Origin of the sequence: Actinoplanes sp. NPDC049118 (assembly GCF_040648555.1) — a bacterium.
In the GTDB taxonomy this organism is placed as follows: domain Bacteria; phylum Actinomycetota; class Actinomycetes; order Mycobacteriales; family Micromonosporaceae; genus Actinoplanes.
This window is the reverse complement of sequence record NZ_JBEZDY010000023.1, coordinates 33189-140700: the sequence shown is the minus strand read 5'-3', so window position 1 is coordinate 140700 and position 107512 is coordinate 33189. Positions and strand designations below refer to the sequence as shown.

Here is a 107512-nt window from a genome sequence, read left to right as displayed (position 1 = left end):
GCCCTCGTGGCCGGCCGCCCGGGCGGGGTTGGCCGCGCCGCCGGCGCCGCCCGGTCCGCCGGGCCTCCCGGGCCCGGCCCTGCGCCCGGCCTTCGGCGCCGACGGGCCGAACCGGGCGCCGTCGCGCGCCGACGACGCGGGCGCGCCACCGAACCGCCCGGGCGGCCCGCCGGGGCGGACCGGACCCGGTGCACCCGGACCGGGCCGCGGCACGGGCACGACGCAGCGGCGCCGCCTCTACATCGCGGGGGGCTCCGTCGCCGTGCTCACCATGATCGCCGCGACCGCGGTGCTCGCGAGCGCCGACAAGCCGAAGGACTCGGTCGCCGGCGTGCAGCCGACCAGCCTCTCCGGATCCAGCAAATGCGTGGTCAGCTACGCGGTCTGGTCGGACGCGAACAACAGGTTCAGGGCCGCCGTCACGATCGCCAACCGGGACACCACGGCGATCAAGGACTGGAAGCTCTGGTTCGTGATGCCGGGTGACCAGGTCGTCTCGGGCAACGGCGGGCTCCGGCTCGACCAGCAGGGCCGCGGGGTCACCGTACAGTCCACAAAGGTGCTCAGCCCGCAGCAGACCGAGACGCTGCAGTTCACCGGCCGCTACCGGGCCAGCAACGCCGCGCCGATGGTGTTCCAGCTGGGCGGCGAGACCTGCCAGACGTTCGTGTCGCCGGCGCCGGGTGCGCCGTCGCAGCCGGTCGAGCACCTGACCAACGGTGAGGTCCGGCTCGGCCCGGTGCCGACCAAGGAGTCGCCGATCCCCGGCATCTCCATCAACCCGAGCGGTGTCGCGGTCCCGGTCCCGGTCGGCACGACCGGGCCGGGAACGACCACGTCGGCCACCGCCTCGCCGACACAGATCCTGGAGCCGCCACCCGACGACGACGACCCCGTCGAGCCGGCTCCGCCGACCACCGATCCGACCACGCCGGCCACGACGCCGCCGACCACCGATCCGACCACGCCGCCCGCGACGCCGCCGACGATCCCGGTCGAGGACCCCGACCCTGCGGATGTCGACCCGCCGGGCGGCTTCGGCTGAGCGGAGCCGCGCAGCGCATCCTCGGGCAGTCGACCGGAGTAGCGGTCGACTGCCCGAGTCGCGCGTTAGAGTCGAATTGTGTCCGGCAGGCGCCTGCGATCCCGGTTCGGGCGCATCGCTCTCGATGTCCGAGCCCCGGACGCCCCCCATGGGCGACCCGCGACCAGAATCCCGAGCCGAAATCGGAGCGGACCCTCTCGGCGTGCCTGCGGCCCGGCATGACGCCCACGTGGAAGATGACTGATACCGGCCTGCGAGCTGCGCGGCTCCGGTCCGCACCGACACGAGCGTTACCTGCACTCGACGAGCAAGTCGTCGCACATCGGGGAGTTCGACATGATAAATACCGTCCTGGAACTGGCTGCGGAGGCGTTGTTCGTCTCCGACCTCCAGCCGTCCGAGTGCCCCAGCCGGCAGACGGTCGAAGACACCGTGACGGCCATGCTGCTGCGTCACGGCAGTGACGGCTGCGCGGCCGGGGTCGCGGAGGAGTTCGGTGACCACCCGGACATGGCCGTGCGCCGGATGGGCTGGGTGCGCCAGGAGTTGCGCAGCGTGATGGCCGCGCCGCGACGGCCCCACTACGCCAGCTGAGGCCCCTGAGCTCCGCGGGGCGCGGAGCCACCGAGCGATAGCTGAGCCTTTTTCGCTAAAAACTCCCTAAAAGCAACCGAGTTCGGCCACCACTGCACCTTTCGGCCGTAAGTGTTCTCCTCATCAGCCGGTTCACCAGCCGGTTTGTACGAGCGAGGAGGAACACGTGACTGCCACGACCGAACTCCCCGCCCCCGTCGGCATCACCCACGACGCGCCGTCCGCGCGCGACCTCGAGGACCTGGTCCGAGAAAACATGCCGATGGTGGGCCACCTGGTCCGGGAGTTGCTCAACCGCGTGCCCGGCCACGTACACGCCGACGACCTGTCGTCCGCCGGATTCGCCGCGCTCCTCGGCGCCGCCCGCTCCTTCGATGTGAGCCGGGGCATACCGTTCCACCGCTTCGCGGCCGTACGGATCCGCGGCGCGCTGCTGGACGAACTGCGCGGACAGGACTGGGCGAGCCGTTCGGTACGGGCCCGGGCCCGCCGCACCTCGACGGCACGGCAGGAACTCACCGCGGCGCTGGGGCGTACCCCGACCGAGGCCGAGGTCGCCGAGATGCTCGGCATCGGCGTCGCCGAACTCGCCGCCGTCGAGGACGACGTGCAGAAGGCCGCCCTGCTCAGCCTCCAGGGATTCCCGACGGGCGCGGCCGAGGAGATGGTGCCGGAGCTCTCCGAGGGCCCCGAGGACCTGCTGCTCAAGCGGGAACGCCTCGGCTACCTGCACCAGGCGATCCAGGCCCTGCCCGAGCGGCTGCGGATGGTCGTCACCCAGTCGTTCCTGCAGGAACAGCCGCTCAGCGACGTGGCCGCGGAGCTCGGCGTGACCGAGTCGCGGATCTCGCAGCTGCGCACCGAGGCGCTCCGCCTGCTCCGGGAGGGCCTGAACAGCTCACTGGCCCCGGAACTGCTCACGGTGGCCGCCGGCGGGCCGCGTACCCGCAAGGGCTGCCTGCAGCGGCGCCGCACCGAGTACTTCGCCCGAGTCGCCGAGCAGGGGAACCTGCGGACCCGGCTGGCGCTGACCGACAGTCACGGCGTACCGATCGCGGTCGCCGCCTGAGCGCGGCACCGGCCCGGCGACGGGGGAACGCAGAGCGGATCGAGCGCGGCGCGAACCTCGCGGATGTCGGCGCCGACGGCGCCGGCGAACATCCCCGGCCCGGCGAGCGGCATCAGGACGGCGGCGTCGCCGAGCACCTCGGGGGCGGGTAGCGCCGGACCGGCCAGGATGAGGGCGCCGACCGCGCGGCCGCCGCCGAGCACCGCCGCGCCCGACCAGCCCGGCGCCTCCGGACCGACGGAGAGCTCGTGGCGGTAGAGGGTGCTTCCGGCGTACCGGACGGTCATGTCGGCACGCACGTCGCCGGACGGCTCGTCGTGGCGGCCGCAGACCAGGTCGTCGCGCCAGAGCAGGGAACCGCCGGCCTCGACCTCGACGAGCGTGACGGCCAGGTGATGGCAGCCGGTCGCCGCGATCAGCGGCTCCGGCAGCCAGCGCAGCGCCGCGCCCGCGGCGACCGACGCCCGGATCTCCAGCCGGGACGGCGGCGCCCCGGGCCGGCCGGGCAGCGCGAGTTGCGCGGCGACGCTGCGTAACTCCAGCCGCGCGCCCGGCCCGACCTCGACGTCCAGGCGCAGGTCGTCGCCGCGCAGCGGCCCGGCGGCGCCGCCGACAAGGTGCACGGTGACCTCGCCGTCGTCCCGCGGCCCGGTGCGCCGCGGCAGCAGCGGCGCCTCGCCGCGCAGCACGGCGAGCCGGGTGCCGCCCCGCCCGTCGGCCTCGGCGACGATCCGCGCCTCGGCCCGCATCAGCCGCCGGTCCGCGGCCCGGGTGGCGTGCCGCCGGGCGTCATGCCACCGGCGCCCGGGCCGCGACCAGGTTCCGGATCCAGTCGGCGACCGGCGTCGCCGCCCGGTCCTGTACCAGCGAGAGGAACACCGTCGGCAGTCCGCCACGCCGCGCCGCCGCGTCCCGGTCCATCACCGACAGGTCGGCGCCGACCAGCGGCGCCAGGTCCGTCTTGTTGATGACCAGCAGGTCCGCGGCGGTCACGCCCGGGCCGCCCTTGCGCGGCACCTTGTCGCCGCCGGCCACGTCCACCACGAAGATCTGCCGGTCGATCAGGCCCTTGCTGAAGGTCGCGGTCAGGTTGTCCCCGCCACTCTCCACCAGCACCAGATCCAGCGGGCCGAGGGCCGACTCCAGGTCCTCGACCGCGTCCAGGTTCGCGGAGATGTCGTCGCGGATCGCCGTGTGCGGGCAGCAGCCGGTCTCGACCGCGCGGATCCGTTCGGCCGGCAGGACGCCGTTGCGGAGCAGGAAGTCGGCGTCCTCGGTGGTGTAGATGTCGTTGGTCACGACGGCCAGCCGCAGCTCCTCGCCGAGCGCCCGGCACAGCGCCGCGACCAGCGCGGTCTTGCCGGAACCGACCGGGCCGCCGATGCCGATCCGCAGGGCGCGCGCGGTGTCCACCAGCGGCGCGTGCGGGTCGACGCCGGGGTCAGGATGGGTGTGCGGGACCTCTTCGTGGCCGTGCTCATGTGGTTCGGAACGCTGTTTGGACATATCAGGACGCAAAGAGACGCACCTCCCAGTTGGCGTGGAGCTCGGCGCCTATGTCGAGCAGCGGAGCACCGGCGGCCGGCAGTTCGTCGACCGGGTCGTATGCCCGGGCCGCGGCGTCCGCCGCGATCCGGTCGATCTCGGGGGCCAGGCGTGCGAGCAGCGCGTGCACCGCGTACGGATCCAGGCCCAGCAGCCGGACCGCCGCGCCGGCCGGGCCGGTCACCGCACCGTGCGCGGTGGCGACCGCGGCCTCCAGCGGCCCGAGCCCGGCGGCGGCGGCCAGCGCGCCGAGCGCAACCGGATGATGCGGCTCGCGGCCGAGCGCGGGCATGGACCACATCGCGCGCCCGGCGCGCAGGAGCGCGCGACCCTGTGCCCGCGAGGCCTTGCGCAACGCGGCCGACGGCGTCCGCGCGTCCAGGCCCGCATCAAGATCAAACCATTCCCCCGTACGCGCACAGGCGCTCGCGGCGAACGCAGCGGACACCAGGCCCGTGGTGACCAGCCGGCCGCGCAGGAATCCGCCGACGTCCGCGACGTCACGCACCCGCCCGGCCGCCACCGCCGCCTCGAGTCCGCCGGAGTGCGCGTGCCCGCCGGCGGGCAACCGGCCGTCCGCCAGCACCAGCAGCGTCGCCAGACTCATGCCGCCGCCACCGTTCCCCCGGCCCCAGGTTCGCGGGTTGTCTGGTGGTCGGCCGGGGGTGGGGGCATCAGAACAGGAAGTAGCGCTGGGCCATGGGGAGCTCGGTCACCGGGTCCGGCTCGACGACCTCGCCGTCGATGCGGACCGTGAACGTGTCCGGCTCCACCTCGATGCGGGGCAGCGCGTCGTTGCGCGGCATGTCGGCCTTGCCGACCGAGCGGGTGTCGGACACCGGCACCAACGCCCGCTTGACGCCGATCCGGTCACCCAGCAGGGCGTCGATCGCGGCCGGGGCCACGAACGCCACCGACGTCACCGACGGCACCAACCCGTACGCGCCGAACATCGGGCGGGGCAGCATCGGCTGCGGGGTCGGTATCGAGGCGTTCGCGTCGCCCATCTGCGCCGAGGCGATCATGCCGCCCTTGATCACCAGGGCCGGCCGGACGCCGAAGAACGCCGGGTCCCAGAGGACCAGGTCCGCCAGCTTGCCCGGCTCGACCGAGCCGACCTGTTCCGCCATGCCGTGCGCGATCGCCGGGCAGATCGTGTACTTGGCCACGTACCGTTTCGCGCGCTCGTTGTCCGCGGGGCCGTCACCCGGCAGGCTGCCGCGGCGGGCCTTCATCACGTGCGCGGTCTGCCAGGTGCGGATGACCACCTCGCCGACGCGGCCCATCGCCTGTGAGTCCGAACCGATCATCGAGATCGCGCCGATGTCGTGCAGCAGGTCCTCGGCCGCCATCGTGGACGGCCGGATCCGGCTCTCCGCGAACGCCAGGTCCTCGGGGACCGCCGGGTTCAGGTGGTGGCAGACCATCAGCATGTCGAGGTGCTCACTGAGGGTGTTGCGGGTGTACGGCCGGGTCGGGTTCGTCGACGACGGCAGCACGTTCGGGTGCGAGGCGACCGTGATGATGTCCGGCGCGTGCCCGCCACCCGCGCCCTCGGTGTGGTACGCGTGAATCGACCGTCCCGCGATCGCCCGCAGCGTCTCCTCGACGAAGCCGGCCTCGTTGAGGGTGTCCGTGTGTATGGCGACCTGCACGCCGGAGGCGTCGGCGACCTGCAGCGCCGCGTCGATGACCGCGGGCGTGGTGCCCCAGTCCTCGTGCAGCTTGAAGCCGCCCGCGCCGCCGCGCAGCTGCTCCCACATGGACTCCCGGGACATCGTGTTGCCTTTGCCGAGCAGCAGCACGTTGATCGGGCGCTGGTCCATCGACTCGAGCATCCGGGCCAGGTGCCAGGCGTTCGGGGTGACCGTGGTGGCCTTGGTCCCCTCGGCCGGGCCGGTGCCGCCACCGATGATCGTGGTGATGCCCGAGGCCAGCGCGGTGTCCAGGATGGTCGGGCTGATCAGGTGCACGTGGCTGTCGATCGCGCCCGCGGTGAGGATCTTGCCGTTGCCGGCGATGATCTCGGTGCCGGGCCCGATCACCAGGTCGGGGTGGATCCCGTCCATGGTGTCGGGGTTGCCGGCCTTGCCGAGCGCCACGATCCGGCCGTCGCGGATGCCGATGTCGGCCTTGACGATGCCCCAGTGGTCGAGCACCACCGCGCCGGTGATGACGGTGTCCGGGGTGCCCTCGGCGCGGGTGGCGCGGGACTGGCCCATGGACTCGCGGATGACCTTGCCGCCGCCGAAGACGACCTCGTCGCCGGGGTTCGGCCCGGCGCTGCGGTCCTCCTCGATCTCGATCAGCAGGTTGGTGTCGGCGAGCCGGATCCGGTCGCCGGCGGTGGGGCCGTAGAGGGCGGCGTAGCGGTCGCGGCCGAGAATGGTCACCGGGGGCTCCCGTTCGACGGCTGTTCCTCGTCCGCGGTCCCGTCCGGCGACCCGGGCGGTTCGTCGCCGTCGGCCGGGGCCGTGGCGGGATCGAGCGGGCCGCCGGCCAGGCCGCGCAGGCCGGGCACGATCCGGTTGCCGGTGAACGGCACCAGGTCGACGTCGCGGGGCAGGCCCGGCTCGAAGCGCACCGAGGTGCCGGCGGGCACGGCCAGCCGGTGCCCCCAGGCGGCCTCCCGGTCGAAGTCGAGCGCCGCGTTGGACTCGGCGAAGTGGTAGTGCGAGCCGACCTGCACGGGCCGGTCGCCGGTGTTGCGCACCACCAGCGAGAGCACCGGCCGTCCGGCGTTGATGGTGATGTCGCCGTCCCCGGCGATGATCTCCCCGGGCACGATCACGAGATCGGCCCGTGCACGGTGACCAGCTTGGTGCCGTCCGGGAAGGTGGCCTCGACCTGCACCTCGGGGAGCAGCTCGGGAACGCCGTCCATGACGTCCTCGCGGGCGAGCACGCGGCGCCCGGCGTCCATCAACTCCTCGACGGTCCGCCCGTCGCGCGCACCCTCGAGCAGGAAGGCGGTGATGACCGCGGTCGCCTCGGGATGGTTGAGGCGCAGGCCCCGCTCCCGCCGTCGCCGTGCCACGTCGGCCGCGACGTGGATGAGCAGGCGTTCCTGCTCGTGCTGACTGAGGAACAAACGGACCTCCCCTGATCGCCATGCGATGCTCGCAGCTCGACGTTTCCGACGTGTTACCCGCAGCGTTGCGCTTGATCAACCTGATCAGAACACGGTACGGGCGCGAACCCGGGCGGGAACCGGCGCGCCGGCACCGAAAGGGATCAGGCGGTGTAGAGGACGGCGTCGATCTCGATGTCGAAGCCGACCAGCGGGACCGGCAGCGTGGTGCGCACCGGCAGGTGCTCGCCCCTGATGTACTGCGGGTAGATCTCGTTGAGCTCGGCGAAGTCGGCGAAGTCGCGCAGGTAGACGCCGACCCGGACGGCCTGGTCGAGGCTGCCGCCCGCGGCTTCTGCGACGGCCGCCAGGTTGCGGAACGCGGCGTGCGCCTGCTCGGCGAAGGTGCCCGTCACCCGGGTGCCGTCCGGCAGGGCCGGTATGGCGCCGGCCAGGTAGATCGTGTCGCCGGCGACGACGGCGTGCGAGTACGGGCCGCCGACGGGCGCGGCCCGGTCGGTGATGATGGCGCGCTTGGACATCAGGGACTCCTGGTGGGTCGGGGAAACTGTTCGGCAAGGCCGTCCGCGCCGACCAGCGGCGCGGCGAGCAGGGCGCGCACGTCGCGTTCGCGCCGGTCGAGGGCGGCGCGCTGTGCGCCGGTGAGCGGGATCCACGGCGCCGCCGGTGCCGGCAGCCGGGGTACGAGGCGGCGCCCGGCCACGTACGTCGCCTCGTTGACCAGCCGCAGCGGCGCGTGCCGGACCTGGCGGTGCGCGTCGACGACCTCGAACGCCCCCTCCTCGATCCGGAACACCGCGAGGTCGGCGGGCGCACCCACCTCCAGGGTGCCGCCGGGCAGGCGGAGGGCGCGGGCGGCGCCGGCCGTGGCGGCGGTGATGACCTCGGTCAGCGGGAGGCCGGCGGCGAGCAGCTTGGCCATCGTCGTCGGCAGATCGAAGACCGGCCCGTGCACCGAGCGGGCGTGCAGGTCGGTGGAGACGGTGTCCGGCGCCAGCCCGGCCGCGAGCTGCCGCTCGAGCACGTCGAAGGCGAACCCGCCCGAGCCGTGCCCGATGTCGAGCAGCACGCCACGCTCCCGGGCCGCGTGCACGGCCGGGCCCAGCGGCGCCGCGATGCCGCTGGCGCAGTGCGTCACGATGTCGCCGGGGCGCAGCAGGCCGAGGACCTCGTCGAGCCCGGGCGGCGCCGTACCGATGTGGACCATGACCGGGACGCCGCAGGCGTCACCGACCGCACACCCGCGGCGCAGCGGCTCGATGCCGTTCTCGCCGACCGTCTCGCGGTCGATGCGGACCTTGATGCCGCGGATCGACTCGCGGTGGGCCTGCACGGTGTCGATCGCCAGGGCGGTGTCGCAGGCGGCCAGGTCGCGGCTCTCGCCGGTGCGCCCGGCCAGCCCCACCGCGGAGATGTTGAGCAGCACCGGCACCCGCACCTCCGCGCCGGCGACGGCCCGGCGCAGCCCGTCCAGGGTGTACGCGCCCGCCGAGCCGGCGTCGACCCACGTGGTGACGCCGGAGTACCAGGCGATCGGGTCGGGGTCGATGCCCCAGTAGCCGGGCCCGACGTGGGTGTGCAGGTCGATCAGGCCGGGCGTGACCAGCAGACCGGCGACGTCGACGACGGTGTGCGCGTCACGGGCCAGCCCGGCGCCGACCGCCGAGATCCGGCCGCCGGTGACCGCGAGGTCCGCGCGCCCCATGCCGAAGACGTCGCCGCCGGCCAGCAGCAGGTCGTAGGTCACGTGGCCGCTACCGGCCCGGGCGTGCCCGCGGCGGCGTGGCCGGTCGTCCCGGCGTCGAGGGCCGCGGCGATGGCCAGCCGGTAGAGGCGGGTGGGCCGGCCCCTGCGGTGCAGCTGGGAACTTCCCTCCCCGACGGCGAGCCGGGACTCGCCGAGCTTGCGGATCAGCCGCCGACCGCTCGGATCGGTGATGCCCAGGTGGCGCGCCAGGTCGCTGGGTGAGATCGCCCGGCCGGCCAGGGACCGCTCGATCGCGGCGAGCCGCGACAGCGTCGCCGGGCTGAGCCCGGCCCGCCCGGCCAGCGCCTCGATCCCGCCGTGCTCGCGGTAGGTGTAGGCCAGCGGCGGCCCGGAGGCGCCCATCGGCCCGATCACCGCGCCGTTGTCGGAGATCAGGTACGCGCCCGGATCGGCGTCCTGCCCGGCCCGGGCGGCGGCCCGTTCGGCCAGCGCCACGCAGGCCCGGGCCGAGTCGCCCAGGCCGAAGCCGGCCACCGCGCCGACGCCGAGGGCGGCGCGGGCCTCGGCGAGCAGGGGCAGCCCGGCCCAGTGGCGGGTGGCCGCCTCGAAGAGCGCGGCGGGTGCGAGGACGACGATCCCGTGCCGCCCCCGGTCGTCGATCCACGCGTCCGCGAACTCGGGGGCCTCGAGCAGCAGGCGCAGCAGGCCGGCCCGGGCCCGGTCGGTGTCGGCGCCCGCCGCGGGCCCGGCGATCAGGAACACCCCGGCGGCGAAGCGCCGGCCGTCGGCCCGCCGGCTGCGGATCCGCAGCGCGAGCTCGTGCAGGTCGGACCGGATCGTGCCGGGGGTGGCCAGCGCGTTGATGACCGCGACGGTGCCGTCGAGGGCCGCGGCGACCCCGGTGCGCACGCTGATCACGTAGCGGGCGCCGGTCCGGGCCAGGTGCTCGCGGTGGAAGGCGACGACGTCGGCGACGGGCCGCTCGGGATCGAACGGTTGGCAGGCGATCGTCGTACGGTCCAGCTCGAGCGCGGCCGCCACCTCGTCGACCGTGTCCCGGGCGAAGGTGTCGATGCTGACCGGCGTGGCGGGCCAGCCGTTGCCGCGGGCCCGGGACCAGGCCAGCGCGAGGTCGAGGGCGGCCGATCTGGTGACCGCGACCGGCAGGTCCGGCGGCAGGAGATCGCGGGAGCGCGCGTACGGGACCAGCCCGAGCAGCAGCCCGTCCAGCCCGGCGTCCAGCAGCCCGGCCACCCGGTCGCGGATCTGGTCCTCGTGCTCGTACACGGCGGGTGTGAAGGAGACTCCGGTCAGGGTCCGGGCCGCCTCCTCGAAGCGGGCGCGGTGGCCGGCGTGCAGCACCAGGCCGATCACCATCGCCGAGGACACGCCGACCCTCCCTGTTTCGCACCTGGTAGTTCGGAATTGGTCCGTAGTAGCGTGCGCGAAAGCTCCATCGCGGTCAAGCCTGAGGAGACCGACATGACCCTCGACATCCCGGACGAGCTCATCGACTGGCGGGCCAAGGGCTTCTGGCTGCCCTCGGGCGAGGTGAGCGTGCGCGACTTCGTGGCCGCCCGGCACTCGCTGCTCGACGGTTCCTTCACCTGGCCGCTGCTCGTGGTCCGGGACTCCGCGGTGCGGGCGAACATCGCGACGATGGCCGCGTACGCGGACCGGCACGGGTTCTCCTTCGCACCGCACGCCAAGACGACGATGGCGCCGACGCTGCTGGACGCCCAGCTGGCGGCGGGAGCGTGGGCCATGACAGTGGCGACCGCGAGCCAGGCCCTGGTGCTGCGCCGGCTCGGCGTGCCGCGGGTGCTGATCGCCAACGAGGTGCTCGACCCCACCGCGCTGCGCTGGCTGGCGGCCGAGTCGGCCCGGGGCTGGGAGGTGCTCCTGCAGGTCGACTCAGTGGCGGCGGTCGAGGCCGTCGCGGCCGCCGGCGGGCTGCCGGTGCTCGTCGAGCTGGGCCACGCGGGTGGGCGCACCGGCTGCCGTACCGTCGCGGAGGCGCTGACCGTCGCCCGCGCCGCCGCCGCCGCGCCCGGGGTCGTGCTGTCCGGGGTCACCGCCTACGAGGGCGCGCTGCCGGACGCGGCCGCGGTCGACGACCTCCTCGCCACCCTGGCCGCCTCGGCGCGGGCGATGGCCGGCCTGCTGAGCGCCGAGGTGATCGTCTCGGCCGGCGGCAGCGCGTGGTTCGACCGGGTGGTCAAGGCGTTCGAGGGGCAGTGGCTCGACGGGCACCGGGTCCGGGCCGTGCTGCGCAGCGGGGCCTCGGTCACCCACGACGACGGCTTCTACTCCGAGCGGACGCCGTTCAACCGCGAGCCGGGTGAGGGCAACCTCGCCGCGGCGCTGGAGCTGTGGGCGCAGGTGCTGTCCACGCCGGAGCCAGGGCTGGCGATCGTCGGGATGGGCAAGCGGGACGTGCCCTTCGACGAGGGCCTCCCGGCGGCCGCGGGGCTGACCGTCACCCGGCTCAACGACCACCACGCGTACGTGACCGGAGGCGCGCCCGCCGTGGGCGACCTCCTCCGGTTCGGGCTGTCGCACCCCTGCACCGCGTTCGACAAGTGGCGGTTCATCCCGGTCGTCGACGACGCCGACGTGGTCGTCGACGTGCTGCACACCTACTTCTGAGGCGTGGTCATGTCACCCATAAACGAACCATTTACGGGCGATGTTGGGGTGATTCCGCGTCCCGCGTCGGTCACCCGGCGCGCCGGCGGCTTCCCGCTGAGCGGGGCGGGCCCGATCACCGCCGAGCCGGGGCTGGAGGGCGTCGCCGCCTGGCTGAGCGGCCTGATCCCGGCCGGCGGCATCGGCCTGTGGCTCGCCGCCGGGCTGCCGCCGGAGGGCTACGTCCTGGACGTCACCGCGCGGGGGATCGAAATCCGGGGCGGCTCGCCGGCGGGTGTCTTCTACGGCGCGCAGACGCTGCGGCAGCTGCTGCCCGCGGCCGCGCTGCGCCCGCACCGGACCGGCGGGGGACCGTCGCCCGGCCCGCTGCCCGTGCCGGCGGTCCGGATCGAGGACGCGCCGCGTTTCGCCTGGCGCGGAGTGCTGCTCGACGTCGCCCGGCACTTCATGCCCGTGGCCGGCGTGCTGCGCTTCATCGACCTGGCCGCGTTCCACAAGCTGAACGTGCTGCACCTGCACCTGACCGACGACCAGGGCTGGCGGGTCGAGGTGCCCGGCTGGCCGCGGCTGACCTCGGTGGGTGCCCGGCGCGCGGCGTCGATGCTGGGCGCACGGGTGCACGACCGCTACGACGGCCGCCCGCACGGCGGCTTCTACACCGCGGACGACCTGCTGGAGATCGTCGCGTACGCGGCCGAGCGGCACGTCACCGTCGTGCCCGAGATCGACATGCCCGGCCACATGCAGGCCGCCATCGCCGCGTACCCGGAGCTGGGCAGCGGCGCCGCCCGCGAGGTCCGCACATCCTGGGGGATCTCGCCGCACGTGCTGAACGTCCGCGACGCGACCCTCGACTTCTGCCGCGCGGTCCTCGACCACGTCTGCACGATCTTCCCGAGCGAACTGATCGGCATCGGCGGGGACGAGTGCCCGTCCGGCGAGTGGGACGGCCCGGACGGCCGCGCGCGGGTCGCGGCGGAGGGCCTGGCCGGGCCGGCCGACCTGCAGGCCTGGTTCACCGCCCGGATGGCCGAGCACCTGGCGCTGCGGGGCCGCCGGGTGTTCGGCTGGGACGAGATCCTCGCGGGCGGCGCACCCGCCGGCGCCACCATCGCCGCCTGGCGCGGCACCGGGCCGGCCGTCCTCGCCGCCCGCTCCGGCCACGACGTGGTCTCCTGCCCGGACACCTCGGTCTACCTCGACTACCGCCAGTCCGACGACCCGGGGGAGCCCACCCCGGTCGGCACCCTGCTGACCGTCGCCGACGTGTACGCGTTCGAGCCGGTGCCGGCCGGGCTCACGGCGGAGGAGGAGAAGCGGATCATCGGCGCGCAGGCGAACGTCTGGACCGAGCACCTGGAGTCGGAGCGCCGCGTCGACTACCAGACCTACCCGCGGCTGTGCGCGTTCGCCGAGGCGACCTGGGGCCCGCGGCGGCGCGACCTCGCGGACTTCCGCGCCCGGCTGGGCCCGCATCTCGAACGCCTCGACGCGCTCGGGGTCAACTACCGGCCGCCGTCCGGGCCGCGTCCCGCCGATGCCCGCCCGGGCGCCCCGGGTCACCCTCGGGACCTGGCCGACCGGCTCGCCGAGGTGCGCGCGATGACGGCGAACCTGCGGCACGGCGCTTGACGCCGCGACCGGGCGCCTGATCGGATGATCGGCAGCGTCGCGGTGCACCCGGCGAACAGGCCGCCGTGGGCATGGAGGCGCCGGACCCGTGGGACCCGTGTGCACAACCACCCCGGCGAGTACGCCCGCTTCCTGGCGTACGGAAATCAGTTGATCGCAATTCACGCCGACCTGCGCGACCGGCTGGCCGACCTGCGCGAGGGCGTCGTTCCCGACCGCGACCTCGGCGCGCACTGCCTGGCCTTCTGCGCCGCGGTGACCCGGCACCACACCGGCGAGGACGCGAGCGTGTTCCCCGTGCTCGCCGCGCGCCACCCCGAGCTGCGGGAGTTCCTGGCGGCACTGGTCCGCGACCATCACGTGATCGCCGGGCTGCTCGCCGGCGTGAGCGCGGCGGCGGGCCGGCTGAGCGGCGAGGCGGACCGCGAACGGGTGACCTGGATCCAGCGCGAGCTGGACGGGCTCGCGGCGATCCTGGAGACCCACTTCATCGGCGAGGAGAAGCGGCTCGTCGCCGTCCTGAACGCCATCGACCCGTCCGTGGGATTGACCGGTCTCGCCGGGTAGACCGTACAGTTTCGACAGCACTCAGTGCTGCGAACATAGCTCTACGTGACTAGGTGGGGGTCCGTGTGAGTGCTTCGGAACTACGGGACCAGACGCTCAAGCGCCAGCGGGAGCTGGCCGCCAGGCACGCGGTGCTGAGCCGCCTCATGCCGGAGCAGGAACGGCACGCCGACCAGCTCGTCCGGGTCTTCGACGCGACGAACGACCTCATCGCGGTGCTGGACCGTGCGAACGTCCGGGCCGCCCGGCGCCGGCTGCTGACGGCCATCGTGCTGCTCGGCCTGGTCGTCGTCGCCGCGGCCCTGGTCGCGGCCGGGCTGCTGCCCGCGTACGGGCTGATCGGGGCGCTGGCGCTGCTCGTGGCGGCGGTCGTCCTGTGGGCCGGCGCCCGCGGCCTCGCCGGGACGCCGGCGGAGGTCAGGGCGTGAGCAACCTCGACGAGCAGACCGACCTGGCCCGGGTCGCCGACGGGCTGCGCAACGAGTTCCGCCGCCGGCTCGGCATGTTGCGTACCCAGCTGACCGACCAGATCGAGCAGGTCGGCAAGGCCGCCGAGCAGCGGGCCAGGGAGCTGGACGCCCGCCTCGACGCCAGCGACGTGCGGCTGGGCGAGCTGCGCGGCGCCCGGCAGGCGATCGCCCGGCTCAGCGGCGAGATCCACCTCATCGAGGGGCGGTTGCGTCTCGAGCACGGCGTAGTGCCGATCGAGCTGGACGAGATCTCGCCCGTGCTCGAGCCGATGGTCGCCATGGTGCGCGAGGCCGAGGACATCCGGGCCACCATCCTGGACGACGAGAGCCGCGCGGCGCTCGACGAGCGGATCACCGCGTACGAGGAGCTGGAGCGCGGCGCGGAGGAGACCCGGACCCGGGCGCTGGAGGCCAGCCGGGCGCTCGCCTGCGAGCGGGCCGGCGGCCGCGCCTTCCGCAGGGCCGCGGCGGCGTACCGGCGGGAGCGGGAGCGGTTGCGCGCGCAGACCGAGGAGTTGCGCACCACGCAGGCCGGCTGCGAGGCGGCCCGGTCGGCGCTGGCCGACGACGCCCTCCGGCAGCAGGTCTACCGGGCGCATCGCGGCACGGCGGTGGTGGAGGAGCTCGCGGTGCACGTCCGGGACCGTATCGACGCCGCGGTCGGTGCGCACGCGCTGTTCCCGGCCTGGTTCACGATCACCGAGCTCGGCCACCGGCCACCGGCCGCCCGGGCCGCGCAGTGGCGGGTGGTGGCGACCCAGGTCGTGCTCTACCGGATGACGTACCGGGTCATGCACCCGGTGCTGGCCCTGGGTCCGGCGCCCGAGGGCGGCCACCGCGCCGAACGCCACGCCGCCATCCTCACGGCGCTGGGCCGGCTCGCGGAATGAGGGCACCCTAGTCACTTTTTTTACTATGCATTTCTTTGTATATTGGCCTCCGCTGTGTTCCCGAGGACGACCGTCGGGAAGCAGGACTAAGGAGTCCGATGACGACGAGCATGGACGGGGCCTCGGACAGGTACCCGACGCTGCTGAGCCCGCTGGACCTGGGCCACACGGTGCTGCGCAACCGGGTGGTGATGGGTTCCATGCACACCAAGCTCGAGGACCGGGAGAGGGATCTGCCGAAGCTGGCGGCCTTCTTCGCCGAGCGCGCCCGCGGCGGCGTCGCCCTGATGGTGACGGGCGGCTACGCGCCGACGTGGCGCGGCTGGCTTGCGCCGTTCGGCAGCCGGATGACCAGCGGAAGCCACGCCGACGCGCACCGCGTCGTGACGGACGCCGTGCACGAGCACGACGGCAAGATCCTCCTGCAGGTGCTGCACGCCGGCCGCTACTCGTACCACCCGTTCAGCCTGGGCGCGTCGGGCCGCAAGTCGCCGATCACGCCGTTCCGGCCGCGGGCGATGACGGCCCGCCAGGTCGACCGGACCGCCACCGCGTTCGCCCGTGCCGCCGCGCTGGCGCGCCGGGGCGGCTACGACGGCGTCGAGATCATGGGCTCGGAGGGGTATCTGATCAATCAGTTCCTCGCCGCCCGCACGAACGACCGCACCGACGCCTGGGGCGGAACGGCGGCGAAGCGGATGCGGTTCCCGCTCGAGATCGTCCGGCGCACCCGGGAACTGGTCGGCGAGGACTTCATCGTCCAGTACCGGATCAGCCTGCTCGACCTCGTCGACAACGCGCAGTCCTGGGAGGAGACCGCGGAGCTCGCGCGGGAGCTGCAGGACGCCGGTGTGTCGATCCTGAACACGGGCATCGGCTGGCACGAGGCCCGGGTGCCGACCATCGTGACCTCGGTGCCCGCCGCCGCCTTCGCCTGGGTCACCGGCAAGCTCCGCAAGGAGGTGTCGATCCCGGTCGTCGCGTCCAACCGGATCAACCGCCCCGAGGCCGCCGAGCAGGTCCTCGCCGCGGGCGACGCCGACCTCGTCTCGATGGCCCGCCCGCTGCTGGCCGACCCGGAGTGGGTCACCAAGACCGCGCAGCGGCGCGAGCGCGAGATCATCACCTGCATCGCCTGCAACCAGGCCTGCCTGGACCACACCTTCCGCAACCAACGGGCCACCTGCCTGCTGAACCCGCGTTCCGGGTACGAGACCGAGCTGAACCTGCTGCCCACCCGCACGGTCAAGCGCATCGCCGTCGTCGGCGCGGGCCCGGCCGGGCTCGCCGCCGCGATCGAGCTGGCGGGCCGCGGCCACCGCGTCGAGCTGTTCGAGGCCGCGGACACCATCGGCGGCCAGTTCCGGCTCGCCGCCCGGATCCCCGGCAAGGAGGAGTTCGCCCGCACCCTCGACTACTACCGCCACATGATCGACGTACGCGGAGTGCGGCTCCACCTCTCCGCACGCCCCACGGCGGAGGAGCTGTCCGGCTTCGACGAGGTCGTCGTCGCCACCGGCGTACGCCCGCACGTGCCGGACATCCCCGGCGTCGATCACCCGAAGGTGCTCACCTACCAGCAGCTCATCGGCGGCGACGCCACCGCCGGGGACCGGGTCGCGATCGTCGGTGCCGGCGGCATCGGCTTCGACGCCGGCGAGTTCCTGCTGCACGAGCCGAACGAACCGCTCGAACACTGGATGCGGCGCTGGGGCGTCGCCGACCCGCAGACCGCACCCGGCGGCCTGACCACGAAGGTGAAGTCCCCGCCGCGCCGGGAGGTCTACCTGCTGCAGCGCAAGGCGACCGCCCTCGGCAAGGGCCTGGGCCGGACCACCGGGTGGGTGCACCGCGCCACGCTGGTGGACTCCGGGGTCACCATGCTGCGGGCGGTGGAGTACCTGCGCATCGACGACGACGGGCTGCACATCTCCGTGCCCGCCGACCCGCGCGACCCCAAGTCCCCCCGCGAACGGCGGGTGCTCGATGTGGACACGGTGGTGCTGTGCGCCGGGCAGAGCTCCGTACGCGATCTCGTCGGCCCGCTCGAGGAGCGCGGCGTCCGGGTACACGTCATCGGCGGGGCCGACGTCGCCGCCGAGCTCGACGCCAAACGAGCGATCAAACAGGCGACCGAGCTCGCCGCCCGCCTCTGAGTCAGCAAGCCCTGTGGAGCCGAGAGACATGCAGCTGAAATACGTGACCACCCGGGTCGAGAACGGGATCGCACACGTGCGCCTCGACCGGCCGGACAAGCTCAACGCGCTCACCCTCGACACCCTGGAGGACCTGGTCCGGACCGCGCGGTGGCTGCGGCGCGACCGCACGCTGCGCGCCGTAGTGATCGCCGGCGAGGGCGCGTCCTTCACCGCCGGCCTGGACATCGCCGGCGCGCTGCGCACGCCCGGCCGCGTCGCGCGGGCGTTCGTGTCGCCGCCCTGGCGCGGCACCAACCTCTTCCAGGAGGCGTGCTGGGCCTGGCGGCGCATCCCCGTGCCGGTCGTCGCGGCGGTGCACGGCCACTGCTACGGCGGCGGCGTCCAGATCGCCCTCGCCGCGGACCTGCGGTTCGCGACCCCCGACTCCAAGTGGTCGGTGATGGAGGGCAAGTGGGGCATCATCCCCGACATGAGCGGCATCCGCAGCCTCACCGAAGTGGTCGGGCTCGACGTCGCCAAGCGGCTCACCATGACGGCCGAGACCATCACCGGCGCCGAGGCGCAGCGCATCGGCCTGGTCACCGAGGTGGTCGACGACCCCGTCAAGGCCGCGACCGACTTCGCCGAGTCGCTGCTCACGAAGTCGCCGGACGCGATCGCCGCGGCCAAGCGGCTGCTCGACGGCGCGCTGACCCGCAGCGCCCGGCGCACCTTCGCCCGGGAGCGGTGGGAACAGCTGCGGCTGCTGCGGCTGCCGAACACCGGCGTGCTCCGGCGCGCCGTGCAGAACAGGACCACGCCCGAGTTCCGGCCCCGGGCCCGGTGACGCGGGTCCGTAGGATGCGACCGTGGCACTGAGGAACGCGTTGCTGGCGGCCCTGATCGATCGCGAATCGTCGGGGTACGACCTGGCCAAGAAATTCAGTGTCTCCGTCGCCAACTTCTGGGCCGCGACGCCGCAGCAGCTCTACCGCGAGCTCGAGAAGATGGAGGCCGCGGGCATGCTGTCGGCGCGCGTGGTCAAGCAGGACAAGCGCCCCGACAAGCGGCTCTTCTCCGTCACCGACGCGGGCCGGGCCGCACTCGGCGAGTTCACCCGGCGGGAACCGAAGCCGACCACCGTCCGCGACGAACTCCTCGTCCAGGTCGAGGCGCTCGCACACGCCGACGTCTCGTGCGTGCGGTCGTCGATCCGGTCCCGCATCGAGTCCAGCAGCCAGCGGCTCGCCGCCTATGAACGCAGCCTCGCCGAGATCCTCGGCGACCGCACCGAGGACGAGTTCCTCGCCACCGGCAGCCGGATCGGCCCCTATCTGACGCTCCACCGCGGCATCAGCTTCGAACGGGAGAACATCACCTGGGGCCGCCGCGCCCTCGACATCCTCGCGCGGCGCTACCCCGAATCCACGGGCGGCTGAGACCGCGGCGCGGTAATCCGTCCCGGTGACCTCCCGATTCGGGGGATGGGCCGCGGCCGGTTCGCGATCTTAGAGTGCTTCTATGCCGCTCTGCGGTGTTCTGCGCCCGATGGTGTGAGCGCACCCCTCGTCGCCATGTGAGCGGAGCCCTGCCATGTCCGTATTCCGTGCCGCCAACTCCACCACCGCCTGGCCGGTCTCGGCCGATCCCTACGACGACGGCCCGACCGAACGCCTCGCCTCCGCCGACTCGGACGGGCCCGCGGAGCCGCCACCGCGCCGCGGTGTCGTCTTCGCCGTGCTGCTGGCGATGCTCGCGATGCTCGTCTCCGCCGGGTCGGGACTGATCGCCTGGCGGGCGCTCGGCCGGGCCGACGAGGCCTTCCGCCGCTCGTATACCCCGGCGTACGTGCCGGTCAACACGTACACGGACCAGAACCTGCGCATACCGGCCGAGTGCGGCACGACGACCTTCATAGACCTGGACGAGCCGCGGGTGAACGTGCCGGGAAAGACCGGTGACCTGCGCTACCAGAGCTGGTGCGAGAAGGAGGCGGCGCCGCGGCTGGCGCTGGGGCCGGGCGCGGTGGCGGGAAGCCAACCGAATGACGCGGACGTCGGTGAGGACGGCTGCACCCGAGCGGTCCGCGCCGGCCCGCTGGGCGGCGCCACGACCGTCCCCGCGAAGAAGGGCCTGGTGCTGTGCATTCTGACCGGGCCGGCGATCCGGCGGCCCGCGGCCTCGCCCTCGGGGCCCTCGCCGTCCGGGACGCCGGCGTCCGGTGGCTCGCCGTCCACGGCCCGGTCGTCCCCGCCCGGCCCGGACGCCGGTGAGTCGCCGGAATCGGCGGCCACCTCCGGGTCGAACCCCGCGACACCGCCCGGCGCCGGCCCCGCCATCGACGCCGGTGCGGGCCGCACGGGCGTGCGGATGGTCCGGGTCGAGGTCACCGAGGTGTCCTCGAGCGGCACGGCGAACCTGCGGGCAACCTCGTGGGCCGTGCGCTGACCGCGGGGCGTAGCTGACACAATGTCAGGTGCGCCCCGTGAAATTCTGTGAGGAGACGTTTCCGTGATCCGTACCCATGACGCCGGTAGCCTGCGCGCGAGCCACGCCGGTCAGACGGTGACGCTCGCCGGGTGGGTCGCCCGCCGGCGCGACCACGGAGGCGTCATCTTCGTCGACCTGCGCGACGCCTCGGGCGTCGTCCAGGTGGTCTTCCGCGAGGAGGACGCGCACGCGCTGCGCAACGAGTTCTGTGTGCAGGTCACCGGCGAGGTAACCCAGCGACCGGACGGCAACGAGAACCCCGAGCTGCCCACCGGCGCCGTCGAGGTCACCGCCGCCGAGCTGATCGTGCTCTCCGAGGCCGCGCCGCTGCCGCTGCCCGTCGACGATGCCGTCACGGCCTCCGACGACCTGCGCCTCAAGTACCGCTACCTCGACCTGCGCCGCAGCGGCCCGGCGAACGCCCTGAAGCTGCGCAGCCGGGCCAACCAGATCGCCCGCGAGGTGCTGCACGCCCGCGACTTCAACGAGATCGAGACGCCGACCCTGACCCGGTCGACGCCCGAGGGCGCCCGCGACTTCCTGGTGCCCGTCCGCCTGCAGCCCGGCTCCTGGTACGCCCTGCCGCAGTCCCCGCAGCTGTTCAAGCAGCTGCTGATGGTCGCGGGCATGGAGCGCTACTACCAGATCGCCCGCTGCTACCGCGACGAGGACTTCCGCGCCGACCGGCAGCCGGAGTTCACCCAGCTCGACATCGAGATGTCCTTCGTCACCCAGGACGACATCATCGAGCTCGGCGAGGAGCTCGTCGTCAAGCTGTGGGGCGAGCTCGCCGGCTACCAGGTGCAGACGCCGATCCCGCGGATCACCTGGACCGACGCGATGAACCGGTACGGCTCCGACAAGCCCGACCTGCGCTACGGGGTCGAGCTGACCGAGCTGACCGAATACCTGCGCGGCACGTCGTTCCGGGTCTTCGCCGGCGCAATCGACGCCGGCGGCTACGTCGGCGCGGTGGTCATGCCCGGCGGTGCGGCCCAGACCCGCAAGGAGCTCGACGGCTGGCAGGACTGGGCCAAGGCCCGTGGCGCCCGCGGCCTGGCCTACGTGGTGCTCGACGCCGAGACCGGCGAGGCCCGCGGCCCGGTCGCCAAGAACCTGTCCGCCGAACACCTGGCCGGACTGGGTGACGCGGTCGGCGCCAAGCCCGGCGACGCCATCTTCTTCGCGGCGGCGACCGAGCGGCGCGAGGCGCAGGAGCTGCTCGGCGCGGCCCGCATCGAGATCGCCAAGCGTTCCGGCCTGATCGACGAGTCGACGTGGGCGTTCTGCTGGGTCGTCGACGCGCCCATGTTCGAGAAGACGGACGAGGGCGGCTGGACGGCCGTGCACCACCCCTTCACCTCGCCCAACGCGGAGTGGATGGACAACTTCGAACAGGCGCCGGACCGGGCGCTCGCCTACGCATACGACATCGTGGTCAACGGCAACGAGATCGGGGGCGGCAGCGTCCGTATCCACCGCGGCGACGTGCAGAGCCGGGTCTTCGACCTGCTCGGCATCTCCGCGGAGGAGGCGCAGGACAAGTTCGGCTTCCTGCTCGAGGCGTTCAAGTACGGCCCGCCGCCGCACGCCGGCATCGCGCTCGGCTGGGACCGCACCTGCATGCTGCTCTCGGGCAACGAGTCGATCCGCGAGGTCATCGCGTTCCCGAAGACCCGTGGCGGCTTCGACCCGCTGACCGGCGCGCCGACCCCGGTCACCGCGCAGCAGCGGCTGGAGGCGGGCATCGACGCGAAGCCGAAGCCCACCGCGACGCCGGGCACGGACGGCGCCGCCGTACCGGTGAAGCACTCCAACTAGGTCAACGCCCCGGGGAGAGCCGGCGCATCGCGGGATGCCCGGTGCGCCGGAAGCCGAGCGCGTGGTAGAGCGGCTCGGCCTCCGGTGACGCCCGCAGGTCCACCGCGGTGACGCCCCGCCGGTCGTACCAGCGGAGCAGCGCGGCCATGCAGGCCCGCGAGTACCCGCGGCGGCGGTACCCGGGATCGGTCGCGACGTTGTAGACGTACCCGCGGAGCCCGGTCGGGTCGCCCGGGCCCGGCAGCCGTTCGTCGATCGCGCCGACGGCGCAGGCCGCGAGCCCGGCGCCGTCCGGCCGGTCCACGACGAACGCGGCCAGCAGGTCCTCTGGGTCGCCGAGCCGGCGGCGCAGGATCGCGGTGCCCGGCTCCAGCCAGGGCCCGGTGGCCTCCAGCATCACGGTGCGCAGGCGCATGAGTTCGCCGGCGTCTCCGGCGCCCGCCCGACGGATATCGATCATGGCCGACATCCTTGCACACGAAGCTTGCATAACTTCTGTGCATAACTTATATGTAAGTCATGCAGCCGACCCAGGTGAACCTCGACACCAAGCAGATCCAGGTGCTCGCCCATCCGCTGCGTGCCCGCCTGCTCGGCCGGCTGCGGCTCGACGGCGCGGCCACCGCCACGAGGCTGGCCGAGGCGCTCGGCACCAACACCGGCGCGACCAGCTACCACCTGCGCCGGCTCGCCGACGTCGGGCTCGTCGTCGAGGACGAGGGCGCCGGGCGCGGCCGCGAGCGCTGGTGGCGCGCGGCCCACGACATGAGCAGCTGGCAGCGGGACTCGTTCGCCGGCGACCCGGACGCGCTGGCCGCCTCCGACTGGCTGGACGGCTTCGCGCTGCGGCACCTCGTCGACCGCGTCGAGCGCTGGCGGGGCGTCCGCAACGACGAGTCGCCACAGTGGCGCGCCGCGACCGGCTTCTCCGACTACCTCCTCAACCTCGGCAGCGCCCAGCTCACGGCCCTGACGGCCGAGCTCGACGCGGTCATCGAGCGATACCGCGCGCTCGGCGAGACCGAGCCGGACCCGGACGCCCGCCAGGTCCTGCTCTACCTCTACGGAGTGCCGAGAGTGGAGGGTGCTGACTCATGACCGCGCTCACCGCGGACGCCGCCCGGCGGCGGTTCCTGCTGCTGCTCGCCCTGCGCTGGTTCCCCGTCGGCCTGATGATCCCGGTCACCGTCCTGCTCCCGCTGGAACGCGGCCTCACCCTGGCCCAGTACGGCACGGCCGCCGCGCTGCAGGGCATCACCGTCCTGCTGCTGGAGCTGCCGACCGGCGGGCTGTCCGACGCCATCGGCCGCCGGCCGGTGCTGCTGCTCGCCGGCGTCATCGAACTGGCCGCCCTGTCGCTGCTGACGGTCGCCGACACGGTCCTGCTCTTCGTGATCTTCTACGTCCTGCAGGGCGTCTTCCGGGCCCTGGACAGCGGCCCGCTCGAGGCCTGGTACGTCGACCAGGCGCTCGCCGCCGACCGGCGCGCCGACATCGAGACCGGCCTGAGCCGCAGCGGCGTCGTGCTCGGCGTGGCCGTCGCGACCGGTGCCCTGGCGACCGGCGGCCTCGTCGCGCTCGACCCGTCCGGCGCGATCCCCGCGCTGACCCTGCCCGTGTACGTGGCGCTCGCGCTCCAGGTGGTGTCGCTCGTCGCCGTCGCGGTCCTGATGACCGAGCGGCGTCCGGGCCGGGGCCTGGCCGCGCTGGCCGCCTCAGTGCGCGGGGTGCCGGCCGCGATCGGCGGCGCGCTGGGCCTGCTGCGCCGCTCCCGGATCATCGTGGCGCTCGTCGCCGTCGAGGTCTTCTGGGGCTTCGGCATGATCGGTTTCGAGAGCCTGATGCCGGTCCGGCTGGCCGAGGTGGTCGGCGACACCGGCCGGGCGTCGGCGCTGATGGGCCCGGTGGGTTCGCTCGCCTGGCTGGCCTCGGCGCTGGGCGCGGCGCTGGTCCCGCTGCTCGCCCGCCGGATCGGCGCGCCGTGGACCGGCTTCACGCTGCGCATCGTGCAGGGCCTGACCCTGGTGGGCATGGCGCTCTTCGCCGGGGCCGCCGGGGTCATCGCGGCCTACCTGATCTGCTACACCGTGCACGGCGCGGCGAACCCGGTGCACAACGGTCTGCTGCACCGCCAGGTCGAGGGCCCCTACCGGGCGAGCCTGCTCTCCCTGAACTCGATGGTGTGCCAGCCGGCCGGCGCGCTCGGTCTGGTCGCGCTGACCGCGATCGCCTCGGCGGCGAGCCTGCAGGTTTCGCTGCTGGTGTCCGCGGTGGTGCTGGCGGTGGCGGCGCCGCTCTACCTGGCCGCCCGCGGCTCGGGCGCGCCCGAGCCGGCCGGGGCGGTACCGGCGGCCGAGCTGGCGCCCACGCCCTGAGCGGGCGGCCGGCGCGTTTTCGGCGGAGTTTACGCACGACCACCCGGGGGGTATCAGCACCGCAAGTGCTCTCGTCCCCCCGGAGGAACCCATGCTGGCCATCGCCGCCGCCGTAGTTTTCGGCATCTACCTGCTGCTCGACCTGCTCGACGTCCGGAACACCGACCTGTTCAACTTCCCGACGTTCGCGTCGCTCGGGCTGCTGCTGCTCTCCCTCTACCTGGCCGGCGTGGGCGCCGGCCCGCGCACCGGCACGGGCGGCTCCGGTCGCCGCTTCTACGGCCGTCGTCCCGGGCGCGGCTGATCACCCGATTCAACTACTCGGCCCGCCTTTCGGTGCATTTCCGGCACTCGAGGGCGGGCCGGTACTGTCGTTGCCGACATGGAATTCGACGGACTGTTCCCCCTGAACGAGCCGGGCGGCGTCCGCACCGCGCCACCGGCCGGTGCGGAGTCCGCCGGCTTCACCACCTGGTCGGCCGACTCGCCGCTGCCGGTCCGGATGCGCCCGGCCGGCCTGGACGAGCTCGTCGGCCAGCAGCATCTGCTCGCGCCCGGTGCCCCGCTGCGCCAGCTGGTCACCGGCACCACGCCGATGTCGGTGATCCTGTGGGGGCCGCCCGGCACCGGCAAGACCACGATCGCCCACCTCGTCGCCGGCGCCACCGACCGTAGGTTCGTCGCGATGTCGGCCCTGACGGCCGGGGTCAAGGACGTCCGGGCGGTCATCGACACGGCCCGCCGCCAGCGCCGCGCCGGCGGCCCGCCGACCGTGCTGTTCATCGACGAGGTGCACCGCTTCAGCAAGACCCAGCAGGACTCGCTGCTCTCGGCCGTCGAGGACCGCACGGTGACGCTGCTGGCGGCGACCACCGAGAACCCCTACTTCTCCGTCATCTCACCGCTGCTCTCCCGTTGCGTGCTGCTCACCCTGCAGGCGCTCGAGGAGGACGACGTGCGGCAGCTGATCCGCCGCGCGGTCACCGATCCGCGCGGCCTGGGCGGCGCGGTCACCCTCACCGCCGAGGCCGAGGACCACCTGGTACGCCTGGCCGGCGGCGACGTCCGCAAGGCGCTGACCGCGCTCGAGGCGGCGGCCGGGTCCGCGCAGGCGCAGCAGGTCACCGAGATAGACCTGGCCACCGCGGAGAAGGCGGTCGACGTGGCCGCGGTCAGATACGACCGCGACGGCGACGCGCACTACGACGTGACCAGCGCCTTCATCAAGAGCATGCGCGGCTCCGACCCGGATGCGGCACTGCACTGGCTGGCCCGGATGCTGGTCGCGGGGGAGGACCCCCGGTTCATCGCCCGGCGCATCGTGATCTTCGCGAGCGAGGACATCGGCATGGCCGACCCGCAGGCGCTGCTGGTCGCCACGGCGGCCGCGCAGGCGGTCCAGTCGGTCGGCCTGCCGGAGGCCCAACTCAACCTCGCACAGGCCGTCGTGCACCTGGCGACGGCCCCGAAGTCGAACAGCGTGACGACCGCCCTCGGCGCGGCGATGGCAGACGTGCGCGCCGGGCGCGGGGGCGCGGTCCCGGCAGCCCTACGCGACTCGCACTACGCTGGCTCGCGTGGCCTTGGTCACGGCGCGGGCTACCGCTATCCACACGACGACCCCAAGGGTGTTGTTAGGCAGCAGTATGTGCCGGATGATCTGATCGGCGTCGACTACTACGACCCGACGGACCACGGTGCGGAACGCGCGGTCGGCGAGCGGTTGCCCCGCCTGCGCAGAATCGTCCGGGGGCCGTCCTACCAGGGGCCGCCGCCTTCGGGCGGCTCGTCCCCGGGCGAGGGTGGCCCGTCACAGGGCGGGAGCAAGGCGAACGGCCCGCCCGCCGGCGGGCCCGAGGCGAACGACAGCGGCGTAGCCGCCGGAGAGGATCAGCCGTGAGCAGGCGCGGTGCCGACAGGCCCGACGACGACGCCGACCAGCGCGAACAGGCCGGCAAGAGCCGTCGCCTCTTCGGTCGCGGCCGGACGGAGGCCGTCGAGCCCGTCGAGGTGCCCCGCGAGGAGACCGGCTGGCTCGACGACCTGCGCAGCGCCAAGGAGGAGCGTTCGGCGATCGGTCCCGGCTCCGCCGAGGCGCGCACCAGCAAGAGCGGCCGCCGGGCCCCGGGCCCGGACGACCCGGTCGACGACGACTCGCCGTTCCCGGTCGCGCCCCGGTCCCCGGCCGGGCCGCCGTCCTCGGCGCCCGTCAGCGGCGCCCGGCCGCCGGGCCGCCCGCCCGCCTCCGCTGAGCGTGCGACCGGTGCCTGGCAGTCGCCGCCCGGCCAGCCCGTGCCGGGCCGCGCCGCACCCGGTCAGCCTGTGCCGGGTCAGCCGCCCGTGCCGGGCCGCGCCGCACCCGGTCAGCCCGCACCCGGTCAGCCCGTGCCGGGTCAGCCGCCCGTGCCAGGTCAAGCGCCGCCCCGGCGCGGTGCGGGCCCGGCGGAGCCCGCCGGACGGCACGCCCCGGTCGATCGGAGCGAGCCGGGCATCCGGCCCGCCGGGCGACGCGCCGCGGCGGCCGTGCCCGATCCGAGCGACGTGCCGGCTCCCGGTCACGGTCGCCGGCAGATCGAGCCGGGGCTGACGGGCGGCCGCGCGCCGACCGGATCCTTCAACGCGATCAGTCCCACCTCGGCCGTGCCCGCCTCGGGCAACGCGCCCCAGATTCCGGCGGTGCGCCCGGTCTCGCCCGGCCGCCCCGGCCCGGCCGGCCCCGCGCCCGGCGGCCGCCGCGCCGCGGTGCCGCCACCGGCCGAGGCGGGACCGCTGCCGGGCCGCCCGGTCTCGCCCGCGAGCCGCGCCGCCCGGCACCAGGAACCCGGCCGCCCGGCCGGCCACGCCCGTCCCGACCAGCCCGGTGCGCCCGGACCCGTCTCGCCGGCGCCGGGCCGCGGCCGCGGCGACCAGAGCGGCTACGTGCCCGGTCGCCCCGGCGGCGACCCGTCCGGTTTCGGCCCCGGCCGTCCCGGCGGCGACCCGTCCGGTTTCGCGCCACCCGGGCGCTCCAGCGCCGAGCCGGTGTCCGGCGGCCGCGCGGGCGCCGGACAGGGCCGGCGTGCCCGCCCCGACGCCGCCCCGGTCCCGCCGGGCCAGGCGGGCATGGGCCCGGCGCGTGGCGGTCACGCGGCGCCGGAGCAGTCCGGACCGGTCCGTGGCGGCCACGCCGCACCCGAGCAGTCCGGCGGCCACGCCGCGCCCGATGAGATCGGCGGCTTCGCGGCCGGTGGCCGGGGTACCGCGCGCCCGGCCGGCGGCTCCAGCCGTCCGGTCTCGGCGGTACCCAACGAGTCGTTCGGCTCGCGCAACTCCGCGGCGCACGCCCGCGCCGAGGGGCACCCGGCGGAGCCGGGCGGCCGGCACGGCCGTCCCGACGCCGGTCAGCAGCCCGGCGAGGCCTTCGGCCAGCACACCGGTGCCCTGCCGCCATCGGGCCGGCCGGGAGCCCGCGCGGGCGGCCAGCACGGCGCCGCCGACCCCGATGACGAGCCCGGCCCGGGCATGGGGCGCCGCGGCGCACAGGGCCCGCGCGGCCGCACCGCACCCGACCCCGCCGGACGGGGCGGGCGCGGGGCCGCGCCCGCCGCCGGCGGCCAGCCCGTGCGCGCGTCCGCGTCCGTGGTTCCGCCGGTCGTACCGGGGCGCGAGGGCGTGCGGACGCCCGCCGTGCCCGGTCGCGCGGGTGCCATGGCGGGCAGCGCCTCCGGCGTCATCGGCACGACCGGCCAGATCGCCCGAGCCGGCGAGGCCGCCGGCCGGGCGGCCGCGGCCCGCGGCGCCGGCCGCGCGCGCCCCGGCCAGCCGCAGGGCCGGCCCGTCCAGCCCGGCGCCAATCAGCCCGGTTCCGGCCAGCCCGGTCCGGGGCAGCACAGCGCGGGCCAGCACAGCGCCGGCCAGCCTGGTCCTGGCCAGCACAGTCCCGGCCAGCCTGGTCCTGGCGAGCACAGTCCCGGCCAGCCTGGTCCTGGCCAGCACAGTCCCGGCCAGCCTGGTCCTGGCCAGCACAGTCCCGGCCAGCCTGGTCCTGGCCAGCACAGTCCCGGCCAGCCCGGTCCCGGCCAGCGCAGCGCCGGCCAGCCTGGTGCCGGTCGTCCCGGCATGGGCCAGCCTGGCCAGGGTCAGCCCGGTGCCGGTCGTGCCGGCGCGGGCCAGCCGGGAGCGGGACGTCCCGGCGCAGGACAGCCCGGCGCAGGACAGGCTGGCATCGGACAGCCTGGTGCCGGGCAGCCTGGTATCGGGCAGCCCGGTGTCGGCCTTCCCGGAACCGGGCCGCAGCCTGGAGCCGGGCAGCCCGGTCAGCGGCAGCAGCGGCCGGGCAGGCAGGGAACCCAGCAGGGGCCGGGCCAACAGTCGGGTGGTCGTGCCGTGCCGGGCCGGCAGCCGGCCGGGCGTGCCGCGCCCGGTCAGCAGCCGCGTGGTGCGGCCGGCCCCGGCCAGCCGGCCGCCTTCGCCGGTCCCGGCCAGCAGGGCACCGGTCCGGTCGAGGGCGGGCAGCACAGCGCCGGCCTGGTCCGCCCGGCGCCCGGCGGCGCCGGTCCCGGCCAGCCGCCGAACGCGCCCGGCCGCAATCCGAGGGGTCCCGCGGACCAGCCGAGCGGCCTACCCGCCCCCGGCCAGCCCGGCGCCCCGCGTCCCGGCCAGCCCGGCGCCCCACGTCCCGGTCAGCCCGGCACCTTCGGCGGTCCCGGCAAGCCGGGAGGCCTCTCCGGCCCGGGCCGGCCCAGCGGCCTTCCCGGCCAGCCCGGCGGCCCGGCCGCCGGACGGCCGGAGGGCGACGACCTCACCGGCACCGGTCCGCGCCGCCCCACCAGCCTCGGCGATCCCGGTCAGCCCGCACGCGGCACGGGTGCGGTGCCCCCGGTTCGCGGCACGGGCGCGGTGCCGCCCGGTGCCGGACCGGTCCCGCCCGGACCCGGTGCCGGACCGGTCCCGCCGCCCGGCGTCGCCGTCAGGCCGGTCTCTCCGGGTCGTGGCGCGCCCGATGTGCCACGCAGCTTCGGCGGTGCGGATCTCCTGCCGGGCCGGGGCACGGTCGACGTGCCGCCCGGCGCTGTCGTCAGGCCGGTCTCTCCGGGTCGTGGCGCGCCCGATGTGCCGCGCAGCTTCGGCGGTGCGGATCTCCTGCCGGGCCGGGGCACGGCCGACGTGCCACCCGGCGTCGCCGTCAGGCCGGTCTCTCCCGGTCGCGGCGCCCCGGACGTGCCGCGCAGCCGTGGCGGCGCCGATCTCCTGCCGGGCCGCGGCACGGCGGACGTGCCGCCCGGTCGCGGCGCCGCACCGGGCCACGGCGCCACCGAGGTGCCGGGCGGGGACATCGCCGAGGCGCCCGGCCGCGGCGCTGACCGGCCGGTGCGGGGTACCGGACAGGTCGCCGTGCCCGGCCGGGGTGCCGGGCCGGTCCCGCCGCCCGTGCGGGCGAAGGCGGCCGCCGCGGTGGCCGTACCCCCGGTAGGTGAGCCCTCCGGAGCCGCGCGGGCGACGACACCGCGGCCCGCCGCGGCGGCCGCCGGGGACGAGAGCTCGCCGGGCGGCCTGCGGGGCGCCGGATCCGAGCTGCGCGCGCAGCTGCGCGAGAAGCGCCGCCTGCGGGTCCTCACCCTGGTCACGCTCAGCGTGGTCGTGCTCGGGCTGCTCCCGCTGGTCTTCGGCATCCGGGCGACGACCCGGGATCCGGTCTTCAACTCCCTCGACGCCCTGAGCGTGCCCGGCTGGGCCGACAACAAGGTCGAGGATCGCAGCAGCGGCAGCCGCTGGTGCTTCCTCGACTGCCGGTTCCGGGAGCGCACCGCGCAGTCCGACCGGCCGTTCGAGGAGACCGACAAGGTCTACTCGGCGGCCCTGGCCTCGGCCGGCTGGAAGGCCCGCGGCGGTGAGTGCACGGACCAGCCGACCACCTCCGGCAAGTACACCTGCTGGACCCGGGACGAGTTCACTCTGGACCTGTGGGTCCGGCTGCCCGAGTGCGCCGTCGACGCGGTCGCCGCGCAGGATCCGGCCACGCTGCCGTCCACCGGGCCCGACGGGGTGGTGGCCACCGCCGACCCGTCGAAGTGCACCGGATCGACCGTCAGCATCAAGGTGCAGAACGCGATCACCGACCAGCGTGGCAAGCCCGAACCGGCCGTCGATCCGTCCCTCATCGGGGAGACGCCCGACCCCGTGCTGACGAACGATCCCCTGCTGGAGCCGACACCGACGGCATCGTGACGCGCTCACCGGTCACGGACGGTAGGGTCTGCACGTTGTCACGCTGTGAGGCATCGTCAGTAGAGGAGACGCGTAGATGGACGTAACCGCCGGAGAAATCGCAGGCCTGATCGCGGCGGGCGCGTTTCTGATGCTCGTCCTGGTGCTGGCCGTGCCGATTCTCAAGCTGCGGCACACGGTGGATGCCGCCACCCAGGCGATCAACGACCTGAACGACCGGACCGGCCCTGTGCTCGGCAACGTCAACGAGACGGTGGAGAACGTGAACACCGCGCTCGGCCAGGTCCAGGTCACTTTGGACGGCGTGAACGTGCAGCTCGCCAAGGTGGACACGATGACGGAGCACGCGCAGAACGTCACCGCGAGCGTGGCGAACCTGGCCACCGTGGTGTCCGCCGCGGCCGCCAATCCGTTGATCAAGGTGGCCTCGTTCGGGTACGGCCTGCGCAAGGCCGCCGCCGCCCGCCGGCACGCCGAGGACGAGCGTGAGGTCCGCGCCACCCTCAAGCAGCGCCGTAAGGCCGCCCGCGCGGCCCGCTGATCATTTTCGAACCGGGAAGGAAGACCGCCATGAAGCGGCTGCTCTGGCTGGGCGTCGGCCTGGCCGTCGGCGCCATCATCGTGCGCAAGGTCACCCGCAAGGCCAACGAGTTCACTCCGACCGGCATCGCCACGTCCCTCTCGGAATCCGCTGGCGGTCTCGTCGAGTCGCTGCGTAGCTTCGTGGATGACGTCCGCGAGGGGATGGCCGAGCGCGAGCACGAGATCCACGAGGCCTTCGCCGCGGGCGAGCTCTACCAGGACAAGTTCGCCGAGCTGCGCGAGGACGCGCAGGACGGCACACCCGGGCGGGAAGCCCAGGAGGGTCAGCGATGAAGACGGCGGAGATCAAGCGGCGCTACCTTGCGCATTTCGAGGCCAACGGGCACACGGTCGTGCCGAGTGCCCCGCTGCCCGCTATCGAGGACCCGAACCTGCTGTTCATCAACGCCGGCATGGTGCAGTTCGTGCCGTTCTTCCTCGGCCAGCGCCAGGCGCCGTACGACCGCGCGGTCAGCGTGCAGAAGTGCATCCGGACGCCGGACATCGACGAGGTCGGCAAGACGTCGCGGCACGGCACGTTCTTCCAGATGAACGGCAATTTCTCGTTCGGTGACTACTTCAAGGCGGAGGCGATCCGCCTCGCCTGGGAGCTGTCGACCAACCCGGTCGAGAAGGGCGGCTTCGGGCTGGACCCGAGCCGGATCTGGACGACCGTCTACCTCGACGACGACGAGGCCTTCGAGATGTGGCGCGCCACCGGCGTGCCCGCCGAGCGGATCGTGCGCCGGGGTAAGAAGGACAACTGGTGGCACATGGGCATCCCCGGCCCGGGCGGCACCTGTTCCGAGCTGTTCTACGACCGCGGCGCCGAGTACGGCGCGGAGGGCGGCCCGGAGGTCGACGAGGACCGGTACATGGAGTTCTGGAACCTCGTCTTCATGCAGTACGAGATCACCGACGTGAAGAGCAAGGAGAACTTCACGATCGTCAGTGATCTGCCCAAGAAGAACATCGACACCGGCATGGGCCTGGAGCGGGTCGCGTCGATCCTGCAGGGCGTCGACAACCTCTACGAGATCGACGAGGTCAAGCCGATCCTGGCGCGGGCGGCGGAGCTGTCCGGCAAGGTCTACGGCGCGCACTCGGGCCACGAGGCCGGCAAGTCGCACCCCGACGACGTACGGCTGCGGGTGATCGCGGACCACGTCCGTACCGCGCTGATGCTCATCGGGGACGGCGTGACCCCGTCGAACGAGGGTCGCGGGTACGTGCTGCGCCGCATCATGCGCCGGGCGATCCGGGCGATGCGCCTGCTCGGCTGGCAGGGCGCGACCTTCCCCGAGCTGCTGCCGGTGGCGCGCGACTGCATGTCCCCGTCGTACCCGGAGCTGGCGCAGGAGTTCGGCCGGATCTCCACGTACGCGTACGCGGAGGAGGAGGCGTTCCTGTCCACGCTGCGCGCGGGCACGACGATCCTCGACTCGGCGATCACCGAGACCAAGAAGTCGGGCGGGGCGAAACTCAGCGGCGCGCAGGCGTTCCAGCTGCACGACACGTACGGCTTCCCGATCGACCTGACCCTGGAGATCGCGTCGGAGCAGGGCCTCGACGTCGACCAGGAGGGCTTCCGCCGGCTGATGGCCGACCAGCGGTCCCGCGCGAAGGCGGACGCCGCCGCGCGCAAGACGGGCCACGCGGACCTGTCGGCGTACCGCGCGGTGCTCGACGACGGCGGCCCGGTGGAGTTCACCGGTTACGCGGAGGTCACCCGGGAGTCGCGGGTGCGCGCGTTGCTCGGCGACGGCGGCAGCATCGCGGCGGCCGGCGAGGGCGACTACGTCGAGCTGGTGCTCGACACGACCCCGTTCTACGCGGAGGGCGGCGGCCAGCAGGCCGACACCGGCCTGATCAACGTCGGCGGCGGGCAGGTCGAGGTCGTCGACGTGCAGCAGCCGCTGCCGGGCCTGATCGTGCACAAGGCGCGGGTCGTCCGCGGCGAGGTGCGCGCGGGGGAGACGGGCTACGCCGAGATCGACGTGACCCGCCGCAAGGCGATCTCGCGCTCGCACACGGCGACCCACCTGATCCACCAGACGATGCGGGCGTTCCTCGGCGAGTCGGCGACCCAGGCGGGTTCGCTGAACGCGCCGGGCCGGTTGCGCTTCGACTTCAACACGCCCGGCGCGGTCTCCCCGGGCGTGCTGCACGACGTGGAGCAGCAGGTCAACGAGGTGCTGCTGCGTGACCTCGAGGTACATGCGTTCATCACCACCCAGGAAGAGGCCCGCCGGCTCGGCGCCATGGCCCTGTTCGGGGAGAAGTACGGCGATGAGGTCCGCGTGGTTGAAGTCGGCGACTACGCGCGTGAACTCTGCGGCGGCACGCACGTGGCGCGCTCGGGTCAGCTCGGCCTGGTGAAGATCCTGAACGAGTCGTCGATCGGCTCCGGCGTACGCCGGGTCGAGGCGCTGGTCGGCATCGACGCGTTCGGGTTCCTGGCCAAGGAGCACCTGCTCGTCTCGCGGCTCGCGGAGCTGTTCCGGGTGCCGGGCGACCAGGTCGCGGACCGGGTCGAGCAGACCGTCACGGCGCTGCGCGACGCGGAGAAGGAGCTCGAGAAGATGCGCGCGCAGCTGGTCCTCGGCGGCGCGGGCGCGCTGGCCGAGCAGGCGCGCGACCTGCGCGGCGTCGCATATGTCGGTACCGAGGCACCCGAGGGCGCGGCGACCAACGACGTGCGTACCCTGGCCCAGGAGATCAGAGGGAAGATCGACCCGGCCCGCCCGGCGGTGGTCGCGGTCGCGGCCCGGTCGAACGGCAAGGCGTCACTGATTGTAGCGATCAACCCGGCGGCGAGGAGTCGTGGCCTGTCGGCGGCGGACCTGGTCAAGGGCGCCCTCTCCGGGCGGGGCGGCGGCAACGCGGACCTCGCCCAGGGCGGCGGAGTGCCCGCTGACCAGGTAAAAGAGCTGCTGACGGCGGTGGAGAAGGCGGTCGGCGAGGCTGCCTGAGAGGAAGGCCGGCTCAATGAACGCGTTGCCGCGGGGTAGGCGGCTGGGCGTAGATGTGGGTAAGGTCCGCGTCGGGGTCGCACTCAGTGACCCTGACGGGATCTTGGCCACCCCCCTGGTCACAGTTGCCCGTGACATGGGTGCGGCGCCCGACGCCGTCCCCGGCGACATAGCTGAGCTCGTGCGTCTCGTGGGGGAACACGAGGCGGTGCAGATCGTGGTCGGCCTCCCCGTGCGCCTCAATGGCGCCGAGGGGGCTGCCGCCATCGACATTCGTGCGTACGCTGGGCGACTGGAACGTGCGGTCGGGCACGTTCCGGTCGTCCTGACGGACGAGAGGATGTCGACCGTGGTCGCAACCCGTAGGCTTGCCGAACGTGGCGTCCGAGGGAAGCGCCAGCGGGCGGTCGTCGACCAGGCGGCCGCGGTGGAGATCCTGCAGAGCTGGCTGGACGCGCAGCGGAGGCAGACGAGATGATCGACGAGCTGGACCTGGCGTTCGACGAACAGGTCGACAAGACCAAGCCCCGCCACCGGCGGGGCTCCCGGGGCTCGAAGGGCAAGGGCGGCAAGTCCGTCGTCGCCTTCCTGATGGTGTTCATCCTGCTGGGCGTGCTCGGCGTCGGCGGATACCTCGGCTACGAGAAGATCAAGGGCTTCTTCACGGCGGCCGACTACGACGGCCCCGGCACCGACCCGGTGCAGGTCTCGATCGCCAAGAACGCCACTCTGACCGACATCGGCAACACCCTGGTCGACGCCGACGTCGTGAAGAGCACCGCCGCGTTCACCGCGGCGGCGGACGAGAACCCCAAGGGCAAGAACATCCAGTCGGGCACCTACAACCTGCGCAAGCAGATGGCCGCCGAGCAGGCCGTGACGCTGCTGCTGGACCCGAAGTCGCGGGTGGTCAGCGGCGTGGTGATCCCCGAGGGCAAGACCGCCCGGCAGACCTACGAGATCCTCGCCAAGGGCACCGGCCTGCCGTTGAAGGACTTCCAGGAGGCGGCGAAGGATCCGGAGGCGCTGGGCGTTCCGGACTTCTGGTACAACCGTCGCGACGGCAAGAAGGCGGCGAACACCAGCATCGAGGGCTTCCTGTTCCCCGACACCTACGAGTTCCCGCCGAAGTCGACCGCGTCCGAGATCCTCGGCATCATGGTGCAGCGGTTCCTCAGCGTCACCGGCGAGCTCAAGTTCGTGGAGAAGGTGGAGAACAACCTCTCCGTCTCGCCGTACGAGGCGTTGATCGTGGCGTCGCTGAGCCAGGCGGAGGCAGGCATCGCGGCGGACCTGCCCAAGGTGTCCCGAGTGGCCTACAACCGGGCATACAAGGAAAAGATGCCGCTGCAGTTCGACGTGACCACGAACTACTGGCTCGACCTGCAGGACAAGAGCGGCAAGCACTCCGGCAAGATGACCCAGGCCGAGCTGGAGGACCCGAAGAACCCGTACACCACGGAGCTCCGGGTCGGCCTGCCGCTGGGCCCGATCAACAGCCCCGGCGAGGCGGCGCTCAAGGGCGCCGAGGCGCCGGCCGCCGGCCCGTGGCTGTTCTTCGTCGCGGTGGACAAGAGCGGCAGGTCGGCGTTCGCCACCACCAACGCCGAGCACGAAGCCAACATCCAGAAGGCCTGTCAGAACGGCATCCCACTCTGTTGACGGACCAGGTCAAGCCCTGTCGCGCCGCGGTCTGCGGCAAGCCGATCGGTCATTCGCTGTCTCCGGTGATCCACACCGCGGGCTTCGCGGCCGCCGGCCTGCTGAGCTGGACGTACGGCGCCTTCGAGTGCGCCGAGGGCGAGTTGGGCGACCTGGTGGCCGGCCTCGGCCCGGAGTGGGCCGGCCTGTCGGTGACGATGCCGCTGAAGGAGGCGGCGCTGCGGCTGGCCGCGGAGGCGTCGCCGGTCGCGGTCGCGACCGGCGCGGCCAACACCCTGGTACGCCGGCCCGACGGCACCTGGTACGCCGACAACACCGACGTGCCGGGCATGATCCACGTGCTGGAGGGCGCGGGCCTGCCCCGCAAGCCGGTCTTCACCGTCCTGGGCGGCGGCGGCACGGCGCGCGCCGCGCTCGCCGCGGCGGCCGGGTTCGGCGCCACCGAGGTGACGGTGGTGACCCGCCGGCCGGAGGCGAGGGACGAGCTGGCGCCGGCCGCGGAGGCGCTCGGCGTGAAGATCGTCGGCCGGGCGTGGTCGGAGGCGCCGGCCGCCTTCGACGCGGACGCCGTCATCTCGACGGTGCCGAAGGGCGCGGCCGACGAGCTGGCGACGGCCGTGCGCTGGTGGCCGGGCGCGGTGCTCTTCGACGCGATCTACGACCCGTGGCCGACCCCGCTCGCCGCCGAGGCGGCGCGCCAGGGCGTGCGGGTGGTGTCCGGACTCGACCTGCTGCTGGCGCAGGCGCTTGGCCAGTTCGAGCAGTTCACCGGGGTGGCGCCGGCCCCGGAGCGCGCCATGCGCGCGGCGCTGACCGCGGCCGCCGGAACCCGGTGACCCGGCGCCGGTGACCGGCGACGGGTCCGTAAGGCGGGACGGCGGCCACCGGGAGGCGTCCGGCGACGCGAGCGTGCCAGACTGTGACTCGTGTTGCGTTGGCTAACCGCAGGTGAATCCCATGGCCCCGCGCTCGTCGCGCTCCTCGAAGGGGTGCCCGCCGGTGTGCGAGTGACGAGTGCGGACATAGGCCGCGACCTCGCGCGCCGCCGTCTCGGCTACGGCCGGGGCGCGCGGATGGCGTTCGAGCAGGACGAGATCGAGATCATCGGCGGCGTACGCCACGGTGTGACGCTCGGCAGTCCGGTCGCGGTCCGCGTCGGCAACTCGGAGTGGCCGAAGTGGCGCATGGTCATGGCCGCCGACCCGGTCGACCCGGAGGAGCTCGCGGCGCAGGCCCGCAACGCGCCGCTGACCCGTCCCCGGCCGGGCCACGCCGACCTGGCCGGCATGCAGAAGTACGGGCACACCGACGCCCGGCCGATCCTCGAGCGCGCCAGCGCCCGGGAGACCGCGGCCCGCGTCGCCGTCGGCGTCGTCGCGAAGGCGATCGTCAAGCAGGCGCTGGGCATCGACATCGTCTCGCACGTCGTCGAGCTGGGCTCGGTCTCGGCGAAGGCGGGCCTGATACCCAGGCCCGAGGACGCCGACAGGATCGACGCCGACCCGCTGCGCTGCCTCGACCCGGAGGCGAGTGCCCGCATGGTGGCCGAGGTCGACGCGGCGAAGAAGGACGCGGACACCCTCGGCGGCATCGTCGAGGTGCTCGCCTGGTCCGTACCGCCGGGCCTCGGGTCCCATGTGCAGTGGGACCGCAAGCTGGACGCTCGGCTGGCCACCGCCCTGATGTCCATCCAGTCCGTCAAGGGCGTGGAGATCGGCGACGGCTTCACCCAGGCCCGCTCGCGCGGCTCGGTCGCCCACGACGAGATCATCCCGACCGCGGACGGCGTCCGCCGGATCACCGACCGGGCCGGCGGCCTCGAGGGCGGCATCACCAACGGGGAGAACCTGCGCGTCCGCGCCGCGATGAAGCCGATCTCCTCGCTGAACCGCGCCCTGCAGACCGTCGACGTCAACACGGGCGAGGCCACCACCGCGATCAACCAGCGCTCGGATGTCTGCGCGGTGCCGGCCGGCGCGGTGGTCGCCGAGTCGATGGTCGCGCTGGTGCTGGCCGAGGCCGCGACGGAGAAGTTCGGCGGAGACTCGGTCGCCGAGATGCGCCGCAACCTGGCCGGCTACCTCGACAGTCTGCTGATCCGCTGATGGCTCCCGTCGCGGTCGTCGTCGGGCCGCCCGGTGCGGGCAAGACCACGGTCGGCCTGGCGGCCGCGGAGCTGCTCGGCGTCGAGTTCGCGGACACCGACCACCTGATCGAGGCCAGGGCGGGCAAGCCGATCCCGGAGATCTTCTTCGACGACGGCGAGCCGGCCTTCCGCACCCTCGAGCGCGCCGTGATCGCCGAGGCCCTCGGCTCCTTCGGGGGCGTGCTGGCGCTCGGCGGCGGCGCGATCCTGCACGAGGGCACCCGCGACTCGCTGCGCGGGCACACGGTGGTGTTCCTCTCCGTCGAGCTGTCCGACGCGGTCAAGCGGGTCGGGCTCGGCGCGGGCCGCCCGCTGCTCAGCATGAACCCGCGGGCGACCCTGAAGTACCTGATGGAGCAGCGCCGCCCGCTGTACGCGTCGGTGGCCACCCACACGATAGCCACCGACGCGCGCACGCCCGGCGAGGTCGCCGAGGAGCTAGTGGCACTTCTCAAGAACGCCGGCTAGCGCGGCCGGCTCGCTGAGCATCGGCCAGTGCCCGGTGGGCAGCGAGACGATCTCGGCCTCGGCGAGGCCCGAGAAGAACGGGTGACCGGCGGCCATCATCTCCTTGACCGCCTCGACCGGGAAGCTGCACGCCACCAGCGTCGTCGGCAGGTCCTCTGAGGTGGCCCGAGCGCCGAGCGGCTGCACCACCGACGCGGCCGGGTGCGGCGTGCCGAGGGTCCGCAGCAGCGTCAGGGCGGCCTCGTCGAGCCCGGCGAGCAGCACGGGATCCTTCCCGGCGTCCCAGTCGCGCGTCGGCACCGCGTCGCCGTCGGGCGCGGGCTCCGGCGTCATCGAGGCCTGTGTCGTTCCGACGGGCAGCGGCCCGCCGTCCACATAGACCACCCGGGCGATCCGGTCCCGCAGCCGCAGGGCCGCGGCGCTGACCGGCATGCCGCCGTAGCTGTGCCCGACCAGCACCACGTCGCGCAGGTCCTCGGCCTCGACGAGCCGGACGATGTCCTCGGTGTGCAGCTCCAGGTCGGTGCCGGGGCCGAGCAGGTGCGCGCGGTCGGCGACCCCGGTCAGCGTCAGCGGGAAGACCTCGTGCCCGGCGTCGCGCAGGGCCGCCGTCACCTCGCGCCATGCCCAGGCGCCGATCCACATGCCAGGAACCAGTACGTATGTCGTCATGTCCATCACGCTAGAGCCAATACCGGACGGTTTCCGCCCGGTATGAGGAGCAGAATCGAGGACATGCCGCATCCCGCCTCGCGCGTCCTCGCCATGTTGGAGCTGTTGCAGGCCCACCGCCGGATGACCGGGGGAGACCTCGCCGCGCGACTCGCGGTCGACGAACGGACCGTCCGCCGGTACGCGGGGACGCTCGCCGAGCTGGGCATCCCGGTGACCTCGGAGCGCGGGCGGTACGGCGGCTACCGGTTGCTGCCGGGCTTCAAGCTGCCGCCGCTGATGCTCACCGACGACGAGGCGGTGGCGGTGATGCTCGGGTTGATGGCCGCCGACCGGATCGGGCTGGCCGCCGGCTCCCCGGCGAACGCGGCCGCCGAGGCGAAGATCACGCGGGTACTCCCGGCGGCGCTGGCCGAGCGGCTGGCGGCGTTGCGGGCCAGCCTGGGCCTGACGATCCGCGGCCCGGCGCCGCGGGAGCCGGACGCGCCGCCCGGTGCCGGGGCGCCCGGCACCGACGGCGGGCCTACCATCGCGGACCTTCTGCTCACCCTCGGCGCCGCGACCCGCGGTACCCAGCGCCTGGACCTGACCTACCGCGCGGGCCGGCGACCGGTACCCGCCGCCGAGCCGGGCGGTGACCGCCGGGGCGGTGACGGTCCGCTTGGTGGCCGTTCCCGTGGTGACGGTCCGTATGGGGAAGGCCCGGGCGGCGCCGGGCCCGGCGAGGCACCCGGCGCGGACGAGCGGCGGCTGCCGGTCACCCGCCGGGTGGTGGATCCCTACGGCCTGGTCTTCCACGGCGGCCGCTGGTACCTCGTGGCACACGACCATCGCAGCGACGAGGTGCGTTCGTTCCGCCTCGACCGGATAGTCACCGTCCGGCCCACCGGCGCGGGCTTCGAGGCGCCGCCGAACTTCGACGCGGTGGCACACGTGACCCGGCAGTGGGCGGGGCTGCCCTGGAGGTGGGAGGTCGAGGTGCTGATCGACGCGGACGTCGCGCAGGTGCGGCGCCGGATCCCCGCGGCCCTCGCCGACCTCACCGAGGCGGCCGAGGGGGTGCGGCTGAGCTGCCGGGTGCAGAGCCTGCCCGGCATGGCGCAGATGCTGGCCGGGCTGGGCTGGCCGTTCACGGTGGTCCGGCCGGACGAACTGCGCACCGCGATCGTGGAGCACGCCGCTCAGCTCGTCCGCTGCGCCGAGCGCTGAGCTCGAGCACCGGGGGCCTCAGCCGACGCGCTCCTCGAGGCGCTCGATGCGCCGCAGCAGCGGGGCGAGTTCCGCGCGGACCGCGGTGAGCAGCCCCGGCGCCGCGGCCGGGCTCGGGGTGCTCGCGCGCAGGTGTGCGTAGCCGGCCAGGGCGACGATCACCGCCCGGCGGGTCGCGCGGGAGTCCGCGCCGAGATCCCGCAGGGTCCGCCCGGCCTGCCCGTCGGGCTCGGTGGCCAGGCCGAGCAGCAGATGCTCGCAGCCCACGTAGTTGTGCCCGAGGCCGGTCGCCTCGGCGACGGTCAGCTCGACGGCGTTCGCCGCCGCGGTGCTGAACCGCAGGCCGTCGCCCCCGCCGGCCTCGGCCGCGTCCGGCACCGTGATCGTGCCCGGGTCGATCTCCATCGCGGCGAGGATCTGCAGGGCCAGGTTGCCGCCCTCGGCGAGCATGCCGTGCAGGAGATGGCCGGTGGTGACGTTCGGCGCGCCCGCGCCGCGGGCCCGGTCGACGGCCAGGGAGAGCGCCGTGACCGCCCGCGCGGTGAACTGGGGCAGCCGGCCGGCGAGCTCGGCGCCGTCGAGCTCCCCCCGCACGGTCTGCCGGACGCCGGTGATCCGGCGGACCGCCTGCTCCAGGGCGCGCTGGCAGACGGCGGAGACGGGTACGCCGGTTTCGCGGACGGCGTCGGCGAGTTCGTCGGGCAGGTAGACGTTGATTTTCGGCATGCCCGCAGATATAACCCCCGTTGGGGTTACATGTCTATAACCCCATCTCGCGGTCACTAGGATCGGGGCCGATGGATGACGTGACGCGAATCCCTGTGCCCGGCGACCGGCCTTACGACGTGCTCGTCGGCCGTGGACTGACCGGAGCCCTGCCCGAGCTGGTCGGCGGTGCCGTGCGCGCCGCGATCCTGCACGCACCCCCGCTCAAGGAGCGCGCCGCGGCGATCGCCGACGCGCTGTCCGCGGCGGGCATCCGGCCGCTGCCGGTCGAGGTGCCCGACGCCGAGGCCGGCAAGTCGATCGACGTGGCCGCGCGCTGCTGGGACGAGCTCGGCGCGGCCGGCTTCACCCGCACGGACGTGGTCGTCGGAGTCGGCGGGGGAGCGGTCACCGACCTGGCCGGGTTCGTCGCGGCGAGCTGGCTGCGCGGCGTGCGCTGGGTGCCGGTCAGCACGTCGCTGCTCGGCATGGTCGACGCGGCCGTCGGAGGCAAGACGGGCGTCAACACGGCCGCGGGCAAGAACCTGGTCGGCGCGTTCCATCCACCCGCCGGCGTGCTCTGCGACCTCGACGTGCTCGACACGCTGCCCGCCGACGACCTGGTGGCGGGCCTGGCCGAGGTCGTCAAGTGCGGCTTCATCGCCGACCCGGCGATCCTCGATCTGGTCGAGGGCGACCCGGCCGCCGCGGTCGACCCGCGCAGCGCGGTACTGCGTGAGCTGGTCGAGCGCGCGATCCGGGTCAAGGCACACGTGGTCGGCAACGACCTGCGCGAGTCCGGCCTGCGGGAGATCCTCAACTACGGCCACACCCTCGCGCACGCGATCGAGAAGAACGAGAACTACGGCTGGAAGCACGGCCACGCGGTGGCCGTCGGGGTCGTCTACGCGGGCGAGCTGTCCCGCCTGACCGGCCGCCTCGACGAGGCGACCGCCGCCCGGCACCGCACGGCCATGTCGCTGCTGGGCCTGCCGGTCTCGTACCCCGCCGGCGCCTGGCCCGAGCTGCTCGCCGCGATGCGCGTCGACAAGAAGGCCCGCGCCGACACCCTGCGCTTCGTGGTCCTCGACGGCCTCGCCCGGCCGGGCATCCTCGCCGGGCCCGCCGAGGAGACGCTGATCGAGGCCTACCGGGCGGTGTCGGCATGAAGGTCTACGTCCTCAACGGCCCGAACCTGGGCCGGCTCGGCACCCGCCAGGTCGACGTCTACGGGGTCACCTCGTACGCCGATCTGGTGGCGATGTGCGAGGCGGAAGGCAGGTCTCTCGGCCTCGACGTCGAGGTCAGGCAGACCGACGCCGAGCACGAGATGCTGGGCTGGCTGCACGCCGCCGCCGACGAACCGGCGCCGGTGGTGCTCAACCCGGGCGCCTGGTCCCACTACTCGTACGCGGTCCGGGACGCGTGCGCCATGCTCCGCGCGCCGCTGGTCGAGGTGCACATCTCCAACATCCACGCCCGTGAGGAGTTCCGGCACCACTCGGTGATCTCGGCGGTGGCGACGGGTGTCATCGCGGGCCTCGGGGTGGACGGCTACCGCCTGGCGCTGCGGCACATCGCGGGAAGCGGTTGACCCGATTCGCCGGTTCATGACCTACGCCGGTAAACTCGATCGGTCACCTTCACGCTTTTTAGACCAAGGCAGGACATGGCTTCCACCAACGACCTGAAGAACGGCCTGGTGCTCAACCTCGAGGGCGACCTGTGGGCCGTCGTCGAGTTCCAGCACGTCAAGCCGGGCAAGGGTGGGGCGTTCGTGCGCACCACGCTCAAGAACGTCCTTTCCGGCAAGGTCGTGGACAAGACGTTCAACGCCGGCACCAAGGTCGAGACCGCGACCGTGGACAAGCGCACGATGCAGTACCTCTACCAGGACGGCGAGGACTTCGTCTTCATGGACCTGGACACCTTCGAGCAGATCCACGTGCCCGGCGGCACGGTCGGTGAGAACGCCAACTACCTTCTCCCCGAGGCCGAGGCCACGGTGGCGACGCACGAGGGCGTTCCGCTCTACATCGAGCTGCCGACCAGCGTCTTCCTCGAGGTGACCTACACGGAGCCGGGCCTGCAGGGCGACCGCTCCACCGGCGGCACCAAGCCGGCGACGGTCGAGACCGGCGCGACGGTAAACGTCCCGCTCTTCATCACCACCGGCGAGAAGATCAAGGTCGACACCCGCGACGGCCGTTACCTCGGCCGTAGCTGATGGCGGAAGGCCCGAAAACCCAGATGCCGGCGCGCCGCAAGGCGCGCAAACGGGCGCTGGACGTTCTCTACGAGGCGGATCTCCGCGACCTGCCGCCGGGCCAGGTCATGACGACATACCTGGACCGCATCGAGAAGCCCCGCCCCGACCACCTGGACTACACGATCAGCCTGGTCGAGGGCGTGGCGAAGAACCTCGACCGCATCGACGAGCTGATCGCGAGCTACGCGGAGGGCTGGACCATCGACCGCATGCCGGTCGTGGACCGGAACCTGGCGCGGATCGCGGTCTTCGAACTGCTCTACGTCGGCGAGATCGACGACCCCGTCGCGATCTCCGAAGCGGTCGAACTGGCGAAGCAGATGTCCACCGACGACAGCCCGAGATTCCTCAACGGCATCCTGGGCAGAATCGCGGAATTCGCCACGCGCTGAGGCCGTTCTGCCGATCTTGCGGAATTGCCCGGCGGACCGGATGGAAATCCCGACAGTCCCGCCGTGCGCGGAATCGGCGCGGGCGGTGACTGTGCGTTGACCTCGCGCTTTGTAGTCATCGTGGGGTCCGCGGACGAGGGTTGCGCTTCGTAATTGGCCGGGCCGGTTGATCATTTTCTAGGACCCGCCCCGCGGATCTTGTAGATCGCGATCGACCGGTTTCCCGCGGAGCGGGTATGCGAAAAGGGGGCCCGGCCGGGGCCCCCTTTTCGTTACCGCTGGATCAGGATGCGAAGAACGCCCGCGGGTCGGCGACGAGCACACCCTGCTCGGTCAGGCGCTCGATGAGGCCGGACGGCGAGATGTCGTAGACGATGGCGAGGGCGCGCAGGTCATCCGCGCGGATGGACAGCACGCGACCGTTGTAGTCACCGCGCTGCTGCTGTATGGCCCGGGCGTAGCGCGCGACGTAGGCCAGGTCCTCACCGGCGGCGTCGTACAACTTCTCCAGGTCCAGGACGATCTTGTTGGTGGCCTCGAGCCGGACGCCGCTGCCGTCAGGCAGCAGTTCCGAAACGGGGACCCGGTAGAAGTCGGCCAGTTCGGCGAGGCGGGAAACGGTGACGGCGCGATCGCCACGCTCGTACGAGCCCACCACGACGGCTTTCCACCGGCCGTTCGACTTCTCTTCCACACCCTGCAGGGAAAGGCCCTGCTGCTGGCGGATGGAGCGCAGGCGGGCGCCCAACGACTTGGCGTACTCAGACGGCATTCGGACACTCCCAGTACTGTGCTGGCCCGGAGGGTTCTTCCTCAGGATCGCTACGCTGCGTGACGGTACGGAGTTTGCGACCCCTGGTCAAGTGTCGGTTACCGATGAGTCGCAAAGCCGGGGGGCGAGTTGTCCGTATTGGCCCGTCTGGTCCGAGGGTCGGCCACGTCACCATGGTCATCCCCACGCACACTGGTAACGTAGCGTCAGCCATCAGGGCGCCCCCTTCGGGCCACCTGACCGACATCCTTTAACGACCCGTCCAGTGAGGCGGGGAAGGAGGTCCGCCGTGGCGCATCCACGTGCCGACACCCCGGCCCAGCAGGGCTCCGCGAAGATCATTCTTTCCGGGTCGGACCTGCATCGGGTCGTCGACCGGATCGCGCACCAGATTCTCGAGAAGACCTCCGGCGCGACCGGCACCGTGCTTCTCGGCATCCCGACCCGCGGCGTGCCGCTGGCCCGCCGCCTGGCCGCCCGGATACACGCCTTCGAGGGCATAGACGTGCCGGTCGGCGCGCTCGACATCACGCTCTACCGCGACGACCTGCGGCTGCACGCGACCCGCGCGCTCGGCAAGACCGAGATCCCGGGCGGCGGCCTCGACGGCCGCCGGGTGATCCTCGTCGACGACGTGCTCTTCTCCGGCCGTACGGTCCGGGCCGCCCTCGACGCGCTCGGCGACGTCGGCCGGCCCAGCTCCGTGCAGCTCGCCGTGCTGGTCGACCGTGGACACCGGGAGCTGCCGATCCGCGCCGACTACGTCGGCAAGAACATCCCCACCGCGCTGACCGAGAGCGTGCGGGTCTCGCTCTCCGAGACCGACGACGGCGTGGACGAGGTCAAGCTCTTCTCCGGATCCGAGGTTTCCCGATGATCAAGCATCTGCGCTCGGCCGCCGACCTGGACGCCGAGACGGCCACCCTGATCCTCGACACCGCCGGCGAGATGGCCGCCCTGGCCGGCCGCGAGGTCAAGAAGCTGCCGACCCTGCGGGGCCGCACGGTCGTCAACCTCTTCTACGAGGACTCCACCCGCACCCGGATCTCCTTCGAGGCTGCGGCGAAGCGGCTCTCCGCGGACGTCATCAACTTTTCCGCCAAGGGCTCGAGCGTCTCGAAGGGCGAGAGCCTCAAGGACACCGCGCTGACCCTGCAGGCGATGGGCGCCGACGCGGTCGTCATCCGGCACCCGGCCAGCGGCGCCCCGCACCGGCTGGCCTCCTGGGTGGACGGTTCGGTGATCAACGCCGGCGACGGCACGCACGAGCACCCGACGCAGGCGCTGCTGGACGCGTACACGATGCGGTCGCGGCTCGGGACGCTCGAAGGTCTCAACGTCGCGATCGTCGGCGACGTGCTGCACAGCCGGGTCGCCCGTTCCAACGTCCTGCTGCTCACCACGCTGGGCGCCAGCATCACCCTGGTCGGCCCGCCGACGCTGATCCCGGTGGACATCGCCGCGGCGCTGTCGCCCGCGACGAAGGTGTCGTACGACCTCGACAGCGTCCTGCCCGGCGCGGACGTCGTGATGATGCTGCGGGTGCAGACCGAGCGGATGCAGGACTCCTTCTTCCCCTCCGCCCGCGAGTACTCCCGCCGCTACGGCCTCGACGTCTCACGCATGCGGAAGCTGCCGGAGCACGCCATCGTCATGCACCCCGGGCCGATGAACCGGGGCATGGAGATCGCGCCCGAGGTGGCGGACTCGACCCGCTCCACGATCGTCGAACAGGTCGCCAACGGCGTCAGCGCGCGGATGGCGGTTCTCTACCTGCTACTCGGAGGCAAGGCATGACCGCGTACGTGCTCAAGGGTGTCCGTCTGCTCGGCGGTGAGCCGGCCGACCTGCTGATCCGGGACGGGGTGATCGCCTCCGGATCCGCCGACGGTGCCGAGGTGATCGACGCCGACGGCCTGGTCGCGCTCCCCGGCCTCGTCGACCTGCACACCCACCTGCGCGAGCCCGGCCGCGAGGACGCCGAGACCGTCGAGACCGGCTCGCGGTCAGCCGCGCTCGGCGGCTACACGGCGGTCTTCGCGATGGCCAACACCTCGCCCGTCGCCGACACCGCCGGCGTGGTCGAGCAGGTCTGGCGCCTCGGCCGCGAGGCCGGCCTGGTCGACGTGCAGCCGATCGGCGCGGTCACCGTCGGGCTGGCCGGCAGGCAGCTCGCCGAGCTCGGCGCGATGGCCACCTCGGCGGCGAACGTGCGGATCTTCTCCGACGACGGGTTCTGCGTCGCCGACCCCCGCCTGATGCGCCGCGCCCTGGAGTACGTCAAGGCGTTCGACGGCATCATCGCCCAGCACGCCGAGGAGCCGCGGCTCACCGAGGGCGCGCAGATGCACGAGGGCGAGGTCTCCACCCGGCTGGGCCTGACCGGCTGGCCCGCGGTCGCCGAGGAGGCGATCATCGCCCGCGACGTGCTCCTGGCGGAGCACGTCGGCAGCCGCCTGCACGTCTGCCACGTCTCCACCGCCGGCTCGGTCGAGGTGCTGCGCCAAGCCAAGGCGCGCGGCGTCCGGGTGACGGCCGAGGTGACGCCGCACCACCTGCTCCTGACGGACGAGCTGGCCGCCAGCTACGACCCGGTCTACAAGGTCAACCCGCCGCTGCGCACCGCCTCCGACGTCCGGGCGCTGCGCCAGGCGCTGGTCGACGGCGTGATCGACATCGTGGCCACCGACCACGCGCCGCACGCCGTCGAGGACAAGGAGTGCGAGTGGGCCTACGCCCGCCCGGGGATGGTCGGTCTCGAGACGGCCCTTCCCGTCGTGCTCTCCGTGCTGGGCGAGCAGTGGGACCTGATCGCCGAGCGGATGTCCCGCGCGCCGGCCCGCATCGCCGGGCTGACCGGGCACGGCACCGATCTCTCGGCCGGCTCGCCGGCCAACCTGACGCTGGTGGACCCGTCCGCCCGGCGGGTCGTCGACCCGGCCGGGCTGGCGAGCCGCAGCCGCAACACTCCGTACGCGGGCACCACCCTGCCGGGTCGCATCGTCGCGACCTTCCTCCGGGGAGAGCCGACAGTCCTGGATGGGAAGGCCACCAAGTGAAACCAGCGATTCTCGTGCTCGAGGACGGGCGCACCTTCCGCGGCACCTCCTACGGCGCCGAGGGCGAGACCTTCGGCGAGGCGGTCTTCACCACCGGCATGACCGGCTACCAGGAGACGCTGACCGACCCGTCGTACCACCGGCAGGTCGTGGTGCAGACCGCGCCGCAGATCGGCAACACCGGCGTCAACGCCGAGGACGACGAGTCCGACCGCATCTGGGTCGCCGGCTACGTGGTCCGCGACCCGGCCCGGCGGCCCTCGAACTGGCGCGCGACCGGCGACCTGGGTGAGCGGCTGGCGGCCGAGGGTGTCGTCGGCATCAGCGGCATCGACACCCGCGCGCTGACCCGGCACCTGCGGGAGCGCGGCGCGATGCGGGTCGGCGTCTCGACGGTCGATCTCGACCCGGCCTCGCTCGCGGCGCGCGTGCTCGCCCAGCCGCAGATGGCCGGCGCCGACCTCTCCGCCGAGGTCACCACGGCCGCGCGCTACACCGTCGAGGCGGTCGGCGAGCACCGCTACACGGTCGCCGCCCTGGACCTGGGCATCAAGCGCAACGTCTCGCGGCGCCTCGCCGAGCGTGGCGTCACCACGCACGTCTTCCCGGCGTCGTCCACGATCGAGGACCTGCTCGCGGTCGGCCCCGACGCGGTGTTCCTGTCGCCCGGCCCCGGCGACCCGGCGACCGCCGACGCCCCGGTGGCCCTCGCGCGGGAGGTGCTGCGCCGCCGGATGCCGCTGTTCGGCATCTGCTTCGGCAGCCAGATCCTGGGCCGGGCGCTCGGCTTCGGCACCTACAAGCTGGGCTACGGCCACCGCGGCATCAACCAGCCGGTGCTCGACAAGACCACCGGCAAGGTCGAGGTGACCTCGCACAACCACGGCTTCGCGGTCGACGCACCGCTCGACGGAAGCATCGACACCGAGTTCGGCCGGGTCGAGGTCTCGCACGTCTGCCTCAACGACAACGTGGTCGAAGGGCTGCGGGCCCTGGATGTGCCCGCATTCACGGTCCAGTACCACCCCGAGGCGGCCGCAGGCCCGCATGACGCGGACTACCTGTTCGACCGCTTCGTCGAGCTCGTCGAGAAGGTGGATGCCTGATGCCCAAGCGCACTGATCTCCAGCACGTGATGGTGATCGGCTCCGGGCCGATCGTCATCGGCCAGGCCTGCGAGTTCGACTACTCCGGCACCCAGGCGTGCCGGGTGCTGCGCGCCGAGGGGCTGCGCGTCTCGCTTGTCAACTCCAACCCGGCGACGATCATGACCGACCCGGAGTTCGCCGACGCGACCTACGTCGAGCCGATCACCCCGGAGTTCGTCGAGCTGGTCATCGCCCGGGAACGCCCCGACGCGATCCTGCCGACCCTCGGCGGGCAGACCGCGCTGAACACGGCGGTCGCCCTGCACGAGAACGGCGTCCTGGAGAAGTACGGCGTCGAGCTGATCGGCGCCAACATCGACGCCATCCGCAAGGGCGAGGACCGCCAGCTCTTCAAGGACATCGTCGCCCGCGCCGGCGGCGAGACGCCGCGCTCGCGGGTCTGCCACTCGATGGACGACGTGCACGCGACCGTCGCCGAGCTCGGCCTGCCGGTCGTCATCCGCCCGTCGTTCACGATGGGCGGCCTCGGCTCCGGGATGGCGCACACCACGGAGGACCTGGAGCGCATCGCCGGCTCCGGCCTGGCCGCCTCGCCGGTGCACGAGGTGCTCATCGAGGAGAGCGTGCTCGGCTGGAAGGAGTACGAGCTCGAGCTGATGCGCGACAAGCACGACAACGTCGTGGTCGTCTGCTCGATCGAGAACGTCGACCCGATGGGCGTGCACACCGGCGACAGCGTCACCGTCGCGCCCGCGATGACCCTGACCGACCGCGAGTACCAGAAGCTGCGCGACCTCGGCATCGCCGTGCTGCGCGAGGTCGGCGTCGACACCGGCGGCTGCAACATCCAGTTCGCGATCAACCCGCGCGACGGCCGGCTCGTCGTCATCGAGATGAACCCGCGGGTGTCGCGCTCCTCGGCGCTGGCGTCGAAGGCCACCGGCTTCCCGATCGCGAAGATCGCCGCGAAGCTCGCCATCGGCTACACCCTCGACGAGATCCCGAACGACATCACGCTCAAGACGCCGGCCGCGTTCGAGCCGGCGCTGGACTACGTGGTCGTGAAGATCCCGCGGTTCGCGTTCGAGAAGTTCCCCGGCGCCGACCCCGAGCTGACCACCACGATGAAGTCGGTCGGCGAGGCGATGAGCCTGGGCCGCAACTTCGCCGAGGCGCTCAACAAGGCGATGCGCTCGATGGAGACCAAGGCGGCGGGCTTCTGGACCTCGCCGACGTTCGCGACCGCGGACGAGGCGCTCGAGGCGATGCGCGTGCCGCACGACGGGCGGCTCTACACCGTCGAGGCGGCGCTGCGCCTCGGCGCGAGCGTCGAGCAGGTGCACGAGGCCAGCGGCGGCATCGACCCGTGGTTCCTGGACGAGATCGCGGCGCTTGTCGAGCTGCGCCGGGAGATCCTGGACGCGCCGGTGCTCGACGAGGCGCTGCTGCGGCGGGCCAAGCGCTCCGGGCTCTCCGACCGCCAGCTCGCGGCGCTGCGTCCCGAGCTGGCCGGCGAGGACGGCGTGCGGACCCTGCGCCACCGCCTCGGCGTGCGGCCGGTCTACAAGACCGTCGACACCTGCGCCGCGGAGTTCGCCGCGAACACGCCGTACCACTACTCCACGTACGACGAGGAGACCGAGGTCGCGCCGTCGGACCGGCCCAAGGTGATGATCCTGGGATCCGGCCCGAACCGGATCGGCCAGGGCATCGAGTTCGACTACTCGTGCGTGCACGCGGTCATGGCGCTGCGTTCTGCTCCTACTACGGGATTTGCCGGCGGAGCCGGCCCGGGCGGCTCCGGCTTCGAGACCGTCATGGTCAACTGCAACCCGGAGACGGTCTCCACCGACTACGACACCGCCGACCGGCTCTACTTCGAGCCGCTCACCTTCGAGGACGTCCTCGAGGTCTTCCACTCCGAGGACACGTCCGGCAAGGCCGCCGGCGGCCCCGGCGTGATCGGCGTGATCGTCCAGCTCGGCGGGCAGACCCCGCTCAGCCTCGCCAAGCGGCTCAAGGCCGCCGGTGTGCCGATCGTGGGCACCTCGCCCGAGTCGATCGACCTGGCCGAGGACCGCGGCGCGTTCGGCTCGGTGCTCGCCCGGGCCGGGCTGCGCTCGCCCGAGCACGGCACGGCCACCTCCTTCGACGAGGCCAAGGCGATCGCCGACGAGATCGGGTACCCGGTGCTGGTCCGGCCGTCCTACGTGCTCGGCGGCCGCGGCATGGAGATCGTCTACGACGAGCCGACGCTCGCCGACTACATCGCCCGGGCCACCGAGATCTCGCCGGACCACCCGGTGCTGGTCGACCGCTTCCTGGACGACGCGATCGAGATCGACGTCGACGCGCTCTGCGACGCCACCGGCGAGGTGTACCTCGGCGGGGTGATGGAGCACATCGAGGAGGCCGGCATCCACTCCGGCGACTCGTCCTGCTCGCTGCCGCCGGTGACCCTCGCCGGCTCGCACCTGGCCGAGGTGCGCCGCTACACCGAGGCGATCGCCCGCGGCGTCGGCGTCCGCGGCCTGCTCAACGTCCAGTACGCGCTCAAGGACGACACCCTGTACGTCCTCGAGGCGAACCCGCGGGCGTCGCGGACCGTGCCGTTCGTCTCCAAGGCCACGGCGGTCCCGCTGGCCAAGGCGGCCGCCCGGATCATGCTCGGCGCCACCATCGCGGAGCTGCGCGCGGAGGGCCTGCTGCTGCGCAGCCGCGACGGCGGTGAGACCCCGCCGAACGCGCCGATCGCGGTCAAGGAGGCGGTGCTGCCGTTCAAGCGGTTCCGCACGCCGGCGGGCAAGGGCGTCGACAGCCTGCTCGGCCCGGAGATGAAGTCGACGGGCGAGGTCATGGGCATCGACCCCGCCTTCGGCCCGGCGTTCGCCAAGTCGCAGGCGGCCGCGTACGGCTCGCTGCCGACCAGCGGCAAGATCTTCGTCTCGGTGGCCAACCGCGACAAGCGCTCGATGATCTTCCCGGTCAAGCGGCTCGCGGACCTCGGCTTCACGATCGTCACCACCGCCGGCACCGGCGAGGTGCTGCGCCGGCACGGCATCGAGTGCGAGATCGTCCCCAAGCACTTCGAGAGCCCGGGCCGCAACGCGGTCGCGCTCATCGGCACCGGCGAGATCGCCCTGATCATCAACACGCCGCAGGGCTCGGGCGCGAGCGCCCGCTCCGACGGCTACGAGATCCGCAGCGCAGCCGTCATCCACGACATCCCGAGCATCACCACGGTGCCGGGCGCGGCCGCGGCGGTGATGGGCATCGAGGCCCTGATGCGCGGCGACATGACGGTCCGCCCGCTGCAGGAGCTGCACGCCATGCTCCGGGAGAGCGAGTGAGCCTGTTCACCGGCGCCGTCCGGCCGGTCCTGTTCCGGCTGGGCGGCGGCGACGCGGAGAAGGCGCACGAGTTCACGCTGGCGCGCCTGGCCTCGCTGGGTGCCCGCTCGCGGGCCCTGCTGCACCGCCGCTACGCGGTGCAGGCGCCGGTCGAGGCGTTCGGGGTGCGCTTCCCCAACGCGGTCGGGCTGGCGGCCGGCATGGACAAGAACGGCGTCGCCCTGCCGGCCTGGCCGGCGCTGGGCTTCGGCTTCGTGGAGGTCGGCACGGTCACCGCGCGGGCGCAACCGGGCAACGACCGGCCCCGGCTGTTCCGGCTGCGCGACAGCGAGGCCGTGATCAACCGGATGGGCTTCAACAACGCGGGCGCGGCCGCGCTCGCGTCCCGCCTGCAGGCGCTGGGGCCGCTGGACGTGCCGCTGGGGATCTCGCTCGGCAAGTCCAAGGCCACGCCGCTGGACCAGGCGGTCGAGGACTACCTGGCGTCCTACAACCTGCTGCACCCGTACGCGGACTACATCGCGGTCAATGTGTCGTCGCCGAACACGCCGGGGCTGCGCACGCTGCAGGACAAGGACGCGCTGGGCGCCCTGCTCGGCGCGCTGGTCGGCCGGGTGCCGGTGCTGGTGAAGATCGCCCCGGACCTGACCGACGAGGCCATCGCCGAGCTGCTCGAGGTCTGCCTCGCGTACGGGGCGGCCGGGGTGATCGCGACCAACACCACGCTGGCCCGCGACGGCCTGGCCGCGGCCGACCGGCCGCTGGCGGAGCAGGCCGGCGGCCTGTCCGGCCGGCCGCTGACCGAGCGGTCCCGCGAGGTCGTCCGTTTCGTGCACGCCGAGACCGGCGGGCGCCTGCCGATCATCGGCGTCGGCGGCATCTTCGAGCCGGACGACGCGGCCCGGATGCTGGACGCCGGCGCGAGCCTGGTCCAGCTCTACACGGGCTTCATCTACCGCGGGCCGGCCCTGGTCAGGGGCGCGGCCAGGGCCTGCGCGCAGGCCGGGGAGAAGGCCCGGCCGTGAGCGACCCGCCCGGCCTCCTGGCGTTGGACCGGGCGCACGTCTGGCACCCGTACGCTCCGATGCCCGGGCGCAGCGAGCCGTATGTCGTGGAGAGCGCCGAGGGCGTGCGGCTGCGGCTGGCCGGCGGGCGCGAGCTGGTAGACGGCATGTCGTCCTGGTGGGCGGCCATACACGGCTACCGGCACCCCGTGCTCGACGCCGCGCTCGTCGAGCAGTCGCGCAGGATGAGCCACGTCATGTTCGGCGGGCTCACCCACGCGCCCGCGGTCGAGCTGGCCACCACCCTGGTCGAGCTGACCCCGGACGGCCTCGAGCACGTCTTCCTCTGCGACTCCGGCTCGGTCGGGGTCGAGGTCGCGGTCAAGATGGCCCTGCAGGCCCAGCTCGCCCGGGGATTCCCGGGGCGGCGGCGCCTGGCCACCTGGCGCGGCGGCTACCACGGCGACACGTTCCATCCGATGAGCGTCTGCGACCCGGACGGCGGCATGCACCGGCTCTGGACCGGCGTGCTGCCGGCACAGGTCTTCGCCGACGCGCCGCCCGTCGACTACGACGAGGGGTACGCGGCGGAGCTGGCCGATCTCGTCGCCCGGCACGCGGACGAGCTCGCCGCCGTCATCGTCGAGCCGGTCGTGCAGGGCGCGGGCGGGATGCGGTTCCACCATCCGGAGTACCTGCGGGTGCTGCGCGAGGTCACCGCGGCGCACGGGGTCCTGCTGATCTTCGACGAGATCGCGACGGGCTTCGGCCGTACCGGTGAGCTGTTCGCCGCGCACCACGCCGGGGTGACCCCCGACATCATGTGTCTCGGCAAGGCCCTCACCGGTGGATATCTGACCCTGGCCGCGACGCTCTGCACCTCTCAGGTCGCGCACGCCGTCTCCGCCGGCGACGCGGGCGGCCTGGCGCACGGCCCGACCTTCATGGGCAACCCGCTCGCCTGCGCGGTCGCGAACGCCTCCATCGGCCTTCTCCGGGCCCAGGACTGGCCGGGGCAGGTCCGGCGTATCTCCGGCGGCCTCCGTGCCGGTCTGGAGCCGCTGCGGGGCGTTGCCGGGGTCGCTGACGTCCGCGTCCTGGGTGCGATCGGCGTCGTGCAGCTCGATCGGCAGGTCGACGTGCCCCGGGCCACGGCCGCCGCGGTCGACGCCGGGGTGTGGCTGCGGCCGTTCCGGGACCTGATCTACACGATGCCGCCGTTCGTCACGGACGACGCCGACGTCGCCCGCATTACCCGAGGAATCGCCGCCGCGGTGTCCGCCACCTGACACGAAAGGGATAACGCCCCCTATGGAGACCTTCGGAAGCCGCCTGCACCGCGCCACCCGGGCCCGGGGGCCGCTCTGTGTCGGCATCGATCCGCACGCCGCCCTGCTCGCCCGGTGGGGCCTCTCGGACGACGTCGCCGGCCTGGAACGCTTCGCCCATACGGTTGTCGAAGCACTGGCCGATCGGGTCGCCGTACTCAAGCCGCAGTCGGCCTTCTTCGAGAGATTTGGGTCACGTGGCATCGCCGTCCTTGAGTCAATTATCCGACAGTCACGGCAGGCCGGGGCACTCGTGCTGCTCGATGTGAAACGCGGCGACATCGGCTCGACGATGGCCGCGTACGCGAGCGCCTACCTCGATCCGGAGAGTTCGCTGTGTGCCGACGCGATTACTGTGAGTCCCTATCTCGGCGTCGGCTCGTTGCGCCCCGCTTTCGACATGGCGGCCGCGCACGGCGGCGGCGTTTTCGTCCTGGCGCTCACCTCGAACCCGGAGGGCCCGGCCGTCCAGCACGCCGTCGGCGCCGGCGGCCGGACCGTCGCGCAGGCCGTGATCGACGAGATTTCCCAGCTCAACGCGGGTGCGGACCCGCTCGGTAGCGTCGGGCTGGTGGTCGGCGCGACGATCGGCGAGACGGGCCACGACCTGTCGAAGGTGAACGGCGCGCTGCTCGCTCCGGGCCTCGGCGCGCAGGGCGGGAGCCCCTCGGACCTGCGCGGAATCTTCGGCGAAAGCCTGCGGAACGTGCTGCCTTCGTACTCACGCGAGGTTCTCGAAGCGGGACCCGACGTGACGTCGTTGCGGTCCGCGGCGGACCGCGCCGCGGCCGCCTGCCGGGCCGTGATCGGGTGAAACAGCCTGCTTACCAGGCCTGCTCCCGCTCGGGTGGGGGGTACCCCCACGTTGCCGAAACCGCCGTTGACCGCTAGTTTTCCCGGCGCCGGGAACCACATGCCCCTTTGGTTCCCTGGCACACCACGTTTCACAGAGTGCCGGTATTGGACTACCGGTGCGATAGGGACCTGAGGAGAACTGGTGCCGCTCCCGTCACTGAGCCCCGAGCAGCGTGCAGCCGCGCTGGAGAAGGCTGCGGAGATTCGCAAGGCCCGTGCCGAGCTGAAGGATCAGCTCAAGCAGGGCAAGACCACCCTCGCCGCCGTGCTCGACCGGGCGGAAGGCGATGACGTCGTCGGCAAGCTGAAGGTTTCGGCCGTGCTTCAGGCGCTGCCGGGCATCGGCAAGATCCGGGCGACCCAGATCATGGAGAAGCTCAAGATTGCCGACAGCCGCCGTCTTCGTGGCCTCGGCGAGCAGCAGCGTAAGGCCCTCCTGGGGGAGTTCGCTGCGAACTGACTCACCGGCTCGTGTAGGAATGAGCCGTGAGCATGGATGACGACGCGCGCCCGGCGGCCCGACTCACCGTCCTGTCCGGCCCCTCGGGGGTGGGCAAGGACAGCGTGATCGAGCTGATCCGGGCGCGCTCGCCATGGATCAAGCTGTCGGTCTCGGTGACCACCCGCAAGAAGCGCGACTACGAGACCGACGGCGAGCACTACCACTTCGTCACCCGTTCGGAGTTCCAGCGCCTGGTCGACGGCGGCCAGCTGCTCGAGTGGGCCGAATTCGCCGGCAACCTCTACGGCACGCCGCGGGCGCAGGTCGAGGGCTGGCTGGCGCAGGGACGCCCGGTCCTGTTGAAGATCGACCTGCAGGGCGCCCGGCAGGTGCGGGCCACCAAGCCCGACGCGCAGCTCGTCTTCCTGGCCCCGCCCAGCGTCGAGGAGCTCAAGCGCCGGCTGGTCGGCCGCGGCACGGACGACGAGGAGACGATCCGCCGCCGCCTGTTGCACGCCGACGACGAGCTGGCGGCCGAGAAGGAATTCGACCGCACGGTCGTCAACGACTTCGTCGAGCGGGCCGCCGACGAGCTGGTAGGATTGCTCGGTTCGTCGTTTCTGACTCCCGCTCAGCCGCAGCCCGGTGTCTGAGAATTAAGGACGTAAATCACTGTGGGAACCATCGCCAACCCCGAAGGCATCACCAACCCGCCGATCGACGAGCTGCTCGACAAGACCTCGTCGAAGTACTCGCTGGTGATCTTCGCGGCCAAGCGCGCCCGCCAGGTCAACGCCTACTACAGCCAGCTCGGTGAGGGCCTCCTGGAGTACGTCGGTCCGCTCGTCGAGACCACGCCGCAGGAGAAGCCGCTGTCGATCGCGATGCGCGAGATCAACGCCGGCCTGCTCACGGCCGAGGCGACCGACAACCCCTGATCGAGCGTTTCCTGCGCCCGCGTCCGCTCTGCGGGCGCGGGTTCTCTCATTTACCGGGGAGTGTGCCCATGCCCGAGATCGTGCTCGGCGTCTGCGGCGGCATCGCCGCCTACAAGGCCTGTGAGCTGCTGCGGCTGTTCACCGAGTCGGGTCACGGCGTCCGCGTCGTGCCGACGGCCTCGGCGCTGAAGTTCGTCGGGGCGCCCACCTGGGCCGCGCTGTCGGGCCGCAGCGTGTCCACCGAGGTCTGGGACGACGCGCACGAGGTGCCGCACGTGCGCGTCGGCCGGCAGGCCGACCTCGTCGTGGTCGCGCCCGCCACCGCCGACATGCTGGCCAAGGCGGCGCACGGCATCGCCGACGACCTGCTCACCAACACGCTGCTGACCGCGACGTGCCCGGTCGTCTACGCGCCGGCGATGCACACCGAGATGTGGGAGAACCCGGCCACCCAGGCGAACGTCGCGACCCTGCGGTCCCGCGGAGCGGTCGTGATCGAGCCGGCTGTGGGCAGGCTCACAGGCGCCGACACCGGCAAGGGCCGGCTTCCCGACCCGGCCCAGATCTTCGCCGCCGCCCTGCGGGTGCTGCGCCGCGGCGCCGCCGCCGAGACCGACCTTGCGGGCCGCCACGTCGTCGTCACCGCAGGTGGGACCCGTGAACCGCTCGACCCGGTGCGCTTCATCGGTAACCGCTCCTCGGGCCTGCAGGGCTACGCGCTGGCCCGCTCGGCGGTCGCCCGTGGGGCGCGCGTCACCCTCGTTGCGGCGAACGTCACCCTCCCCGATCCGGCCGGCGCCGACGTGGTCCGCGCGGGTACGACCGAGGAGCTGCGTAAAGCCACTGTGGAGGCGGCCGCGGACGCGGACGTCGTGGTCATGGCCGCCGCCCCGGCCGACTTCCGGCCGGCGACGGTCGCCGAAAAGAAGATCAAAAAGACGGACGGGGGTACGGTGCCCACGATCGAACTTGTTACGAACCCGGACATCGCCGCCGAACTGGGCGCCGCCAAACGCGCAGGTCAGCTGCTGGTGGCGTTCGCCGCGGAGACGCACGACGTGCTGGAGAACGCCCGAGGCAAACTTGTGAAGAAACGTGCCGACCTGATCGTCGTTAACGAGGTGGGCGTCGACCTGGTCTTCGGGGCGGACCGCAACACGGTCACCATTCTCGGCGCTGACGGAAGCACGACAGCGCTCGGGGAACTCCCCAAAGACGATGTGGCCGATGCGATATGGGATCAGGTGGTGAGCCGCCTCGATCCCCAGGTCGGCGACGCTGGGACGGTCTGAGACCGGAGCAGCGGAACCCCAGCGGCGGTGACTACACTGCCGCCGAACGAAACTTCGACAAAAATCTGAGGAGCACCGTGGCACGCCGCCTGTTCACCTCCGAGTCGGTCACGGAAGGCCACCCGGACAAGATCGCTGACCAGATCAGCGACGGCATTCTCGATGCGCTGCTGGCGCAGGACCCCCGCAGCCGGGTTGCGGTGGAGACGCTGATCACGACCGGCCAGGTGCACGTCGCCGGCGAGGTGACCACCCAGGCATACGCGGACATTCCGAGCATCGTGCGCGAGACGATCCTCGGCATCGGCTACGACTCGTCCAAGAAGGGCTTCGACGGCGCTTCCTGCGGCGTCAGCGTCTCGATCGGCTCGCAGTCGCCCGACATCGCCCAGGGCGTCGACAGCGCGGTCGAGCTGCGCGAGGGCAACTCCGAGCACGTCCTCGACGCCCAGGGCGCCGGCGACCAGGGCATGATGTTCGGCTTCGCCTGCTCCGAGACCCCGGAGCTCATGCCGCTGCCGATCGCCCTCGCGCACCGCCTGGCCCGCCGGCTCTCCACGGCGCGCAAGGACGGCACGATCCCCTACCTGCGCCCGGACGGCAAGACCCAGGTCACCATCGAGTACGACGGCCTGCGCCCGGTCCGCCTCGACACCGTGGTCGTCTCGTCGCAGCACGCCGCCGACATCTCGCTCGAGTCGCTGCTGACCCCCGACGTCCGCGAGCACGTCATCGCCCCGGAGCTCGAGGGCCTCGGCCTGGACACCGAGAACTACCGGCTCCTGGTCAACCCGACCGGCCGCTTCGAGATCGGCGGCCCGATGGGCGACGCCGGCCTCACCGGCCGCAAGATCATCGTCGACACGTACGGCGGGTACGCCCGCCACGGCGGCGGCGCCTTCTCCGGCAAGGACCCGTCCAAGGTGGACCGCTCGGCGGCGTACGCGATGCGCTGGGTGGCCAAGAACGTCGTCGCCGCGGGCCTCGCCGAGCGCTGCGAGACGCAGGTCGCGTACGCGATCGGCAAGGCGCACCCGGTCAGCCTGTTCGTCGAGACGTTCGGCACCGAGAACGTCCCCGTCGAGCGCATCGAGAAGGCCATCAACGAGGTCTTCGACCTGCGCCCGGCCGCGATCATCCGCGACCTCGACCTGATGCGCCCGATCTACCAGCAGACGGCGGCATACGGCCACTTCGGCCGCGAGCTGCCCGACCTGCTCTGGGAGAACACGGACCGCGCCCAGGACCTGAAGTCCGCCGCGGCCTGAGCTTGCCAGCGCCAGGAACGGGTGCCCCGACTCCGGTCGAGGCACCCGTCCTGTTTTCCGAAGATGTCGTACCCGCGCGGGAGACTGTGCGGGTGAGGGCGGCGAAGGCGAAACCGGACCGCGAGCCGGCGGAGCACCTGCCGATCGCCCGGGTGAGCGTCGAGGTGCCCCTGGCCCACCTGGACCGTCCCTTCGACTACCTGGTCGCGGCCGCGGACGACGAGGCGGCCCAGCCGGGGGTGCGGGTCAAGGTCCGCTTTGCGGGTCAGCTGGTGAACGGCTTCCTGCTGGAGCGGGCGGAGTCGAGCCCGCACGGCGGCCGGCTGGCATACCTCGACAAGGTGGTCTCGCCGGAGCGCGTCCTGGACCCGGAGGTGGCCCGCCTGGCCCGGGCGGTCGCCGACCGCTACGCCGGAAACCTCTCGGACGTCCTGCGCCTGGCGGTCCCACCCCGCCACGCCCGCGTCGAGTCCCAGTCCAAGCCTCCGACCCCGAAAAGCCCACCCGAACGCGACGGCCCGAGCGGTGTGCCTGTTGCTGGGGACGCGCCGGTCGCGGGGGGCTGCTCTCTTGCTGGGGACACGCCGGTTGCCGGGGGTGCGCCCGTTGCCGGGAGTGCTGGGAACAGGCCGCAAGACGATGCTTCGGTGTCCCTGCGTCGAGTCGATGGCCTGGCTGCCGTCCACTCTTCCGGGGATGACACTCGTGGGGGACTCCCGCTGTCGGTCGGTGACACGGATACAGCGGCCCCACCGTCGGCGGTGCGGGCGGGAGCTGTGCGGCCGGCCGGCCGGGAAGACGTCAGACCTATCGCAGCCGAGTCCAGCCCCCATGCCGTGAATCCGGCGACCGTCGGAGCCGGACCGGTCGGGGGAGCGGTAGCGGTCGTTCCTGCCCACCCTCAAGGCTCTGCAGGGGGTGCACTGGATGCGGCGGGCATGGCGAGTCCGGCAGGTCCGGCGGGTGCAGTGGACGCTGCGGGTCCAGGGAGTCCGGCGGGTCCAGGGGATTCGGCGGGAGTAGCGGGTCCAGGTGGTTCGGCAGGCGAGCCGGGTGCGGTGGGCGCGGCGGCGCGGCACGGGTGGGGTGTCTATCCGTCCGGGATCGCGTATCTGCACGCGCTCGAGCAGGGGCGTGCCGCCCGTGCCGTCTGGTCCGCGCTGCCCGGTGAGGACTGGCCGGCCCGGATCGCGGAGGCCGCCGCCGCCACCGTCAGGGGCGGGCGGGGCGTGGTCATCGTCGTGGCCGATGCCCGGGACCTCGAGCGGCTGGATCGGGCGCTGACCGAGGTGCTCGGGGACGGGCGGCACGTGGCACTCAACGCCGCGGCCGGCCCGGCCGAGCGGTACCGGCGCTTTCTGGCGGCCAGCCGGCACCGGGTGCCCGTGGTGGCCGGGACGCGGGCGGCCATGTTCGCGCCGGTCGCCGACATCGGGCTGGTCGTCATCTGGGACGACGGTGACGACCTGCACGCCGAGCCGAGGGCGCCCTATCCGCACGCCCGCGATGTGCTGCTCACCCGGGCCCAGCTCGTCGGCTGCGCAGCCCTCGTCGGGGGCTTCGCCCGCACCGGGGAGGCGCAGCTGCTCCTCGAGACCGGGTGGGCCAAGGAGATCGTGGCGAGCCGGAACACCCTGCGGGCGCGGAGCCCGGCCATCGCGCCGACCGGGGACGACCCGCAGCTGGCGCGCGATCCGGGTGCGGTCACCGCGCGGTTGCCCAGCCTCTGCTGGCAGGCGGCCCGCGGTGCGTTGCAGGCCGGCGCGCCCGTCCTGGTGCAGGTGCCCCGCCGTGGCTATCTGCCGTCGACGGCCTGCGCCGAGTGCCGCACGCCCGCGCGATGCCCGCACTGCTCCGGCCCCCTCGGGCTGGCCGGTTCGCGCGACGTTCCGTCCTGCCACTGGTGCGGCCGCGCCGCCGCCGACTATGCGTGCCCGGCCTGCGGGGGGCGCCGGCTGCGTGCCTCGGTGACCGGTGCGCGACGGACCGCCGAGGAACTGGGCCGCGCGTTCCCCGGCGTGCCGGTGCGCACGTCCGGCCGCGACGGGATTCTCGACACCGTGCCCGGCGAGGCCGCCCTGGTCGTCGCGACGCCGGGCGCCGAACCCGTTGCCGAGGGCGGCTACGGCGCGGTGCTGCTGTTGGACACGTGGGCGCTGCTGTCCCGCGCGGACCTGCGCGCCGCCGAGGAGACCATGCGACGCTGGCTGTCGGCGGCGGCCTTGGCGAAGCCCGGGCCCGCCGGCGGCCGGGTGGTCGTGGTCGCGGACGGTTCGCTGGCGCCGGTGCAGGCGCTGCTGCGCTGGGATCCGGGCTGGTTCGCGGCGCGCGAGCTGGCCGAGCGCCGCGAGCTCGGCTTCCCCCCGGCGGCCCGGATGGCGAGCGTGACGGGCACCGCGGAGGCCGTTGCCGAATTCCTCGACGCGGCCCGCCTGCCCGACGACGTGGAACTGCTCGGTCCGGTCCCGGCCCAGGACGACCAGGAACGCATGCTCCTCCGCGTCTCCCGCGGCCGAGCCGCCGAACTGGCCCGGATCCTGCACCAGGCCGCGGCTGTCCGCAGCGCCAAGAAGTCCGCCCTGCCGGTCCGAATCCAGATAGACCCGGCCGAGCTCCTCTGACCCGACCTTTTCCCGCGGTGACCCAGCAACCGCCACCGCTCCGGCCCCGCGACGCGTCGCAGCCATCCGCCCACCTGGCGGGCACGAATCCCGAACAGCGAAACAGATGCCCCAAGCCAGAGGCGCTGCTCAAATTCTGGCCCGGCCGCTCACCGCCCGCCCTGCCTGCCCGGCTTGCCTGCCTGCCCGGCTTGCTCGCCTGCCCGGCCTGCTCGCCCGCCCGGCTTGCCCGCCGGCTCGCTTGCCAGCCCCGGTCGCTCGCTTGCTCGCCCGGCCGCTTGGCCGTTCGCCTGGTCGTTTGGACGCTCGGTCGGCTGGTCTAGGCGGCCGGGGTCGGGTGCTTGGGCCGGTCGGCCGGTCGCGGGTTTCGGGGCGTGTCGTGGCCGGGTCGGCCGGTCCGTTGTGACCGGCTTACGCTGCGCGGACGGGCGACTCCGCCGGTCTCTCCCGGCTCCGTAGACTAGGGCTCGACCAGCAGTGTGAGTCGATCGTCAGGAGTGGCACCGCGTGACCGTCCAGCCCATCCGTCTCTTCGGCGACCCGGTGCTGCGCACGCAGGCCGACCCGGTCATCGACTTCGACAAGGAACTGCGCAGGCTCGTCAAGGACCTGATCGAGACGATGCAGGACGAGGGCGGTGCCGGCCTGGCCGCCCCGCAGCTCGGCGTGGGGTTGCGGGTGTTCGCGTTCGACGTCGACGACGTGGTCGGCCACATCGTAAACCCGGTGCTGTCGTTCCCCGACGAGGAGGAGCAGGACGGCCCGGAGGGCTGCCTGTCCATCCCGGGCGTCTACGTCGACACCAAGCGCCGGCAGAACGTCGTCGCGCAGGGATTCAACGAGCACGGCGATCCGATTCAGCTGATCGGCACCGGCCTGATGGCGCGCTGTGTGCAGCACGAGACCGACCACCTCGACGGGGTGCTCTTCCTGGACCGGCTTGACGCCGCCGCACGTAAGGACGCGATGAAGCAGATCCGTGCCGCCGACTGGTACGACGCCGGCGCCCCGCCGACGGTCAAGACGAGCCCGCACGGCCGCGGCATCTTCGGCCTGGGGCGGTGAGCTGATGCGTATCGTCTTCGCCGGCACCCCCGAGGTCGCCCTGCCCTCGCTCGACGCGCTCGCCGCGTCCTCGCACGAGATCGCGGCCGTGCTGACCCGTCCCGACGCCCCCGCGGGCCGGGGCCGCCGCCTGGTGCGCTCCCCGGCCGGCGCCTGGGCCGATGAGCGCGGCATCGAGGTTCTCACGCCGCAGCGTCCGCGTGAGCCGGAGTTCCAGGAGCGGCTGCGCGAGATCGCGCCGGACTGCGTGCCCGTGGTCGCGTACGGCGCCCTGGTGCCGACGGACGCGCTGGAGATTCCCCGGCACGGCTGGGTCAACCTGCACTTCTCGCTGCTGCCCGCCTGGCGTGGCGCCGCACCCGTGCAGCACGCCGTCCTGCACGGCGACGAGGTGACCGGGGCCAGCGTGTTCGAGCTCGAGGCCGGCCTGGACACCGGTCCCGTCTACGGCACCCTGACCGAGCAGATCCGGTCCGCGGACACCTCCGGCGACCTGCTCGCCCGGCTGGCGACCGAGGGCGCCGGCCTGCTCGTCGCCGTCCTCGACGCGATCGAGGCGGGGACCGCGCGGGCACACCCGCAGCCGCTCGACGGCGTCTCGATGGCGCCGAAGGTCACCGTCGAGGATGCCCGGGTCCGCTGGGACGATCCGGCGTTCGCCGTCGACCGGCGCATCCGCGCCTGCACCCCGGCGCCCGGCGCGTGGACGACCCTGCGCGACGAGCGCCTCAAGCTGGGGCCGGTCCGCCCGGTCGCCAACGCCGCCGTCACGCTCGCGCCCGGGGAGTTGCTCGTCGAGCGCACCCAGGTGCTGGTGGGCACGGCGACCACCCCGGTGATCCTCGGCGAGGTCCGTGCCGCCGGCAAGAAGCCGATGTCGGCCTCCGACTGGGCGCGTGGCCTGCGCCTCAACCCGGGGGAGACCCTGCTGTGACCACTCCGAATCCAGCCGATCAGCCGCGCGGCGCCGACCGCCGGCACAGCGCCGACCGGCCGCACAACGCCGGTCCGCGACGCCCCGGCGGCCCCGGCTCCGGCCGGGAGCAGAACCGGGACGCCCGTTCCGGTCGGGCCCCGCGCGCCGGTCGCCCGCCGTCCGACCCGGCCCGGCAGGCCGCGTACGAGGCCATTGCGGCGGTGCAGCGCGACGACGCGTACGCGAATCTGGTCCTCTCCCAGATCCTGCGGGAGTCGCGCCTGCACGGCCGGGACGCGGCGTTCGCCACGGAGCTGACCTACGGCACCCTGCGTACGCTCGGCACCCTCGACCTGATCATCGCGGACGCGGCCGGCCGGGAGGTGTCCCGCATCGACCCGCCCGCGCGGGACGCGCTGCGCCTGGGTGCGTACCAGTTGCTCTACACCCGGGTGCCGTCGCACGCGGCGGTGAATCAGACCGTCGACCTGGTGCGCTCGGTCGCGCCCGGCGCGGCCGGCTTCGCCAACGCGGTCATGCGGGGGATCTCCGAGACCAGCCTGGACGACTGGCTGACCAAGCTCGCGCCGAGCTACGCGGAGGATCCGGTCGGCAACCTCGCCGTGGTGCACAATCATCCGGAGTGGATCATCCGGTCGTTCGCGGAGTCGCTCGGCGGCGACCTGGAGGACACCGCCCGGCTGCTGATCGAGGACAACCAGCCGCCGACCGTGCACCTGTGCGCGCGGCCGGGCCGGGCCGACGCCGTCGACCTGGCCGACGAGGTGGGCGGCGTGCCCGGCGCGTTCTCGCCGTACGCGGTCTATCTCGGCGGCGGCTCGCCGGGCGACCTGGCCGCCATCCGGGACGGCCGCGCCCACGTCCAGGACGAGGGCTCGCAGCTGGTCGCCGTGGCGCTGCTGGCCGCGCCGCTCGAGGGCCAGGACGACCGCTGGCTCGACCTGTGCGCCGGGCCGGGCGGCAAGGCCGGTCTGCTCGGCTCGATCGCCGCGCTGCGCGGTGCCGAGGTCACCGCCGTCGAGGTCGCCGACCACCGGGCCCGGCTGGTCGAGCAGGCCACGGGCGGGCTGCCGGTGACCGTGCTGCCGACCGACGGCCGTACCGTCGGGCGCGACCCCGACCTGCCGGAGGAGGGATTCGACCGGGTGCTGGTCGACGCGCCCTGCACCGGCCTCGGCTCGCTGCGCCGGCGGCCCGAGTCGCGCTGGCGGCGCACGCCGGCCGACCTGCCGCCGCTGACCCGGCTGCAGCGGGAGCTGCTCGTGGCGGCCCTGCGCGCGGTACGCCCCGGCGGCGTGGTCGCCTACGTGACCTGCTCGCCGCACATGGTGGAGACCCAGGTGACGGTCAGCGAGGGTGCCCGCCGCAGCGGCGTCGAGGTGGACTTCGTCGACGCCCGGCCGCTGATGCCGCCGGGCATGCCCAAGCTCGGCCCCGGCCCGACGGTGCAGCTGTGGCCGCACCGGCACGGCACCGACGCGATGTTCCTGGCGGTGCTGCGCCGCACCAGCTGACGGACCTTGTCGACCTCTCGGGTCAACAAGGTCCGGTATGAGAGGGCATGGATGTCATCGGGGCGGGATTGGGTATTACCGGCACGCTCGGCCTGGAGATCGCTCTCGACCCCGAACGTGCCACGCTGTTCCACCGGGCTGCGGACGGTGACCTCGGCTGCCTGACCAGGGCTCTCGCGGGTCACCGCTCCACGGTGGACCGGCCCGGGCGAGGAGTTCCCGGCCCGGGCGGCGAGGGCGCACGGCGAGGGCTGGCCGTGGGGCTCATCGCACCGGCAGGACCCCGGGCCCGGCGTTCCTGAGCGAGCGGCTGAAGGTGCGCTCGGCGAAGTAGATGAAGCAGCGGACCCGGCGCTCGCCGGACAGCCACTCCGGACGCGTCGGGTTGTACGAGATCCAGCCGCTGCGGTACTGCAGGTCGGAGTCGTCCGGCAGCGCCGCGAAGCGGGCGATCGTGCTGCGGCAGCCGGCCGCGCTGAGCCTGGTGCCGGACTCCAGCTTCGAGTACGAGATGTCGGGTGCGTCCCACAGGCCGGCGAACTCGGCCCGGTGCTTCCCGGTGCACGGCACGGCGGTCATCGCCGTCACCGTTCCGCCCTCGACCGTGGGATCGAAGCAGGCCAGCCGCAGCGGCGACGGGTGTGCCAGCTCGCCTGCCAGGCTGCCGGTGCGGCTGGTGCGGCTGCGCCCGTCGAGGTCCGCGGTGGTGACGTCGCAGCGGAACCAGCGGGCGCCGCCCGTCCAGCCGGCCCGGGTCGGCCACACCACCTGCACCGCCAGCCGGGCGCCGCGCCACGGCCCGCCGAGGAAGCCGGTCGCGGCGTCCGAGCATTCCCGGTATGCCGCCTTCGCGCCCGGGGTTCCCGGGGCCGGCGCCACGTCGGCGTCCGCGGGGGTGCCCACGTGGAAGGTCTCGGAGACGTGCAGTTCGGCACAGTCGACCGGCCGGTGGCCGTCCAGCGGGGCGGTCGTGGCCAGGGCCTCGTGACACTGGCCGACCGCCGGGCGGAACGGCGCCGGCGTGCCCAGCGCGGCCCAGTCGTCGGCCAGGTCACCGTCGGTGCCGGGCGGGGGCGTGGCCGAGCAGCCGGCGGCGAGCAGCACCGCCAGCAGGGCCACCGTCCGTCGCATGCCAGCCTCCCCGGGGAACCCCCTGAGTATCCCGGGCGACGGCAAACAGGCCATACACTGCACCGGTGGAGCCATCGCCGATCATCGCCCCCAGCATCCTGGCCGCGGACTTCGCGCACCTCGCCAACTCGGTGCACGAGATCGAGGGCGCCGCGGACTGGGTGCACGTGGATGTCATGGACAACCATTTCGTCCCGAATCTGACCATCGGTCTGCCGGTCGTGCAGAGTCTGCGCAAGGCCACGACCATCCCGTTCGACGTGCACCTCATGATCAACGACCCGGAGCGCTGGGCGCCCGGGTACGCGGAGGCGGGTGCGTACAACGTGACGTTCCACGCCGAGGCCTGTGACAATCCGGTGGCGCTGGCCAAGACGCTGCGCGCGGCGGGCGCCAAGGCGGGCCTCGCCATCGACCGCGACACCCCGGTCGAGCCGTACCTCGAGCTCCTGCCCTATGTGGACACGCTGCTGATCATGACGATCAAGGCGGGCTTCGGCGGGCAGAAGTTCATGCCGGAGATGCTCGACAAGGTCCGCGACGTGCGCCGCCGGATCAAGGCCAAGGATCTTCAGGTACGCCTGGAGGTCGACGGCGGCATCGCCGCCGACACCATCGAGCAGGCCGCCGAGGCCGGTGCCGACGCGTTCGTCGCGGGCACCGCCGTCTACGGCGCCGACGACCCCGCCGAGGCGTGCCGCAAGCTGCGCGCCATGGCCGAACGCGCGATGGCCGCCCGATGAGCGGAGCGTCAGCGGAGGTGATGGCATGAGCGAGCTTGCGAGCGAATCATCAGCTCAGTGTCTGACTCATGTCGTCGCCGGAGCGTCAGCGGAGGGGGCGGCATGAGCGAGCTTGCGAGCGAATCATCGGCTCAGTTTGAGACTCATGCCGTCGCCGGAGCGTCAGCGGAGGCGACGGCATGAGCACAGGGGTGGTGCGGCACAAGGTGGATGCGACCGCGGCGGAGCCCGAGGAGCGGCCCGACCTGATTCTCGTCGTCGACGACGACGAGGACATCGCCAGCTTCGTGGCCTTCAACCTCAAGGTGCACGGTTTCGAGGTGATGCGGGCCCGTGACGGCCAGCACGCCCTCGAGGTGATGGAGACCCGCCGCCCCGATCTCGCGGTGGTCGACTGGATGATGCCGAACATGAACGGCGTCGAGCTGACCCGCCGGCTGCGCGCCGAGCCGCTCACCTCGGCGCTGCCGGTGATCATGCTGACCGCCAAGGGCATGACCGTCGACAAGGTCGTCGGTCTCACCGCCGGCGTGGACGACTACCTGGTCAAGCCGTTCGACACCGCGGAGCTCATCGCCCGGGTCTCCTCGACGCTGCGGCGCAACAAGGAGTTCCGGGAGGTCTCCCCGCTGACCGGCCTGCCGGGCAACGCCCGGGTGCGGCGCGAGATCGTGGACCGGATGAAGACCGGCAAGGACTACGCGGTCGGCTACATCGACATCGACCGCTTCAAGAGCGTCAACGACGTGTACGGCTTCGACCGCGGCGACGAGTTCATCACGGCCCTGGCCGGCAGCTTGCACCGGGCCGTCGCCGGCTCCGGGCGCCCGCCGGTCTTCCTCGGCCACATCGGCGGCGACGACTTCGTCTTCATCTGCACGCCCGAGCAGGTCCTGCCGCTGACCAAGCGGACCGTCAACGACTTCGAGACCGTCGCCGACCAGCTCTACGACCCCGAGGACGCCCGGCGCGGCTACATCGAGGTGCCCGACCGGCGCGGCAACAAGCAGCGCGCGGCCCTGGTCACCCTCTCGATCGGCGTCGCGCAGGCCACGGCCGAGGGCCGCCGGTTCGAGGACGCCCGGGAGGTGGTCGCGGTGGCGTCCGAGATGAAGAAGGTGGCCAAGAGCCAGCCGGGTTCGTACGTGGCGATCGACCGGCGTCGCGCGGACTCCGAGGATCCGGAGGACCCGTCGGCGGCGGGAATGGGTTTGTGACCTGGGTCGCCCAGTGGGTGGCAACCCGGGATTCACGTGTAAGACTCATGGGTGACCCACCACGCGCTGGCGGGACTCGGTGAAATTCCGAACCGGCGGTAATGCCCTGCTCCGGCAGGGCTGAGCCCGCGACCCGGACGTCGATACCAAGACGGACGGTGGATCTGGTGAGACTCCAGAGCCGACGGTTGATCGGACGGCCCCTTTCGGGACCGATCGGTCAGACAGTCCGGATGGGAGACAGCGCGCGGAGCAGGATGAGGGGCCCGTTGCGGCGTGCTCTCATCGGGGCGGCGCGAAGCGTCCCCTCATGTCCTGTTTCCGTCGTATCCTCCCTCTCTTCAGCGCGTGACCGCACCGCGCATGGAGAGGGACGCAGATGGTCACCGACGACGAGGCGATGGGCCGCGCGATCGCCCTCGCCGCCCGGGGCCTCGGCACGACCAGCCCCAACCCGGTCGTCGGCTGCCTGTTGCTCAGCGCGGACGGCGAGGTCGTCGGCGAGGGCTTCCACGCGTACGTCGGCGGGCCGCACGCCGAGATAGTCGCCCTGGCGCAGGCCGGCGAGCGGGCCCGCGGCGGCACCGCGATCGTCACCCTGGAGCCCTGCAACCACACCGGCCGTACCGGGCCCTGCGCCCAGGCGCTGATCAACGCGGGGATCACCCGGGTGGTCATCGCCGTCGACGACCCGACGCCGGTCGCGGCCGGCGGCGCGGCAACGCTGCGCGCCTCCGGGGTCCGGGTCGAGACCGGGGTACGCCGCCAGGAGGCCGAGGACGGCAACGTCGCGTGGCTGACCGCCGTGCGCCGCGGCCGCCCGTACGTGACCTGGAAGTACGCGGCGACCCTCGACGGGCGCTCCGCGGCGGCCGACGGCACCAGCCAGTGGATCACCTCCCCGACGTCGCGCAGCGACGTGCACCGGCTGCGCAGCACCGTCGACGCGATCGTCGCCGGCGTCGGCACGGTCATCGCCGACGACCCCCAGCTGACGGTCCGCGACCTGCGCGACGGCAGCCTGGCGATCAAGCAGCCGTGGCGGGTCGTCGTGGACTCCTCCGGGCGTACCCCGGCGGGGGCCCGGGTCCGCGACCAGGCCGCACCGACCTGGATCGCGACGGCGTCCGAGGTCGGCGCCGGCCCGGACGGCCGGGTCGACCTCGACGCCCTGCTCAACGAGCTGTACCTGCGCGGCGTGCGCGCCGTGCTGCTGGAGGGCGGCCCGACCCTGGCGGGCGGCTTCCTCGCGGGCGGGCTGGTCGACAAGATCGTCGGCTACATCGCGCCGAAGCTGCTCGGCGCGGGCCAGCCGTCGCTGGTCGGGGCGGGCGTCACCACCATCGCCGAGGCGCTGGAACTGGACCTCACCGACATCACGCAGATCGGTCCCGACCTGCGATTCACGGCGTCGCTCCGGCAGAAGCCGTCCGACCTCCCCACCCACCACCCGAAAACGGATTGGAAGGACTCCTGATGTTCACCGGCATCGTCGAGGAACTGGGTGAGGTCGTCTACCTCACCGACGCGGGTGGCGACTCGGCGGTCATCGCCGTACGCGGGCCCGTCGTCACGTCCGACGCCCGGCACGGCGACTCGATCTCGGTCAACGGCGTCTGCCTGACCGTCATCGACAACGTCGACGGCGTCTTCACCGCCGACGTGATGGGGGAGAGCCTGCGGCGTTCCTCGCTCGGCGTGCTCAAGGCGGGCGGCCAGGTCAACCTGGAACGCGCCGCGACCGTTGGCAGCCGGCTCGGCGGGCATCTCGTGCAGGGCCACGTCGACGGCGTCGGCACGGTCATCGCCCGCGAGCCCGCCGACGAGTGGGAGGTGCTGCGTTTCTCGCTGCCGCCCGAGCTGGCCCGCTACGTGGTGGAGAAGGGCTCGATCACCGTGGACGGCGTCTCGCTGACCGTCATGGAGGTCACCGCCGACACGTTCAGCGTCGGGCTCATCCCGACCACGCTCAAGCTCACCGTCCTCGGTGCCAAGTCCGTCGGCGACCCCGTGAACCTCGAGGTCGACGTGATCGCCAAGTACGTCGAGAAGATGCTGGGAGATCGTCATGTTGGCTGACATCGAACGGGCCATCGCGGACATCGCCGCGGGTCGCGCGGTGATCGTGGTGGACGACGAGGACCGCGAGAACGAGGGCGACCTGATCTTCGCGGCCGAGCACGCCACGGCCGAGTTGCTGGCGTTCATGGTCCGGTACACCTCCGGCTACATCTGCGTGCCGATGACCGAGGACGAGGCCGACCGGCTCGACCTGCCGCCGATGTTCCACACCAACCAGGACCGGCGCGGCACCGCGTACGCGGTGACGGTCGACGCCCGCGAGGGGGTCAGCACCGGCATCTCGGCCGCCGACCGGGCGCACACGATCCGGCTGCTGGCCTCGGCCGACACCAAGCCGACCGATCTGTCGCGACCGGGACACGTCGTGCCGCTGCGGGCCAAGGCCGGCGGGGTGCTGCGCCGCCCCGGCCACACCGAGGCCGCGATCGACCTGTCGGTGCTCGCCGGCCTGCGCCCGGCCGGCGTGCTGTGCGAGATGGTCAACGACGACGGCACCATGATGCGGATGCCCGACCTGGAGAAGTTCGCCGTCGAGCACGATCTGGCGCTGATCAGCATCGCCGACCTCATCGCGTACCGGCGGAGCCACGAGCGGCAGGTCGAGCGGGTCGTCGAGACCCGGCTGCCGACGGAGCACGGCGACTTCGTCGCGTTCGGCTACCGCGGCGACGTGGACGGGGCCGAGCACGTCGCCCTGGTCTTCGGCGATCTCGGCGACGGCGAGGACGTGCTGGTCCGGGTCCACTCGGAGTGCCTGACCGGCGATGTCTTCGGTTCGGTGCGCTGCGACTGCGGGCCGCAGCTGGACGCCGCCCTGGAGCGGGTGGCCGAGGCGGGGCGCGGTGTCGTGCTCTACATGCGCGGGCACGAGGGGCGCGGCATCGGCCTGCTGCACAAGCTGCAGGCGTACCAGTTGCAGGACCGCGGCCTGGACACCGTGGACGCGAACCTGGAGCTCGGCCTGCCCGCCGACGCCCGCGACTACGGCACCGGCGCGCAGATCCTCTACGAGCTGGGCGTGCGCTCGATGCGGCTGCTCACCAACAACCCGGCGAAGCGGGCCGGGCTGGAGGGCTACGGCCTGACCATCACCGGGCGCGAGGCGCTGCCGGTGCGCCTGCACCCGGAGAACGTGCGCTACCTGCGGACGAAGCGGGACCGGATGGGCCACCTGTTCGAGGCTCTGGGCTGATTCCCCGGCGCCGCGACGGCGACCGGGCGCAAAATTAGGCAAAAGGGGGCAAAAATGGCCGGTTTCGGGGATCCGCACATGAACACCGTCGACGCCGCCGGGGTCAAACTCGGCATCGTGGGCTCGCGCTGGCACTCCGACCTGGTCGACCACATGGTCGAGCGGGCGCAGGCGGCCGCCAAGGCATGCGGCGTCGACGAGGTGATCGTGGCGCGGGTGGCCGGCTCGGTGGAGCTGCCCGTCGTGGCGCAGGCGCTGGCCAAGCGCTGCGACGCGGTCGTCGCGCTCGGCGTGGTCATCCGCGGTGAGACCCCGCACTTCGACTACGTCAACGACGCCGTGACCAGCGGGCTGACCCGGGTCGCGCTGGACGAGCAGACCCCGGTCGCGCACGGCGTGCTGACCGTGGAGAGCCTGGGCCAGGCGAAGGACCGGGCGGGCCTGGAGGACTCGATCGAGGACAAGGGCTGGCAGGCCACGGTCGCCGTTCTCGACGCGGTCATCGCGATCCGGGACCTCGGCAAGTAGGGGCGCCGGCCGCCCGCCCGCCAGTGCCGGCGGGCGGCCGCCGGTGGGGTCGGCACTGCGGGTGATGGCGATCTGCGGGTGTTGATGCTTATGTGTGACGCGGACACGCGGTCCCGTTCACCAGCAGCCCCGGAGGAACGCCATGGCAGTGATCACGACCGGCAGCCGGTGGCGGGCCGGCGTCGCCACGCTGGTCGCGGCGTGCGTCCTCGCGGGCTGTGACGGCGGCGGTGCCGACGGCGCGCCCGTCGTCGTCGCCACGAGCACCGCGCCCAGCACGCCGTCCGCGGCACCGGACCTCGGCGCCGGCGAGGAGATCGCCCGGGGCATCGACGTGCCGTGGGGGCTGGCCTTCCTGCCGGGCGGCGACGCCCTGGTCGCCGAGCGGAACACCGGCCGGGTGCTGCGGCTGACGCCCGGCGGCGGCGCGGCCCGCGAGGTGTACCGGGTGCCGGGCGTCGTGGCCCGCGGGGAGAGCGGCCTGCTGGGTCTCGCCGTCTCACCGGCCTTCGCCGACGACGACCTCGTCTACGCCTACCTCACCGCCGCGCGGGACAACCGCATCGTCCGGTTCCACCTCGGCGGCGGACCGCCCGAGGTGGTCTTCGACGGCATCGCCAAGGCCCGGTTCCACAACGGAGGCCGGATCGCGTTCGGGCCCGACGGCATGCTCTACGCCGGCACCGGCGACGCCGGGGAGACCTCCCGGGCACCGGACCCGGCGAGCCCCAACGGCAAGATCCTGCGCCTGACGCCCGACGGCGCGCCGGCACCGGGCAACCCGGCGGCGGACTCGCCGGTGTACAGCCTCGGCCACCGCAACGTGCAGGGCCTGGCCTGGGACTCCGCGGGACGGCTGTTCGCCACCGAGTTCGGGCAGAGCACCCTCGACGAGGTGAACCTGATCCGGCCCGGGCGCGACTACGGCTGGCCGGAGGTCGAAGGGGGCGGTGACACCGACGGCGGGCGCTACACCAACCCGCTGGTCACCTGGTCCGTTCGCGACGCCTCGCCGTCCGGGATGGCGATCGCCGGCGACACCGCCTACGTGGCCGCCCTGCGGGGGCAGCGGCTGTGGACCATACCGCTCGACGGCGACACCGTCGGCGAGCCGTCCGCGGTGTTCAGGCAGCGCTACGGCCGGCTCCGGACCGTCGAGATCGCCCCGGACGGTGCGCTCTGGCTGACCACCTCGAACACCGACGGCCGCGGCGACGTGCGCGACGGCGACGACCGCGTCCTACGCTTCCCGGCGGGCTGAGCCGGCCCGTCAGAGCCGGCCGGCCTCGATGATCCGGGCGAGGAACTGCCGGGTCCGCGGCTGCGACGGGTCGCCGAGCACCCGGTCGGGCGGGCCGGCCTCGAGGACCCGGCCGCCGTCGAGGAAGACCACCTGATCGGCGACCTGCCGGGCGAAGCCCATCTCGTGGGTGGCGAGCACCATCGTCATGCCGTCGTCCTTGAGACCGCGGATCATCGTCAGCACCTCGCCGACCAGTTCCGGGTCGAGCGCCGAGGTGACCTCGTCCAGCAGCAGCAGCCGCGGGCTGTTGACCAGCGCCCGGACGATCGCGACCCGCTGCTGCTGGCCGCCGGAGAGCCGGTCGGGATAGCTGTCCGCCTTGTCGGCCAGCCCGACCCGGCCCAGCCACTCCATGGCCTGGTCCCTGACCTCGGCGGCGGCCCGCCGGTGCACCCGGGCGGGCGCCAGTGTGATGTTGCGCAGCACGGTCATGTGCGGGAACAGGTTGTACGACTGGAACACCATGCCGATGCGCCGGCGGACCAGGTCCGGGTCGACCCGCGGGTCGGTGATGTCCTCGCCGTCGAGCCGGATGACGCCGTCGTCGATCTCGGTGAGCAGGTTGATGCAGCGCAGCAGCGTCGACTTGCCGGAGCCGGAGGCGCCGATCAGCGCGACGACCCGGTGCTCGTCGACCTCCAGCGACAGGTCGTCGAGCACGACGCCGGCGCCGAAGGTCTTGCGAACGTTCTCGCAGGACAGCAGCATCAGACCCCCGCGGACTGGCGGCGGGCCGCGCGCAGCGTGACCCAGTCGGTGACGGAGATCAGCGGCAGCGCGAGCAGCACGAAGAGCACCCCCGCCACGACGTAGGGCGTGAAGTTGGCGTCCTGCGCGACGCCGATCTGGGCGGCGCGCACGGCATCGATCGGGCCGGCGAGCGACACCAGCCCGACGTCCTTCTGCAGCGCCACCGTGTCGTTGAGCAGCGGCGGCGCGACCCGGCGGATCGCCTGCGGCAGCACCACGTGGCGCATCGTCTGCCGGTACGTCAGCCCCAGCGACCGCGCCGCGGCGAGCTGGCTCGGGTGCACCGACTCGATGCCGGCCCGGAAGACCTCGGCCAGGTACGCCCCGTACGTGATGATCAGCGCGGCCCCGCCCAGCACCAGCACGCCCGGGGTGCCCTGCAGCCGCAGGCCGGGCACGCCGAAGGCCGCCAGGTAGATCACGATGATCAACGGCAGGCCGCGGAACGCGTAGGTGTAGCCCGTCGCCAGCGCCCGTACCGGGAAGAAGACCGGACCGCGCAGGGTGCGCAGCGTCGCGATCAGCAGGCCGAGGGCCAGGGCCAGGACCGCGCAGACGACCAGCAGCCGCAGGTTGAGCCAGAGACCCTCGAGGATGGCCGGCAGGTACCGCCGGGCCACCTCGGGGTCGAAGAACGACTGCTTGACCCGGTCCCAGCCGGGCGCGCCGGTGACCGCCACCACGAGCAGCACGCCGACGACGCCGGTGGACAGGGCCGAGAGCAGCACGGAGCGGATCGTCTGCCGTCGCCGGTAGGCGATCCGCCCGCGCTGGATCTCGGAGGGCCGGTGTAGCTCGGCGCTCACGAGAGTTCGGGGGCCCCGTCCGTGCCGGCCAGCCACTGCTTCTCGAGGACCGCGAGGGTGCCGTCCTGGCGCAGCTGGTCGACGGCCTGGCTGACGCAGCCGGTCAGCGGTGAGTCGAGGTCGAGGACCAGCCCGAACTGCTCCGGTACGCCCACCTGCGGCAACTGGCCGACGATCACGCCGTCCTTCAGCTCGGCCGCGGTCATGTAGAACGCGGTCGGCAGGTCGACCACGATGCCGTCGACCTGGCCGTTCTCCAGGGCCGCCTTGGCGTCGTCGTTGTTGTTGTAGACCAGCGGCTTGGTCTCCGGCTTGATCAGCTCGTTGATCGCCTGGTAGCTGGTGGTGCCGACCTGCGCGCCGAGCCTGGCGGACCGGAGCTCCACGACGGTCTTCGCCCCGGCGATCTTCGAGCCCGCGTTCGTGATCACCGTCTGGCGCACGAGGTAGTACGGCGAGGAGAAGTCGACGGCCTTGCGCCGCTCGGGCGTGATCGAGAACTGGTTGATGTCGAAGTCGAACGCCTTCGGGCCCGGCGCGATGGCGTTGTTGAACGTCACCTGGGTCCACACCACGTTCTGCGCCGGGTAGCCGAGGCGCTCGGCGACCTGGTACGCGACCGCGGACTCGAAGCCCTTGCCGTTGCCCGGCTTGTTGCCGGAGAACCACGGCTCGTACGCCGGGTTGTCGGTGCCGATGGTTAGCTTGCCGGCGGCCCGCGTGTCGAGCGCACCGGCCGGGCAGGCGGAGCCGGACGGTGAGGCGGAGGCGCCGGCCGAGGGTCCCGCCTCGTCGGCGGGCGCGCAGCCCGCGAGTGTGATGAGGAGCACGGCCGCGCCGCCGACGGCGGCGATGGTGAATCTGCTGACCATGCCGGGGAGCTTACCCACGTCCCACCCGTTGGGGTCGTCCGTCGTCATCCCGTGATGAGCTGCCACAATCGTCTCCCGTGAAGACGTTCGAAGAGTTGTTCGCCGAGTTGCAGGCGAAGGCGGTGCAGCGGACCGAGGGTTCGTCCACCGTGGCGGCGCTGGACCGTGGCGTGCACTTCATCGGGAAGAAGGTCGTCGAGGAGGCGGCCGAGTCCTGGATGGCCGCCGAGCACGAGGGGCCGGAGCGCGCCGCCGAGGAGATCTCCCAGCTGCTCTACCAGGCGCAGGTCCTGATGATCGCCACCGGGCTCGAGCTGAAGGACGTGTACCGACATCTCTGACGTGCTCTCCGCCTCTGTCGAATCCGATCGAAGGAGCACGTCGATGCTGCGCATCGCCATCCCGAACAAAGGCACCCTGTCCGCCCCGGCCGCACAGATGCTGCGCGACGCCGGCTACCGCCAGCGCACCGATCCCAAGGAACTCGTCTGCCGTGACGAGGCCAACAACGTCGAGTTCTTCTACCTGCGGCCGCGGGACATCGCCACGTATGTCGGCTCGGGTGATCTGGATCTCGGCATCACCGGCCGGGACCTGCTCGTCGACTCCGGCGTACCCGCGCGGGAGCTGCTCGACCTGGGCTTCGGCGGCGCCACGTTCCGCTGGGCCGCCCCCGCCGGCTCGCTCGACTCCACCGCGTCGATCGGCGGGCGCCGCATCGCCACCGCCTACCCCGGGGTGGTCGAGCGCTATCTGGACGAGCACGACCTCAAGGCCGAGGTGGTGCGCCTCGACGGCGCCGTCGAGAACGCCGTGCGCCTCGGCGTCGCCGACCTGATCGCCGACGTGGTCGAGACCGGAACCACGCTGCGCCAGGCCGGGCTGATCACCGTCGGCGAGCCGATCATGCGCTCCTCGGCGATCCTGATCGGCCGCGAGACGACGGCGGACTCCGGCGCTTCCGCGCAGCTCATGCGGCGTCTGCAGGGCGTGCTGGTCGCCCGCGGCTACGTGATGCTCGCCTACGACGTGCGGGCCGACCTGCTGGAGAGCGCGACCGCGCTGACCCCGGGCATCGAGTCGCCGACGGTGTCGCCGCTGCACCGCGAGGGCTGGGTCGCCGTGGAGGCCATGGTCCGGCGCGACGACGTGCACCGGATCATGGACGAGCTGTACGACCTCGGCGCGCGGGCGATCCTGGTGACCGACATCTCCAACTGCCGGCTGTGAGGGGCCGTGGCACAGTGGTGGACGTGACTTCGACCGAGGCGACCGTCGTGTTCCGGCCCCGCCGCATCCGCTGGGTGGCCGGCGCGCTGGCGGTCGCCGTGGTCGTGCTCTTCACCGTGCTCAGCTTCGGCCTGCACGGGTCGACCGGCGACAACATGGGCGAGTTCCAGCGCGGCGACCAGAGCGCGATGATCGGGCTCGGCGTGCTGATCGGGCTCGGCATCCTCGCCTTCACCCGGCCGCGGGTGATCGCGGACGCCGCGGGCGTCAAGGTGCGCAACGTGATCGGCGGCTACGAGCTGCCGTGGTCCGCCGTGCGGGCGGTGCGCTTCGACCGCAACTCGCCGTGGGCGTCGCTCGAGATGCTCGACGACGATACGGTACCGGTCCATGCGCTGCAGGCCGCCGACAAGGAGTACGCGGTGGAGGGCGTTCGCGCACTTCGCGCCCTCCATTCGGCGGCCACCTCCTGAGCTGGTAGACTCGCCTGGTAGTCGACCACGCCTGCGCACGATTTCCCTCGGGAGAGCGGACGCGGGCGCGAAAGAGGAGCCCGCTGGTTCCCACCCAAGTCACTCCTCGAGTGGCTGGGTCCGGTCAACCGCCCCGGGACCGTCCGGGCGTGGTGTGCGTCCTCATGGGCGCCGATGACCGGTCGAGCGGGCCCTGGCATGCGTGCCGGGGCCTTCTGCTTTCCTGTCGCCCTGCAGATGAGGGCGAGCGGGCCGACCGACATTGGCAGTACTTTTCCTGCGGCGAAACCGCGGGGAGAGGCATCCACTAGATCGTTCTGAGGAGGCCCCATCAGCGTCGAACCACGCGTGAACGAGCAGATCCGGGCACGGGAAGTCCGACTGGTCGGCCCTGAGGGTGAGCAGGTGGGCATCGTCCCGCTTGAGCGCGCCCTTCAGCTGGCTGCGGACGTCGACCTGGACCTGGTCGAGGTAGCGCCGATGGCGCGCCCGCCGGTGTGCAAGCTCATGGACTTCGGCAAGTTCAAGTACGAGAGTGCACTCAAGGCGCGCGAAGCCCGGCGCAACCAGCAACAGACCGTCATCAAGGAAATGAAGCTCCGGCCGAAGATCGACCCGCACGACTACGAGACCAAGAAGGGTCACGTGGTCCGGTTCCTCAAGGCGGGCGACAAGGTCAAGGTGACGATCATGTTCCGTGGTCGTGAGCAGAGCCGCCCCGAGCTGGGTTTCCGGCTCCTGCGCAGGCTCAGCGAAGAGATCTCGGAGCTGGGTTTCGTCGAGGCCAGTCCTAAGCAGGACGGCCGAAACATGATCATGGTGCTGGCACCGCACCGCGCCACCAAGGCCGCCGCCGCGGCCGTGATCGCGGCCAACGCGCGCCCGCCGCGCGAGCCGCGCGAGGGTGACGTCGCCGAGGCACCGCCGGCCGCCGAGCCGGTCGACAGCACCGCTGCCACTGCAGAGTAAGTAATTAACGGAAGAGGCGTTCTAAGTGCCGAAGATGAAGAGCCACACCGGCATGGGCAAGCGGGTGAAGGTCACCGGCAAGGGCAAGATCGTCCGGGAGTTGGCCGGTAAGCGCCACCTGCTGGAGGGCAAGTCCTCCCACGTCACGCGCCGGATGACCGGTACGGTCACGGTGGCCAAGGCCGACACCAAGCGAGTCAAGAAGATGCTGGGCCGCTGACGCGCGCGCCACACACGTTCCCCTGTTAGGAGTACCGAAATGGCACGCGTCAAGCGGGCAGTGAACGCCCAGAAGAAGCGCCGTACGCTGCTGGAGACCGCCAGCGGCTACCGCGGGCAGCGCTCGCGCCTGTACCGCAAGGCCAAGGAGCAGGTGCTGCACTCGATGCAGTACGCGTACCGCGACCGCCGTGACCGCAAGGGCGACTTCCGCCAGCTGTGGATCACGCGCATCAACGCGGGCGCGCGGGCCAACGGCCTGACCTACAACCGCCTGATCCAGGGCCTGAAGCTGGCCGGTGTCGAGGTGGACCGCAAGATCCTCGCCGACATGGCCGTCAACGACGCCGCCTCGTTCGCGGCGATCGTCGAGATCGCGCGGACCGCGGTGGCGGCCGAGGGCACCGGCGGCGCCGCCGCACAGGCTGCCTGAGCAACTCGCTTTCGGGGCGTCTTCCGGGTATCCGGGAGGCGCCCCGATGCTGTTCCCTCCCGGAGGACACGTGACCTTCTCGCCCCGTACCCCAAGGGTCGTCGCCGCCCGGCGCCTGCAGCGCCGCCGCGACCGCGACCAGACCGGCCGCTTCCTGGCGGAGGGACCGCAGGCCGTGCGGTCCGCCCTGGCCGCGGGGGTCGTCCTCGAGCTCTTCGGTACGGACGCGGGGCTGTCGCGGCACGCCGACCTGGCGGCGCAGGCGCCCGTCGTGTCCCCCATCGACGAACCCGGCCTCGCGGCGCTGGCCGAGACGGTCCAGCCGCAGGGCCTGGTCGCGGTCTGCGAGCAGATCGACGTGCCGCTGGCCGAGGCGCTGTCCAAAGGGCCGCGCCTGGTCGCGGTGGCCGTCGAGATCCGCGATCCGGGCAACGCCGGCACCGTCCTGCGCACCGCCGACGCGGCCGGAGCGGGCGCGGTGATCTTCGCCGGCGACGCCGTCGACCCCTACAACGGCAAGTGCGTCCGGGCGTCGGCGGGCAGCCTCTTCCACGTGGACGTGGTGCGCGCCCCGCTGCTGGTGGTCGACCAGCTGCGCGACTTCGGCCTGCAGGTCCTCGCCACCACCGGTTCCGGCGACGCGGGCCTCGACGACCTGCTCGACGACGGATCGCTGGCGAAGCCGACCGCCTGGCTCTTCGGCTCCGAGGCGCACGGCCTGCCCGACGAGCTGCTGAAGGCGGCCGACCGGCGGGTCCGGGTGCCGATCTACGGCGGCGCGGAGAGCCTGAACCTCGCGGCCGCCGCGGCGGTCTGCCTGTACGCCTCGGCTCGCGCCCAGCGCTGACGTCCGGCGCAACCGAGTTGCCCGTCGCGTTATGCTGACGCCATGCGCCGAGTGCTCCCGATGTTTATCCGGCCCGCTGGTCGCGGGCGCCGGGTCTGACACTCCTGCGCGAACTTCCTGACCGGCGGGCGGCGGCCCAGCCGCGCCTCCGTACACTGCCCGATGGCTCATCCGGTGTGAGGGAGTTCGCCCGATCATGTCCTACCGCAACGATCCGTACGATCCGAAGCAGGCCGCCCTGCTCGCCCCCGAGGCTCTCGAGGCCGCCGTCGCCGACGCCGAGCAGGCGTTCGCCGGTGCGCCGGACCTCGACGCGCTCGGCGCGCTGAAGCCTGCACACCTCGGCGACCGGTCCCCGGTTTCGCTGGCCCGGCGCGAGATCGGTTCGCTGCCGCCGCACGCGAAGTCGGAGGCCGGCAAGCGCGTCAACGTGGCCCGGCAGTCCGTGCAGGCGGCGTTCGACGCGCGGCTGGCCGAGCTGGAGCTCGAGCGCGCCGCCCGCGTCCTGGTCGAGGAGCGCGTCGACGTCTCCCTGCCCTGGGACCGGGCACCGCGCGGCGCCCGGCACCCGCTGACGACGCTGATGGAGCACATGGCCGACCTGTTCGTCGGCATGGGCTACGACGTCGTCGAGAGCCCCGAGCTCGAGCTCGACTGGGTCAACTTCGACGCGCTCAACATCGGCCCGGACCACCCGGCGCGCGGGCTCATCGACACGTTCTACGTCGACCTCCCCGGCCTGGTGATGCGCACGCACACGTCGCCCGGCCAGGTGCGGACGATGCTGGACCGGCAGCCGCCGATCCGGGTGGTGTGCCCGGGCCGCGTCTACCGCACCGACGACCTGGACGCCACGCACAGCCCGGTGTTCCACCAGATCGAGGGCCTCGTCGTCGACGAGGGCATCACGATGGCGCACCTCAAGGGCACCCTCGACCACTTCGCCCGGGCGATGTTCGGCCCGGACGCCCGGACCCGGTGGCGGCCGAACCACTTCCCGTTCACCGAGCCGTCGGCCGAGTTCGACGTGTGGTTCGCGCAGCACCGCGACGGACCGCGCTGGGTCGAGTGGGGCGGCTGCGGCATGGTCAACCCGCGGGTGCTCACGGCCAGCGGGGTCGACCCGGAGCGCTACTCGGCGTTCGCGTTCGGGATGGGCGTCGAGCGCACGCTGATGTTCCGCAACGGCGTGAGCGACATGCGCGACATGGTGGAGGGTGACGTCCGGTTCACCCGCAACTTCGGGATGGCGGTCTGACATGAAGCTGTCTCTGTCCTGGCTCCGCGAGTACGTGGAGCTGCCGGCGGTGCTCTCCGCCGACGAGCTCGAGCGCAAGCTGGTCGACATCGGCATCGAGGTCGAGTCGATCGTCGACCAGGCCGCCACGGTCAAGGGCGACCTGGTCGTCGGCCGGGTGCTCGAGATCGAGGAGCTGACCGGTTTCAAGAAGCCGATCCGCTTCACCCGGGTGGACGTCGGCGCCGCCGCGCCACAGGAGATCGTCTGCGGCGCGAGCAACTTCGAGGTCGGCGACCTGGTCGTGGTGATCCTGCCGGGCGGCGAGCTGCCCGGCGGCTTCAAGATCGGTGCGCGCAAGACCTACGGGCGCAACTCCAACGGCATGATCTGCTCGGCCGCGGAGCTCGGGCTCAGCGGCGACCACTCCGGCATCATCGTGCTGCCGCCGGACTCGGCGCCGACCGGCGTCGACGCCCGCCCGCTGGTCGGGCTGGACGACGTGGTCCTCGACCTCGAGATCACCCCCGACCGCGGGTACGAGATGAGCATCCGGGGCGTGGCGCGCGAGCTGTCGCACGCGTACGAGTCGGCGTACACGGATCCGGGCATCGGCGACGCGCCCGGCGCGACGCCGGAGCCGGCGTACCCGCTGCGGATCGACGACACGGTCGGCTGCGACCGCTACGCGGCCCGCATCGTGCGCGGCATCGACCCGTCCGCGCCGTCGCCGGAGTGGATGCAGCGCCGGCTGATCACCGCCGGGGTGCGCACGATCTCCCTGGCCGTCGACATCACCAACTACGTGATGCTCGAGCTCGGCCAGCCGATGCACGTCTTCGACCTGAACCTCGTGCGGGGCGGTCTGGTCGTGCGCCGCGCCCGCATGGGGGAGAAGCTGACCACCCTGGACGGTGTCGCGCGCGTGCTCGACGCCGAGGACATGGTGATCTGCGACGACTCGGGGCCGATCTGCCTCGCCGCGGTCATGGGCGGCGAGACCAGCGAGGTCCAGCCGGACACGGTGGACGTGCTGCTGGAGGCCGCGCACTGGGACCCGGTGATGGTGGGCCGCACCGCCCGCCGGCACAAGCTGTTCAGCGAGGCGGCGAAGCGCTGGGAGCGCGGCGTCGACCCGCACCTGCCGCTGGTGGCCCTGCAGCGCGCGGTCGAGCTGCTCACCGCGCACGCCGGCGGCACCGTCGACGAGCGGGTGCTCGACCAGGACTACGTCGTCCCGCCCGCCGCGGTGATGCTCGACAGCACGCTTCCCGCCCGGCGCATCGGCGTCGGGTACTCGGCCGAGCAGGTGACCACGCTGCTCAGCCTGATCGGCTGCACGGTGCGCGGCACCGAGCCGCTCGAGGTGACGCCGCCGACCTGGCGGCCGGACCTGGTCCGCCCCATCGACCTGGTCGAGGAGGTGGCCCGGCTCGGCGGCTTCGACGTGATCCCGAGCGTCCTGCCGCCGACCCGCGGCGGCGGCGTCCTGACGCCGACCCAGCGCCGCCGGCGCATGGTCGGGCGGGCGATGGCCGAGAACGGCTACGTCGAGGTGCTGTCGTACCCGTTCATCTCGACCGGCGCGGCCGACCTCCTCGGGCTCGCCGCGGACGACCCGCGGCGCAGCGCGGTGCGGCTGACCAACCCGATCTCCGACCAGGAGCCGCTGCTGCGCACGTCGCTGCTCACGCCGCTACTCGGCACCCTCAAGCGCAACCTGGGCCGCGGCGAGCGCGACCTGGCGCTCTACGAGACCGGCACGGTCTTCCTGCCGCACCTGACGGCCACCGCGCCGCCGGTGCTCGGGGTGGACCACGGCCCGTCCGATGAGGACTGGGCGGCGGCGAACGCGATCGTCCCCGAGCAGCCGTGGCACCTGGCGGCGGTACTGACCGGGGAGGTGGCGCCGGCCGGCTGGTGGGGAAAGGGACGCCCGGCGACCTGGTCGGACGCGATCGAGGCCGCGCGCATCGCGATCTCCGCGGCCGGCCTGACCGACGACCGGGTCACGGTACGGGCGGCGGAGAACCCGCCGTGGCACCCGGGCCGGTGCGCGGCGATCGCGGTCGACGGCACCGTGGTCGGGTACGCGGGTGAGCTGCACCCGGGCGTGCTCGCGGCGCTGGAGTTGCCGAAGCGCACCTGCGCGATGGAGCTCGACCTGGACGCGATCCCGGCCACCCCGGTGACCCAGGCGATCCGGATCTCCACGTTCCCGGCGGCGCTGATCGACGTGGCGCTGGTCGTCGACGCGGCGGTACCGGCGGCCGAGGTCGAGGCGGCGCTGGTCGCCGGCGCGGGCGAACTGCTGGAGTCGGTCCGGCTCTTCGACGTGTACGCCTCGGAGCAGGTGGGCGCGGGTCTGAAGAGCCTGGCGTACAAGCTGACGTTCCGCGCGCTGGACCGGACGCTGACGGTCGAGGAGGCCGTCGCGGCCCGGGACGCGGCGGTGGCGCTGGCGTCGTCGCGCGTGGGAGCCACCCTCCGCGGCGCCTGATCAGCTCGACGGCGGCCGGGTCCCTTCACGGGGACCCGGCCGTCTTTTGAGCGCCGGGGCGGGCGGGGTGCGCCTATGGCGCGTCGGTAGCGCCTGAAACGTCCGGTCTGGTGCGGTCGGCACGGCGGACCCGCCACAGCAGCAGGCCGCATACGAGGCCCGATGCCGCCGCCAGCGCGACCAGCCGGTCGGGATACGTCAGCACGGGCGCGACCAACATCATGAACAGTGGCAGATCCCCCAGCTGCAGCACGGCGAAGGCGGCCGTGCACGCCGCCAGCAGCGCGGCGGCCCGGGACCGGACCGCCGGGTCGACGGCGACGAGGATCATCACGATCAAGGCGGCCAGCGCCACGTACGTGACGCCGTAAATCGTCCGGATCGCGTCCGTCGAGATCGCTGCGGTCGGATAGAAGCCGGGGTCGACGAGGTATTCGACCGACGTCGGGTCGGGCGCGGCGAAGTACTCGGTGAAGAGCGGAAACAACGCCGAGGACGCCGCGGTCACCGCCGCAACGGCCGACAACAGCCGACGGCCGGCAGGCCCGAGTCGATGGGCCGCGGCAGCGAGCGGGCCGGAAACGCTCAACAGCAGCGCGACCGCGGCGGCCATCAGCGGCCACCACTGGGCGCCGGCAGGTGCGCTGTCATCCAGATCGGTGTCGGCGCCTCGAGCGACGATGAACTCGAACACCACGGCGGCCCATACGACCGGCACCGCAAGGATCCGCCGCCGCGACGTGACGGCGGCGCCGACCGCCATCCAGACCACGGCGCGCAGCCACACCGATCCCGCGACGGCGAACGGCGAATCGGGGGCGCGCAGCGCGAACACCGCCTGGTCGATGATCGGGCGCAGCGTGCCGGCGGCGAGGACGGTGGTGCCGACCAGCGCGACGACGGCGGCCGCCGCGCGCCACCGCGCGGTCCCCTCGGCCGAAGCCGCCATGACAATGCCTCCCAGCTGCGAAAACGAGTCGCCACGTTAGCACCGGGTCGCACCGGCGCAACGTCTGCTTCCGGGCGGTCGGGGCCGCGTGCGCGGCCGAAAGGCGGCCCGCCCGCGCTGTTACGCCCGGTCGGCCCGGTCGTGCGGATGATCTTTCGCGGGGTCGTCGGCTGGCAGGATCTCGGCCATGACACGGGAGGAGTTCTGGGCGCTGATCGGCAGCCGGAGCGGCGACGACGACTTCGCCGCCCTGACGGACGAGCTCGCCACCCGTGACGCCGCGACGATCATCGCCTTCGAGGATCGGCTTAGTGAGGTCCTGCACGCGCTCGACACGCCCGCGCACGCCAAGGCCGCCCGGGTGCACAGCGACTGGTTCCTCTACGTGCGCTGCGCCGCCGTCGCGGCCGGCCGGGAGACCTACGAGGCGATCCTGGCGCGGCCCGCCGAACTGCGCCGTTTCCGGCGGCGGGAGGCCGAACTCCTGCTTGCGGTGGCGTCCTCGGCGTATGAGCGCGGCACCGGACGGCTCTGGGAACACGAGACGGCGCTCAGCTACGAGTCCGGCACCAATCCGGCATGGGGCGAGCCCCCGTCACCTCCGCGGCCGGCACCCGCCGCCGACGGCGCCCGGCCGGACGACTGGCTGCATCTGCCCGGGCCGGACGACTGGCTTCAGCTGATCGCGGTCACCCTGCCGGGCAACGACTACGCGCACGACGTCGAGCTCATCGCCTACGCGGTCGGCCGGGATCCCGCCTGGCGGGCCTGGTGGGCGGAGTCGGGGATTCCCGGGTGCGAGCTCTTCCTCGGCGATCCCCGCGTCGTCGGTGAGTCCGTGGTCCTGGTTGGTACCGGCCGGGTCGAGGCGCGCGGGTACGCCTCGTACGGCGAGCTCCCGGAGGCGATCGCGGACGTCACCGCGCTCTTCGCCGTGGTCCGGGCCCGGCTGGGCCTGTCCGAGCCGCCGCCGATGCCGGATCTGCCCGACGACCTGCCGCCGGGATACCGCCCCGCCGTCGGGGACCTGCCGAAGATGGGCCTGCTGCAGGTTCTGCTGGGCCTCTGGCGAATGCGCAGGAACCGCCGCCAGGAGACGATGCCGCCCCGCTGATCCCGGCGGGGTCCAGGATGGGTGTCATGGACCGGATCGTCGCTGAGGTGCTGGCCGCCGCCGGGCGTGGGGACACCGCCGCGCTGAAGGTGCTGCTGCACCCCTACCTGCACTGGCACGAGCCGCGCCTGGACCTGCGTGGCCGCAACAAGGTGCTGGCGCGGCTGGCGGCCGCGCCCGCGCCGGGCCCGCCGGCCTCCTACGAGCTGCGGGACGGGCAGATCTACCGCTGGAACGGCTGAGCCGCCGCCTCAGCTCGACGGCCGCGGCGCCGCCACCGGGCTGCGGTGGCCGCTGCGGTCCAGCGCGCGTACGCCGAAGAAGACGTTGTCCTTCGACAGGTCGATCGTCACCGTGGTCACGTTCCCGACCGCCATCGCGTTCGTCCAGTCCGGGGCGGTCGTCTCGCGCCAGACCACCTCGTAGCCGGCCAGGTCCGCCGCCGTGCCCGGCTGCCAGCGCAGCGTCGTCGCGTTGGTCAGCTGGGTCGTGTCGATCACCACGCCGGTCGGTGTGCCCGGCGCCTGTGCCAGCGACCACAGCACCGCCCCGTTCACCCGGGCCACCCGAGCGATGTAGGCGAAGTCGCAGTATTCGACCAGGTCTCCGTACTGGATGCCGTTCTCGACGCGGACGTCCTGGTGCTCGTGGGCGAAGTTCTCCCGCGGCTCGGTGAAGCGGGCCGCGGGGTAGCCGCGGAGCAGGAACGAGATGTGGTCGCTGCCGCGCAGGTAGCGGTCGCGCCGCCAGACCACGCGGACCTTCATCCCGGTCTGCGGATTCTCCGCGACGTCCCGGACGAAGCGGCCCAGCTGCCGCGACGGGCCGTCGTTCTCGCCGCCGACGGACCTGCGGACGTTCGCCTCCGCGGCCGTCTCCGCGGTGGGCACGCCCTCGACGAACAGCCGCACGGTACGCGGGTCCGCGGCCGTGCCGTCGTGCGCGTCGCCGGTGCCGACGATGTCGTTGCTGAACATGGCCTGCACGTCGGCGCCCGCGTCGCGGAACTGCTGGGCCAGGTGGTCGGAGCCGTACAGGCCTTGCTCCTCGCCCGCGACGGCGGCGAAGACGATGGTCGCCTCGGTGTGCCGGGTGGCCATCACGCGGGCCAGTTCCATGATGACCGCCACGCCGGAGGCGTCGTCGTCGGCGCCCGGTGCGTCGCTGGTGGCGTCCATGACGTCGGTGGCGCGCGAGTCGTAGTGGCCGGTCACCACGTACACCCGGCCGGGTTCGGCGTCGCCGCGCAGCGTGGCGACGACGTTGGTGATCCGGGTCGGCACGGGGATGCGCGGCGCCGGCGGCTGGACGAAGGACTGCAGCTCGACGGTCATCCGCCCGCCCGACTCGGCGGCGTACGCGCTGAGCCGCTCGAAGATCCAGTCCCGCGCCGCGCCGATGCCCCGCACGGGGTTGTCCTGTGCGGAGAGGGTGTGCCGGGTGCCGAAGGCGGCGAGCCGGGCGACGGTGGTGCCGATCCGGTGCGGATCGATCTCCCGGAGCATCGCCTTGAGCTCCCGGTCGGGCGCCTGCCGGCGCGGGCCGCGGCCGGCGGCGTTGGCGCGGCCGGCGCCGAGCACGGGCGTCGCGGCGGCGGCCGCCGAGGCCGACAGGAACGCGCGCCGCGAGGACGTGGGCCTTTCGCGCTGATCTGTCATACCCGCATGCTTGTCCACAAGCGAGCACATGTCCATGCCCATCGATGTCGGATCTGGTCGCCGGCCTCTCCGGCGGTGCCGGGCGGCCGGCCGCGCGGGCCCGTGGTCGACGGGCCCGCGCGGCGCGGATCAGCCGCCGTTGACCGGGCGGAACGGCTTGGGCAGCGAGCGCGGCGCCGCCGAACGGGTCGCCGGCGCGGGCGTCGCCGGCAGGTTGTCCATCAGGGTCCGGCCGATCCTGGCGTGCGCCTGCACCGCCGGGTGGGTCGCGCCGTAGTTCTCGGGCTCGCCCAGGCCCTCGGCGAACATCGCGTACGTCAGCAGCGGCACGCCCGTCTCGTCGAACATGATGCCGGCCTCGTGCCGCGACTCGCCGAGGCTGTTGAAGTCGGCGCCGTACTTCGTCGCGACCCGCTCGCGCTCGCGCGACGACATCACCCGGCGGACGCCGTCGTGGTAGCCGTTGAGCCATCGCGTGATGCTCAGCAGGAAGTCGCAGGAGGCCGGCGCGAGCAGCGTCCTGGTCGCCAGCCGCCAGAGCAGGTCGTGCATCTCCCGTGGGGTGGTCGTGCCGAGGAAGAACCGGTTCGGGTTGGCCACCGGCTCGACCCGGGTGTGCACGAAGCCCTTGGCCGCGAGGATCTCGTTGATCTCCAGGGCCGGCACGACGCGGCCGCACATGCGCACGGCGGTGTTGTCCGAGACCAGCAGCATCGCGGTGAGGAAGTTGGCGACCGTGATCTCGTCACCCCACACCCGGTGCAGGTGGTAGATGCCCGAGCCGCCGAGGATGATGCTCGCCGGCAGGTCCAGCTTGGTGCCCAGGGTCAGTTCGCCCCGGTCGATCTTGTCCATGACCGCGGTGGCCACGGCGAGCTTCTGCACGCTGTAGCCCTGCGTGACGTGATCGGCGTCGTCCTCGACCACCGGCCTTGGCGTGCCCGCCGGGTCGACGGCGGCGATGTGGGTGTGCCATACGCCGCCCGCCTTGGCCTTCTCCTTGTCGTACACCTTCCGGATGCGCGCCGGCCCGGACCGCGCCGCCTCGGCGGGCGAGCTCATGCCGACGCCCGCGATCGTGGCCGCGGCGGCGCCCAGGCCCAGCGCCGTTCGGCGGGACACACTTGTTGACATCGTTCTCCCTCAGTGGACGGACGGGTGGCCACGCGGCAAGGTACAACACGTCCGCTCATGATCGGAGATAGCGCAGCACGGCCAGGACGCGCCGGTGGTCGGTGCGCGCCTGCGGCAGGTCCAGCTTGGTGAAGATGGCCGTCACGTGTTTCTCGACGCTGCGCTCGACCACGTGCAGCGCGTCGGCGATCGCCACGTTCGAGCGTCCCTCGGCGAGCAGGCCGAGGATCTCCCGCTCCCGCTCGGTGAGCCGGGCCAGCCCGGCGTCGACGGCCGGGCCGGCGAGAAGCTGCCGGACCACCTCCGGGTCGAGGGCCGTGCCGCCGGCGGCGACCCGCCGCAGCGCGCCGACGAACTCGTCCGTGCTCACGATCCGGTCCTTGAGCAGGTAGCCGACGCCGCCGACGCGCTCGGAGAGCAGCTGCCGCGCGTAGCTGGTCTCCACCCACTGCGAGAAGACCAGGACACCGACCTGCGGGTACGCCGACCTGATCGTCAGCGCCGCACGCAGCCCCTCGTCGGTGTGCGTCGGCGGCATCCGGACGTCGACGACGGCGGCGTCGGGCGGATCGGCGGCGACCGCGGCGAGCAGCGCGGAAGCGTCGGCGACCGCGCCGGCGACCTCGATGTCGTGCTCGCCGAGCAGCAGCGCGATGCCGTCGCGCAGCAGGGGGTTGTCCTCGGCGATCACCACGCGCATGTCAGGTCTCCACGGGAAGGGTCATGGTCACGGTAGTCGGGCCTCCCGGTGGCGAGTCGACGGTCAGCGAGCCGTCCAGCGCGGACGCCCGGCGCGCGAGGCCCGCGAGCCCCGTGCCGGGGGAGTGCAGGGTCGCGCCGCCGCGCCCGTCGTCGGTGACCGTGAGCCGCAGCCGCCCGTCGACCGTGTGCAGGCCGACGCGCACCCGGCTCGCGCCCGCGTGCCGCGCCGCGTTGGTGAGCAGCTCGGCCACCGCGAAGTACAGCGCGGAGGCGGTCGCGTCCGGCGGCCGCGCGTCCGGCGAGACGGTGACCTCGGCGGGGACGGCGCTGCGGGCCGCGAGGGTGGTCAGCGCGACGTCGAGGCCGTCGTCGAGCGCGGGCGGGTGCATGCCCCGGACGATGTCGCGCAGCTCGGCGAGCGCCTCGGTGACTGTGCCCCGGGCGTCGGCGGCCATCGTGCGTACGGCCTCGTCGGTGCTGCGGTGCTCGATCCGCGACAGGGTGACGCCGAGCGCGACCAGCCGGGCCTGCGTACCGTCGTGCAGGTCGCGCTCGACGCGGCGCAGCATCGCGGTCGCGTCGGCCTGCAGGGCGGCCCGGCCCGCCTCCAGCTCGGCGATGCGCCGCTGCGACCGGCTCGGGTGCAGCAGCGCCCGGACCAGGAGGGCGTCGGCGGCGACGACCAGCCGCACCCACCAGGGCAGCGCGAGCAGGACCGCGACGGCCTGCAGCGCGATCCACCAGGTGTGCGCCCAGCCGTCGGCGTCGAACGCGCCGAGATCGGCCGGCACCGCGAACCACCACAGTGGATACGTGAGCGCCGCGGGCCCGACGACGAGGGCGATCGCCGCCGGGTACGCCCCGGCGATCGTCAGCGGCCAGCGGGCCAGGCAGTAGCCGAGCGCACGCCAGGCGGCCGGGTCCCGCAGCAGCGCCGTGATCCGCCGCCAGGGCGTGCCGGCCGGCAGCGGCGGCGGGTCGCCCCACCGCCAGCCGAGGAAGTAGCGGGCGTGGCCGCGGAACCAGCGCGGGGTGAGCCGGGCCAGGGCCAGCACCCCGATCAGGATCGGCAGGCCGACGGTCAGCGCCGAGGACACCGCCGCGACGATGCCGATCAGCCCGAGCACGAACGTCGGCGCCGCGACCAGCGCCCCGGTGATCAGGTAGCCGAGCTCGCGCCAGGTGCGCGCGGTCAGCCAGACCCGCAGCACGATCATCCGACCACCTCGATCGGCGGCCGGCGCAGGGCCAGCGCCGTCGGCAGGACGGTGCCGGCCGACACCAGCGCCGCGGTGCCGAGCACGCCCGCGAGCAGCCAGGGCAGGGGCAGCCACGGCACCCAGGTGCCCAGCGCGGTGTGCAGCAGCGGCAGCAGCGTCGTCGTCGCCACGACCGCGGCCACCGCCAGCGCCGTACCCGTCACCACCAGAGCCTCGCAGAAGACCACGGCCAGCGTGCGCCCCCGGGTGCCGCCGGATAGTTGGGTGACCGCCAGGTCGCGGCGCCGGGCCAGCACGAGCGTGACCAGCGTGTTCAGCGCGGCCACCGCCGCGAACGCCGTGTAGACGGCCGTGCCGGAGTACTCCAGCCAGCGGTCCGCGGCCGGGCCCGGCTCGCCGGTGACGTGCACCCTCGTCGTGTACGAGGCGACCTTGACCGCCGCGAACGCCACCGCGAGGGTGAGCGGCACCAGGGCGCCGGACAGCGCCTTCGCGCGGACCCCGACGTTGTCGGCCGCGAGGCGCCCGGCGTCGCCGAGCAGGCGCGCGGCCGGCGCGGCGACCGTGAGCAGCGCCGGGCCGAGGCAGCCGGCGCCGACGCACATCGCCAGCATCACGAAGAGCCCGGCCTGGTCGGCGACCTCCGCCGGGCGGCCGGCGATCGACGCGGACAGCCCGATCCCGCCGCAGACGAGGATCAGGCCCGCCACGGTACGGACGCCGCCGGTCCGCCGCCGGGGCGCCGCGGTCTCGGCCAGCGCGACCGCCGGACGCACCCGGGAGGGCCGTACGGCGGCGACGAGCGCGCCGATCAGCGAGGTGCCGAGGTGACCGCGAGGGCGATCGGCAGCGCCGCGGCGTGGCCGTGGAAGGTGACCGCCGGTGGCGCGATGCCGTGCGAGACCAGGGCGTCGAGCCAGGCCCGGCCGCCGAACGAGCCGGACGGCACCCCGGCCAGGGTTGCGGGCACGGCCACGCACGCGGCCTGCGCGGCGATCGCCCGGCGTACCCGGCCCGGGGTGGCGCCGATGGCCCGGACCAGGGCGATGTCGCGGGCCTGTTGCGCGATCGTGGCGCTCATCGTGACGCCGACGATGATGATCGACAGATAGATCGCGAGCATCAGGAAGATCATCGCCATGTCGGGCAGGCCGCTGCCGGTCACCGCGCGCCGGGCGGCGGGGTCGAGCGGCGCCCGGTCGACCGAGGTCATGATCCCGAGCGCGGCCGTGACCAGCGCGGCCGCCAGGAACTGGGTGGCGGCCGGGCCGAGGAACGACCAAGGGTTGCGGCGCAGGGCCTGCCGGATCACGCCGCCACCGCCGAAACGCCGCGCAGCCGGTCGGCGATCGCCGCGGCGTCCGGGGTCGGGCCGTCGGCGGCGAGGGCGCCGTCGCGCAGCAGGATCAGCCGGTCGCTCCAGGCGGCCGCCGCCGGATCGTGGGTCACCATCACCACCGTCACCCCGTCACGGTCGACCGCGTCGCGGAGCAGGGCGAGTATCCGGCCGCCGGTCGCCGGGTCGAGCGCGCCCGTCGGCTCGTCCGCGAGGATCACCGCGGGCCCGGTCACCAGCGCCCGGGCGATCGCCACCCGCTGGCGCTGCCCGCGGGAGAGCTCACCGACCGGGCGCCGGCCCAGCCCGCCGAGGCCGACGGTCTCCAGCACGTCCTCGATGCGGCGCGGGCGCGGCCCGCCGAGCCGGCCGGGCAGGGCGACGTTCTGCCGCACGCTCAGCTCGGAGAGCAGGTTGTACGACTGGAAGACGAAGCCGAGCCGGTCGCGCCGCAGCCGGGTCAGCGGGCCCTCGCGCATCCGGGTGATGTCGCGCCCGGCCAGCCGCACGGTGCCGGCGGTGGGCCGGTCGAGCCCGGCGGCGCAGTGCAGCAGCGTGCTCTTGCCCGAGCCGGTCGCGCCCATGACGGCGACGAACCGCCCGCCGGGCACGGCCAGCGACACGTCCCGCAGGGCGACGACGCCGCGGGGGAAGCGGCGGGTGACGGCGGTGAGTTCCAGGACGGGTTCCATGCGGTCCAGCCTGGCCGCGGCGGGCGCCGCGGTCAGCCGGGGAGGCCCGCCCGGCCCGGTACGGGCAGCCGCACCTCAGCCGCTCGCGAGGGCCGAGCCGACGCCCGGCTCCAGCGGGCCGAGGAAGACCGGGTCGCGGCCCGAGACCACGTCGGTCAGGGCCTTGACCACCGCGCCGCGCTCGCGGATGACGCACTTGCGCCACGGCTCGGCGTAGATCCGCACGCTGTCGTCGCCGATGCCGCTGGCGTCCACGCCGAGGCGCCGGCACAGCGCCACCGCCCGGTCGATGTGGTAGCTCTGGGTCACCACGATCGCCTCGCCGACCCCGAAGACCTTTTTGGCCCGGGCGCACGAGTCGTAGGTGTCGAAGCCCGCGTGGTCCAGCACCACCCGCTGGCTCGGCACGCCGCGGTCGATCAGCCACCGGAACATTGCGCCGGGCTCGTTGTAGCCCCAGTCCATGTGGTCGCCGGAGACGAGGATCGCCTTGACCTTGCCGGTGACGAGCAGCTGCCGGGCGATCTCCAGCCGGGCGGCGAGGAACGGCGACGGGCTGCCGTCCGGGTAGACCTCGGAGCCGAGCACGAGCGCGACCGGCGCGGCCGGGACGTCCGCCGCGCTGTATACGTGGCCGGAGGCCCCGGCGCGCACCCACAGGTCGCCGGCGGCCATCGCGAGCACCGCCGCGGCCACGCAGAGTGCACCCGCCACCACGATCCGCTTGAACCACGCTCTGATCCTGACCATGTGCGTCACCCTGTCAGCCTGCGTCAACAGCGCGGGTGAATCTCAGCCGACGGTGAAGTCCGGCGGCTGGCCGGTCGCCTCGAGCACCGACAGCCACAGGTCGCCGCCCGGGTCGACCCGGTTGCGGCCGGAGACGGCCAGCGGGATCGGTACGTGCACGAACCGCCCGCGCCAGGTGCCCACCACCAGCTCGGTGCGCCCGGCCATCGCCGCGTGCACCGCGGCCTGCGCGAGCCGCAGGCAGTACCCGCTGTCGTACGGGTTGGCGGGCACGCTGCGGATCGCGTAGCTCGGGTCGATGTACTTGAGGTTGACCTCCCGCGCGGCCGCCGCGAAGTCGTCTAGGATGCGGTCGCGCAGGTACAGCCCGAAGTCGCCCAGCTTGCGGTTGCCGGAGGCGTCGAGGCGCGGCGGCGCGTCCCGCAGATACTCCTGGCCGGTGCCCTCCGCGACCACGACCAGCGCATGCCCGCGGTCGGCGACCCGGCGGCGCAGCGCCGGCAGGAAGCCGTCCATGGCGAAGGGCACCTCGGGGATCAGCACGTAGTCGGCGTCGTTGTTGGCCAGCGCGGCGTAGCAGGCGATGAAGCCGCTGTGCCGGCCCATCAGCTGCACCAGCCCGACACCGGAGGGCTGCGCGGCGGCCTCGACGTGCGCGGCGCGGATCGACTCGGCGGCCTTTGTGAACGCGGTCTGGAAGCCGAAGCTCTGCCCGATGTACGGGATGTCGTTGTCGATGGTCTTGGGCACGCCGACCACCGCGATCCGGCGGTCCCGCGCGGCGATCGTCGCCGAGATCAGCCGGGCGCCGCGCATCGAGCCGTCCCCGCCGACTACGAACAGGACGTTGACACCCAGCTGCTCGAGGCAGTCGACGATCCCCTCCGGGTCCTGGTTGCCGCGCGAGGTGCCGAGGACGGTGCCGCCGTGCTCGTTGACGTACGCGACGCTGTCCGGGGTCAGCTCGACGACGCCGCGCCCGTGCCCCGGCGCGAGTCCCTGGAAGCCGTTGCGGAAGCCGACGATGCGCGAGACGCCGTACTGGTTGTTCAGCGACAGGACCAGGCCGCGGATCACGTCGTTGAGTCCGGGGCAGAGGCCACCGCAGGTGACGATCCCGGCGCGGATCTTCGACGGGTCGAAGTAGATCCTCCGGCGCGGGCCGCCCGGCTCGAAGCTCGGCAGGTCGGGCCCGCGCGCGGCGATCATCGCGACCGTGTCGTCGAGGAGCACCCGGTCGGACTCGTCGACGTAGTGCTCGGTGGTGCCCCGCCGGTTGACCAGCGCGCCCAGCGGCGAGGGGATGCGCGGCTCGCCCAGGCTCCTCACGTGCAGCGCGGCCGGATCCACCATGCCCGGAGACTAGATCGCCATCGTTACGGCGAGGTTTTCCGCCAGGAGTGCTCGGGCTCGTGCACGACGGCGTCGATCCGGGCCATGCCGATCCCCTCTCCACCGAGCCTGCCGAGCAGTATCCTCCGGCCCGCGTCGCCTCAGCCGATCCGGAAGCGGGCGCCGATCAGGCTCTCCGGGCGCGAGTCCGGGCCGACCAGCAGGTCGAAGTCGCCCGGCTCCACGACCCGGCGGGCGTCCGCGGTGACCAGGGAGCACTCGGCCGCCGGCACCTCGATCGACACGACGACGCTCTCGCCGGCCGCCACCGGCACCTGCCGGTACGCCTTGAGCTCCCGGGCCGCCCAGGTGACGCTGGTGACCAGGTCGCTGACGTACACCTGCACGGTCTCCAGCGCCGGCCGGGTGCCGGTGTTGGTCAGCCGTACGCTCGCCCGCACGACGCCCGTCGGCGTCACGTCGGGCTCGGCGATGCTCAGGTCCGAGTACTCGACGGTGGTGTAGCTCAGGCCCTGGCCGAAGGCGAAGAGCGGGTCCTGCGTCAGGTCCGCGTAGCGGGTGCCGTGCTGGCCGCGGACCTGGTTGTAGTAGACCGGCTGCTGGCCGACGTGCCGGGCCGCCGAGACGGGCATCCGGCCGGTCGGCTCGATGAGGCCGAGCAGCAGCTCGGCCAGGGCCCGGCCGCCGCGCATGCCGGGGTTGAACGCCTGCACGATCGCGGCCGCGCCCAGCGCGGACGGGGGCAGCGCGGCCGGCTTCGAGTTGAGCAGCACCAGCACGACCGGGGTGTCCGTCCCGGCGAGCGCGTCGAGCAGCGCGATCTGGCCACCCTGCAGCTCCAGGGTCGCGGTGGACTTGCTCTCGCCGGTCAGCGCGACGGTGTCGCCGACGACCACGACCGCGTAGTCGGCGGCGCGGGCGACGGCGACGGCCTCGGCGATCAGCGCCGGGTCGGCGGTGGCCGGCTCGGAGATCGGCGGCCGGGGTTGCCCGTCCGGGTAGGCGGCGCCGGCCGGGTCGGGCACGAGGCGCTCGATCTCGGCGCCGAGCGCGGTCGTGATGCTCCAGCCGGCCGGGGCGACGGCCCGGAAGCCGTCCAGCACGGTCTCGATCAGCTCGCGGGGCTGGCCCTCGGGCATCCAGTCGACCTGGCCGGACGCGCCGGCCCAGTCGCCGAGCTGGGACTGCGGTGCGTCGGCGTTCGGGCCGATGACCGCGATCGTCCGCGGGGCGCCGGTGCACGTCGCCCGGCCGTCGTCGCCCGGTGTCAGGCCGCCGGCCAGCGGCAGCGTGCCGTCGTTGGTGAGCAGCACCAGCGAGCGGCGGGCCACCTCGAGGTTGAGCGCGGCGTGGTCGGCGTGCCCGATCACGGCGGCCTGCCGTGCGGCGTCGGGCGCCCGCGGGTTCTCGAAGAGCCCGAGCTCGAACTTGAGCCGCAGGATCCGCCGGACCGCGGCGTCGATCTCCTCCTCGGCGATCAGGCCCCGCTCGACGGCGGTCTGCGCGCCCTCGAAGAAGCCCGGCGTGGTCATCACCAGGTCGTTGCCGGCGCGCACCGCGCTCGCCGCGGCCTCGACCAGGTCGGCGCAGACCTGCTGCTCCCAGACCATCCGCCCGACGTTGTCCCAGTCGGTGACCAGCGTGCCGGTGAAGCCCCACTCCCGCTTGAGGACGTCGTGCAGCAGCCACCGGTTCAGGGTGATCGGCACGCCGTCGATCGACTGGTAGCCGAGCATGAACGTGCGGCAGCCCTCGCGGGCGACCCGCTCGAACGGCGGCAGGAACCAGGACCGCAGCTTGCGGGGGCTCAGGTCGGCCTCGCTGGCGTCGCGGCCGCCCTGTGTCTCCGAATAGCCGGCGAAGTGTTTGGCCGAGGCCAGGATCGCGGTCGGGTCGGCGAGGCCGCTGCCCTGGTACCCGCGGACCATCGCGGCGCCGAGCTCGCCGATCAGGAAGGGGTCCTCCCCGAAGGTCTCGTCCAGGCGGCCCCAGCGCAGGTCGCGCGCGATGCACAGGACGGGGGAGAAGGTCCAGTGGATGCCGGTCGCGGAGACCTCGACGGCGGTGACCCGGGCGACCCGCTCGACCAGTTCCGCGTCCCAGCTCGCCGCCATCGCGAGCTGGGTGGGGAAGACGGTCGCGCCGGGCCAGAAGCCGTGCCCGTGTATGCAGTCCTCGGCGGTGATCAGCGGTATGCCGAGCCGGGTGCCCGCGGCCAGGTCGACGGCCTCGAGCATGCGCTGCGGGGAGGCGTGCAGGATCGAGCCCGCCAGCCGGGTGCCGACCGTGTCCTTCAGGTCCTGCCGCGCGTCGAGCTGCAGCATCTGGCCGACCTTCTCGGGCAGGGTCATCCGGCCCAGGAGATCGTCGACGCGCTGCTCAACGGACAGGCTGGGATCGCGGTAAGGGTCGTCAGCGGCCACGAGTCTCCTCCGGATCGACCGCGCGACACACGGTCCTTGGAACGCAACACATCGGTAAACGTTCGGAAGTGTCGCACAAGCCGGAACCGGTACCGGCGCCCCCCGGGGTCGGATCTTTGGTCAATCAGTACCGGAACCGGAGCGAACGGGAGCGAATTTGTGCGTTCCGGTGCCGGCCGCCCGGTTCGCGGCCCCGACCGGGTGACTGCATAAATATATGAACTTGCCGCATGGCTATGCGCGTTGATACGGTTCGCTGCATAGTCATGCGGAGGTAAGTATGGGAATCAGGGTCGCCGTCGCCGGGGCGAGCGGGTACGCCGGGGGCGAGCTGCTGCGCCTGATCGCCGGGCACCCCGAGCTCGACCTCGTCGCCGCCACCGCGCACAGCAGCGCCGGCAAGCCCGTGTCCGCCGTACACCCGCAGCTCGCGGGCCTGGACCTGGTCCTCGGCGCGACCGACGCCGCCGGCCTGGCCGACGCCGATCTGGTCTTTCTCGCCCTGCCGCACGGGCAGTCGGCGGCCCTGGCCGCGCGGCTGCCCGACGGGGTGAAGGTCGTCGACCTGGGCGCCGACTTCCGGCTGCGGGACGCCGGCGCGTGGGACCGCTACTACGGCGGCACGCACGCCGGCACCTGGACCTACGGCCTGCCGGAGCTGCCGGGGCACCGGGCCGCGATCGCCGCGAGCGACCGGGTGGCGAACACCGGCTGCTACGCGGCCACGATCACCCTCGCCCTGGCACCGCTGATCGCCGCGGGCGCCGCCGACCCGGCCGACGTCGTGGTCGTCGCCGCCTCCGGCACGTCCGGCGCGGGCCGCTCGGCGAAGGTGAGCCTGCTCGCCAGCGAGGTGATGGGCGACCTGTCGCCCTACAAGGTCGGCGCGCACCAGCACGTTCCCGAGATCAAGCAGGCCAGCGGCGCGACCTCGCTGTCGATGACCCCGGTGCTCGCACCGATGCCCCGCGGCATCCTCGCGACGGTCACCGCGAAGCCGCTCGGCGACGCCGACCCCCGCGAGATCCTGGCCGCCGCCTACGCGGACGAGCCGTTCGTGCACGTCCTCCCGGCCGGCACCTGGCCGCACACCGCGGCCACCGCCGGCTCCAACTCCTGCCACCTACAGGCCACCCTCGACGTCGACTCCGGCCGGATCGTCGTCGTCAGCGCGCTGGACAACCTCGGCAAGGGTGCCGCCGGCCAGGCCGTGCAATGCGCCAACCTCATGCTCGGCCTGCCGGAGACGACGGGCCTCTCGGTATTCGGAGTCGCACCATGACTGTCACCACCCCCAAGGGTTTCCGGGCCAGCGGCGTCGCCGCCGGGCTCAAGAGCGACGGCGGTCTCGACGTCGCGCTCGTCGTCAACGACGGGCCGGACGCCACCGTGGCCGGCGTCTTCACCGCCAACCGGGTCAAGGCCGCCCCCGTCATGTGGAGCCAGCAGGTCCTCAAGGGCGGCGTGGTGCGTGCCGTCGTGCTCAACTCGGGCGGCGCCAACGCCTGCACCGGTACGCAGGGCTTCCGGGACACCCACGCGACCGCCGAGCACACCGCCGCCGTGCTGCGCGGCGGCTCCAAGCCGCTGCTCGTCGGCCCCGGCGACATCGCGGTCTGCTCGACCGGCCTGATCGGCGAGCTGCTGCCGATGGACAAGCTGCTGCCCGGGGTGAACGCCGCCGTCAAGGCCCTCAAGACCGACGGCGGTACGGCCGCCGCGACCGCGATCATGACCACCGACACGGTGGCCAAGAACGCCGTGTTCTCCGGCGACCGCTGGTCGATCGGCGGGATGGCCAAGGGCGCGGGCATGCTCGCGCCCGCCATGGCCACGATGCTCGTCGTGCTCACCACCGACGCGGTCGCCGGCTCCGAGTCGCTGGACGCGGCGCTGCGCGAGGCCACCCGGCTCACCTTCGACCGGATCGACGCCGACGGCTGCATGTCCACCAACGACACCGTGCTGCTGCTCGCCAGCGGCGCCTCCGACGTGCAGCCGACGCAGGAGGAGCTGACCGCCGCGGTCACCGCCGTCTGCCACGACCTGGCGCAGCAGCTCATCGCCGACGCCGAGGGCGCGACCAAGCACATCGCCATCGAGGTGCTCGGCGCCGCCACCGAGAGCGACGCGGTCGAGGTCGGCCGCACGATCGCCCGCAACAACCTGGTCAAGACGGCGCTGTTCGGCAACGACCCGAACTGGGGCCGCATCCTCGCCGCGGTCGGCACCACGCAGGCGGCGTTCGCGCCGGACCGCGTCGACGTCGCCGTCAACGGCGTGTGGGTGTGCCGGGGCGGCGCGGCGGCCGAGGACCGGTCCAAGGTGGACCTCGCCGGCCGCGACGTCACCATCACCGTGCACCTGCACGAGGGTGAGATGTCCGCGACCATCTGGACCACCGACCTGTCGCACGCCTACGTGCACGAGAACTCGGCGTACTCGTCGTGACCCCGAACGAGAAGGCCGCCACGCTGATCGAGGCGCTGCCGTGGCTCGAGCGGTTCCACGGCAGCACCGTCGTCATCAAGTACGGCGGCAACGCGATGATCGACCCGGAGCTGCAGCGCGCCTTCGCCGCCGACATGGTCTTCCTGCGCTACGCCGGGATCCGGCCGGTCGTGGTGCACGGCGGCGGGCCGCAGATCTCGTCGATGCTGGGCCGGCTGGGCATCGAGAGCGAGTTCCGCGGCGGCCTGCGGGTCACCACCCCCGAGGCCATGGACGTGGTGCGGATGGTCCTGGTCGGCCAGGTCGGCCGGGAGCTCGTCGGGCTGATCAACGAGCACGGCCCGTTCGCCGTCGGGCTCTCCGGCGAGGACGCCCGGCTCTTCACCGCCGTGCGCCGGCACGCGGTGATCGACGGCGAGCCGGTCGACATCGGCCAGGTCGGCGACGTCGCGCACGTCGACACCTCGGCCGTCGACGACCTGATCGCCGCCGGGCGCATCCCGGTCGTCGCCACCGTCGCGCCGGACGCCGACGGCGTCGTGCACAACGTCAACGCAGACACCGCCGCGGCCGCACTGGCCGTCGCGCTCGGCGCCCGCAAGCTGGTCGTGCTCACCGACGTGCCCGGCCTCTACACGAACTGGCCCGACACCTCCACGCTCACCTCCCGGATCGACACCGACGCCCTGGAGAAGCTGCTGCCCAGCCTCCAGTCCGGGATGGTGCCGAAGATGGAGGCCTGCCTGCGCGCCGTGCAGGGCGGCGTGCCCGCGGCACACGTGGTCGACGGCCGGGTACCGCACTCGACGCTGCTCGAAGTTTTCACCTCGGAAGGAATCGGCACGATGGTGACTCCCGCATGACCACGTTCACTGACCGCTGGTCGCAGAGCATGATGAACAACTACGGGACGCCGTCGCTCGGCCTGATCGCCGGGTCCGGGTCCGTCGTGGTCGGCGAGGACGGCAAGGAGTACGTCGACATGCTCGGCGGCATCGCCGTCAATGCGCTCGGCCACTCACACCCGGCCATCGTCGCCGCCGTCTCCCAGCAGGTCGCCACGCTGGGCCACGTCTCCAACCTCTACATCGCCGAGCCGCCGCTGGCCCTGGCCGAGCTGCTGCTGGTCCTCGCCGGGCGCCCCGGCCGGGTCATCTTCGGCAACTCGGGCGCCGAGGCGAACGAGGCCGCGTTCAAGCTGTCCCGGCTCACCGGCCGGACCCACGTGGTGGCGGCCGAGGGCGGATTCCACGGCCGCACGATGGGCGCCCTGGCCCTGACGGGCCAGCCGGGCAAGCGGGAACCCTTCCGGCCGCTGCCCGGCGAGGTCACCCATGTCCCGTACGGCGACAGCGAGGCCCTGCGTGCCGCCGTCACCGACGAGACCGCCATGGTCATCCTCGAGCCGATACAGGGCGAGATGGGCGTGGTCGTGCCGCCGCCCGGATACCTCGCCGCGGCCCGGGAGATCTGCACGGCCACCGGCGCGCTGCTCGTGCTCGACGAGGTGCAGACCGGCATCGGCCGCACCGGGCACTGGTTCCACCACCAGAGCGAGGGCATCGAGCCGGACGTCGTCACCCTGGCCAAGGGCCTCGGCGGCGGGCTGCCGATCGGCGCGTGCATCGCGTTCGGCGCGGCCGCCGACCTGTTCGGGCCGGGCTCGCACGGCACCACCTTCGGCGGCAACCCGATCAGCTGCGCGGCCGGCCTCGCCGTGATCCGGACCATCGCCGGCGAGGGCCTGCTCGACCACGTCAAGCGGGTCGGCGAGCTGATCCGGCACGGCGTCGAGGGGCTCGGCCACCCGAAGATCGCCGGCGTACGGGGCGCGGGCCTGCTGCTCGGCATCGTCCTCAACGAGCCGGTCGCCGCGGAGCTCGGGGCGTCGCTGCGGGACGCGGGATTCCTGGTCAACCCGATCCAGCCGGACGTCATCCGGCTCGCGCCGCCGCTGATCCTGACCACGGCGCAGGCCGAGGCGTTCGTGACGGCACTGGGGGAGGCACTCTCATGACCCGGCACTTCCTGCGCGACGACGACCTGTCCCCGGCCGAGCAGGCCGCGGTGCTCGACCTCGCCGCGGCGATGAAGGCCGACCGGTTCGCGTACCGGCCCCTCGCCGGGCCGCAGTCGGTGGCGGTCTTCTTCGACAAGGTCAGCCTGCGTACCCGGCTGTCGTTCGAGGCCGGCATCGCCGAGCTGGGCGGCCACGCGATCGTCGTGGACACCCAGGCCACCCACTTCGGCCGCGGCGAGTCGCTGCTGGACGCGGGCCGGGTCGTTTCCCGGTATGTGTCCGCCATCGTCTTCCGCACCTCCGGCGACGAGCGGCTGGCCGAGCTCGCCTCGGACGTGCGGGTGCCGGTGGTCAACGCGCTGACCGACGGCTTCCACCCGTGTCAGCTGCTGGCCGACCTGCAGACGATCCGCGAGCGGTTCGGCGGCACGGCCGGCCGCACGCTCGCCTACGTCGGCGACGCCGCGAACAACATGGCCCATTCGTACCTGCTGGCCGGGGCGACCGCGGGCATGCGCGTACGGGTCGCCGGCCCGGAGGGTTTCGACCCGGACCCGGAGGTGGTGGCGCGGGCCACCGAGATCGCCGCCACCACCGGCGGCTCGGTCCGCGTGCTGCGCGACCCCTACCAGGCCGCCGCCGGCGCGCACGTGCTCGCCACCGACGCGTGGACCTCGATGGGGATGGAGGACGACGGCATCGACCGGCGGACGCCGTTCCGGCCGTACCAGATCAACAAGGAGCTGGTCGCCGCCGCCGCGGCCGACGCGATCGTGCTGCACTGCCTGCCCGCCCACCGCGGTGACGAGATCACCGACGAGGTGATGGACGGCGCGCAGAGCGCGGTCTTCGACCAGGCCGAGAACCGCCTGCACGCGCAGAAAGCGCTGCTCGCCTGGCTATTGGCCGCCGAGTAATGACCGGGCCGGGCACCCGTGCCGCGCGGCACGCGCGCATCGTCGACCTGATCCGGGACAAGGCCGTCCGCTCGCAGACCGAGCTCGCCGACCTGCTCGGTCTCGACGGCGTACAGGTCACCCAGGCGACGCTGTCGCGCGACCTTGAGGAACTGCGTGCCGTCAAGGTCGGCGGGGTCTACGTCATCCCCGAGGACGGGCTGCCCGCGCTGCGCCCGGTGGAGCAGGCGCCCGCCCGGCTCGTCCGGCTGCTGCGGGAACTGCTCAACTCGGTCGACGTCAGCGGCAACCTCGTCGTGCTGCGGGTGCCGCCCGGCGCCGCGCAGTTCCTGGCCAGCGCCCTCGACCGCTCGGGCCTGCCGGACGTCGTCGGCACCATCGCCGGCGACGACACCATCCTCGTGGTGGCGCGTGACTCCGGCGACGGGCCGGGCGCCGCGCTCGCCGAGAAGCTCACGGCCTGGAGCCGTGCCGACCCGCAGGAAGGAAGCCAACCGTGACCTCTCGGCCCGCCGTCGAGGCCCATTTTCCCGGCTTCGCCGACAACATGCAGAAGCTGCTCGGACACGGCCTCGAGTTCTACCTGGCGTCCAACGAGTCGCTGCGCCCGTTCCTCAACGAGGCGCCGTACGGACACAAGCTCACCTGGCTGGACTTCACCGACACGGCCGACAAGGGCTGGGACACCGGCGAGTTCCTCAACCTGTTCAACGTGATCAACGGCATCGCGTTCGGCGACCGGGGCATCCCGATGCCGCAGTGGGTGATGGTCGATTTGATCCTGATGCCCTCGGCCGCGGTCATCGCCGCCCTGCCGCAGTCGTCGTTCACCGAGATCCTCGAGACCAGCGCCTTCGACGAGGACGCGAAGCGCCACCTGCGTGCCGTCTTCGAGCGGGCGAAGCAGAGCGACTACAACGGCCCGATCCCGATCGGCGGCTACTGCGCGGCGCCGAGCGCGGCGCCGGGCACCTGGGTCGGCTGGTCACTGTGGTCGGTGATGACAAACGTCGGCCTGGGCCGCGCGCTCAAGGCGCTGGCGCTCTCGGCGTACCAGGCGGAGAAGCTCGACGGCGTCACCCAGTACGACAACAGCGCGCTGCGGGTGCACACCCGCTTCGGCCGGCTGCGCATCATGGTCGCCACCGTGCCGTTCCACACCTCGCCGGGCTCGTTCGTCTACGAGAACGACTTCACCGTGCCGGTGACCGCGCCGGAGCCGGCGCCGACGTTCCTGCTCGACCCGTTCGACTACGAGCGGCAGCGCGCCATGCAGAAGGCCATCGAGGCCCGGGAGTCCACGTTCTACGTGCTGGCACCCGGCCACCTCGTCCGGGAGGGGACGACGTACGTGCCCATCCTCGAGATCCCCGCGTCCTGATAAGGAATCACTGATGTCCAAGCGCAAGATCGTCCTTGCCTTCTCCGGCGGCCTCGACACCTCGTACGCCCTGGTCTGGCTGCGCGAGCAGGGCTGGGAGGTGCTCACCGCCAACATCGACACCGGCGGCCTGCACAGCGGAGAGGGCGACGCCGTCCGGGCCCGCGCGGAGGAGCTCGGCGCGGGCAGGCACTTCGTCATCGACGCCCGCGAGGAGCTCTACTCGCGCGTGGTCACGTACGCGATCAAGGCGAACTACCTGCGCAACGGCGGCTACCCGTCCTGCGTCGGCGCGGAGCGCCTGGTGCAGGCGGAGAAGGTCGTACAGTGCGCCCTGGACAACGGCGCGGACGCGATCGCGCACGGATCCACCGGCGCCGGCGCCGACCACGTGCGCTACGACTCGGTGATCCGCGCGCTCGCGCCGCAGCTGGAGATCATCACCCCGATCCGTGACGACCGGCTGACCCGCGAGTTCGAGCGGGACTTCCTGCGGCAGCACGGCTTCGAGACCAGCGACAAGGTCACCACGTACTCGATCAACGAGGGCCTGATCGGCACGTCGATCGGCGGCAAGGAGACCTACGGCTCCTGGGACTACCTGCCCGAGGACGCGTGGGAGAGCACCAAGGCGATCAAGGACGCGCCCGAGGACGGCATCGAGCTGATCCTCGGCTTCGAACGCGGCGAGGTGACCTCGGCCACCACGCTCGACGGCACCCCGATCGAGGGCACCGGCCCGGACGCGCCCAACTACGCGATCCTGCGTTCGCTCAACGTGCTCGCCGCCGAGCACGGCGTCGGCCGCGGCATCCACATGGGCACCACCATGGTCGGCAACCTGGCCCGGGTCGGCTTCGAGGCGCCCGGCATGCTCACGCTGATCGCCGCGCACCGCGAGCTGGAGCGCCTGGTGCTCAGCAACCGGCAGCAGGCGACCAAGGCCACCCTGGGCACCACGTACGGCGACCTCCTGCACGAGGCCGTCTACTACGACCCGATCCTGGACGACCTGCGGGCGTTCCTGGACTCCAGCCAGTCCCGGGTCACCGGCGAGGTGCGGGTGCGGCTGCAGAAGGGCAACGTGATCCCGCTCGGCAGCCGCAGCCCGTACAGCCTGCTCGACGCCGCCACCCGCCAGGGCGTGGTCTACGGCTACGGCTCGTCGCTGTGGACCGGCGAGCAGGCCCGGGCGTTCGCGCACATGTACGCGATCCCGGGCGCCATCGCCGAGAACGCCGGCCTGGGCGAGCCGCGGAAGCCCTGAGCCGTGTCAGCGCAGCCAGGCGGCGAGCACCCGTTCGCACTCGCGGAGGTCCGCCGTCGGCAGGTGCTCCTCGTCGGTGTGCGCCAGCAGCGGGTCGCCCGGCCCGTAGTTGACGGCCGGGATGCCCAGGCTCGCGAAGCGGGCCACGTCCGTCCAGCCGAACTTCGGCGCGGGCGGCCGGCCCACCGCGGCCAGGAACTCGGCCGCCGCGGGCTGGTCCAGGCCGGGGCGCGCGCCGGAGGCCTGGTCACGTACCTCGAGCTCGTAGCCGGCGAACACCTCTTGCAGGTGGGCGAGGGCGGTGGGAATGTCGCGGTCGGGCGCGAAGCGGTGGTTGATGTCGATCACGCACTGGTCCGGGATCACGTTGCCGGCGATGCCGCCGGAGATGTTGACGGCGTTGAGGCCCTCGCGGTACTCGAGGCCGTCGACCTCGACGGTCCGCGGCTCGTAGGCGTTGAGGATCGCGAGCACGTCGCCGGCGGCGTGTACGGCGTTGACGCCGCGCCACGACCGGGCGGCGTGCGCGGCCCGGCCCGCCAGGGTGATGCGCACGCGCATCGTGCCCTGGCAGCCGCCCTCGACCGTGCCGTTGGACGGCTCGCCGAGGATGGCGAAGTCGCCGGCCAGCCAGTCGGGGTGGTTGCGCACGAGGCGGCCGAGGCCGTTACGCACCGAGGCGACCTCCTCGTTGTCGTAGAACACGAAGGTGAGGTCGTTGCGGGGCTCGGGAACGGTCGCGGCGATGCGCAGCTGGGCGGCGACGCCGCCCTTCATGTCGACGGTGCCGCGGCCGTGCAGGATCTCGTCCGCGCCGGTGCCGGTGATCCAGGTCGGCAGGTTGTCCTTGATCGGCACGGTGTCGAGGTGACCGGCGAGTACGACCCGCCGGGCCCGGCCCAGGCCGGTGCGGGCGACGACGGCGTCGCCGTCGCGCAGCACCTCGAGGTGGCCGAGCTTGCGCAGCGAGGCCTCGACGGCGTCCGCGATCGGGGCCTCGTCCCCACTCACCGAGGGGATGTCACAGAGCGCGCGGGTGAGGGCGACGACATCGTCGTGCAGGTCAAGCGTCATGCGGGCGAGATTACCGCCCGTCGGTAAGGTCATTTCGACCGAGTAACACCGATCTTGAGGAGCGAGCACGTGCCGGAGACCGAAGGTCCGACCAGGCTGTGGGGTGGCCGTTTCGCCGGCGGACCGGCGGACGCCCTGGCCCGCCTGAGCGTGAGCGTCCATTTCGACTGGCGCCTGGCACCATACGACCTGGCCGCGTCCCGGGCGCACGCCCGCGTGCTGGCCGGTGCCGGCCTGCTGGACGCCGGCGAACTGGGCCAGATGCTGGCCGCGTTGGACGACCTGGAGTCGGCGTGCGCGGCGGGGGAGTTCCGCCCGACCGTCGAGGACGAGGACGTGCACACCGCGCTGGAGCGGGGGCTGCTGGAGCGCCTCGGCGCGCTCGGCGGCAAGCTGCGCGCGGGCCGCTCCCGCAACGACCAGGTCGCCACCGACCTGCGCATGTACCTGCGCGACCACGCCCGCGGCGTGGCGGCCGCGGTCGTCGAGCTGGCGGACGCGCTGATGGAGCAGGCGGGCCGGCACGTCGACACGCCCGCGCCGGGCATGACCCACCTGCAGCACGCCCAGCCGGTGAGCTTCGGCCACTGGCTGCTGGCGCACGTGCAGCCGTTGCTGCGCGACCTGGACCGGCTGCGCGACTGGGACGAGCGCACGGCGATCTCCCCGCTCGGCTCGGGCGCGCTCGCGGGCTCGTCGCTGCCGCTGGACCCGGGCGCGGTGGCGAAGGAACTGGGCTTCAAGGCCCCGGCGCAGAACTCGATGGACGCGGTCTCGGACCGCGACTTCGTCGCCGAGTTCCTCTTCATCACCAGCCTGATCGGCGTGCACCTGTCCCGCCTCGGCGAGGAGGTCGTGCTCTGGACCTCGCAGGAGTTCAGCTGGGTGATCCTGGACGACGCATTCGCGACCGGCTCGTCGATCATGCCGCAGAAGAAGAACGCGGACATCGCGGAGCTGGCCCGGGGCAAGGCGGGCCGGCTGATCGGCGGCCTGGTCACGGTGCTGACCATGCTGAAGGGCCTGCCGCTGACCTACGACCGCGACATGCAGGAGGACAAGGAACCGGCCTTCGACGCGATCGACACGCTGCAGCTGCTGCTGCCCGCCCTGGCGGGCATGATCTCGACGATGACGGTACGCGTCGACCGGCTCGCGGCGGCGGCACCGGTCGGCTTCTCGCTGGCCACGGAGGTGGCGGACTGGCTGGTGCGCAGGCACGTCCCGTTCCGCGACGCCCACGAGATCACCGGGCGCCTGGTGGCGCTGTGCGCGGCCCGCGAGTGCGAGCTGGAGGACGTCTCGGACGACGACCTGAAGACGGTGAGCGAGCACCTGGACCCGGCGGTCCGCGAGGTGCTCAGCGTCCGCTCGGCGCTGGCGGCCCGGACGACGGCGGGCTCGACGGGCCCGGGCCCGGTGGCGGACCAGCTGCAGGCGGCCTCGGACCGGCTCGACGGCTGGCGCGAATGGTCCATCGAGCGGGTCGTCCCGCGCTGATCCCGGCGGGCCGGCGCCGGACCTCGCGTCCCGGCGCCCGGCCCGCGTCGCGGCCGCCGGGCGGTCAGCCCGCGGTCAGGATCTTCTCGCGGTCTTCGTCCCGCGGGGTCTGCTGCTTC

Annotated in this window: 103 protein-coding genes, 2 pseudogenes and 1 riboswitch; of the genes and pseudogenes, 75 read left to right on the top strand and 30 right to left on the bottom strand. The window is 73.0% G+C overall.

From position 1 onward, the window contains the following. The 3 genes from AB0B58_RS31370 to AB0B58_RS31360 form a co-directional block, all read left to right on the top strand. A partial coding sequence (locus AB0B58_RS31370) for a cellulose binding domain-containing protein (RefSeq protein ID WP_360230866.1) occupies nt 1–1045 on the top strand: 1045 nt, incomplete at its 5' end. 336 nt (nt 1046–1381) lie between these two features. Then, complete coding sequence (locus tag AB0B58_RS31365) at nt 1382–1639, top strand: hypothetical protein (protein ID WP_360230864.1); 258 nt, start codon at nt 1382–1384, stop codon at nt 1637–1639. A gap of 166 nt (nt 1640–1805) precedes the next feature. Beyond that, nucleotides 1806–2708, top strand: a complete 903-nt coding sequence (locus tag AB0B58_RS31360) for a sigma-70 family RNA polymerase sigma factor (RefSeq protein ID WP_360230862.1) — start codon at nt 1806–1808, stop codon at nt 2706–2708. Here the strand turns inward: AB0B58_RS31360 and AB0B58_RS31355 are convergent. The 9 genes from AB0B58_RS31355 to AB0B58_RS31315 form a co-directional block, all read right to left on the bottom strand. Then, a complete protein-coding gene (locus AB0B58_RS31355; protein ID WP_360230859.1) occupies nt 2678–3457 on the bottom strand; it encodes an urease accessory protein UreD in 780 nt (259 codons plus the stop codon). The genes AB0B58_RS31360 and AB0B58_RS31355 overlap by 31 nt on opposite strands. Before the next feature lie 40 nt (nt 3458–3497). After that, the gene (ureG, locus tag AB0B58_RS31350) at nt 3498–4214 is read right to left on the bottom strand and encodes an urease accessory protein UreG (RefSeq protein WP_360230857.1); all 717 of its coding nucleotides are present in this window, start codon (nt 4212–4214) and stop codon (nt 3498–3500) included. 1 nt (nt 4215) lies between these two features. Continuing rightward, complete coding sequence (locus tag AB0B58_RS31345; RefSeq protein WP_360230855.1) at nt 4216–4860, bottom strand: urease accessory UreF family protein; 645 nt, start codon at nt 4858–4860, stop codon at nt 4216–4218. Between the two features lie 67 nt (nt 4861–4927). Next, nucleotides 4928–6646 carry an urease subunit alpha gene (locus AB0B58_RS31340; protein ID WP_360230853.1) on the bottom strand — a complete coding sequence of 573 codons (1719 nt, stop codon included), beginning with the start codon at nt 6644–6646 and terminating at the stop codon, nt 4928–4930. Continuing rightward, entirely contained in the window at nt 6643–7041 is a 399-nt protein-coding gene (locus AB0B58_RS31335) for an urease subunit beta (protein WP_360230872.1), read from the bottom strand. Before AB0B58_RS31335 ends, AB0B58_RS31340 begins: the two co-directional genes overlap by 4 nt. After that, nucleotides 7041–7343, bottom strand: coding sequence for an urease subunit gamma (locus AB0B58_RS31330; RefSeq protein ID WP_360230851.1), 303 nt, complete (start codon nt 7341–7343; stop codon nt 7041–7043). Before AB0B58_RS31330 ends, AB0B58_RS31335 begins: the two co-directional genes overlap by 1 nt. 143 nt (nt 7344–7486) lie before the next feature. Beyond that, nucleotides 7487–7864 carry a Rid family hydrolase gene (locus tag AB0B58_RS31325; RefSeq protein WP_360230849.1) on the bottom strand — a complete coding sequence of 126 codons (378 nt, stop codon included), beginning with the start codon at nt 7862–7864 and terminating at the stop codon, nt 7487–7489. Beyond that, nucleotides 7864–9090 (bottom strand): amidohydrolase/deacetylase family metallohydrolase, encoded by a 1227-nt coding sequence (locus tag AB0B58_RS31320; protein ID WP_360230847.1) that lies wholly within the window; start codon nt 9088–9090, stop codon nt 7864–7866. The genes AB0B58_RS31325 and AB0B58_RS31320 overlap by 1 nt, the downstream gene beginning before the upstream one ends. Beyond that, nucleotides 9087–10439: a transcriptional regulator gene (locus AB0B58_RS31315; RefSeq protein WP_360230845.1), complete on the bottom strand. Its 1353-nt coding sequence runs from the start codon at nt 10437–10439 to the stop codon at nt 9087–9089. Before AB0B58_RS31315 ends, AB0B58_RS31320 begins: the two co-directional genes overlap by 4 nt. A 93-nt stretch (nt 10440–10532) precedes the next feature. On the opposite strand from AB0B58_RS31315, the gene AB0B58_RS31310 reads away from it, so the two are divergent. The 10 genes from AB0B58_RS31310 to aspS all read left to right on the top strand — a co-directional run bounded on the left by AB0B58_RS31310 (nt 10533) and on the right by aspS (nt 21707). Further along, the gene (locus AB0B58_RS31310) at nt 10533–11699 is read left to right on the top strand and encodes an alanine racemase (RefSeq protein WP_360230843.1); all 1167 of its coding nucleotides are present in this window, start codon (nt 10533–10535) and stop codon (nt 11697–11699) included. A 48-nt stretch (nt 11700–11747) separates the two neighbouring features. Further along, a complete protein-coding gene (locus tag AB0B58_RS31305; protein WP_360230841.1) occupies nt 11748–13331 on the top strand; it encodes a beta-N-acetylhexosaminidase in 1584 nt (527 codons plus the stop codon). 99 nt (nt 13332–13430) lie between these two features. Continuing rightward, nucleotides 13431–13898, top strand: coding sequence for a hemerythrin domain-containing protein (locus AB0B58_RS31300; RefSeq protein ID WP_360230839.1), 468 nt, complete (start codon nt 13431–13433; stop codon nt 13896–13898). Between the two features lie 65 nt (nt 13899–13963). Continuing rightward, complete coding sequence (locus tag AB0B58_RS31295) at nt 13964–14326, top strand: hypothetical protein (protein WP_360230837.1); 363 nt, start codon at nt 13964–13966, stop codon at nt 14324–14326. Further along, nucleotides 14323–15258, top strand: coding sequence for a hypothetical protein (locus AB0B58_RS31290; RefSeq protein WP_360230836.1), 936 nt, complete (start codon nt 14323–14325; stop codon nt 15256–15258). Before AB0B58_RS31295 ends, AB0B58_RS31290 begins: the two co-directional genes overlap by 4 nt. 98 nt (nt 15259–15356) lie before the next feature. Next, entirely contained in the window at nt 15357–17414 is a 2058-nt protein-coding gene (locus AB0B58_RS31285; protein ID WP_360230834.1) for an NADPH-dependent 2,4-dienoyl-CoA reductase, read from the top strand. Between the two features lie 28 nt (nt 17415–17442). Next, nucleotides 17443–18243 (top strand): crotonase/enoyl-CoA hydratase family protein, encoded by an 801-nt coding sequence (locus AB0B58_RS31280; protein ID WP_360230832.1) that lies wholly within the window; start codon nt 17443–17445, stop codon nt 18241–18243. 22 nt (nt 18244–18265) lie between these two features. Then, the gene (locus AB0B58_RS31275) at nt 18266–18835 is read left to right on the top strand and encodes a PadR family transcriptional regulator (RefSeq protein WP_360230830.1); all 570 of its coding nucleotides are present in this window, start codon (nt 18266–18268) and stop codon (nt 18833–18835) included. 154 nt (nt 18836–18989) lie between these two features. Further along, nucleotides 18990–19844, top strand: coding sequence for a hypothetical protein (locus AB0B58_RS31270; protein ID WP_360230828.1), 855 nt, complete (start codon nt 18990–18992; stop codon nt 19842–19844). A gap of 63 nt (nt 19845–19907) precedes the next feature. Beyond that, entirely contained in the window at nt 19908–21707 is a 1800-nt protein-coding gene (gene aspS / locus AB0B58_RS31265; protein WP_360230826.1) for an aspartate--tRNA ligase, read from the top strand. Between the two features lies 1 nt (nt 21708). Here the strand turns inward: aspS and AB0B58_RS31260 are convergent, their stop codons facing one another. Continuing rightward, a complete protein-coding gene (locus AB0B58_RS31260) occupies nt 21709–22167 on the bottom strand; it encodes a GNAT family N-acetyltransferase (RefSeq protein ID WP_360230824.1) in 459 nt (152 codons plus the stop codon). A gap of 59 nt (nt 22168–22226) precedes the next feature. On the opposite strand from AB0B58_RS31260, the gene AB0B58_RS31255 reads away from it, so the two are divergent. From AB0B58_RS31255 to AB0B58_RS31240, 4 genes are all read left to right on the top strand, one after another. Next, nucleotides 22227–22805, top strand: coding sequence for a helix-turn-helix domain-containing protein (locus AB0B58_RS31255; protein ID WP_360230822.1), 579 nt, complete (start codon nt 22227–22229; stop codon nt 22803–22805). Further along, the gene (locus AB0B58_RS31250; protein WP_360230820.1) at nt 22802–24082 is read left to right on the top strand and encodes an MFS transporter; all 1281 of its coding nucleotides are present in this window, start codon (nt 22802–22804) and stop codon (nt 24080–24082) included. The genes AB0B58_RS31255 and AB0B58_RS31250 overlap by 4 nt, the downstream gene beginning before the upstream one ends. A gap of 91 nt (nt 24083–24173) precedes the next feature. Beyond that, the gene (locus AB0B58_RS31245; protein WP_360230818.1) at nt 24174–24386 is read left to right on the top strand and encodes a hypothetical protein; all 213 of its coding nucleotides are present in this window, start codon (nt 24174–24176) and stop codon (nt 24384–24386) included. 78 nt (nt 24387–24464) lie between these two features. Beyond that, on the top strand, nt 24465–25982 hold the full coding sequence (locus AB0B58_RS31240; protein WP_360230816.1) for a replication-associated recombination protein A: 1518 nt from the start codon (nt 24465–24467) through the stop codon (nt 25980–25982). On the opposite strand, the gene AB0B58_RS31235 is transcribed toward AB0B58_RS31240, so the two are convergent. Next, nucleotides 25973–28579, bottom strand: coding sequence for a pentapeptide repeat-containing protein (locus AB0B58_RS31235; RefSeq protein ID WP_360230814.1), 2607 nt, complete (start codon nt 28577–28579; stop codon nt 25973–25975). The two genes, AB0B58_RS31240 and AB0B58_RS31235, sit on opposite strands and share 10 nt — an antisense overlap. Nucleotides 28580–30365: 1786 nt before the next feature. Here AB0B58_RS31235 and AB0B58_RS31230 point away from each other — a divergent pair. The 8 genes from AB0B58_RS31230 to AB0B58_RS31195 all read left to right on the top strand — a co-directional run bounded on the left by AB0B58_RS31230 (nt 30366) and on the right by AB0B58_RS31195 (nt 38119). Beyond that, nucleotides 30366–30830, top strand: a complete 465-nt coding sequence (locus AB0B58_RS31230) for a DUF948 domain-containing protein (RefSeq protein WP_360230812.1) — start codon at nt 30366–30368, stop codon at nt 30828–30830. Between the two features lie 29 nt (nt 30831–30859). Continuing rightward, nucleotides 30860–31165 (top strand): hypothetical protein, encoded by a 306-nt coding sequence (locus AB0B58_RS31225; RefSeq protein WP_360230810.1) that lies wholly within the window; start codon nt 30860–30862, stop codon nt 31163–31165. Then, a complete protein-coding gene (gene alaS, locus AB0B58_RS31220; RefSeq protein WP_360230808.1) occupies nt 31162–33843 on the top strand; it encodes an alanine--tRNA ligase in 2682 nt (893 codons plus the stop codon). Before AB0B58_RS31225 ends, alaS begins: the two co-directional genes overlap by 4 nt. Before the next feature lie 16 nt (nt 33844–33859). Then, entirely contained in the window at nt 33860–34321 is a 462-nt protein-coding gene (gene ruvX, locus AB0B58_RS31215; RefSeq protein WP_184991549.1) for a Holliday junction resolvase RuvX, read from the top strand. After that, nucleotides 34318–35505 carry an endolytic transglycosylase MltG gene (mltG, locus tag AB0B58_RS31210; protein ID WP_360230805.1) on the top strand — a complete coding sequence of 396 codons (1188 nt, stop codon included), beginning with the start codon at nt 34318–34320 and terminating at the stop codon, nt 35503–35505. Before ruvX ends, mltG begins: the two co-directional genes overlap by 4 nt. Continuing rightward, the gene (locus AB0B58_RS31205) at nt 35499–36341 is read left to right on the top strand and encodes a shikimate dehydrogenase (RefSeq protein ID WP_360230870.1); all 843 of its coding nucleotides are present in this window, start codon (nt 35499–35501) and stop codon (nt 36339–36341) included. The genes mltG and AB0B58_RS31205 overlap by 7 nt, the downstream gene beginning before the upstream one ends. Nucleotides 36342–36431: 90 nt before the next feature. After that, complete coding sequence (gene aroC, locus AB0B58_RS31200) at nt 36432–37610, top strand: chorismate synthase (protein ID WP_360230803.1); 1179 nt, start codon at nt 36432–36434, stop codon at nt 37608–37610. After that, nucleotides 37610–38119: a shikimate kinase gene (locus tag AB0B58_RS31195; protein WP_360230801.1), complete on the top strand. Its 510-nt coding sequence runs from the start codon at nt 37610–37612 to the stop codon at nt 38117–38119. The genes aroC and AB0B58_RS31195 overlap by 1 nt, the downstream gene beginning before the upstream one ends. Here the strand turns inward: AB0B58_RS31195 and AB0B58_RS31190 are convergent. Then, on the bottom strand, nt 38090–38791 hold the full coding sequence (locus tag AB0B58_RS31190) for an alpha/beta hydrolase (RefSeq protein ID WP_360230799.1): 702 nt from the start codon (nt 38789–38791) through the stop codon (nt 38090–38092). The two genes, AB0B58_RS31195 and AB0B58_RS31190, sit on opposite strands and share 30 nt — an antisense overlap. A 63-nt stretch (nt 38792–38854) precedes the next feature. Here AB0B58_RS31190 and AB0B58_RS31185 point away from each other — a divergent pair, with 63 nt between their 5' ends. Next, nucleotides 38855–40000 carry a YafY family protein gene (locus AB0B58_RS31185; protein WP_360230797.1) on the top strand — a complete coding sequence of 382 codons (1146 nt, stop codon included), beginning with the start codon at nt 38855–38857 and terminating at the stop codon, nt 39998–40000. 18 nt (nt 40001–40018) lie between these two features. Here AB0B58_RS31185 and AB0B58_RS31180 read toward each other — a convergent pair whose 3' ends face one another. Beyond that, nucleotides 40019–40726 (bottom strand): Clp protease N-terminal domain-containing protein, encoded by a 708-nt coding sequence (locus tag AB0B58_RS31180; protein WP_360230795.1) that lies wholly within the window; start codon nt 40724–40726, stop codon nt 40019–40021. Between the two features lie 71 nt (nt 40727–40797). Between AB0B58_RS31180 and aroB the strand changes: the two genes are divergently transcribed. The 4 genes from aroB to nusB all read left to right on the top strand — a co-directional run bounded on the left by aroB (nt 40798) and on the right by nusB (nt 43366). Continuing rightward, entirely contained in the window at nt 40798–41874 is a 1077-nt protein-coding gene (aroB, locus tag AB0B58_RS31175) for a 3-dehydroquinate synthase (protein ID WP_360230793.1), read from the top strand. After that, nucleotides 41871–42299, top strand: coding sequence for a type II 3-dehydroquinate dehydratase (gene aroQ, locus AB0B58_RS31170; RefSeq protein ID WP_360230791.1), 429 nt, complete (start codon nt 41871–41873; stop codon nt 42297–42299). The genes aroB and aroQ overlap by 4 nt, the downstream gene beginning before the upstream one ends. Before the next feature lie 75 nt (nt 42300–42374). Then, nucleotides 42375–42932, top strand: a complete 558-nt coding sequence (efp, locus tag AB0B58_RS31165) for an elongation factor P (RefSeq protein ID WP_360230789.1) — start codon at nt 42375–42377, stop codon at nt 42930–42932. A 23-nt stretch (nt 42933–42955) separates the two neighbouring features. Next, nucleotides 42956–43366, top strand: coding sequence for a transcription antitermination factor NusB (gene nusB, locus AB0B58_RS31160; RefSeq protein WP_360230787.1), 411 nt, complete (start codon nt 42956–42958; stop codon nt 43364–43366). 283 nt (nt 43367–43649) lie between these two features. On the opposite strand, the gene AB0B58_RS31155 is transcribed toward nusB, so the two are convergent. Beyond that, nucleotides 43650–44138: a transcriptional regulator gene (locus AB0B58_RS31155; protein ID WP_015624001.1), complete on the bottom strand. Its 489-nt coding sequence runs from the start codon at nt 44136–44138 to the stop codon at nt 43650–43652. Between the two features lie 289 nt (nt 44139–44427). On the opposite strand from AB0B58_RS31155, the gene pyrR reads away from it, so the two are divergent. The 18 genes and pseudogenes from pyrR to AB0B58_RS31065 all read left to right on the top strand — a co-directional run bounded on the left by pyrR (nt 44428) and on the right by AB0B58_RS31065 (nt 64920). Further along, nucleotides 44428–45015: a bifunctional pyr operon transcriptional regulator/uracil phosphoribosyltransferase PyrR gene (gene pyrR, locus AB0B58_RS31150; RefSeq protein WP_360230784.1), complete on the top strand. Its 588-nt coding sequence runs from the start codon at nt 44428–44430 to the stop codon at nt 45013–45015. Then, entirely contained in the window at nt 45012–45935 is a 924-nt protein-coding gene (locus tag AB0B58_RS31145) for an aspartate carbamoyltransferase catalytic subunit (protein ID WP_360230782.1), read from the top strand. Before pyrR ends, AB0B58_RS31145 begins: the two co-directional genes overlap by 4 nt. Continuing rightward, a complete protein-coding gene (locus tag AB0B58_RS31140) occupies nt 45932–47197 on the top strand; it encodes a dihydroorotase (RefSeq protein WP_360230780.1) in 1266 nt (421 codons plus the stop codon). Before AB0B58_RS31145 ends, AB0B58_RS31140 begins: the two co-directional genes overlap by 4 nt. Further along, nucleotides 47194–48303, top strand: coding sequence for a glutamine-hydrolyzing carbamoyl-phosphate synthase small subunit (gene carA, locus AB0B58_RS31135; protein ID WP_360230778.1), 1110 nt, complete (start codon nt 47194–47196; stop codon nt 48301–48303). The genes AB0B58_RS31140 and carA overlap by 4 nt, the downstream gene beginning before the upstream one ends. Then, nucleotides 48303–51656, top strand: coding sequence for a carbamoyl-phosphate synthase large subunit (gene carB, locus AB0B58_RS31130; RefSeq protein WP_360230776.1), 3354 nt, complete (start codon nt 48303–48305; stop codon nt 51654–51656). The genes carA and carB overlap by 1 nt, the downstream gene beginning before the upstream one ends. Further along, nucleotides 51653–52681: a quinone-dependent dihydroorotate dehydrogenase gene (locus AB0B58_RS31125; protein ID WP_360230774.1), complete on the top strand. Its 1029-nt coding sequence runs from the start codon at nt 51653–51655 to the stop codon at nt 52679–52681. Before carB ends, AB0B58_RS31125 begins: the two co-directional genes overlap by 4 nt. Next, a complete protein-coding gene (locus AB0B58_RS31120) occupies nt 52678–53949 on the top strand; it encodes an adenosylmethionine--8-amino-7-oxononanoate transaminase (protein ID WP_360230772.1) in 1272 nt (423 codons plus the stop codon). Before AB0B58_RS31125 ends, AB0B58_RS31120 begins: the two co-directional genes overlap by 4 nt. A 22-nt stretch (nt 53950–53971) precedes the next feature. Next, nucleotides 53972–54802 (top strand): orotidine-5'-phosphate decarboxylase, encoded by an 831-nt coding sequence (pyrF, locus tag AB0B58_RS31115; RefSeq protein ID WP_360230770.1) that lies wholly within the window; start codon nt 53972–53974, stop codon nt 54800–54802. Between the two features lie 183 nt (nt 54803–54985). After that, entirely contained in the window at nt 54986–55303 is a 318-nt protein-coding gene (gene mihF / locus AB0B58_RS31110; protein ID WP_023560715.1) for an integration host factor, actinobacterial type, read from the top strand. A gap of 32 nt (nt 55304–55335) precedes the next feature. After that, nucleotides 55336–55938, top strand: coding sequence for a guanylate kinase (gmk, locus tag AB0B58_RS31105; RefSeq protein ID WP_360230767.1), 603 nt, complete (start codon nt 55336–55338; stop codon nt 55936–55938). A 21-nt stretch (nt 55939–55959) separates the two neighbouring features. Continuing rightward, entirely contained in the window at nt 55960–56223 is a 264-nt protein-coding gene (rpoZ, locus tag AB0B58_RS31100) for a DNA-directed RNA polymerase subunit omega (RefSeq protein ID WP_015623990.1), read from the top strand. Between the two features lie 68 nt (nt 56224–56291). Beyond that, nucleotides 56292–57515, top strand: a complete 1224-nt coding sequence (gene coaBC / locus AB0B58_RS31095; RefSeq protein WP_360230765.1) for a bifunctional phosphopantothenoylcysteine decarboxylase/phosphopantothenate--cysteine ligase CoaBC — start codon at nt 56292–56294, stop codon at nt 57513–57515. Nucleotides 57516–57592: 77 nt separating this feature from the next. Next, nucleotides 57593–58783, top strand: coding sequence for a methionine adenosyltransferase (gene metK, locus AB0B58_RS31090; RefSeq protein WP_360230763.1), 1191 nt, complete (start codon nt 57593–57595; stop codon nt 58781–58783). 152 nt (nt 58784–58935) lie between these two features. Further along, nucleotides 58936–59253 (top strand): annotated as a pseudogene (locus tag AB0B58_RS31085) (primosomal protein N'); the annotation flags it as partial. A gap of 609 nt (nt 59254–59862) precedes the next feature. After that, nucleotides 59863–61404: pseudogene (locus tag AB0B58_RS31080) on the top strand (primosomal protein N'); the annotation flags it as partial. A gap of 507 nt (nt 61405–61911) precedes the next feature. Next, on the top strand, nt 61912–62469 hold the full coding sequence (def, locus tag AB0B58_RS31075) for a peptide deformylase (protein WP_360230761.1): 558 nt from the start codon (nt 61912–61914) through the stop codon (nt 62467–62469). Nucleotides 62470–62473: 4 nt separating this feature from the next. After that, on the top strand, nt 62474–63403 hold the full coding sequence (fmt, locus tag AB0B58_RS31070) for a methionyl-tRNA formyltransferase (protein WP_360230759.1): 930 nt from the start codon (nt 62474–62476) through the stop codon (nt 63401–63403). Further along, complete coding sequence (locus AB0B58_RS31065) at nt 63400–64920, top strand: transcription antitermination factor NusB (RefSeq protein ID WP_360230757.1); 1521 nt, start codon at nt 63400–63402, stop codon at nt 64918–64920. The genes fmt and AB0B58_RS31065 overlap by 4 nt, the downstream gene beginning before the upstream one ends. 264 nt (nt 64921–65184) lie before the next feature. Here the strand turns inward: AB0B58_RS31065 and AB0B58_RS31060 are convergent, their stop codons facing one another. Next, complete coding sequence (locus AB0B58_RS31060) at nt 65185–66051, bottom strand: septum formation family protein (protein ID WP_360230755.1); 867 nt, start codon at nt 66049–66051, stop codon at nt 65185–65187. Nucleotides 66052–66116: 65 nt separating this feature from the next. Here AB0B58_RS31060 and rpe point away from each other — a divergent pair, with 65 nt between their 5' ends. The 7 genes from rpe (at nt 66117) to AB0B58_RS31025 (ending at nt 73074) form a co-directional block, all read left to right on the top strand. Next, nucleotides 66117–66794, top strand: coding sequence for a ribulose-phosphate 3-epimerase (gene rpe / locus AB0B58_RS31055; protein ID WP_360230753.1), 678 nt, complete (start codon nt 66117–66119; stop codon nt 66792–66794). Nucleotides 66795–66973: 179 nt separating this feature from the next. Then, nucleotides 66974–68011, top strand: coding sequence for a response regulator (locus AB0B58_RS31050; protein ID WP_360230751.1), 1038 nt, complete (start codon nt 66974–66976; stop codon nt 68009–68011). Nucleotides 68012–68072: 61 nt separating this feature from the next. Then, a riboswitch (FMN riboswitch) is annotated at nt 68073–68260 on the top strand. 130 nt (nt 68261–68390) lie between these two features. Further along, on the top strand, nt 68391–69488 hold the full coding sequence (gene ribD / locus AB0B58_RS31045) for a bifunctional diaminohydroxyphosphoribosylaminopyrimidine deaminase/5-amino-6-(5-phosphoribosylamino)uracil reductase RibD (protein ID WP_360230749.1): 1098 nt from the start codon (nt 68391–68393) through the stop codon (nt 69486–69488). Further along, on the top strand, nt 69488–70090 hold the full coding sequence (locus AB0B58_RS31040; RefSeq protein WP_360230747.1) for a riboflavin synthase: 603 nt from the start codon (nt 69488–69490) through the stop codon (nt 70088–70090). The genes ribD and AB0B58_RS31040 overlap by 1 nt, the downstream gene beginning before the upstream one ends. Next, complete coding sequence (locus AB0B58_RS31035; protein ID WP_360230745.1) at nt 70080–71285, top strand: bifunctional 3,4-dihydroxy-2-butanone-4-phosphate synthase/GTP cyclohydrolase II; 1206 nt, start codon at nt 70080–70082, stop codon at nt 71283–71285. The genes AB0B58_RS31040 and AB0B58_RS31035 overlap by 11 nt, the downstream gene beginning before the upstream one ends. 54 nt (nt 71286–71339) lie before the next feature. Next, complete coding sequence (gene ribH, locus AB0B58_RS31030) at nt 71340–71813, top strand: 6,7-dimethyl-8-ribityllumazine synthase (RefSeq protein WP_360230743.1); 474 nt, start codon at nt 71340–71342, stop codon at nt 71811–71813. A gap of 142 nt (nt 71814–71955) precedes the next feature. Next, nucleotides 71956–73074 (top strand): PQQ-dependent sugar dehydrogenase, encoded by a 1119-nt coding sequence (locus AB0B58_RS31025; protein WP_360230741.1) that lies wholly within the window; start codon nt 71956–71958, stop codon nt 73072–73074. A gap of 9 nt (nt 73075–73083) precedes the next feature. Here the strand turns inward: AB0B58_RS31025 and AB0B58_RS31020 are convergent, their stop codons facing one another. The 3 genes from AB0B58_RS31020 to AB0B58_RS31010 are packed head-to-tail and all read right to left on the bottom strand — an operon-like array spanning nt 73084 to nt 75544. Continuing rightward, a complete protein-coding gene (locus AB0B58_RS31020) occupies nt 73084–73824 on the bottom strand; it encodes an amino acid ABC transporter ATP-binding protein (protein ID WP_360230739.1) in 741 nt (246 codons plus the stop codon). Then, on the bottom strand, nt 73824–74672 hold the full coding sequence (locus AB0B58_RS31015) for an amino acid ABC transporter permease (protein WP_360230737.1): 849 nt from the start codon (nt 74670–74672) through the stop codon (nt 73824–73826). Before AB0B58_RS31015 ends, AB0B58_RS31020 begins: the two co-directional genes overlap by 1 nt. Beyond that, nucleotides 74669–75544, bottom strand: coding sequence for an ABC transporter substrate-binding protein (locus tag AB0B58_RS31010; RefSeq protein WP_360230735.1), 876 nt, complete (start codon nt 75542–75544; stop codon nt 74669–74671). Before AB0B58_RS31010 ends, AB0B58_RS31015 begins: the two co-directional genes overlap by 4 nt. Nucleotides 75545–75621: 77 nt before the next feature. Between AB0B58_RS31010 and AB0B58_RS31005 the strand changes: the two genes are divergently transcribed. The 9 genes from AB0B58_RS31005 to pheT all read left to right on the top strand — a co-directional run bounded on the left by AB0B58_RS31005 (nt 75622) and on the right by pheT (nt 83452). Next, the gene (locus tag AB0B58_RS31005; protein ID WP_184991619.1) at nt 75622–75885 is read left to right on the top strand and encodes a phosphoribosyl-ATP diphosphatase; all 264 of its coding nucleotides are present in this window, start codon (nt 75622–75624) and stop codon (nt 75883–75885) included. Nucleotides 75886–75928: 43 nt separating this feature from the next. Continuing rightward, nucleotides 75929–76774 carry an ATP phosphoribosyltransferase gene (hisG, locus tag AB0B58_RS31000; protein ID WP_360230732.1) on the top strand — a complete coding sequence of 282 codons (846 nt, stop codon included), beginning with the start codon at nt 75929–75931 and terminating at the stop codon, nt 76772–76774. A 23-nt stretch (nt 76775–76797) separates the two neighbouring features. Further along, the gene (locus AB0B58_RS30995) at nt 76798–77247 is read left to right on the top strand and encodes a PH domain-containing protein (protein ID WP_360230730.1); all 450 of its coding nucleotides are present in this window, start codon (nt 76798–76800) and stop codon (nt 77245–77247) included. A gap of 348 nt (nt 77248–77595) precedes the next feature. Beyond that, nucleotides 77596–78216 (top strand): translation initiation factor IF-3, encoded by a 621-nt coding sequence (infC, locus tag AB0B58_RS30990; protein WP_360230728.1) that lies wholly within the window; start codon nt 77596–77598, stop codon nt 78214–78216. Between the two features lie 25 nt (nt 78217–78241). Beyond that, nucleotides 78242–78436, top strand: coding sequence for a 50S ribosomal protein L35 (gene rpmI, locus AB0B58_RS30985; RefSeq protein ID WP_125806262.1), 195 nt, complete (start codon nt 78242–78244; stop codon nt 78434–78436). 39 nt (nt 78437–78475) lie between these two features. Further along, nucleotides 78476–78868: a 50S ribosomal protein L20 gene (rplT, locus tag AB0B58_RS30980; RefSeq protein WP_360230725.1), complete on the top strand. Its 393-nt coding sequence runs from the start codon at nt 78476–78478 to the stop codon at nt 78866–78868. 46 nt (nt 78869–78914) lie between these two features. Then, nucleotides 78915–79715 carry an RNA methyltransferase gene (locus tag AB0B58_RS30975; RefSeq protein WP_360230723.1) on the top strand — a complete coding sequence of 267 codons (801 nt, stop codon included), beginning with the start codon at nt 78915–78917 and terminating at the stop codon, nt 79713–79715. 196 nt (nt 79716–79911) lie between these two features. Next, a complete protein-coding gene (gene pheS / locus AB0B58_RS30970) occupies nt 79912–80973 on the top strand; it encodes a phenylalanine--tRNA ligase subunit alpha (protein ID WP_360230721.1) in 1062 nt (353 codons plus the stop codon). A 1-nt stretch (nt 80974) separates the two neighbouring features. Continuing rightward, on the top strand, nt 80975–83452 hold the full coding sequence (gene pheT, locus AB0B58_RS30965; protein WP_360230719.1) for a phenylalanine--tRNA ligase subunit beta: 2478 nt from the start codon (nt 80975–80977) through the stop codon (nt 83450–83452). A 73-nt stretch (nt 83453–83525) separates the two neighbouring features. Here the strand turns inward: pheT and AB0B58_RS30960 are convergent, their stop codons facing one another. Further along, nucleotides 83526–84401 carry a hypothetical protein gene (locus AB0B58_RS30960; RefSeq protein ID WP_360230717.1) on the bottom strand — a complete coding sequence of 292 codons (876 nt, stop codon included), beginning with the start codon at nt 84399–84401 and terminating at the stop codon, nt 83526–83528. 187 nt (nt 84402–84588) lie between these two features. Here AB0B58_RS30960 and AB0B58_RS30955 point away from each other — a divergent pair, with 187 nt between their 5' ends. Together AB0B58_RS30955 and AB0B58_RS30950 are read left to right on the top strand one after the other, a co-directional pair. Continuing rightward, the gene (locus AB0B58_RS30955) at nt 84589–85515 is read left to right on the top strand and encodes a DUF4240 domain-containing protein (RefSeq protein WP_360230715.1); all 927 of its coding nucleotides are present in this window, start codon (nt 84589–84591) and stop codon (nt 85513–85515) included. Nucleotides 85516–85541: 26 nt separating this feature from the next. Further along, nucleotides 85542–85757: a nuclear transport factor 2 family protein gene (locus AB0B58_RS30950; protein WP_360230713.1), complete on the top strand. Its 216-nt coding sequence runs from the start codon at nt 85542–85544 to the stop codon at nt 85755–85757. 9 nt (nt 85758–85766) lie between these two features. On the opposite strand, the gene AB0B58_RS30945 is transcribed toward AB0B58_RS30950, so the two are convergent. The 10 genes from AB0B58_RS30945 to AB0B58_RS30900 form a co-directional block, all read right to left on the bottom strand. After that, nucleotides 85767–87173: a M28 family metallopeptidase gene (locus tag AB0B58_RS30945; RefSeq protein WP_360230711.1), complete on the bottom strand. Its 1407-nt coding sequence runs from the start codon at nt 87171–87173 to the stop codon at nt 85767–85769. 129 nt (nt 87174–87302) lie between these two features. Beyond that, nucleotides 87303–88307, bottom strand: coding sequence for a serine hydrolase (locus tag AB0B58_RS30940; protein ID WP_360230709.1), 1005 nt, complete (start codon nt 88305–88307; stop codon nt 87303–87305). Nucleotides 88308–88362: 55 nt separating this feature from the next. Then, nucleotides 88363–89007 carry a response regulator transcription factor gene (locus AB0B58_RS30935; protein ID WP_360230707.1) on the bottom strand — a complete coding sequence of 215 codons (645 nt, stop codon included), beginning with the start codon at nt 89005–89007 and terminating at the stop codon, nt 88363–88365. Between the two features lies 1 nt (nt 89008). Then, a complete protein-coding gene (locus AB0B58_RS30930; RefSeq protein ID WP_360230705.1) occupies nt 89009–90226 on the bottom strand; it encodes a sensor histidine kinase in 1218 nt (405 codons plus the stop codon). Continuing rightward, nucleotides 90223–91005, bottom strand: a complete 783-nt coding sequence (locus AB0B58_RS30925) for a hypothetical protein (RefSeq protein WP_360230703.1) — start codon at nt 91003–91005, stop codon at nt 90223–90225. Before AB0B58_RS30925 ends, AB0B58_RS30930 begins: the two co-directional genes overlap by 4 nt. A gap of 35 nt (nt 91006–91040) precedes the next feature. Beyond that, nucleotides 91041–91541 carry an FtsX-like permease family protein gene (locus AB0B58_RS30920; RefSeq protein ID WP_360230701.1) on the bottom strand — a complete coding sequence of 167 codons (501 nt, stop codon included), beginning with the start codon at nt 91539–91541 and terminating at the stop codon, nt 91041–91043. Further along, the gene (locus AB0B58_RS30915) at nt 91538–92257 is read right to left on the bottom strand and encodes an ABC transporter ATP-binding protein (protein WP_360230699.1); all 720 of its coding nucleotides are present in this window, start codon (nt 92255–92257) and stop codon (nt 91538–91540) included. Before AB0B58_RS30915 ends, AB0B58_RS30920 begins: the two co-directional genes overlap by 4 nt. Nucleotides 92258–92332: 75 nt before the next feature. Then, a complete protein-coding gene (locus tag AB0B58_RS30910) occupies nt 92333–93007 on the bottom strand; it encodes an ElyC/SanA/YdcF family protein (protein WP_360230697.1) in 675 nt (224 codons plus the stop codon). A 42-nt stretch (nt 93008–93049) separates the two neighbouring features. Further along, nucleotides 93050–94360 carry an ATP-dependent 6-phosphofructokinase gene (locus AB0B58_RS30905; protein WP_360230695.1) on the bottom strand — a complete coding sequence of 437 codons (1311 nt, stop codon included), beginning with the start codon at nt 94358–94360 and terminating at the stop codon, nt 93050–93052. 140 nt (nt 94361–94500) lie between these two features. Next, the gene (locus tag AB0B58_RS30900; RefSeq protein ID WP_360230693.1) at nt 94501–96783 is read right to left on the bottom strand and encodes a glycoside hydrolase family 3 N-terminal domain-containing protein; all 2283 of its coding nucleotides are present in this window, start codon (nt 96781–96783) and stop codon (nt 94501–94503) included. 280 nt (nt 96784–97063) lie between these two features. Here AB0B58_RS30900 and argC point away from each other — a divergent pair, with 280 nt between their 5' ends. Genes argC through argG form a run of 8 tightly spaced genes read left to right on the top strand, consistent with a single transcriptional unit; the run spans nt 97064 to nt 104819 of the window. Next, nucleotides 97064–98065 carry an N-acetyl-gamma-glutamyl-phosphate reductase gene (argC, locus tag AB0B58_RS30895; RefSeq protein ID WP_360230691.1) on the top strand — a complete coding sequence of 334 codons (1002 nt, stop codon included), beginning with the start codon at nt 97064–97066 and terminating at the stop codon, nt 98063–98065. Continuing rightward, complete coding sequence (argJ, locus tag AB0B58_RS30890) at nt 98062–99234, top strand: bifunctional glutamate N-acetyltransferase/amino-acid acetyltransferase ArgJ (RefSeq protein WP_360230689.1); 1173 nt, start codon at nt 98062–98064, stop codon at nt 99232–99234. The genes argC and argJ overlap by 4 nt, the downstream gene beginning before the upstream one ends. Then, the gene (gene argB / locus AB0B58_RS30885) at nt 99231–100097 is read left to right on the top strand and encodes an acetylglutamate kinase (RefSeq protein ID WP_360230687.1); all 867 of its coding nucleotides are present in this window, start codon (nt 99231–99233) and stop codon (nt 100095–100097) included. Before argJ ends, argB begins: the two co-directional genes overlap by 4 nt. Further along, complete coding sequence (locus AB0B58_RS30880; protein ID WP_360230685.1) at nt 100094–101251, top strand: acetylornithine transaminase; 1158 nt, start codon at nt 100094–100096, stop codon at nt 101249–101251. The genes argB and AB0B58_RS30880 overlap by 4 nt, the downstream gene beginning before the upstream one ends. Then, nucleotides 101248–102171 carry an ornithine carbamoyltransferase gene (argF, locus tag AB0B58_RS30875; RefSeq protein ID WP_360230683.1) on the top strand — a complete coding sequence of 308 codons (924 nt, stop codon included), beginning with the start codon at nt 101248–101250 and terminating at the stop codon, nt 102169–102171. Before AB0B58_RS30880 ends, argF begins: the two co-directional genes overlap by 4 nt. Then, the gene (locus AB0B58_RS30870; RefSeq protein WP_360230681.1) at nt 102171–102671 is read left to right on the top strand and encodes an arginine repressor; all 501 of its coding nucleotides are present in this window, start codon (nt 102171–102173) and stop codon (nt 102669–102671) included. Before argF ends, AB0B58_RS30870 begins: the two co-directional genes overlap by 1 nt. Beyond that, the gene (locus tag AB0B58_RS30865) at nt 102668–103552 is read left to right on the top strand and encodes a hypothetical protein (RefSeq protein ID WP_360230679.1); all 885 of its coding nucleotides are present in this window, start codon (nt 102668–102670) and stop codon (nt 103550–103552) included. Before AB0B58_RS30870 ends, AB0B58_RS30865 begins: the two co-directional genes overlap by 4 nt. A 13-nt stretch (nt 103553–103565) precedes the next feature. Further along, entirely contained in the window at nt 103566–104819 is a 1254-nt protein-coding gene (gene argG, locus AB0B58_RS30860) for an argininosuccinate synthase (RefSeq protein ID WP_360230677.1), read from the top strand. A gap of 6 nt (nt 104820–104825) precedes the next feature. On the opposite strand, the gene dapE is transcribed toward argG, so the two are convergent. After that, a complete protein-coding gene (gene dapE / locus AB0B58_RS30855; protein ID WP_360230675.1) occupies nt 104826–105893 on the bottom strand; it encodes a succinyl-diaminopimelate desuccinylase in 1068 nt (355 codons plus the stop codon). 69 nt (nt 105894–105962) lie between these two features. Between dapE and argH the strand changes: the two genes are divergently transcribed. Continuing rightward, nucleotides 105963–107393, top strand: coding sequence for an argininosuccinate lyase (gene argH / locus AB0B58_RS30850; protein WP_360230673.1), 1431 nt, complete (start codon nt 105963–105965; stop codon nt 107391–107393). Nucleotides 107394–107512 lie beyond the last annotated feature (119 nt).

What these genes read in the sequence shown, in the direction of transcription:
- AB0B58_RS30945 (WP_360230711.1), bottom strand. Translation starts at nt 87,173, where the DNA reads ATGACAGATCAGCGCGAAAGGCCCACGTCCTCGCGGCGCGCGTTCCTG.
- mltG (WP_360230805.1), top strand. Translation starts at nt 34,318, where the DNA reads ATGATCGACGAGCTGGACCTGGCGTTCGACGAACAGGTCGACAAGACC.
- AB0B58_RS30940 (WP_360230709.1), bottom strand. Translation starts at nt 88,307, where the DNA reads ATGTCAACAAGTGTGTCCCGCCGAACGGCGCTGGGCCTGGGCGCCGCC.
- AB0B58_RS31155 (WP_015624001.1), bottom strand. Translation starts at nt 44,138, where the DNA reads ATGCCGTCTGAGTACGCCAAGTCGTTGGGCGCCCGCCTGCGCTCCATC.
- pheS (WP_360230721.1), top strand. Translation starts at nt 79,912, where the DNA reads ATGTCCTACCGCAACGATCCGTACGATCCGAAGCAGGCCGCCCTGCTC.
- argC (WP_360230691.1), top strand. Translation starts at nt 97,064, where the DNA reads ATGGGAATCAGGGTCGCCGTCGCCGGGGCGAGCGGGTACGCCGGGGGC.
- AB0B58_RS30930 (WP_360230705.1), bottom strand. Translation starts at nt 90,226, where the DNA reads ATGATCGTGCTGCGGGTCTGGCTGACCGCGCGCACCTGGCGCGAGCTC.
- AB0B58_RS30950 (WP_360230713.1), top strand. Translation starts at nt 85,542, where the DNA reads ATGGACCGGATCGTCGCTGAGGTGCTGGCCGCCGCCGGGCGTGGGGAC.
- hisG (WP_360230732.1), top strand. Translation starts at nt 75,929, where the DNA reads ATGCTGCGCATCGCCATCCCGAACAAAGGCACCCTGTCCGCCCCGGCC.
- pheT (WP_360230719.1), top strand. Translation starts at nt 80,975, where the DNA reads ATGAAGCTGTCTCTGTCCTGGCTCCGCGAGTACGTGGAGCTGCCGGCG.
- dapE (WP_360230675.1), bottom strand. Translation starts at nt 105,893, where the DNA reads ATGACGCTTGACCTGCACGACGATGTCGTCGCCCTCACCCGCGCGCTC.
- rplT (WP_360230725.1), top strand. Translation starts at nt 78,476, where the DNA reads ATGGCACGCGTCAAGCGGGCAGTGAACGCCCAGAAGAAGCGCCGTACG.
- aroB (WP_360230793.1), top strand. Translation starts at nt 40,798, where the DNA reads ATGGATGACGTGACGCGAATCCCTGTGCCCGGCGACCGGCCTTACGAC.
- aroQ (WP_360230791.1), top strand. Translation starts at nt 41,871, where the DNA reads ATGAAGGTCTACGTCCTCAACGGCCCGAACCTGGGCCGGCTCGGCACC.
- AB0B58_RS30960 (WP_360230717.1), bottom strand. Translation starts at nt 84,401, where the DNA reads ATGGCGGCTTCGGCCGAGGGGACCGCGCGGTGGCGCGCGGCGGCCGCC.
- AB0B58_RS31010 (WP_360230735.1), bottom strand. Translation starts at nt 75,544, where the DNA reads ATGGTCAGCAGATTCACCATCGCCGCCGTCGGCGGCGCGGCCGTGCTC.
- AB0B58_RS31255 (WP_360230822.1), top strand. Translation starts at nt 22,227, where the DNA reads ATGCAGCCGACCCAGGTGAACCTCGACACCAAGCAGATCCAGGTGCTC.
- AB0B58_RS31345 (WP_360230855.1), bottom strand. Translation starts at nt 4,860, where the DNA reads ATGAGTCTGGCGACGCTGCTGGTGCTGGCGGACGGCCGGTTGCCCGCC.
- AB0B58_RS31050 (WP_360230751.1), top strand. Translation starts at nt 66,974, where the DNA reads ATGAGCACAGGGGTGGTGCGGCACAAGGTGGATGCGACCGCGGCGGAG.
- AB0B58_RS31140 (WP_360230780.1), top strand. Translation starts at nt 45,932, where the DNA reads ATGACCGCGTACGTGCTCAAGGGTGTCCGTCTGCTCGGCGGTGAGCCG.
- AB0B58_RS31260 (WP_360230824.1), bottom strand. Translation starts at nt 22,167, where the DNA reads ATGATCGATATCCGTCGGGCGGGCGCCGGAGACGCCGGCGAACTCATG.
- AB0B58_RS31230 (WP_360230812.1), top strand. Translation starts at nt 30,366, where the DNA reads ATGGACGTAACCGCCGGAGAAATCGCAGGCCTGATCGCGGCGGGCGCG.
- AB0B58_RS31365 (WP_360230864.1), top strand. Translation starts at nt 1,382, where the DNA reads ATGATAAATACCGTCCTGGAACTGGCTGCGGAGGCGTTGTTCGTCTCC.
- AB0B58_RS31190 (WP_360230799.1), bottom strand. Translation starts at nt 38,791, where the DNA reads ATGACGACATACGTACTGGTTCCTGGCATGTGGATCGGCGCCTGGGCA.
- AB0B58_RS31245 (WP_360230818.1), top strand. Translation starts at nt 24,174, where the DNA reads ATGCTGGCCATCGCCGCCGCCGTAGTTTTCGGCATCTACCTGCTGCTC.
- carB (WP_360230776.1), top strand. Translation starts at nt 48,303, where the DNA reads ATGCCCAAGCGCACTGATCTCCAGCACGTGATGGTGATCGGCTCCGGG.
- AB0B58_RS30975 (WP_360230723.1), top strand. Translation starts at nt 78,915, where the DNA reads ATGCTGTTCCCTCCCGGAGGACACGTGACCTTCTCGCCCCGTACCCCA.
- AB0B58_RS30935 (WP_360230707.1), bottom strand. Translation starts at nt 89,007, where the DNA reads ATGCGCGTGGTGATCGCCGAGGACAACCCCCTGCTGCGCGACGGCATC.
- gmk (WP_360230767.1), top strand. Translation starts at nt 55,336, where the DNA reads ATGGATGACGACGCGCGCCCGGCGGCCCGACTCACCGTCCTGTCCGGC.
- AB0B58_RS30880 (WP_360230685.1), top strand. Translation starts at nt 100,094, where the DNA reads ATGACCACGTTCACTGACCGCTGGTCGCAGAGCATGATGAACAACTAC.
- AB0B58_RS31280 (WP_360230832.1), top strand. Translation starts at nt 17,443, where the DNA reads ATGCAGCTGAAATACGTGACCACCCGGGTCGAGAACGGGATCGCACAC.
- AB0B58_RS31355 (WP_360230859.1), bottom strand. Translation starts at nt 3,457, where the DNA reads ATGCGGGCCGAGGCGCGGATCGTCGCCGAGGCCGACGGGCGGGGCGGC.
- pyrF (WP_360230770.1), top strand. Translation starts at nt 53,972, where the DNA reads ATGGAGACCTTCGGAAGCCGCCTGCACCGCGCCACCCGGGCCCGGGGG.
- ureG (WP_360230857.1), bottom strand. Translation starts at nt 4,214, where the DNA reads ATGTCCAAACAGCGTTCCGAACCACATGAGCACGGCCACGAAGAGGTC.
- coaBC (WP_360230765.1), top strand. Translation starts at nt 56,292, where the DNA reads ATGCCCGAGATCGTGCTCGGCGTCTGCGGCGGCATCGCCGCCTACAAG.
- alaS (WP_360230808.1), top strand. Translation starts at nt 31,162, where the DNA reads ATGAAGACGGCGGAGATCAAGCGGCGCTACCTTGCGCATTTCGAGGCC.
- AB0B58_RS31020 (WP_360230739.1), bottom strand. Translation starts at nt 73,824, where the DNA reads ATGCTGCTGTCCTGCGAGAACGTTCGCAAGACCTTCGGCGCCGGCGTC.
- AB0B58_RS30910 (WP_360230697.1), bottom strand. Translation starts at nt 93,007, where the DNA reads ATGGTCAGGATCAGAGCGTGGTTCAAGCGGATCGTGGTGGCGGGTGCA.
- AB0B58_RS31270 (WP_360230828.1), top strand. Translation starts at nt 18,990, where the DNA reads ATGTCCGTATTCCGTGCCGCCAACTCCACCACCGCCTGGCCGGTCTCG.
- AB0B58_RS31285 (WP_360230834.1), top strand. Translation starts at nt 15,357, where the DNA reads ATGACGACGAGCATGGACGGGGCCTCGGACAGGTACCCGACGCTGCTG.
- AB0B58_RS31060 (WP_360230755.1), bottom strand. Translation starts at nt 66,051, where the DNA reads ATGCGACGGACGGTGGCCCTGCTGGCGGTGCTGCTCGCCGCCGGCTGC.
- AB0B58_RS31145 (WP_360230782.1), top strand. Translation starts at nt 45,012, where the DNA reads ATGATCAAGCATCTGCGCTCGGCCGCCGACCTGGACGCCGAGACGGCC.
- AB0B58_RS31310 (WP_360230843.1), top strand. Translation starts at nt 10,533, where the DNA reads ATGACCCTCGACATCCCGGACGAGCTCATCGACTGGCGGGCCAAGGGC.
- AB0B58_RS31325 (WP_360230849.1), bottom strand. Translation starts at nt 7,864, where the DNA reads ATGTCCAAGCGCGCCATCATCACCGACCGGGCCGCGCCCGTCGGCGGC.
- AB0B58_RS31025 (WP_360230741.1), top strand. Translation starts at nt 71,956, where the DNA reads ATGGCAGTGATCACGACCGGCAGCCGGTGGCGGGCCGGCGTCGCCACG.
- AB0B58_RS31195 (WP_360230801.1), top strand. Translation starts at nt 37,610, where the DNA reads ATGGCTCCCGTCGCGGTCGTCGTCGGGCCGCCCGGTGCGGGCAAGACC.
- AB0B58_RS31250 (WP_360230820.1), top strand. Translation starts at nt 22,802, where the DNA reads ATGACCGCGCTCACCGCGGACGCCGCCCGGCGGCGGTTCCTGCTGCTG.
- fmt (WP_360230759.1), top strand. Translation starts at nt 62,474, where the DNA reads ATGCGTATCGTCTTCGCCGGCACCCCCGAGGTCGCCCTGCCCTCGCTC.
- argF (WP_360230683.1), top strand. Translation starts at nt 101,248, where the DNA reads ATGACCCGGCACTTCCTGCGCGACGACGACCTGTCCCCGGCCGAGCAG.
- ribH (WP_360230743.1), top strand. Translation starts at nt 71,340, where the DNA reads ATGGCCGGTTTCGGGGATCCGCACATGAACACCGTCGACGCCGCCGGG.
- AB0B58_RS30955 (WP_360230715.1), top strand. Translation starts at nt 84,589, where the DNA reads ATGACACGGGAGGAGTTCTGGGCGCTGATCGGCAGCCGGAGCGGCGAC.
- AB0B58_RS31040 (WP_360230747.1), top strand. Translation starts at nt 69,488, where the DNA reads ATGTTCACCGGCATCGTCGAGGAACTGGGTGAGGTCGTCTACCTCACC.
- AB0B58_RS31225 (WP_360230810.1), top strand. Translation starts at nt 30,860, where the DNA reads ATGAAGCGGCTGCTCTGGCTGGGCGTCGGCCTGGCCGTCGGCGCCATC.
- efp (WP_360230789.1), top strand. Translation starts at nt 42,375, where the DNA reads ATGGCTTCCACCAACGACCTGAAGAACGGCCTGGTGCTCAACCTCGAG.
- argG (WP_360230677.1), top strand. Translation starts at nt 103,566, where the DNA reads ATGTCCAAGCGCAAGATCGTCCTTGCCTTCTCCGGCGGCCTCGACACC.
- AB0B58_RS31035 (WP_360230745.1), top strand. Translation starts at nt 70,080, where the DNA reads ATGTTGGCTGACATCGAACGGGCCATCGCGGACATCGCCGCGGGTCGC.
- ruvX (WP_184991549.1), top strand. Translation starts at nt 33,860, where the DNA reads ATGAACGCGTTGCCGCGGGGTAGGCGGCTGGGCGTAGATGTGGGTAAG.
- AB0B58_RS31180 (WP_360230795.1), bottom strand. Translation starts at nt 40,726, where the DNA reads ATGCCGAAAATCAACGTCTACCTGCCCGACGAACTCGCCGACGCCGTC.
- nusB (WP_360230787.1), top strand. Translation starts at nt 42,956, where the DNA reads ATGCCGGCGCGCCGCAAGGCGCGCAAACGGGCGCTGGACGTTCTCTAC.
- AB0B58_RS31185 (WP_360230797.1), top strand. Translation starts at nt 38,855, where the DNA reads ATGCCGCATCCCGCCTCGCGCGTCCTCGCCATGTTGGAGCTGTTGCAG.
- argJ (WP_360230689.1), top strand. Translation starts at nt 98,062, where the DNA reads ATGACTGTCACCACCCCCAAGGGTTTCCGGGCCAGCGGCGTCGCCGCC.
- AB0B58_RS30870 (WP_360230681.1), top strand. Translation starts at nt 102,171, where the DNA reads ATGACCGGGCCGGGCACCCGTGCCGCGCGGCACGCGCGCATCGTCGAC.
- AB0B58_RS30905 (WP_360230695.1), bottom strand. Translation starts at nt 94,360, where the DNA reads ATGGTGGATCCGGCCGCGCTGCACGTGAGGAGCCTGGGCGAGCCGCGC.
- ribD (WP_360230749.1), top strand. Translation starts at nt 68,391, where the DNA reads ATGGTCACCGACGACGAGGCGATGGGCCGCGCGATCGCCCTCGCCGCC.
- AB0B58_RS30915 (WP_360230699.1), bottom strand. Translation starts at nt 92,257, where the DNA reads ATGGAACCCGTCCTGGAACTCACCGCCGTCACCCGCCGCTTCCCCCGC.
- AB0B58_RS31240 (WP_360230816.1), top strand. Translation starts at nt 24,465, where the DNA reads ATGGAATTCGACGGACTGTTCCCCCTGAACGAGCCGGGCGGCGTCCGC.